At 65.7% G+C, this 111,554-nt stretch carries 119 protein-coding genes and 1 riboswitch (1 of these 120 running past the window's edge); of the genes, 55 read left to right on the top strand and 64 right to left on the bottom strand.

The features are described 5' to 3' along the window. The 3 genes from moaA to AC5Y5Z_RS09455 form a co-directional block, all read left to right on the top strand. Nucleotides 1-614: the 3' portion of a GTP 3',8-cyclase MoaA gene (gene moaA, locus AC5Y5Z_RS09445; RefSeq protein WP_499924803.1), read on the top strand. The gene continues 457 nt to the left of window position 1, outside the view; 614 of the gene's 1,071 nt are visible here — the last part of the coding sequence; the start codon falls outside the window, past its left edge; it ends in the stop codon at nt 612-614. Next, the gene (locus AC5Y5Z_RS09450) at nt 607-885 is read left to right on the top strand and encodes a MoaD/ThiS family protein (protein ID WP_463827321.1); all 279 of its coding nucleotides are present in this window, start codon (nt 607-609) and stop codon (nt 883-885) included. The genes moaA and AC5Y5Z_RS09450 overlap by 8 nt, the downstream gene beginning before the upstream one ends. A 238-nt stretch (nt 886-1,123) precedes the next feature. Then, nucleotides 1,124-1,310: riboswitch (cyclic di-AMP (ydaO/yuaA leader) on the top strand. A 9-nt stretch (nt 1,311-1,319) separates the two neighbouring features. Next, nucleotides 1,320-2,192 carry a transglycosylase family protein gene (locus tag AC5Y5Z_RS09455; RefSeq protein ID WP_499924805.1) on the top strand — a complete coding sequence of 291 codons (873 nt, stop codon included), beginning with the start codon at nt 1,320-1,322 and terminating at the stop codon, nt 2,190-2,192. Nucleotides 2,193-2,198: 6 nt separating this feature from the next. On the opposite strand, the gene AC5Y5Z_RS09460 is transcribed toward AC5Y5Z_RS09455, so the two are convergent. Genes AC5Y5Z_RS09460 through AC5Y5Z_RS09475 form a run of 4 tightly spaced genes read right to left on the bottom strand, consistent with a single transcriptional unit; the run spans nt 2,199 to nt 3,818 of the window. Beyond that, the gene (locus tag AC5Y5Z_RS09460) at nt 2,199-2,624 is read right to left on the bottom strand and encodes a molybdenum cofactor biosynthesis protein MoaE (protein ID WP_499924806.1); all 426 of its coding nucleotides are present in this window, start codon (nt 2,622-2,624) and stop codon (nt 2,199-2,201) included. After that, entirely contained in the window at nt 2,621-3,100 is a 480-nt protein-coding gene (locus AC5Y5Z_RS09465) for a MogA/MoaB family molybdenum cofactor biosynthesis protein (protein ID WP_463827318.1), read from the bottom strand. The genes AC5Y5Z_RS09460 and AC5Y5Z_RS09465 overlap by 4 nt, the downstream gene beginning before the upstream one ends. Next, nucleotides 3,097-3,615: a cyclic pyranopterin monophosphate synthase MoaC gene (moaC, locus tag AC5Y5Z_RS09470; RefSeq protein WP_499924809.1), complete on the bottom strand. Its 519-nt coding sequence runs from the start codon at nt 3,613-3,615 to the stop codon at nt 3,097-3,099. The genes AC5Y5Z_RS09465 and moaC overlap by 4 nt, the downstream gene beginning before the upstream one ends. An 8-nt stretch (nt 3,616-3,623) precedes the next feature. Then, the gene (locus tag AC5Y5Z_RS09475) at nt 3,624-3,818 is read right to left on the bottom strand and encodes a hypothetical protein (RefSeq protein ID WP_463827316.1); all 195 of its coding nucleotides are present in this window, start codon (nt 3,816-3,818) and stop codon (nt 3,624-3,626) included. Nucleotides 3,819-3,881: 63 nt separating this feature from the next. On the opposite strand from AC5Y5Z_RS09475, the gene AC5Y5Z_RS09480 reads away from it, so the two are divergent. Both AC5Y5Z_RS09480 and AC5Y5Z_RS09485 read left to right on the top strand, forming a co-directional pair. Next, nucleotides 3,882-6,140 (top strand): helicase-associated domain-containing protein, encoded by a 2,259-nt coding sequence (locus AC5Y5Z_RS09480; protein WP_499924812.1) that lies wholly within the window; start codon nt 3,882-3,884, stop codon nt 6,138-6,140. Nucleotides 6,141-6,217: 77 nt separating this feature from the next. Continuing rightward, nucleotides 6,218-7,867 carry a DNA repair helicase XPB gene (locus AC5Y5Z_RS09485; protein ID WP_463827314.1) on the top strand — a complete coding sequence of 550 codons (1,650 nt, stop codon included), beginning with the start codon at nt 6,218-6,220 and terminating at the stop codon, nt 7,865-7,867. Nucleotides 7,868-7,936: 69 nt separating this feature from the next. Here the strand turns inward: AC5Y5Z_RS09485 and AC5Y5Z_RS09490 are convergent, their stop codons facing one another. The 3 genes from AC5Y5Z_RS09490 to AC5Y5Z_RS09500 form a co-directional block, all read right to left on the bottom strand. Continuing rightward, nucleotides 7,937-9,082: a thiolase family protein gene (locus AC5Y5Z_RS09490; RefSeq protein ID WP_463827313.1), complete on the bottom strand. Its 1,146-nt coding sequence runs from the start codon at nt 9,080-9,082 to the stop codon at nt 7,937-7,939. Beyond that, on the bottom strand, nt 9,075-9,506 hold the full coding sequence (locus tag AC5Y5Z_RS09495) for a Zn-ribbon domain-containing OB-fold protein (RefSeq protein ID WP_463827312.1): 432 nt from the start codon (nt 9,504-9,506) through the stop codon (nt 9,075-9,077). The genes AC5Y5Z_RS09490 and AC5Y5Z_RS09495 overlap by 8 nt, the downstream gene beginning before the upstream one ends. 127 nt (nt 9,507-9,633) lie before the next feature. Beyond that, complete coding sequence (locus tag AC5Y5Z_RS09500) at nt 9,634-10,617, bottom strand: LLM class F420-dependent oxidoreductase (RefSeq protein WP_499924816.1); 984 nt, start codon at nt 10,615-10,617, stop codon at nt 9,634-9,636. A gap of 133 nt (nt 10,618-10,750) precedes the next feature. Here AC5Y5Z_RS09500 and AC5Y5Z_RS09505 point away from each other — a divergent pair, with 133 nt between their 5' ends. Together AC5Y5Z_RS09505 and AC5Y5Z_RS09510 are read left to right on the top strand one after the other, a co-directional pair. Then, a complete protein-coding gene (locus tag AC5Y5Z_RS09505) occupies nt 10,751-11,617 on the top strand; it encodes an LLM class F420-dependent oxidoreductase (protein ID WP_463827501.1) in 867 nt (288 codons plus the stop codon). After that, nucleotides 11,581-12,219 (top strand): class I SAM-dependent methyltransferase, encoded by a 639-nt coding sequence (locus AC5Y5Z_RS09510; protein WP_463827310.1) that lies wholly within the window; start codon nt 11,581-11,583, stop codon nt 12,217-12,219. The genes AC5Y5Z_RS09505 and AC5Y5Z_RS09510 overlap by 37 nt, the downstream gene beginning before the upstream one ends. A gap of 59 nt (nt 12,220-12,278) precedes the next feature. On the opposite strand, the gene AC5Y5Z_RS09515 is transcribed toward AC5Y5Z_RS09510, so the two are convergent. Then, complete coding sequence (locus AC5Y5Z_RS09515) at nt 12,279-14,423, bottom strand: 3-hydroxyacyl-CoA dehydrogenase NAD-binding domain-containing protein (RefSeq protein WP_499924818.1); 2,145 nt, start codon at nt 14,421-14,423, stop codon at nt 12,279-12,281. A gap of 4 nt (nt 14,424-14,427) precedes the next feature. Next, nucleotides 14,428-15,639, bottom strand: a complete 1,212-nt coding sequence (locus AC5Y5Z_RS09520; protein ID WP_463827308.1) for an acetyl-CoA C-acetyltransferase — start codon at nt 15,637-15,639, stop codon at nt 14,428-14,430. 234 nt (nt 15,640-15,873) lie between these two features. Here AC5Y5Z_RS09520 and AC5Y5Z_RS09525 point away from each other — a divergent pair, with 234 nt between their 5' ends. After that, nucleotides 15,874-17,052: a pyridoxal phosphate-dependent aminotransferase gene (locus AC5Y5Z_RS09525; protein ID WP_499924820.1), complete on the top strand. Its 1,179-nt coding sequence runs from the start codon at nt 15,874-15,876 to the stop codon at nt 17,050-17,052. Here AC5Y5Z_RS09525 and AC5Y5Z_RS09530 read toward each other — a convergent pair. From AC5Y5Z_RS09530 to AC5Y5Z_RS09540, 3 genes are all read right to left on the bottom strand, one after another. Further along, nucleotides 17,049-17,483 (bottom strand): SRPBCC family protein, encoded by a 435-nt coding sequence (locus AC5Y5Z_RS09530; RefSeq protein ID WP_463827306.1) that lies wholly within the window; start codon nt 17,481-17,483, stop codon nt 17,049-17,051. The genes AC5Y5Z_RS09525 and AC5Y5Z_RS09530 overlap by 4 nt on opposite strands. A gap of 44 nt (nt 17,484-17,527) precedes the next feature. Next, nucleotides 17,528-17,980 (bottom strand): SRPBCC family protein, encoded by a 453-nt coding sequence (locus tag AC5Y5Z_RS09535; protein WP_499924822.1) that lies wholly within the window; start codon nt 17,978-17,980, stop codon nt 17,528-17,530. Nucleotides 17,981-18,070: 90 nt separating this feature from the next. Then, entirely contained in the window at nt 18,071-18,511 is a 441-nt protein-coding gene (locus AC5Y5Z_RS09540) for an SRPBCC family protein (protein WP_499924824.1), read from the bottom strand. 81 nt (nt 18,512-18,592) lie between these two features. Between AC5Y5Z_RS09540 and AC5Y5Z_RS09545 the strand changes: the two genes are divergently transcribed. Beyond that, nucleotides 18,593-20,257, top strand: a complete 1,665-nt coding sequence (locus AC5Y5Z_RS09545) for an alpha-keto acid decarboxylase family protein (RefSeq protein WP_499924826.1) — start codon at nt 18,593-18,595, stop codon at nt 20,255-20,257. A 6-nt stretch (nt 20,258-20,263) separates the two neighbouring features. On the opposite strand, the gene AC5Y5Z_RS09550 is transcribed toward AC5Y5Z_RS09545, so the two are convergent. The 7 genes from AC5Y5Z_RS09550 to AC5Y5Z_RS09580 form a co-directional block, all read right to left on the bottom strand. Further along, nucleotides 20,264-20,452, bottom strand: a complete 189-nt coding sequence (locus tag AC5Y5Z_RS09550; protein WP_463827302.1) for a (2Fe-2S)-binding protein — start codon at nt 20,450-20,452, stop codon at nt 20,264-20,266. Nucleotides 20,453-20,460: 8 nt separating this feature from the next. Then, a complete protein-coding gene (locus AC5Y5Z_RS09555) occupies nt 20,461-21,090 on the bottom strand; it encodes a fatty-acid--CoA ligase (RefSeq protein ID WP_463827301.1) in 630 nt (209 codons plus the stop codon). A 7-nt stretch (nt 21,091-21,097) separates the two neighbouring features. Continuing rightward, nucleotides 21,098-21,754: a twin-arginine translocation pathway signal gene (locus AC5Y5Z_RS09560; RefSeq protein WP_499924827.1), complete on the bottom strand. Its 657-nt coding sequence runs from the start codon at nt 21,752-21,754 to the stop codon at nt 21,098-21,100. Further along, the gene (locus AC5Y5Z_RS09565; RefSeq protein WP_499924829.1) at nt 21,751-22,719 is read right to left on the bottom strand and encodes an Rv1363c family protein; all 969 of its coding nucleotides are present in this window, start codon (nt 22,717-22,719) and stop codon (nt 21,751-21,753) included. Before AC5Y5Z_RS09565 ends, AC5Y5Z_RS09560 begins: the two co-directional genes overlap by 4 nt. Before the next feature lie 422 nt (nt 22,720-23,141). Continuing rightward, nucleotides 23,142-24,581, bottom strand: a complete 1,440-nt coding sequence (locus tag AC5Y5Z_RS09570) for a FadD3 family acyl-CoA ligase (RefSeq protein WP_499924832.1) — start codon at nt 24,579-24,581, stop codon at nt 23,142-23,144. Then, on the bottom strand, nt 24,578-25,768 hold the full coding sequence (locus AC5Y5Z_RS09575; protein WP_463827297.1) for an amidohydrolase family protein: 1,191 nt from the start codon (nt 25,766-25,768) through the stop codon (nt 24,578-24,580). The genes AC5Y5Z_RS09570 and AC5Y5Z_RS09575 overlap by 4 nt, the downstream gene beginning before the upstream one ends. 92 nt (nt 25,769-25,860) lie before the next feature. After that, entirely contained in the window at nt 25,861-26,283 is a 423-nt protein-coding gene (locus AC5Y5Z_RS09580) for a lipoprotein LpqH (RefSeq protein ID WP_463827296.1), read from the bottom strand. A gap of 125 nt (nt 26,284-26,408) precedes the next feature. Between AC5Y5Z_RS09580 and AC5Y5Z_RS09585 the strand changes: the two genes are divergently transcribed. Together AC5Y5Z_RS09585 and AC5Y5Z_RS09590 are read left to right on the top strand one after the other, a co-directional pair. Then, entirely contained in the window at nt 26,409-27,173 is a 765-nt protein-coding gene (locus tag AC5Y5Z_RS09585; RefSeq protein WP_499924834.1) for an enoyl-CoA hydratase/isomerase family protein, read from the top strand. Next, complete coding sequence (locus AC5Y5Z_RS09590) at nt 27,170-27,616, top strand: Rv2576c family protein (RefSeq protein WP_463827294.1); 447 nt, start codon at nt 27,170-27,172, stop codon at nt 27,614-27,616. The genes AC5Y5Z_RS09585 and AC5Y5Z_RS09590 overlap by 4 nt, the downstream gene beginning before the upstream one ends. On the opposite strand, the gene AC5Y5Z_RS09595 is transcribed toward AC5Y5Z_RS09590, so the two are convergent. Beyond that, nucleotides 27,532-28,245: a TetR/AcrR family transcriptional regulator gene (locus AC5Y5Z_RS09595; RefSeq protein ID WP_499924837.1), complete on the bottom strand. Its 714-nt coding sequence runs from the start codon at nt 28,243-28,245 to the stop codon at nt 27,532-27,534. The two genes, AC5Y5Z_RS09590 and AC5Y5Z_RS09595, sit on opposite strands and share 85 nt — an antisense overlap. Before the next feature lie 209 nt (nt 28,246-28,454). Between AC5Y5Z_RS09595 and AC5Y5Z_RS09600 the strand changes: the two genes are divergently transcribed. Continuing rightward, on the top strand, nt 28,455-29,753 hold the full coding sequence (locus tag AC5Y5Z_RS09600) for a cytochrome P450 (protein WP_463827292.1): 1,299 nt from the start codon (nt 28,455-28,457) through the stop codon (nt 29,751-29,753). Here AC5Y5Z_RS09600 and AC5Y5Z_RS09605 read toward each other — a convergent pair. Genes AC5Y5Z_RS09605 through AC5Y5Z_RS09620 form a run of 4 tightly spaced genes read right to left on the bottom strand, consistent with a single transcriptional unit; the run spans nt 29,746 to nt 32,204 of the window. Further along, a complete protein-coding gene (locus AC5Y5Z_RS09605) occupies nt 29,746-30,018 on the bottom strand; it encodes a cytochrome C oxidase subunit IV family protein (RefSeq protein WP_463827291.1) in 273 nt (90 codons plus the stop codon). The genes AC5Y5Z_RS09600 and AC5Y5Z_RS09605 overlap by 8 nt on opposite strands. Nucleotides 30,019-30,022: 4 nt before the next feature. Further along, complete coding sequence (locus tag AC5Y5Z_RS09610) at nt 30,023-30,610, bottom strand: cytochrome c oxidase subunit 3 family protein (RefSeq protein ID WP_499924839.1); 588 nt, start codon at nt 30,608-30,610, stop codon at nt 30,023-30,025. After that, a complete protein-coding gene (locus AC5Y5Z_RS09615; protein ID WP_499924841.1) occupies nt 30,607-31,431 on the bottom strand; it encodes a hypothetical protein in 825 nt (274 codons plus the stop codon). The genes AC5Y5Z_RS09610 and AC5Y5Z_RS09615 overlap by 4 nt, the downstream gene beginning before the upstream one ends. Next, complete coding sequence (locus tag AC5Y5Z_RS09620; protein ID WP_499924843.1) at nt 31,428-32,204, bottom strand: hypothetical protein; 777 nt, start codon at nt 32,202-32,204, stop codon at nt 31,428-31,430. Before AC5Y5Z_RS09620 ends, AC5Y5Z_RS09615 begins: the two co-directional genes overlap by 4 nt. Nucleotides 32,205-32,284: 80 nt before the next feature. Between AC5Y5Z_RS09620 and AC5Y5Z_RS09625 the strand changes: the two genes are divergently transcribed. Both AC5Y5Z_RS09625 and AC5Y5Z_RS09630 read left to right on the top strand, forming a co-directional pair. After that, nucleotides 32,285-32,863, top strand: coding sequence for a TetR/AcrR family transcriptional regulator (locus AC5Y5Z_RS09625; protein ID WP_499924844.1), 579 nt, complete (start codon nt 32,285-32,287; stop codon nt 32,861-32,863). Nucleotides 32,864-32,908: 45 nt separating this feature from the next. Then, the gene (locus AC5Y5Z_RS09630; RefSeq protein ID WP_499924846.1) at nt 32,909-33,193 is read left to right on the top strand and encodes an Mtp family mycobacterial-type pilin; all 285 of its coding nucleotides are present in this window, start codon (nt 32,909-32,911) and stop codon (nt 33,191-33,193) included. 13 nt (nt 33,194-33,206) lie between these two features. On the opposite strand, the gene AC5Y5Z_RS09635 is transcribed toward AC5Y5Z_RS09630, so the two are convergent. Next, entirely contained in the window at nt 33,207-33,620 is a 414-nt protein-coding gene (locus AC5Y5Z_RS09635; protein ID WP_463827285.1) for a hypothetical protein, read from the bottom strand. 164 nt (nt 33,621-33,784) lie between these two features. On the opposite strand from AC5Y5Z_RS09635, the gene AC5Y5Z_RS09640 reads away from it, so the two are divergent. From AC5Y5Z_RS09640 to AC5Y5Z_RS09650, 3 genes are all read left to right on the top strand, one after another. Then, nucleotides 33,785-34,489, top strand: coding sequence for an Rv1363c family protein (locus AC5Y5Z_RS09640; RefSeq protein WP_499924847.1), 705 nt, complete (start codon nt 33,785-33,787; stop codon nt 34,487-34,489). Further along, on the top strand, nt 34,486-35,049 hold the full coding sequence (locus tag AC5Y5Z_RS09645) for a twin-arginine translocation pathway signal (RefSeq protein WP_463827283.1): 564 nt from the start codon (nt 34,486-34,488) through the stop codon (nt 35,047-35,049). Before AC5Y5Z_RS09640 ends, AC5Y5Z_RS09645 begins: the two co-directional genes overlap by 4 nt. 69 nt (nt 35,050-35,118) lie before the next feature. Then, nucleotides 35,119-35,643 (top strand): Rv2253/PknI dimerization domain-containing protein, encoded by a 525-nt coding sequence (locus AC5Y5Z_RS09650; RefSeq protein WP_463827282.1) that lies wholly within the window; start codon nt 35,119-35,121, stop codon nt 35,641-35,643. Nucleotides 35,644-35,655: 12 nt separating this feature from the next. On the opposite strand, the gene AC5Y5Z_RS09655 is transcribed toward AC5Y5Z_RS09650, so the two are convergent. The 9 genes from AC5Y5Z_RS09655 to AC5Y5Z_RS09695 form a co-directional block, all read right to left on the bottom strand. Further along, the gene (locus AC5Y5Z_RS09655) at nt 35,656-37,311 is read right to left on the bottom strand and encodes an MCE family protein (protein ID WP_499924849.1); all 1,656 of its coding nucleotides are present in this window, start codon (nt 37,309-37,311) and stop codon (nt 35,656-35,658) included. After that, entirely contained in the window at nt 37,312-38,649 is a 1,338-nt protein-coding gene (locus AC5Y5Z_RS09660) for an MCE family protein (protein ID WP_499924851.1), read from the bottom strand. Further along, nucleotides 38,646-40,052, bottom strand: coding sequence for an MCE family protein (locus tag AC5Y5Z_RS09665; protein WP_463827279.1), 1,407 nt, complete (start codon nt 40,050-40,052; stop codon nt 38,646-38,648). Before AC5Y5Z_RS09665 ends, AC5Y5Z_RS09660 begins: the two co-directional genes overlap by 4 nt. Next, nucleotides 40,052-41,134, bottom strand: coding sequence for an MCE family protein (locus AC5Y5Z_RS09670; protein ID WP_463827278.1), 1,083 nt, complete (start codon nt 41,132-41,134; stop codon nt 40,052-40,054). The genes AC5Y5Z_RS09665 and AC5Y5Z_RS09670 overlap by 1 nt, the downstream gene beginning before the upstream one ends. Next, nucleotides 41,127-42,158: an MCE family protein gene (locus AC5Y5Z_RS09675; RefSeq protein WP_463827277.1), complete on the bottom strand. Its 1,032-nt coding sequence runs from the start codon at nt 42,156-42,158 to the stop codon at nt 41,127-41,129. The genes AC5Y5Z_RS09670 and AC5Y5Z_RS09675 overlap by 8 nt, the downstream gene beginning before the upstream one ends. Further along, nucleotides 42,155-43,348 carry an MCE family protein gene (locus tag AC5Y5Z_RS09680; RefSeq protein ID WP_499924856.1) on the bottom strand — a complete coding sequence of 398 codons (1,194 nt, stop codon included), beginning with the start codon at nt 43,346-43,348 and terminating at the stop codon, nt 42,155-42,157. The genes AC5Y5Z_RS09675 and AC5Y5Z_RS09680 overlap by 4 nt, the downstream gene beginning before the upstream one ends. Before the next feature lie 8 nt (nt 43,349-43,356). Next, the gene (locus AC5Y5Z_RS09685; protein WP_463827275.1) at nt 43,357-44,202 is read right to left on the bottom strand and encodes an ABC transporter permease; all 846 of its coding nucleotides are present in this window, start codon (nt 44,200-44,202) and stop codon (nt 43,357-43,359) included. A 22-nt stretch (nt 44,203-44,224) separates the two neighbouring features. After that, nucleotides 44,225-45,031, bottom strand: a complete 807-nt coding sequence (locus tag AC5Y5Z_RS09690) for an MlaE family ABC transporter permease (RefSeq protein ID WP_463827274.1) — start codon at nt 45,029-45,031, stop codon at nt 44,225-44,227. A gap of 282 nt (nt 45,032-45,313) precedes the next feature. Then, entirely contained in the window at nt 45,314-46,519 is a 1,206-nt protein-coding gene (locus tag AC5Y5Z_RS09695) for a CaiB/BaiF CoA transferase family protein (RefSeq protein WP_499924858.1), read from the bottom strand. A 393-nt stretch (nt 46,520-46,912) separates the two neighbouring features. Here AC5Y5Z_RS09695 and AC5Y5Z_RS09700 point away from each other — a divergent pair, with 393 nt between their 5' ends. The 3 genes from AC5Y5Z_RS09700 to AC5Y5Z_RS09710 are packed head-to-tail and all read left to right on the top strand — an operon-like array spanning nt 46,913 to nt 49,227. After that, nucleotides 46,913-47,614: an SDR family NAD(P)-dependent oxidoreductase gene (locus AC5Y5Z_RS09700; protein WP_463827272.1), complete on the top strand. Its 702-nt coding sequence runs from the start codon at nt 46,913-46,915 to the stop codon at nt 47,612-47,614. Between the two features lie 34 nt (nt 47,615-47,648). Next, nucleotides 47,649-47,843, top strand: coding sequence for a ferredoxin (locus tag AC5Y5Z_RS09705; RefSeq protein WP_463827271.1), 195 nt, complete (start codon nt 47,649-47,651; stop codon nt 47,841-47,843). 16 nt (nt 47,844-47,859) lie between these two features. Continuing rightward, a complete protein-coding gene (locus AC5Y5Z_RS09710) occupies nt 47,860-49,227 on the top strand; it encodes a cytochrome P450 (protein ID WP_499924861.1) in 1,368 nt (455 codons plus the stop codon). 65 nt (nt 49,228-49,292) lie between these two features. Here the strand turns inward: AC5Y5Z_RS09710 and AC5Y5Z_RS09715 are convergent, their stop codons facing one another. Both AC5Y5Z_RS09715 and AC5Y5Z_RS09720 read right to left on the bottom strand, forming a co-directional pair. Further along, a complete protein-coding gene (locus AC5Y5Z_RS09715) occupies nt 49,293-50,468 on the bottom strand; it encodes an acyl-CoA dehydrogenase family protein (RefSeq protein ID WP_499924863.1) in 1,176 nt (391 codons plus the stop codon). Further along, entirely contained in the window at nt 50,452-51,450 is a 999-nt protein-coding gene (locus AC5Y5Z_RS09720) for an acyl-CoA dehydrogenase family protein (protein WP_499924865.1), read from the bottom strand. The genes AC5Y5Z_RS09715 and AC5Y5Z_RS09720 overlap by 17 nt, the downstream gene beginning before the upstream one ends. Before the next feature lie 97 nt (nt 51,451-51,547). Here AC5Y5Z_RS09720 and AC5Y5Z_RS09725 point away from each other — a divergent pair, with 97 nt between their 5' ends. From AC5Y5Z_RS09725 to AC5Y5Z_RS09735, 3 genes are read left to right on the top strand one after another with little or no spacing between them, the layout of a single operon-like run. Beyond that, complete coding sequence (locus AC5Y5Z_RS09725) at nt 51,548-52,042, top strand: nuclear transport factor 2 family protein (protein ID WP_499924866.1); 495 nt, start codon at nt 51,548-51,550, stop codon at nt 52,040-52,042. Then, nucleotides 52,039-53,139 carry an NAD-dependent epimerase/dehydratase family protein gene (locus AC5Y5Z_RS09730; protein ID WP_499924868.1) on the top strand — a complete coding sequence of 367 codons (1,101 nt, stop codon included), beginning with the start codon at nt 52,039-52,041 and terminating at the stop codon, nt 53,137-53,139. Before AC5Y5Z_RS09725 ends, AC5Y5Z_RS09730 begins: the two co-directional genes overlap by 4 nt. After that, on the top strand, nt 53,136-54,143 hold the full coding sequence (locus AC5Y5Z_RS09735) for an NAD-dependent epimerase/dehydratase family protein (protein ID WP_499924869.1): 1,008 nt from the start codon (nt 53,136-53,138) through the stop codon (nt 54,141-54,143). Before AC5Y5Z_RS09730 ends, AC5Y5Z_RS09735 begins: the two co-directional genes overlap by 4 nt. On the opposite strand, the gene AC5Y5Z_RS09740 is transcribed toward AC5Y5Z_RS09735, so the two are convergent. The 4 genes from AC5Y5Z_RS09740 to AC5Y5Z_RS09755 are packed head-to-tail and all read right to left on the bottom strand — an operon-like array spanning nt 54,137 to nt 57,067. Beyond that, entirely contained in the window at nt 54,137-55,405 is a 1,269-nt protein-coding gene (locus AC5Y5Z_RS09740) for an amidohydrolase family protein (protein ID WP_499924871.1), read from the bottom strand. The two genes, AC5Y5Z_RS09735 and AC5Y5Z_RS09740, sit on opposite strands and share 7 nt — an antisense overlap. 26 nt (nt 55,406-55,431) lie before the next feature. Continuing rightward, on the bottom strand, nt 55,432-56,043 hold the full coding sequence (locus AC5Y5Z_RS09745; protein ID WP_463827500.1) for a nitroreductase family protein: 612 nt from the start codon (nt 56,041-56,043) through the stop codon (nt 55,432-55,434). 29 nt (nt 56,044-56,072) lie between these two features. Beyond that, nucleotides 56,073-56,936 (bottom strand): SDR family oxidoreductase, encoded by an 864-nt coding sequence (locus AC5Y5Z_RS09750; protein WP_499924873.1) that lies wholly within the window; start codon nt 56,934-56,936, stop codon nt 56,073-56,075. Beyond that, a complete protein-coding gene (locus tag AC5Y5Z_RS09755; protein ID WP_499924874.1) occupies nt 56,933-57,067 on the bottom strand; it encodes a hypothetical protein in 135 nt (44 codons plus the stop codon). Before AC5Y5Z_RS09755 ends, AC5Y5Z_RS09750 begins: the two co-directional genes overlap by 4 nt. Before the next feature lie 208 nt (nt 57,068-57,275). Between AC5Y5Z_RS09755 and AC5Y5Z_RS09760 the strand changes: the two genes are divergently transcribed. From AC5Y5Z_RS09760 to AC5Y5Z_RS09795, 8 genes are all read left to right on the top strand, one after another. Further along, nucleotides 57,276-58,412 carry a phosphotransferase gene (locus tag AC5Y5Z_RS09760; protein WP_499919197.1) on the top strand — a complete coding sequence of 379 codons (1,137 nt, stop codon included), beginning with the start codon at nt 57,276-57,278 and terminating at the stop codon, nt 58,410-58,412. A gap of 151 nt (nt 58,413-58,563) precedes the next feature. Then, nucleotides 58,564-58,965, top strand: coding sequence for a DUF4189 domain-containing protein (locus AC5Y5Z_RS09765; protein WP_463827261.1), 402 nt, complete (start codon nt 58,564-58,566; stop codon nt 58,963-58,965). A 98-nt stretch (nt 58,966-59,063) separates the two neighbouring features. Next, the gene (locus AC5Y5Z_RS09770) at nt 59,064-59,444 is read left to right on the top strand and encodes a carboxymuconolactone decarboxylase family protein (RefSeq protein ID WP_499924877.1); all 381 of its coding nucleotides are present in this window, start codon (nt 59,064-59,066) and stop codon (nt 59,442-59,444) included. Next, the gene (locus AC5Y5Z_RS09775; protein ID WP_499924878.1) at nt 59,441-60,337 is read left to right on the top strand and encodes an NAD(P)-dependent oxidoreductase; all 897 of its coding nucleotides are present in this window, start codon (nt 59,441-59,443) and stop codon (nt 60,335-60,337) included. The genes AC5Y5Z_RS09770 and AC5Y5Z_RS09775 overlap by 4 nt, the downstream gene beginning before the upstream one ends. Nucleotides 60,338-60,556: 219 nt before the next feature. After that, entirely contained in the window at nt 60,557-61,654 is a 1,098-nt protein-coding gene (locus AC5Y5Z_RS09780; protein WP_499924965.1) for an amidohydrolase family protein, read from the top strand. A gap of 26 nt (nt 61,655-61,680) precedes the next feature. Further along, nucleotides 61,681-62,826 (top strand): amidohydrolase family protein, encoded by a 1,146-nt coding sequence (locus AC5Y5Z_RS09785; protein WP_463827258.1) that lies wholly within the window; start codon nt 61,681-61,683, stop codon nt 62,824-62,826. Nucleotide 62,827: 1 nt separating this feature from the next. Next, entirely contained in the window at nt 62,828-63,238 is a 411-nt protein-coding gene (locus AC5Y5Z_RS09790; protein ID WP_463827257.1) for a Rieske (2Fe-2S) protein, read from the top strand. 17 nt (nt 63,239-63,255) lie between these two features. Then, entirely contained in the window at nt 63,256-64,125 is an 870-nt protein-coding gene (locus AC5Y5Z_RS09795) for an alpha/beta fold hydrolase (RefSeq protein ID WP_499919250.1), read from the top strand. 2 nt (nt 64,126-64,127) lie between these two features. Here AC5Y5Z_RS09795 and AC5Y5Z_RS09800 read toward each other — a convergent pair whose 3' ends face one another. Beyond that, a complete protein-coding gene (locus tag AC5Y5Z_RS09800) occupies nt 64,128-64,601 on the bottom strand; it encodes a hypothetical protein (protein ID WP_499924880.1) in 474 nt (157 codons plus the stop codon). Nucleotides 64,602-64,638: 37 nt separating this feature from the next. Between AC5Y5Z_RS09800 and AC5Y5Z_RS09805 the strand changes: the two genes are divergently transcribed. From AC5Y5Z_RS09805 to AC5Y5Z_RS09820, 4 genes are read left to right on the top strand one after another with little or no spacing between them, the layout of a single operon-like run. Then, nucleotides 64,639-65,919: an NADH-ubiquinone oxidoreductase-F iron-sulfur binding region domain-containing protein gene (locus AC5Y5Z_RS09805; RefSeq protein WP_499919203.1), complete on the top strand. Its 1,281-nt coding sequence runs from the start codon at nt 64,639-64,641 to the stop codon at nt 65,917-65,919. A 3-nt stretch (nt 65,920-65,922) separates the two neighbouring features. Beyond that, the gene (locus tag AC5Y5Z_RS09810) at nt 65,923-66,219 is read left to right on the top strand and encodes a ferredoxin (protein WP_499924882.1); all 297 of its coding nucleotides are present in this window, start codon (nt 65,923-65,925) and stop codon (nt 66,217-66,219) included. Then, nucleotides 66,216-66,998 carry an SDR family NAD(P)-dependent oxidoreductase gene (locus AC5Y5Z_RS09815; protein ID WP_499924884.1) on the top strand — a complete coding sequence of 261 codons (783 nt, stop codon included), beginning with the start codon at nt 66,216-66,218 and terminating at the stop codon, nt 66,996-66,998. The genes AC5Y5Z_RS09810 and AC5Y5Z_RS09815 overlap by 4 nt, the downstream gene beginning before the upstream one ends. Continuing rightward, nucleotides 66,986-67,948: a phosphotransferase family protein gene (locus AC5Y5Z_RS09820; RefSeq protein ID WP_499924886.1), complete on the top strand. Its 963-nt coding sequence runs from the start codon at nt 66,986-66,988 to the stop codon at nt 67,946-67,948. The genes AC5Y5Z_RS09815 and AC5Y5Z_RS09820 overlap by 13 nt, the downstream gene beginning before the upstream one ends. Here AC5Y5Z_RS09820 and AC5Y5Z_RS09825 read toward each other — a convergent pair. Together AC5Y5Z_RS09825 and AC5Y5Z_RS09830 are read right to left on the bottom strand one after the other, a co-directional pair. After that, entirely contained in the window at nt 67,937-69,235 is a 1,299-nt protein-coding gene (locus AC5Y5Z_RS09825; RefSeq protein ID WP_499924887.1) for an acyl-CoA dehydrogenase family protein, read from the bottom strand. The two genes, AC5Y5Z_RS09820 and AC5Y5Z_RS09825, sit on opposite strands and share 12 nt — an antisense overlap. Before the next feature lie 96 nt (nt 69,236-69,331). Continuing rightward, nucleotides 69,332-70,108: an enoyl-CoA hydratase/isomerase family protein gene (locus AC5Y5Z_RS09830; protein ID WP_499924889.1), complete on the bottom strand. Its 777-nt coding sequence runs from the start codon at nt 70,106-70,108 to the stop codon at nt 69,332-69,334. A 72-nt stretch (nt 70,109-70,180) separates the two neighbouring features. On the opposite strand from AC5Y5Z_RS09830, the gene AC5Y5Z_RS09835 reads away from it, so the two are divergent. The 5 genes from AC5Y5Z_RS09835 (at nt 70,181) to AC5Y5Z_RS09855 (ending at nt 75,019) form a co-directional block, all read left to right on the top strand. Next, entirely contained in the window at nt 70,181-71,836 is a 1,656-nt protein-coding gene (locus AC5Y5Z_RS09835) for a thiolase C-terminal domain-containing protein (protein WP_499919208.1), read from the top strand. Then, on the top strand, nt 71,833-72,702 hold the full coding sequence (locus AC5Y5Z_RS09840) for an alpha/beta hydrolase (RefSeq protein WP_499924891.1): 870 nt from the start codon (nt 71,833-71,835) through the stop codon (nt 72,700-72,702). Before AC5Y5Z_RS09835 ends, AC5Y5Z_RS09840 begins: the two co-directional genes overlap by 4 nt. Beyond that, nucleotides 72,702-73,517: an NAD(P)-dependent oxidoreductase gene (locus tag AC5Y5Z_RS09845; RefSeq protein ID WP_499924893.1), complete on the top strand. Its 816-nt coding sequence runs from the start codon at nt 72,702-72,704 to the stop codon at nt 73,515-73,517. Before AC5Y5Z_RS09840 ends, AC5Y5Z_RS09845 begins: the two co-directional genes overlap by 1 nt. A 108-nt stretch (nt 73,518-73,625) precedes the next feature. Further along, on the top strand, nt 73,626-74,831 hold the full coding sequence (locus AC5Y5Z_RS09850; protein ID WP_499919213.1) for a cytochrome P450: 1,206 nt from the start codon (nt 73,626-73,628) through the stop codon (nt 74,829-74,831). Further along, nucleotides 74,828-75,019, top strand: coding sequence for a ferredoxin (locus AC5Y5Z_RS09855; RefSeq protein WP_463827245.1), 192 nt, complete (start codon nt 74,828-74,830; stop codon nt 75,017-75,019). Before AC5Y5Z_RS09850 ends, AC5Y5Z_RS09855 begins: the two co-directional genes overlap by 4 nt. Before the next feature lie 34 nt (nt 75,020-75,053). Here the strand turns inward: AC5Y5Z_RS09855 and AC5Y5Z_RS09860 are convergent, their stop codons facing one another. From AC5Y5Z_RS09860 to AC5Y5Z_RS09895, 8 genes are all read right to left on the bottom strand, one after another. Continuing rightward, nucleotides 75,054-75,347 (bottom strand): DUF1330 domain-containing protein, encoded by a 294-nt coding sequence (locus AC5Y5Z_RS09860; protein ID WP_463827244.1) that lies wholly within the window; start codon nt 75,345-75,347, stop codon nt 75,054-75,056. Nucleotides 75,348-75,359: 12 nt separating this feature from the next. Next, nucleotides 75,360-75,548 carry a ferredoxin gene (locus AC5Y5Z_RS09865; protein ID WP_463827243.1) on the bottom strand — a complete coding sequence of 63 codons (189 nt, stop codon included), beginning with the start codon at nt 75,546-75,548 and terminating at the stop codon, nt 75,360-75,362. After that, nucleotides 75,545-76,819, bottom strand: coding sequence for a cytochrome P450 (locus AC5Y5Z_RS09870; RefSeq protein ID WP_499924967.1), 1,275 nt, complete (start codon nt 76,817-76,819; stop codon nt 75,545-75,547). The genes AC5Y5Z_RS09865 and AC5Y5Z_RS09870 overlap by 4 nt, the downstream gene beginning before the upstream one ends. Nucleotides 76,820-76,924: 105 nt before the next feature. Next, entirely contained in the window at nt 76,925-77,431 is a 507-nt protein-coding gene (locus AC5Y5Z_RS09875) for a hypothetical protein (RefSeq protein WP_499919252.1), read from the bottom strand. Next, nucleotides 77,428-78,045 (bottom strand): TetR/AcrR family transcriptional regulator, encoded by a 618-nt coding sequence (locus AC5Y5Z_RS09880; protein ID WP_463827242.1) that lies wholly within the window; start codon nt 78,043-78,045, stop codon nt 77,428-77,430. The genes AC5Y5Z_RS09875 and AC5Y5Z_RS09880 overlap by 4 nt, the downstream gene beginning before the upstream one ends. Before the next feature lie 91 nt (nt 78,046-78,136). Further along, nucleotides 78,137-79,282 carry a thiolase family protein gene (locus tag AC5Y5Z_RS09885; RefSeq protein ID WP_499919219.1) on the bottom strand — a complete coding sequence of 382 codons (1,146 nt, stop codon included), beginning with the start codon at nt 79,280-79,282 and terminating at the stop codon, nt 78,137-78,139. A 32-nt stretch (nt 79,283-79,314) separates the two neighbouring features. Next, nucleotides 79,315-80,481, bottom strand: a complete 1,167-nt coding sequence (locus tag AC5Y5Z_RS09890; RefSeq protein ID WP_463827495.1) for an acyl-CoA dehydrogenase family protein — start codon at nt 80,479-80,481, stop codon at nt 79,315-79,317. Nucleotides 80,482-80,581: 100 nt separating this feature from the next. Next, nucleotides 80,582-81,880, bottom strand: coding sequence for an amidohydrolase family protein (locus AC5Y5Z_RS09895; RefSeq protein ID WP_463827240.1), 1,299 nt, complete (start codon nt 81,878-81,880; stop codon nt 80,582-80,584). 366 nt (nt 81,881-82,246) lie between these two features. On the opposite strand from AC5Y5Z_RS09895, the gene AC5Y5Z_RS09900 reads away from it, so the two are divergent. The 7 genes from AC5Y5Z_RS09900 to AC5Y5Z_RS09930 are packed head-to-tail and all read left to right on the top strand — an operon-like array spanning nt 82,247 to nt 87,953. Continuing rightward, complete coding sequence (locus AC5Y5Z_RS09900; protein ID WP_499924895.1) at nt 82,247-82,789, top strand: carboxymuconolactone decarboxylase family protein; 543 nt, start codon at nt 82,247-82,249, stop codon at nt 82,787-82,789. Between the two features lie 10 nt (nt 82,790-82,799). Further along, a complete protein-coding gene (locus tag AC5Y5Z_RS09905; protein WP_463827238.1) occupies nt 82,800-84,077 on the top strand; it encodes an aromatic ring-hydroxylating oxygenase subunit alpha in 1,278 nt (425 codons plus the stop codon). After that, nucleotides 84,061-84,384 carry a hypothetical protein gene (locus AC5Y5Z_RS09910; protein ID WP_463827237.1) on the top strand — a complete coding sequence of 108 codons (324 nt, stop codon included), beginning with the start codon at nt 84,061-84,063 and terminating at the stop codon, nt 84,382-84,384. The genes AC5Y5Z_RS09905 and AC5Y5Z_RS09910 overlap by 17 nt, the downstream gene beginning before the upstream one ends. A gap of 3 nt (nt 84,385-84,387) precedes the next feature. After that, nucleotides 84,388-85,644, top strand: a complete 1,257-nt coding sequence (locus tag AC5Y5Z_RS09915) for a metal-dependent hydrolase family protein (RefSeq protein ID WP_499924896.1) — start codon at nt 84,388-84,390, stop codon at nt 85,642-85,644. Continuing rightward, nucleotides 85,628-86,047 carry a nuclear transport factor 2 family protein gene (locus tag AC5Y5Z_RS09920; protein WP_463827235.1) on the top strand — a complete coding sequence of 140 codons (420 nt, stop codon included), beginning with the start codon at nt 85,628-85,630 and terminating at the stop codon, nt 86,045-86,047. Before AC5Y5Z_RS09915 ends, AC5Y5Z_RS09920 begins: the two co-directional genes overlap by 17 nt. Continuing rightward, nucleotides 86,044-87,147: an acyl-CoA dehydrogenase family protein gene (locus AC5Y5Z_RS09925; RefSeq protein ID WP_499924898.1), complete on the top strand. Its 1,104-nt coding sequence runs from the start codon at nt 86,044-86,046 to the stop codon at nt 87,145-87,147. Before AC5Y5Z_RS09920 ends, AC5Y5Z_RS09925 begins: the two co-directional genes overlap by 4 nt. A gap of 53 nt (nt 87,148-87,200) precedes the next feature. Then, nucleotides 87,201-87,953: an acyl-CoA dehydrogenase family protein gene (locus AC5Y5Z_RS09930; protein WP_463827494.1), complete on the top strand. Its 753-nt coding sequence runs from the start codon at nt 87,201-87,203 to the stop codon at nt 87,951-87,953. Nucleotides 87,954-87,971: 18 nt separating this feature from the next. On the opposite strand, the gene AC5Y5Z_RS09935 is transcribed toward AC5Y5Z_RS09930, so the two are convergent. Continuing rightward, nucleotides 87,972-89,147, bottom strand: a complete 1,176-nt coding sequence (locus AC5Y5Z_RS09935) for an acyl-CoA dehydrogenase family protein (protein WP_463827233.1) — start codon at nt 89,145-89,147, stop codon at nt 87,972-87,974. Nucleotides 89,148-89,358: 211 nt separating this feature from the next. Between AC5Y5Z_RS09935 and AC5Y5Z_RS09940 the strand changes: the two genes are divergently transcribed. From AC5Y5Z_RS09940 to AC5Y5Z_RS09975, 8 genes are all read left to right on the top strand, one after another. After that, entirely contained in the window at nt 89,359-90,012 is a 654-nt protein-coding gene (locus tag AC5Y5Z_RS09940) for a TetR/AcrR family transcriptional regulator (RefSeq protein WP_463827232.1), read from the top strand. Between the two features lie 225 nt (nt 90,013-90,237). Then, complete coding sequence (locus AC5Y5Z_RS09945) at nt 90,238-91,440, top strand: cytochrome P450 (RefSeq protein ID WP_463827231.1); 1,203 nt, start codon at nt 90,238-90,240, stop codon at nt 91,438-91,440. A 25-nt stretch (nt 91,441-91,465) separates the two neighbouring features. Then, on the top strand, nt 91,466-92,305 hold the full coding sequence (locus tag AC5Y5Z_RS09950) for a mycofactocin-coupled SDR family oxidoreductase (protein WP_463827230.1): 840 nt from the start codon (nt 91,466-91,468) through the stop codon (nt 92,303-92,305). A gap of 10 nt (nt 92,306-92,315) precedes the next feature. After that, nucleotides 92,316-93,146 (top strand): SDR family NAD(P)-dependent oxidoreductase, encoded by an 831-nt coding sequence (locus AC5Y5Z_RS09955; RefSeq protein WP_463827229.1) that lies wholly within the window; start codon nt 92,316-92,318, stop codon nt 93,144-93,146. A gap of 22 nt (nt 93,147-93,168) precedes the next feature. Beyond that, nucleotides 93,169-94,596, top strand: a complete 1,428-nt coding sequence (locus AC5Y5Z_RS09960; protein ID WP_499924901.1) for a serine hydrolase domain-containing protein — start codon at nt 93,169-93,171, stop codon at nt 94,594-94,596. Between the two features lie 9 nt (nt 94,597-94,605). Further along, nucleotides 94,606-95,508 carry a class I SAM-dependent methyltransferase gene (locus tag AC5Y5Z_RS09965; RefSeq protein WP_499919227.1) on the top strand — a complete coding sequence of 301 codons (903 nt, stop codon included), beginning with the start codon at nt 94,606-94,608 and terminating at the stop codon, nt 95,506-95,508. An 84-nt stretch (nt 95,509-95,592) separates the two neighbouring features. Then, complete coding sequence (locus AC5Y5Z_RS09970) at nt 95,593-96,513, top strand: class I SAM-dependent methyltransferase (protein ID WP_463827226.1); 921 nt, start codon at nt 95,593-95,595, stop codon at nt 96,511-96,513. A 25-nt stretch (nt 96,514-96,538) separates the two neighbouring features. Then, complete coding sequence (locus AC5Y5Z_RS09975) at nt 96,539-97,753, top strand: peptidoglycan DD-metalloendopeptidase family protein (RefSeq protein WP_499924904.1); 1,215 nt, start codon at nt 96,539-96,541, stop codon at nt 97,751-97,753. Here AC5Y5Z_RS09975 and AC5Y5Z_RS09980 read toward each other — a convergent pair. The 12 genes from AC5Y5Z_RS09980 to AC5Y5Z_RS10035 all read right to left on the bottom strand — a co-directional run bounded on the left by AC5Y5Z_RS09980 (nt 97,711) and on the right by AC5Y5Z_RS10035 (nt 111,363). Beyond that, nucleotides 97,711-98,793 (bottom strand): hypothetical protein, encoded by a 1,083-nt coding sequence (locus tag AC5Y5Z_RS09980; protein ID WP_499924969.1) that lies wholly within the window; start codon nt 98,791-98,793, stop codon nt 97,711-97,713. The two genes, AC5Y5Z_RS09975 and AC5Y5Z_RS09980, sit on opposite strands and share 43 nt — an antisense overlap. A 20-nt stretch (nt 98,794-98,813) precedes the next feature. Continuing rightward, entirely contained in the window at nt 98,814-99,842 is a 1,029-nt protein-coding gene (locus tag AC5Y5Z_RS09985; RefSeq protein WP_499924906.1) for an NAD-dependent epimerase/dehydratase family protein, read from the bottom strand. A 133-nt stretch (nt 99,843-99,975) separates the two neighbouring features. Continuing rightward, complete coding sequence (locus AC5Y5Z_RS09990; RefSeq protein WP_499924908.1) at nt 99,976-100,782, bottom strand: SDR family NAD(P)-dependent oxidoreductase; 807 nt, start codon at nt 100,780-100,782, stop codon at nt 99,976-99,978. Between the two features lie 16 nt (nt 100,783-100,798). Continuing rightward, nucleotides 100,799-103,171 (bottom strand): CaiB/BaiF CoA-transferase family protein, encoded by a 2,373-nt coding sequence (locus AC5Y5Z_RS09995; protein ID WP_499924910.1) that lies wholly within the window; start codon nt 103,169-103,171, stop codon nt 100,799-100,801. After that, a complete protein-coding gene (locus AC5Y5Z_RS10000) occupies nt 103,171-104,139 on the bottom strand; it encodes an enoyl-CoA hydratase/isomerase family protein (RefSeq protein ID WP_499924911.1) in 969 nt (322 codons plus the stop codon). Before AC5Y5Z_RS10000 ends, AC5Y5Z_RS09995 begins: the two co-directional genes overlap by 1 nt. 2 nt (nt 104,140-104,141) lie before the next feature. Continuing rightward, nucleotides 104,142-105,260 carry a M24 family metallopeptidase gene (locus AC5Y5Z_RS10005; RefSeq protein ID WP_499924913.1) on the bottom strand — a complete coding sequence of 373 codons (1,119 nt, stop codon included), beginning with the start codon at nt 105,258-105,260 and terminating at the stop codon, nt 104,142-104,144. Continuing rightward, nucleotides 105,250-106,482: a M24 family metallopeptidase gene (locus AC5Y5Z_RS10010; RefSeq protein ID WP_463827219.1), complete on the bottom strand. Its 1,233-nt coding sequence runs from the start codon at nt 106,480-106,482 to the stop codon at nt 105,250-105,252. The genes AC5Y5Z_RS10005 and AC5Y5Z_RS10010 overlap by 11 nt, the downstream gene beginning before the upstream one ends. After that, nucleotides 106,479-107,639, bottom strand: coding sequence for an amidohydrolase family protein (locus AC5Y5Z_RS10015; protein ID WP_499924915.1), 1,161 nt, complete (start codon nt 107,637-107,639; stop codon nt 106,479-106,481). Before AC5Y5Z_RS10015 ends, AC5Y5Z_RS10010 begins: the two co-directional genes overlap by 4 nt. A 26-nt stretch (nt 107,640-107,665) precedes the next feature. Further along, nucleotides 107,666-108,904 (bottom strand): cytochrome P450, encoded by a 1,239-nt coding sequence (locus tag AC5Y5Z_RS10020; RefSeq protein ID WP_499924916.1) that lies wholly within the window; start codon nt 108,902-108,904, stop codon nt 107,666-107,668. A gap of 2 nt (nt 108,905-108,906) precedes the next feature. Further along, the gene (locus AC5Y5Z_RS10025) at nt 108,907-109,101 is read right to left on the bottom strand and encodes a ferredoxin (RefSeq protein ID WP_463827216.1); all 195 of its coding nucleotides are present in this window, start codon (nt 109,099-109,101) and stop codon (nt 108,907-108,909) included. After that, complete coding sequence (locus AC5Y5Z_RS10030; RefSeq protein ID WP_499924918.1) at nt 109,098-109,769, bottom strand: TetR/AcrR family transcriptional regulator; 672 nt, start codon at nt 109,767-109,769, stop codon at nt 109,098-109,100. Before AC5Y5Z_RS10030 ends, AC5Y5Z_RS10025 begins: the two co-directional genes overlap by 4 nt. 82 nt (nt 109,770-109,851) lie before the next feature. After that, nucleotides 109,852-111,363 carry an FAD-dependent oxidoreductase gene (locus AC5Y5Z_RS10035; RefSeq protein WP_499924919.1) on the bottom strand — a complete coding sequence of 504 codons (1,512 nt, stop codon included), beginning with the start codon at nt 111,361-111,363 and terminating at the stop codon, nt 109,852-109,854. Nucleotides 111,364-111,554 lie beyond the last annotated feature (191 nt).

Below are 111,554 nucleotides of genomic sequence, written 5' to 3' on the forward strand. Positions count from 1 at the left end.
TCGCCGCGATCACCCGGCGGGATCGCCTCAAGGACGTGCTGGCCGGCCTGTCCGCCGCACGGCGCGCCGGGCTCGACCCGATCAAGGTGAACGCCGTGCTCGACCCCGAGACCGGCGCGCGCGACGTCGTGGATCTGCTGCGGTATTGCCTGGAGCGCGGGTACCAGCTGCGAGTCATCGAGCAGATGCCGCTGGACGCGGGCCATCAGTGGCGTCGGCACGCCGCGCTCAGCGCCGATGACGTGCTGGCGGCGCTGCGGCCGCACTTCCGCCTGGAACCCGACCCGTCGCCCCGCGGTTCGGCGCCGGCTCAACTCTGGCTCGTCGACTCCGGCTCCGATACGCCGGCCGGAAAATTCGGGATCATCGCGTCGGTGTCGCAGGCCTTCTGCGCCACGTGTGACCGCACCCGGCTGACCGCCGACGGCCAGATCCGCAGCTGCCTGTTCTCCACCACGGAAACCGATCTGCGTGCACTGCTGCGCGGGGGTGCCGACGACCACGCCGTCGAGGCCGCTTGGCGCGCCGCGATGTGGACCAAACCCGCCGGCCACGGCATCAACGACCCGGGCTTCACTCAGCCAGCACGGCCGATGAGCGCCATCGGTGGCTGACACCGCGCCTGATCGTGCCGACATTCAGGTCACGGTCCGCTACTTCGCCGCCGCCCGGGCAGCTTCCGGCGCGGAGTCCGAGACCGTCGCGTTGCCGGCCGGAGCGACGGTGGCCGGCTTGGTTGAGCTGCTCGCCGATCGGGGTACCCACCTGGCGACAATATTGAGCCGATGCTCTTATCTGCGGGACGGAATTGCCGTCCGAGATGAGGCCACGGCGTTATCCACCGGCGACACGGTTGACGTACTTCCGCCCTTCGCCGGCGGTTGAAACTGTGAAATACATCACGTAACGGAACGATAACGGCCCGGCCACGCTCCGATTTCGGCCGCTCTGACCTGCACAAACGCGAACCGTTCCTGGCGTTTTGCGGCCCGCGTGTGACCAAAACGCCGACATTTCCTTAACGTGACGGGAACGCCGCGAACCGCTACCGTTCCGGGTGGTTCGTCACCCAACCCGAGCGACGAACCCTCCTTCACCTAGATCGCGCCCAGCTCCATCCGTTAGGTGAGGGATTCCGACCCGCGGATGGAGGCGGGGGACCCACCAGGTCCGCCGAGTTTCGGACCGGGGCCAATCGCGGCTCCTTGGGGTGAAGCCGACGTCGTATCAACGGTGAACGACGACGGCCGGGTGACCTCTTCCACCCGAACCCGACAGCTGACCTCGCAGGCGTGTATACGAGAGGAATTTCTGAGCGTATGAGTGGACGGCATCGTAAGCCCACTAACTCGAGCGTGAGCGTCGCCAAGATCGCCTTCACCGGCACGGTCCTCGGTGGCGGTGCCATCGCCATGGCCGGCCAGGCGGCTGCGGCCACTGACGCCGAGTGGGACCAGGTAGCCCGCTGCGAATCCGGCGGCAACTGGGCGATCAACACCGGCAACGGCTTCTACGGTGGCGTGCAGTTCGCCGCCGGCACCTGGTCGTCGCACGGTGGCGGCGAGTTCGCGCCGTCCGCCCAAATGGCCAGCAAGGACCAGCAGATCGCCGTCGCCGAGCGCGTGTTGGCGACGCAGGGCCGGGGCGCCTGGCCGGTGTGTGGCACCGCGTTGTCCGGACCGTCGCCACGCAATGTCGTGCCCCAGCCGGCCGGTTTCCCGTGGGACCAGCCCGCCGAGGCACCCGCGCCGAATACCGAACTTCCCCCACCAGCAGAGCTGCCGGCTCCGGTCGAGGAGGCCCCGGCCCAGCTCGTCGGAAACGAGCTCGCGCCGGCTCCGGCCGAGCTTGCTCCGGCTCCCGCCGACCTGCCCCCGGCACCGGCCGACCTGCCCCCGGCACCGGCCGACCTGCCCCCGGCTCCCGCCGACCTGGCTCCCGCCCCGGGCGACCTGCCGCCGGCTCCCGCCGACCTGCCTCCCGCGCCGGCGGACCTGCCCCCGGCTCCGCCGACCATGGACGCCGGCTTCCAGCCCGGTGAGGCGGCACCTCCGGTCGACGCCGGCACCCCCGCGGGGGTCCACCAGGTGTCCACGGTGGGCTACACCCAGCAGCTGTGGCAGTCGATTGTCGGCCACGACATCGCCGGCAACGACGCGCTCGACGCGCTCGCGGCGGGCCCGGTCAGCTGACCGGGCTCAGGCCGAACCCACCCATTCTTCGGAACCGTCGTCGAAGAACTGGTGCTTCCACACTGGTAGCCGCGCCTTAATGGCGTCTACCAATTGAGCACAGGTAGCAAAGGCCGCTTGACGGTGGTCGGCCGCTACGGCGGCCACCAGAGCGGCCTCACCGATGTGCAATACGCCGATGCGGTGACTGGCTGCGACGGCCCGTACCCCGGCGGCCTGCCCGGCCACCTCTGCCACCACGTCAGCAAAGACCTGCGAAGCCGACGGGTGCGCGGAGTATTCCAGGCGCACCACTCGGCGTCCGTTGTCGTGGTCGCGGATCATCCCGACGAACCCGACGACGGCACCGGCCGACTGATGGCTCACCAACGCCTCGTGCTCGGCGAGACAGATCGACTGGTCGGTCACTACAGCGCGTACGACCAACGTCATCGTTGGTGATCTTCGCCGGCGAGTTGCGCCAGCGCGTGGTCGAGCACCCCGGCCAGCACCCCGAGGCCGTCTCGTACCCCGCCCGGTGAGCCGGGCAGGTTGACGATCAGCGTCTTGCCGGCCACCCCGCACACGCCGCGCGAGAGCACCGACGTCGGCACCTTCGGCAAGCCGGCCTGCCGGATCGCGTCGGCCAACCCGGGGATGATGAAGTCCAGCACCGCGACCGTTTGCTCGGGCGTGCTGTCGGTAGGCGAGATCCCGGTGCCGCCGGATGTGATGATGACGTCGACCTCGTCGTCGAGCGCATCGTTGAGCGCCTCGCCCACCGGATTTCCATCGGCGACCACTCGCACCTCAGCAGGCGAAAAACCCTGCTGCTCAAGCCATTCAGAGATAATCGGCCCACACTCGTCGGCATAGGAACCGGAGGCCGCCCGGGTGGATGCGACGACCACGCGCGCGGATCGATTCACTGCCTCACCCAACTTCCGCTACGGCCGCCCTCTTTGCTGAGCACCCGGATAGCGTCGATGCGCGCGGCCGGGTCGACCGCCTTGATCATGTCGTACAGAGTCAGCGCCGTCACACTGACGGCGGTCAACGCCTCCATCTCCACCCCCGTTCGGTCGGTGCTGCGCACCGTCGCATGGATCTCGATCTCGGACTCGCCGACAGTGAAGTCGACATCGACACCGGTGAGCGCCAGCTGATGGCACAACGGGATCAGGTCGCTGGTGCGTTTGGCGGCCAGGATGCCGGCCACCCGCGCGGTCGCCAGCGCGTCACCCTTGGGCAGCCCGCCGCGGGAGACCAACCCCACCACGTCCGCGGAGGTGCGCAGGACACCGGCGGCGACGGCAGTGCGTCGCGTGGCCCCCTTCTCGGTGACGTCGACCATGTGCGCGGCGCCCCGCTCGTCCAGATGCGACAGGGCGGGCACCTCGGCGGCCCGTGCAGCGGCCCTCGGTGCGGCCCCGGCCCCGGTCATGGTGGCGATTACCAGGTGGCGACTGTCACCGGGTGGACGTAGGGCAACTCGTCGGCAGGCACCGGGAACACCACTTCGCCGAAAGGCGAGAGTGCGCCGGTGCGGTCGGTCACGAGTTCGCTCACCGCGTGGTCATCCGGGTCCGTAGTGGGCCAGCCGTTGTCCACGTACTTTGCCTTGCGTGCATCAGCCACGCGTTCCATTCTGACAGGTCCGTAAGCAGTCCGCGACGGTAGCCCGCAGGTCCGGCCTAGGCTTGATCTTCGATGACCGAACACACCCCGGATATCCCGCTGGGGTCCTGGCTGGCCGACCTACCCGACGAGCGGTTGATCCTGCTGTTGGCGTTGCGACCCGACCTTGCCCAGCCCCCGCCCGGCAGCATCGCCGCGCTGGCCGCCCGCGCCCAGGCGCGCCAGTCGGTCAAGGCCGCCACCGACGACCTGGACTTTCTGCGGCTCGCGGTGCTCGACGCGCTGCTGGTGCTGCACGCCGACATCGAACCGGTGCCGGTCGCCGAATTGACGGCTCTGATCGGGGACGGCGCCCCCCGGGACGAGGTGCTGACGGCCCTGGACGACCTGCGGCAGCGCGCCCTGGCGTGGGGTGACACGGCGGTGCGGGTGGCCGCCGACGCCGCCTCCGCGTTGCCGTGGCTACCGGGTCAGGTCACCCTGGAGGACCGCTCCCTTTCCGGGGATCAGATCGCCGCCCTGATCGACGGGCTCGACGCGCCGCAGCGCGACGTCCTGGACAGGTTGCTCGACGGGTCCCCGATGGGGCGCACCCGCGATGCGTCGCCCGGCGCTGCGCTGGACCGGCCGGTGCCGCAGCTGCTCGCCGTGGGTCTATTGCGCCGCGTCGATGCCGAGACCGTGATCCTGCCCCGGCACGTGGGTCAGGTGTTGCGCGGGGAGAACCCCGGCCCGACCCAGCTGGCCGCGCCCGACCCGGTGGTCTCGACCGTCGATCCCGCCGCGGCCGACGCCGCGGCCGCCGGGGCCGTCATCGACCTGCTGCGTCACGTGGATGTCTTGCTGGAAAACCTCAGCGCCGCTCCGGTCGCCGAGCTGCGCAGCGGGGGGCTGGGGATTCGCGACATCAAACGACTGGCCAAGACCACCGGGATCGAGGAGCCGCGCCTGGGTTTGATACTCGAGCTGTCGGCGGCGGCCGGGCTGATCGGCAACGGCACCCCCGACCCCGAACCGGCCTACGGCGAGGCACCCTATTGGGCACCCACCACCGCGGCCGACCGGTACGGCACGCTCAGTGCCGCCGACCGGTGGTTCCTGCTGGCCGACACCTGGCTGCACCTGCCGGCCCGACCGGCGCTGATCGGAAATCGCGGCCCGGACGGCAAAACCTATGGCGCCCTGTCTGACTCGCTGTTCTCGACGGCTGCCCCACTGGATCGACGGCTGCTGCTGGACATGCTTGCCGAGTTGCCGCCCGGCGCCGGGGTCGACGCGAAGACCGGGTCGGCCGCGTTGATCTGGCGCCGGCCGCGCTGGGCCCGCCGGCTGCAACCGGGACCGGTCGCCGATCTGCTCTCCGAGGGTCACGCGCTGGGCCTGGTGGGTCGCGGTGCCATCAGCACGCCCGGCCGGATCCTGCTGGAGCAGGACGACGACCCGGGTGCGGTGCTCGGTGCGATGACACGCGCGCTGCCCAAACCAATCGACCACTTCCTGGTTCAGGCAGACCTGACGGTCGTGGTGCCGGGGCCGTTGGAGCGCGACCTGGCGGACGAGCTCGCTACGGTCGCCACCGTCGAATCCGCCGGTGCGGCAATGGTTTACCGGGTCAGCGAGCAGTCCATCCGGCATGCCTTGGATATCGGCAAGACCCGCGACTGGATGCACTCCTTTTTCGCCGGGCATTCGAAAACGACGGTGCCGCAAGGGCTCACGTATCTCATCGATGACGTCGCGCGCCGGCACGGGCAACTTCGCATCGGCATGGCGGCGTCATTCGTGCGCTGCGAAGATCCCGCGCTGCTGGCTCAGGCCATCGCCGCGCCGGCCGCCGAAGACCTGCACCTGCGGGCGCTGGCGCCGACGGTCGCGGTGTCATCAGCTTCGATCGCCGACGTGCTGGCTGCGCTGCGTGCGGCAGGGTTTGCCCCGGCAGCCGAGGACTCCACCGGTGCCATCGTCGATGTGCGTGCCCGCGGTGCCCGGGTGCCCAGCCCGCAGCAGCGCCGACCGTACCGGCCGCCCCCCCGGCCCAGCGGAGACACCCTGCACGCGATCGTCGCGGTGCTGCGCACGGTGACAGCCGCGCCGTTCGGCAACCTGCGCGTCGACCCTGCCGTCGCGATGTCACTGCTGCAACGAGCCGCCCAGGACCAGGAGAAGGTACTGATCGGCTATCTCGACGCGGCGGGGGTCGCCACCCAACGGGTGGTGGCGCCGATCGTGGTCAAGGGTGGGCAACTGGTGGCGTTCGATTCCGCGTCCGGACGGCTGCGCGACTTCGCCATCCACCGCATCACCTCGGTGCTGTCGTCCGATGAACGATAGCTGTCGGTGCGCCGACGATAATGGACTGATGCGCGCCGACGACGATGCAGCACGGAGTGAAGGAGGAGTGGCGCTAAATGACTGACGGACCCCTGATCGTCCAGTCCGACAAGACGGTGCTACTCGAAGTGGACCACGAGCTGGCCGGGGCCGCGCGCGCCGCCATCGCGCCCTTCGCCGAGCTGGAACGCGCTCCCGAGCACGTGCACACCTATCGCGTCACCCCGCTGGCGCTGTGGAACGCGCGCGCCGCCGGCCACGATGCCGAACAGGTGGTCGACGCGCTGGTCAGCTTCTCCCGTTACGCGGTGCCGCAGCCCCTGTTGGTCGACATCGTCGACACCATGGCCCGTTACGGCCGGCTGCAACTGGTCAAACACCCCGCACACGGCCTGACCCTGGTGAGCCTGGATCGTGCGGTGCTCGAGGAGGTGCTGCGCAACAAGAAGATCGCCCCGATGCTGGGTGCGCGCATTGATGACGACACCGTGATCGTGCATCCCAGCGAGCGTGGCCGGGTCAAGCAGATGCTGCTCAAAATCGGTTGGCCCGCCGAAGATTTCGCCGGTTACGTGGACGGCGAGGCGCATCCGATCAGCCTGGAGCCGCACGGGTGGGAGTTGCGCGATTATCAGCAGCTGGCCACCGATTCGTTCTGGGCGGGCGGGTCCGGCGTGGTGGTGTTGCCGTGCGGCGCCGGCAAGACATTGGTCGGCGCGGCGGCCATGGCCAAAGCCCAGGCCACCACGCTGATCCTGGTCACCAACATCGTCGCGGCCCGGCAGTGGAAGCGTGAGCTGGTCGCACGCACTTCGCTCACCGAGGAGGAGATCGGCGAATACTCCGGCGAGCGCAAGGAAATTCGGCCCGTCACCATCTCCACGTATCAGATGGTCACCCGCCGCAGCAAAGGCGAATACCGGCATCTGGAGCTCTTCGACAGCCGTGACTGGGGCCTGATCATCTACGACGAAGTGCACCTGCTCCCGGCGCCGGTGTTCCGGATGACCGCCGATCTGCAGTCCCGGCGCCGGCTGGGCCTGACCGCCACGCTGATTCGCGAGGACGGCCGCGAGGGGGATGTGTTCTCGCTGATCGGCCCGAAACGCTACGACGCGCCGTGGAAGGACATCGAGGCCCAGGGCTGGATCGCGCCGGCGGAATGCGTGGAAGTGCGGGTCACGATGACCGACAACGAACGGATGATGTACGCCACCGCCGAACCCGAGGAACGTTACAAGCTGTGCTCGACGGTGCACACCAAGATCGCTGTGGTCAAGTCGATTCTGAAGAATCACCCCGGTGAGCAGACCCTGGTGATCGGCGCCTACCTCGACCAGCTCGACGAACTCGGTGCGGAGCTGGACGCCCCGGTGATCCAGGGATCGACGAAAACACGCGAACGCGAGGAATTGTTCGACAAGTTCCGCACCGGTGAGATCGCCACGCTGGTGGTCTCCAAGGTCGCGAACTTCTCCATCGACCTGCCCGAAGCCTCAGTGGCCGTTCAGGTTTCGGGGACGTTCGGGTCGCGCCAGGAAGAGGCCCAGCGGCTGGGCCGGCTGCTGCGACCCAAGTCCGGCGGCGGTGGGGCCGTCTTCTATTCGGTGGTGGCGCGCGACAGTCTGGACGCCGAGTACGCCGCACACCGGCAGCGTTTCCTGGCCGAACAGGGCTACGGCTACATCATCCGCGACGCCGACGACCTGCTCGGCCCGGCCATCTGACTCCGCGAGCAGACGCAGACTCGCATGCATCGCGTGTGCTGGACGCGATTCTGTGTCTGTTCGCAGTAACTAGAGTGACAGGATCGTCGCCGACGCGGTGCCCGGCGCGCCGTACACCTGCGCCAGCCCCACCCGCGGATTCCCTGGCACCTGCCGTTCGCCGGCCTCGCCGCGCAGCTGCCGAACCAGTTCGTGCATTTGGCGCAGCCCCGAGGCTCCGATCGGCTCGCCGTTGGCGATCAGCCCGCCGTCGGTGTTGACCGGCATCGACCCGTGGATCTCGGTAGCGCCGTCGGCCAGCAACTTCTCCTGCTCGCCGTCCGCGCACAGACCCGTCTCGGCCATATGGATGACTTCGTTGCCGGCGTCGGTGTCCTGCAGTTGGGCCACATCGACGTCCTCCGGCCCGATCCCGGCAGCCTCGTAGGCCGCTCGGGACGCGTACACCGTCGGCGAGACGTCCTCGTCGAGCGGCGCGAAGGTGGCATGCACCTCATAGGCGCCGTACGTGCGGGTGCGAATCTCACAGGCGCGCACATATACCGGCTTGTCCGTGTACTTGTGCGCGATGTCGGCGCGGCACATCACCACCGCGGCGGCGCCCTCGTCGGGCGCACAGAACATGTATTGCGTGAGGGGATAGTTCAGGACCGCGGAGTTAAGGATCTCCTCCTCCGAGATCGGCTTGCGACGGAACGCGTTCGGGTTCAGCGCCCCGTTGCGGAAGTTCTTGTTGGCCACCTTGGCCAGGGTGGCCTGAGAGATGTTGTGGTCGTGCAGATACTTGTTGGCCTTCATCCCGAAGAACTTGGTCGTGACGAACTGCCCGTTCTGCGCGTACCACTGGGGTAGCGCCAGCTTGGCGGGGTCGTCGGTGAAAGCACCGCGCGGATGCTTGTCCAGGCCGATGGCGATGCCGATGTCGTACTTGCCCAGCCGGATGGTGTCGGCGGTCTGCTGAATGGCGCTGGCGGCGGTCGCGCACGCGTTGAACACGTTGGTGAACGTGATGCCGGTCAGCCCGACCAGTCGGGTCACCGCGTCGGGATTGGACACCTCGTGGCTGCCGCCGAACCCGAACTGGATGTCTTTCCAGCTCACACCGGCGTCGGACAGCGCTGACTGAATGGCCTCGGCACCCATCTGCATCGCGGTCTTGTCGAACCTGCCGAACGGGTGCAGACCCACGCCGATGATCGCGACGTCGTTAGTCATTGCGGCCTCCCGACACCGGCTCGAACGCGAAGGTGAGAACCTCGTCGCCGTCGTCGTCGGTGGTCAACGGCACAAACGTCAGCTCGACCTGTTGGCCGAACTGCAGCTTGGCCGGATCGTTCTCGGTCAGCCGTCCTTCGACGCGGATCACGTCACCGAGTTGCACCAGACCCACCCCGAACGGCACGAATTCCTTGCCGGTCGGGCCGGCATACGGCGCGCCGGGCGGGAAGCCCTGGGTGGTCCAGGCGATCAGGCTGCCGCGGCGCGGCAACAACACCTCGTTCATCTGTCCGAGACTGCAGCGGGGGCAGCGTTCCTGGACGGGGAAGGTGGTGGCACCACAATCTCCGCAGCGACTGCCGATCAGCTGGGGGTTCTCGTCGGGCCAGGTCGAGATTTCAGGGGCTAATGCCTTCTGCATCGTCAGTCCTCCGTGGACACGAAAAAAACGCGACTAACCCAGACCGTACAACAGCGTTCCGCGAAAATGGAAATCTGGTTCTCGCAATTGAAAAGGTTGCGGAGCCACCGTTCCCCCGCAGCGGCGATCAGCTCAGCGCGGGGATGACTTCCCGTTCGAACAGCTCGATGCCGGACCGGTCGTAGGCCGCCTCGGGGAAGTAGCAGATGGCGTATTCGCATCCCAGGTCGCGAACCCTCGTCAATCGCTCAATGACCTGTTCCGGCGTGCCGGTGGCCGAGTCCGGAATCCCGGAGGACATCGAATCCGCCAGAGCGTCCGGCACATACGCGGCCAGCCGGTCGCGAATCCGCTGCTGCCGCTCGTTGACCTCGGACTCGGACGAGCCGAGCACCGCGGTGAAATTGGCCGAGCGGACGATGGCGTCGAAATCGGTACCCAGGTTCCGGCAGTGCTCGGCCAGCACCTCCGATTTGTGCGCAAAGGCTTCCAGTTCCGGGGTGAAATTGGTGTACTGCGCGTACTGCGCGGCGATCCGCAGCGTCTTCTTCTCACCACCGCCGGCGATCCACAGCGGAATACCATTGTCCTGCAACGGCTTCGGGGCAACGATCGCACCGTCGACCTGATAGTGCCTGCCGTCGAAGCTGACTTTTCCGTCCCGCCAGGCATCCCGCATGATCTGCACGCCCTCGTCCAGCCTGGCCAACCGCACCCCCGCCGACGGAAAACCGTAACCGTAAGCGCGCCATTCGTGTTCGTACCAGCCACCGCCGATACCCATCTGGACGCGTCCACCGGAGATGATGTCGGTGGTGGCCGCCACCTTCGCCAGGTAGACGGGATTGCGGTAACTCATCGCGGTGCACATCTGACCCAGCTTGATCCGCGAAGTGACCGCGGCATAAGCCGCCATCAGCGACCAGGCCTCGTGGGTGGCCTCGTCGGTCGGCAACGGGACGGTGTGGAAGTGGTCGTACACCCACAGCGAGTCCCAGGCACCACCGTCGGCGTAGGTGGCCAGATCACGCATCACCGCCCAGTGCCGCCCCGGTTCGATGCCGACGAGGTCCATCCGCCAGCCTTGCGGGATGAAGAGACCGAAGCGCATAACCGGACTCTAGCCCCGGCACCACGGGGCTCGACACCCAGCGCGTCGGGTGCGACCTTTCGATGCCCCGCACCACCCGGATGGCCCGTTTGGCAACATGGAAGCCAGGACGCGGACGAGAGGAATGAGCGGAATGGACCTGGCCGGGGTAGGAGTATGGAGCAGTCAACTGCGCTACGGTGACGAATCCGAAGCCGCCGACGCTGCAGCGGAATTGGACGAGCTCGGGTTCACCGCATTGTGGATTCCCGACGTCGGCGGACCGGTGCTCGACGCGGTCGCTCGTCTGCTGGCGGCGACCGCGCGGACGGTGATAGCCACCGGCATCCTCAATCTGTGGATGCACTCCCCCGCCGACGTCGCCGAGTCCTACGCCGCGTTGAGCAGCAAGCATCCCGACCGTTTCCTGCTCGGGATCGGAGTCAGCCACGCGCCGCTGATCGACGCGGGAAACCCCGGCCGGTACCGCAAACCGCTCGCAGCGACGGCATCGTTCCTGGACGGTCTGGATGCGGCGTCGCCGCCGGTGCCCGTCGACGGGCGGGTGCTGGCCGCGCTCGGCCCCAGGATGCTGGAGCTGTCGGCGACCCGCGCCCGCGGCGCCCACCCCTACCTCGTCACCCCCGAGCACACCGCTTCGGCCCGTGCGACGCTGGGGCAGGGCCCGTGGCTGCTGCCCGAGCAGTCCGCGATCCTGACCGACGATGCGGACGAGGCGCGCAGGATTGGAACCGATTGGCTGCGTGGCTATTTGGCGATGCCGAACTACGCCAACAACATGCTGCGCAGCGGGTTCTCCGAAGACGATGTCACGCAGATCAGCGATCGCCTCTTCGATGCACTCATCGTGTGGGGCGACGAAGAAGCAATCCTGCGCCGGGTCGCCGAACATCAGTCGGCCGGTGCCGACCACGTCTGCGTCCAGATACTCACCGCCGACCCGCGGGCATTCCCCCGCGAGCAATGGCGCCGCCTGGCCGCGGCTGTTGCCGCTACGTAGCTGTGGCACTCGGCCATCGGCTCAAACGTCTGCAGTACCGGACGCTCTACCGGCTGGGTTTCGTTCCGTGGGACGGCCACCCGATCGGGGTCAAGCTACGAGAGTTGGTCGAAGACAGTGCAATTGCGCCCGGTGCGGCACTCGACATCGGCTGCGGCACCGGCGACAACTGTAGCTATCTGGCTGAGCACGGCTGGCGGGTGACCGGAGTGGACTACGTCGCCCGGGCGCTGCAGAAGGCACGGGCCAAGGTCCGCACCGAAAGCGTCGAGTTCCGGATTGCTGACGTCACCCGGCTCAGTTCGGCGAACGTGGGCCGGGATTTCTCGTTGATCGTCGACAACGGGTGCCTACACGGCATGAACGACGACGACCGCGACGCCTACGTTCGTGAGGTCACGCGCGTTGCGGCGACCGACGGGCGCCTGCTCATCATGGCGATGATCCCCGGTGGTTCACCCGGGGTGCGCGGCATCGACCTGCCCGAGATCCAGCGGCGATTCACCCCGGCCTGGACGCTGGTGGACTCGGGCGACGAGCCGTCGCTGGACCACAACGGCAAGAACCCGGGCCGCTACTACGTTCTGCAGCGCGCCGCTTAGCCGCGACGACGCAAGAGCCCCCGAAACAACGCTGTTTCGGGGGCTTTTGCGGCTGGTCGTCAGGTCAGCGAGTCCGGCGGCAAGAAGCGGTCGCCGTACTTCTCAGCCAGTTCGCGGGCCCGGGCCACGAAGGCCTCCTTGCCCCGGCCGTGCGGACCTTCGTAGCCGACGATGTACTGCGCGCTACCACCGGTCCACGGCGGGAACCCGATGCCCATGATCGACCCGATGTTGGCGTCGGCCGTGGAGGTCAGCACGTTCTCGTCGAGGCACTTCTGGGTTTCCAGCGCCTCGGCGAACAGCATCCGGTCGATCATGTCCTGCAGCGGCGGCGTCGAAGCCCCCGACTTGAAGGTCTCCCGCAGGCCCGGCCACAATCCGGAGCGCTTGCCGTCGGGGTATTCGTAGAAGCCGGCGCCTTTGAGTCGGCCGGAGCGGCCCAGCTCGATCATCTTCTCCACCACCGCTTCTGCGGGGTGCGGTTCGTACTGGCCGCCACTGTCCTCGACACCCTTGCGGGTAGCCGCGGCGATCTTGTGCATCAGCTCCAGGTTGAGCTCGTCGGACAGCTGCAGCGGCGGCGCGGGGTAACCCGCCTGCGAACCCGCCTGCTCGATGCTGGCCGGCTCCACGCCTTCGCCGAGCATTGCCAGCGCCTCGTTGACGAAGGTGCCGATCACCCGGGAGGTGAAGAAGCCGCGGCTGTCGTTGACCACGATCGGGGTCTTGCCGATGGCCAGGGTGTAGTCGAAGACCCGGGCCAGCGCTTCGTCAGAAGTCTTCTCGCCCTTGATGATTTCCACCAACGGCATCTTGTCGACCGGTGAGAAGAAGTGGATCCCGACGAAGTCCTCCTGCCGCTTCACCCCCGTCGCCAGACCGGTGATCGGCAGCGTCGAGGTGTTCGACCCGAGCAGCGCGTTCGGCTCGACGATGTCTTCGATCTCCTGGAACACCTGGTGCTTGAGGTCCTGGTTCTCGAAGACGGCTTCGATGACGAAGTCCACGCCCTTGAGGTCGGCCGGGTCGGCGGTCGGGGTGATGCGCCCGAGGAGCGCACTGGACTTCTCCTCCGTTGTCCTGCCCCGCTCGAGCGCCTTGGCTTCGAGTTTCTCCGAGTAACCCTTGCCCTTCTGGGCGGCCTCGATGCTGACGTCCTTGAGCACCACGTCGTAACCAGCCTTGGCCGAGACGTAAGCGATGCCCGCGCCCATCATGCCGGCGCCGAGCACGCCGATCTTGTTGATCTTGACCGGCTCGATGCCGTCTGGCCGCGACCCGCCGTTGTTGATCGTCTGCAGGTCGAAGAAGAACGCCTGGATCATGTTCTTGGCGACCTGGCCGGTGACCAGCGAGGTGAAATAGCGGCTCTCGATGCGGCTGGCGGTGTCGAAGTCGACCTGCGTGCCCTCCACGGCCGCTGCCAGGATCGCCCGCGGCGCAGGCATATTCGCACCCTTGAGCTGCGAGCGCAGCAGGGAAGGGAAGGACGGCAGGATGGCGGCCAGCGACGGCGATGACGGGGTACCGCCGGGGATCTTGTAACCCTTGACGTCCCACGGCTGGGTGTGCGATTCGGGGTTGGCCTTGATCCAGGCCTTGGCGGCCGGCACCACCTCGTCGACCGAACCGACCAGCTCGTCGACCAGTCCGATTTCCTTGGCCTTGACCGGCTTGAACCGGGTGCCCTGCGACAGGATGTTCATGAAAGCGTTCTGGATCCCGAACATCCGTACCGAGCGGGTGACGCCGCCGGCACCGGGCAGCAGGCCCAGCGTCGCCTCGGGGAAGCCGAACTGCGACCCCTTGACGTCGGCCGCGATGCGGTGGTGGCACGCCAAGGCGATCTCCAGCCCGCCGCCGAGCGCCGCGCCGTTGAGGGCGGCGACGACGGGCTTGCCCAGCGTCTCGAGGGTGCGCAGCTGCTTCTTCACGTTCTCGACGAGATCGAATGCCTCGCCGGCGTTTTCCGGGCCGATCTGGATCATGCTCTTGACGTCACCACCGGCGAAGAAGGTCTTCTTCGCGCTGGTGATCACCACGCCGGTGATCGAGTCTTTCTCGGCGACAAGACGATCCACCGTCTTGCCCATCGACTCGATGTAGTTCTCGTTCATCACGTTGGCCGAACCCGACGGGTCGTCCAGCGTCAGTGTGACGATGCCGTCGGCATCCTTATCCCACTGAATTGCGTTGTCGGCCATGTACTTAAACCCTCTCGATGATCGTCGCGACACCCATGCCGCCGCCAATACACAGCGTTATCAACGCGCGTCGGGCGTTGCGCCGCTCCAGTTCGTCGACCATGGTGCCGGTGATCATCGCGCCGGTTGCTCCCAGCGGGTGTCCCATGGCGATGGCGCCACCGTTGACGTTGAGCTTCTCGTCCGGGATGTTCAGGTCCTTCTGGAACTTCAGCACCACGGAGGCGAACGCCTCGTTCAGCTCGAACAGGTCGATGTCGTCGACGGTCAGCCCGGCCCGGTCCAGCACCTTCTGGGTGGCCGGGGTGGGTCCGGTGAGCATGATCGTCGCGTCCGCACCGGTGGTGGCGGTAGCGACGATGCGCGCCCGCGGGGTCAGGCCCTGCGACTTGCCGGCCGCCTCGGAACCGACCATCACCAGCGCGGCGCCGTCGACGATTCCGGACGAGTTACCGCCGGTGTGCACGTGGTTGATCTTCTCGACCCAGTGGTAACGCTGACGCGCCACATCGTCGAATCCGGCCATTGCGGCCAGGCCCTCGAAGGCGGGCTTCAGCTTGCCCAGGCCCTCGGCGGTGGTGTCGGGGCGCATGTGCTCGTCATGATCGAGGATGAGCAGGCCGTTCATGTCGACGACCGGCACGATCGACTTGGCGAAGTACCCACCCGACCACGCCTCGGCGGCCAGCTTCTGGCTGCGCAACGCGTAGGCGTCGACGTCGTCACGCGAGAAACCCTCGATGGTGGCGATCAGGTCGGCACCGATGCCCTGGGGGACGATGTAGGCGTCGTAGCTGGTGGCCGGGTCGGCCATCATCGCGCCGCCGTCCGACCCCATCGGAACGCGGCTCATCGATTCGACGCCGCCGGCGAGCACCAGATCGTCCCAGCCGGAACGGACCTTCTGCGCCGCGGTGTTGACGGCCTCCAGGCCGGACGCGCAGAACCGGTTCAGCTGGAAGCCACCGACGGTGTCGGGCATGCCGGCGGCCAGCACGGCGGTGCGGGCGATGTCGCCACCCTGGTCGCCGACCGGGGAGACGCAGCCCAGGATGACGTCGCTGATCAGGTTTTCGTCGAGGTCGGGGTGGCGCTTGCGCAGCTCCTCGATCAGGCCGACGACCAGGCTCAATGGCTTGACTTCGTTCAGCGAACCGTTGCGTTGCTTGCCGCGCGGTGTACGGATGGCCTCGTAGATGAAGGCTTCTTCGGACATGTGAACTTCCTGTTCGGAGAGGGTGTGGATCCGTCTTAAGAGTAGGTCCAGCACAGGAACCCTAACAGTTGCCCCGGCCAACCTGTTGGTTGGGCCGGTCCGCCGCTGGCTGGGACACGGTCGCGGGCGCGGTCACGGTCGCGGCGCGGGCGTCACGCTGGCGTGGCGCCCGACGCCGAGCGTCACGCCAGCGTGACGCCCGACGCGACCAACAACCCAATAAGCTCGTTCTCCATGACCGTCTCGCGGCTACAGCCCTACGCGACCACGGTGTTCGCCGAGATGTCGGCGCTGGCCACGCGGATCGGCGCGGTCAACCTCGGCCAGGGCTTTCCCGACGAGGACGGTCCCGCGGAGATGCTGCGGGCCGCCCAGGACGCCATCGCCGACGGTATGAACCAGTACCCGCCCGGCCCGGGCATCGCCGCTCTGCGACAGGCCATCGTCGCGCAACGCCGACGACGCTATGGCATCGAGTACGACCCCGATACCGAGATCCTGGTCTCGGTCGGGGCCACCGAGGCCATTGCCGCAGCGGTGCTCGGCCTCGTCGAACCCGGCTCCGAGGTGCTGCTGATCGAGCCGTTCTACGATTCCTACTCACCGGTGGTCGCGATGGCCGGCGCGACCCGGGTGCCGGTCCCGCTGGTTGCCGACGGGCGCGGTTTCGCGTTGGACGCCGACGCGCTGCGACGCGCCGTCACCCCGCGCACCAAGGCTCTGATCGTCAATTCGCCGCACAATCCCACCGGCGCGGTGCTGAGCGCGCCAGAGCTGGCAGCCATTGCCGAGATCGCAACGGCCGCAGACCTTTTGGTGATCACCGACGAGGTCTACGAGCATCTCGTGTACGACGACCACCGGCACCTGCCGCTGGCCGGTTTCGACGGCATGGCCGAGCGCACGATCACCATCTCCAGTGCGGCCAAGATGTTCAACTGCACCGGATGGAAAATCGGATGGGCCTGTGGCCCAGCACATCTCATCGCCGGATTACGCGCCGCCAAACAGTATCTGAGCTACGTCGGCGGAGCACCGTTCCAGCCCGCGGTGGCTCTGGCGCTGAACACCCAGGACGAGTGGGTGGCCACTCTGCGCCAGACGCTGCAGCGCCGGCGCGACCGGCTGGCGGCCGGACTGACCGACATCGGGTTCGCGGTACACGACAGCTTCGGCACCTACTTCCTGTGCGCGGACCCGCGCCCGCTCGGACACGACGACAGCACCGCCTTCTGCGCCACGCTGCCGGAGCGCGTCGGGGTGGCCGCGATACCGATGTCGGCCTTCTGCGACCCGGCCGCCCGGCACGCCGGGCTATGGAAACACCTGGTGCGCTTCACGTTCTGCAAACGAGACGACACGCTCGACGAAGCGATCCGGCGACTGGCGGCGCTGGGCGATCGACGGCACTAACCGCCCATCACCCGCTTGCGCAGTCCCTCCAAGGCGGAATAGAGGATCTTCTTGCGGGCCCGGTTGACCAGGAACTCGGGCAGCGGCGCAGAGGGTTCGACGGTGATGGTGAACCGCACCCGGGTCTTGTCGGCGCCTTCGCGGGTCAGGTTGTACTCCCCGTGCTGGGCATGCTGCTGAAGCGTTTTGGTGGCGTCCCACACCATCCAGTCCGGCCCCCAGTGATATTCCAGCAACTCCTTGTCGACGATGCCGACCACCTTGATGGTGACCTTGACGTGCCGGGGGCGGCCGTCGGGCCAGGTGTCGATGACTTCGGCCCGCTTGTGCACCGACGACCAGGACGGCACCGCGTCCATGTCGGCGAGCGCGTCGATGATCACGTCCGGCGACGCATCGATCAGCACTTCACCCGATGCTTGTATGGCCACTACTGCTCAAACTAGCAACCTGGCGGCGCGGACTCCGCGGCCAACTATTCGTCCGGGCCGGGCTCCGCGCCCAGCACCTGCTCGCGCAATCCCCGGGCCGCGGCATCCAATACGTGTTCGCTGGCCCGCCGCACGATGAATCCGGGTATCGGTCCGGCCGGTTCGACGGTGATGTCGAAACGCACCCGGGTTTTGTCCAGTCCCTCGGGTTTGAGGTTGTACTCGATATGTTGGCCGTGCTGCTGGGCGGTCTTGCCGGCGTCGTACACCACCCAGTCCGGACCCCAGTGGTATTCCAGGATCTCCTTGTCGACCAGGCCCAGGATCTTGATGGTGGCCTTCACGTGGTGGGGCCGGCCGTCCGGGTAGTAGTCGAGCACCTCGACACTCTTGTGCAGTGGTGACCAGGAGGACAGCGCGCCGACATCTGACAGCGCCGCCATGACCACTTCCTGGGGCGCATCAATGACGAATTCTCGCGATGCTTTTACGGCCACTGGTTCTCAAGCTAGCAACGCTCGGCACGACCTGGGGAGCGGTTGTCGGAAATTGTCGGATACCAGCCGATTTCACCGAGCGCCGCGGTATCAGCCCTTCTTCACCTTCAACACGCGGTTGCGCAGCTCTTTGGTCGCCGAGTCGATGGTGCCCTTGACGGCCCGCTTGAGCACGAACCCGGGCAACGGCACGTTCGGGTCGACGCTGATCTCCATCTTCACCAGCGTCTCGTCCCCTTTGGGCACCAGGGTGTACTTCCCGTCCTGCGACTTCTGCTGACCGGAACTGACCAGCGTCCAGGTCACCTCGTTGCCATTCCAGGTGTAGGCCACCACCTGCTCGTCGGTGATGCCCGCGGTCTTCACCTTCATCTTTACTTTGCTCGGACGCCCGTCGTCTCCGGTCTCCAGGATCTCGGCGGTCTGGTGCGGTTCGGACCATTCGGGCATCGCCTCGAAATCAGCGATGACATCCAGGATCTCCTCGGGACTGGCTTCGATGACGATGTCGCGGGATTCTTTGATTGCCATGGCCCGCACCATATCGCGACCGTGCCCCGGCGGGAATAGTCGTTTCGCCGGTATCGTCGCCACGGGCGTACCGTCGTTTCCGTGACCGATTCTGCCTATACCGTCGGCGACTATCTGCTCGACCGCCTCGCCGAACTCGGCGTCACAGAGATCTTCGGCGTGCCCGGCGATTACAACCTGGCTTTCCTCGACCACATCGTGGCCCACCCCAAGCTGCGCTGGGTCGGCAACGCCAACGAACTCAACGCCGGTTACGCCGCCGACGGATATGGGCGGCTGCGCGGAATGTCAGCCGTGGTAACGACATTCGGCGTCGGTGAGCTTTCGGCGACCAACGCCATCGCGGGCAGCTACGCCGAGCACGTGCCCGTCGTGCACATCGTGGGCGGGCCCTCGAAGGACGCCCAGGCCACCCGCCGGGCGTTGCATCATTCGCTCGGCGACGGCGACTTCGAGCACTTCTTCCGGATCAGTCGCGAAATCACCTGCGCGCAAGCCAATCTCATGCCAGCCACCGCGTGCCGTGAGATCGACCGGGTGCTGTGCGAGGTGCGCGAACAGAAGCGGCCCGGGTACCTGCTGATGTCCACCGACGTGGCGCGCTTCCCCACCGAACCGCCGGACGCGCCGTTGCCACGCTATGCCGGCGGCACCAGTCCACGGGCGCTGGCCATGTTCACCGAGGCGGCGGCGAAGTTGATCGGCAACCGCCAGTTGACCGTGCTGGCCGACCTGTTGGTGCACCGCCTGCAGGCGGTCCGGGAACTGCAGGCGCTACTGGCAGCCGACGTGGTGCCGCACGCGACGTTGGTGTGGGGTAAGAGCCTGCTCGACGAGAGCTCGCCGAATTTCCTCGGCATCTACGCCGGCGCGGCCAGCACCGAACGGGTACGCACCGCCATCGAGCAGGCACCGGTCCTGGTGACCGCCGGGGTGGTGTTTACCGACATGGTCAGTGGGTTCTTCAGTCAACGCATCGACCCGGCCCGGACCATCGATATCGGCCAGTACCAGAGCAGCGTGGCCGACGAGGTGTTCGCGCCGCTGGAGATGGGTGCGGCGCTGCAGGCTCTGACAGCGATACTGACCGAGCGCGGTATCCGTTCACCGGATGTGGCACCGCCACCGGCGCAAGCACCGGCCCCCGCCCCGGGCCGCGACGAGGCTCTCACCCAACGGATGCTGTGGGACCGGTTGTGTTCGGCACTGACCCCGGGCAACGTGGTGTTGGCAGATCAGGGGACCTCGTTCTTCGGCATGGCCGACCACGTACTGCCCCAGGGGGTCACCTTCATCGGCCAACCGTTATGGGGTTCGATCGGTTACACGTTGCCCGCCGCCTTCGGGGCGGCGGTGGCCCATCCGGACCGCAGAACGGTGCTGCTGATCGGCGACGGTGCCGCTCAGCTGACCGCGCAGGAACTGGGCAGCTTCTCCCGGGAGGGGCTTTCCCCGGTCATCGTGGTGGTCAACAACGACGGCTACACCGTCGAACGCGCCATCCACGGAGCAACGGCGCCCTACAACGACATCGTCGGCTGGCGCTGGACCGATCTCCCCGGCACGCTCGGGGTGGAAAATCACCTCGCGTTGCGCGCCGAAACCTACGGCGAACTCGACGACGCGCTCACCGCCGCCGCCGCCCATCGCGACCGCATGGTGTTCGTCGAGGTGGTGTTGCCGCGACACGAAATCCCGCCCCTGCTCGCCCAACTCGTCGGACCGATGCAGCCGAAGGACCACTGAACGCGGCTACGCCGAATGGCGCGGACTCCTCGTCTCGCTGACGGACGCGATGATCGCACGCACGGTGCGACGGCAGCGTCCACAGTCGGCACCCGCGCCGCACGCCGCGGCAACTTGGTTACTCGTCGACGCGCCCGCGCAGACAGCTTCGGTGACCATCTGGCTGGTGATGCCATTACACAGGCACACGTACATCGCGCCGGTCAGTCCGTCCCGATGCGCATCATGTCGAAATACCGGCCGACGAACAGCGGCGGGTAGGCGCCGATTCCCACCCCGCTGAGCCATTGCGCCGCCGCGTCCGGGTGCTCGATCCATTCCCGCGCGCTGTCCTCGTCGGCGAATTCCTGCAGGATCAGCACCTCGTGTGAGTCGTCGAAAGCCTGAAAGACCCAGGTCTTTCGGATCCCGGCGGCGGTGAACCGGTCCATCGCGAGACCGACTTCGGTGTGCAGCGTCGTCACACTGTCCACGGACGCGAAGGCGGCCACCACCACGCCGGGCGCCCGGCCCGTCGCTGCCGGAGGTTCGGCAATGAACCTGTCCACGATCTCGCCGGCGAAGACGGCCGGGATGTCGTCGACGCCGACGGCATCGAACCAGTCGAAGAACACCCGCGACTGCAACAGCTCTACGATCGGCTCGCGGCTGTGCACCCCGATCATCACCAGCACCCGGCCGTAGTCGTGGGTGGAGATATAGACCAGCACGTGATGGGCGCCGATGTCGGCGAGCGCGGCTTTGCGACGCTCCAGCAGCGGCCACACCTTGGTCGGGTCCGGAATCCGGTAGTCCGACGCGATCACCATCGAGTGAATGTCGCCGTTGCTCATCACAGGCCTATGCCGGATTGAACTGTGAGATAAGCCATTTCCCGTCGGCCTTGGTCAAGGTGACCAGCACGCTGCTGTTCGTCATCGCCGGTTCCGGACGGTCCCTGCTCTGAGTGCTCTGGTTGATGAACAACAACACGATGGCCGAGTCCGGACGGAATTCGGACAACGCGCCGCGAAGCACCACTGCGGTCGTCTTGACTGCCTTCTGCTTTGCGGCCGGAGCGACGATCTGCGAGGTGAACTGGTCGTAGTAAGACAGGAAGTCACCGGTCAGATGTGATCTCGCGGTGGAGAAGTCGTGGTCGAGCGTGTCCGGCGAGTAGGACAGGATGGCGACGGTGCCGTCACTGGCAGCTGCGATTGCCGCCTTGGCTTCGGCTGCGTCGACCTGCTGGTCCGGCCGGTAGGAGAACCAGTACAGGGCGGCCAGCACCGACAGCGAACTGACCACCAGCAGGGCCAGCGCGGCGATGCCGAGCTTCCCGGCCCAACGACTTTTCGTCCTGCCGGCGGTCGGGTTCTTCAATCGGGCGGTCAAGCGATTGCGGCCCGAATCCCGGCCGTCGGCTGGCGAATCGGCGTCTTCGGCATCCACCGTGTCCTCGACGACCGAGGTCTGCTCTGCGCTGTCGTCGACCACCGACGAGTCCCGTTCGGTCACGGCACGAACTCCACTTTCGACATCTTGAGCCGACCACCTTCCCGAGTCATCGTCACGATCAGCCGGTACTTACGTGGATCCTGTTTGGCACCAGCGGCATTCGTGACCTCGGAGGTACTGGCCACGAGCACCACCGCCGAATTCTCGGTCATGGTGTCGAGTTCGACAGCGGCAGCTTGAACGCTTCCCTGCGAGATCACTTTCGACTCTTCGACGACTTTGGTGAAATCTTCGGCCATCTTCAGAAAGTCGTCCTTGAACGTTCCGGTGGACACTTCCAGGATGTGTTGCACGCCTTCTTTGGCGTGTTCGTAGTCGAGCGAAGTCAGCGTCACGACTCCCTGCCGTGCGCCCGCGGCGAATTCGGCAACCTGCTGGCGTTCCCGGGTGGCGTTGCGATGCAGCACGGACATCTCCACGCTGGCCCCCACCGCGAAGAGCGTGATAGCGACGGCCAGTACCGCTGCCACCGACTTCAGTGTCGGTCGGCGCAGGCCGCGCCGCGCGGATCTGGCAGCCGGTTCCTCGGCGTTTTCGTCGTCCGCTGCGTCAGCGTCCGTTTCGTCGGAAAGCGTCTCGGTGGTGCGATCGTCCGCAACCTCGGTGTCGCGCTCCTCGATGCGGGCCGGTTTCACCGGCTCCGGTTGCTCCGCTGCTGCAGTGGCTTTGGCGCCGCCGGCCTTTTTCACCGGGCCCTTGGCCAGTTTGATCTTCGCGGCGTCGGGCTTGGCGAGCGTGACCGTCGGTTCGGCCGGCTCGATTGTTGCGTCGTCGACTTCCAGTCCGTTCGTGCCGGATCCGACCTCGGTGCTTGCGACGATTTCGGCTTCGCGGCGCAGCCGGATGGCGCGGGCACGCGCGCGGGCAGCGGCGGCGAGGGCTTCGGCCTCGGCGGCCTCCGCCTCGGCCTCCTCGGCCAGGGACCGCATTTCCGCGACACTCTGCGGTGTGTCGTCCTTCTTCACCGGCGCCGATTTCGCGTCGTCTGCATTACGGCGGGTGCCGCCGTCCTCCGCTCACCGGCTCGGGAACGAGATCGCTCGCCGCTCAACTCCGAACTCCTCTACCGCTTGTCCGTCGGTGACAAGGTGCCTGGTAGCCGCCGACGGTGTCGGGAAAATGCGTTAACTTGTCGCCCGATCCCCATTCCGTCCGGGATCCGCCGTACGCCAGCCGTGGCCACACCCTACTCGCCACCGCAACCATGATGGGCCGGACTGGCGGCGGCCACTCCGGCATGTCGTCGGCCGTCGGAGAACGAGATTATCACTTTCCGTCGGCAATATTACCGTCCGGGCCGACACGGACCGCGCAAAACCGCGTCAAACTGTGGAAATACCGTTCTTGCTTTCGGCATATGCAACTGCCGGAGGATGCCGAGCGCCACTCAGCGGAGGAGATCCTTGACGACCTTGCCGGTGGCGTTCATCGGCAGCGCGTCGACGAATTCCACCACTCGCGGCACCTTGAATCCAGCCATACGCTCCCGGCACCAGTCGATCAGTTCCGGCGCGTCCACCGGACTCTTACGGACGACGAATGCCTTGCCCACCTGCCCGAGCCGTTCGTCGGGAGCGCCGATCACCGCCACCTGGGCAATGGCGGGGTGCTTGAGCAGGAAGCCTTCGATCTCGGCCGGGTAGGCGTTGAATCCGCCCACGATGAACATGTCCTTCTTGCGGCCGACGATGCGCAACCGACCCGACTCGTCGATGCTGCCCAGGTCCCCGGTGTGTAGCCAGCCGTCGCCGTCGATCGCCTCAGCGGTGGCGACCGGATCGTTGAGGTAGCCCTGCATGACCCCGTACCCGCGAACCAGCACCTCGCCGTCCCCGGCGATGCGCACCTCGACCCCGTCGCACGGCAGACCCGCGGTGGAGGCGACCTCCGCAAAGGAGTCGCCGGGCCGGGACAAGGTGACGTTGCCCGCCTCGGTGAGCCCGTACCCGGTCATCAACGTCTGGAACGGCAACTCACCGTGGATGCGACGGACGAGTTCGACGGGGATGTCGGCGGCACCGGTGACGCCGGCCCGCAACGTGGCCAGCTTGGACTTGTCCGGCACCGTCAACAACGAGTGATACAGCGTCGGCGGGCCGGGCAACATCGTAATGCGCTCGCGCTCAATAAGATCCACCGCGGTGGCGATGTCGAAAACCGCTACCGGCAGCATCGCGGCACCACGCAGAAAGGACGCGACAAGGCCCGCTTTGAGACCGAAGGTGTGGAAATACGGATTGATCATCAGGTAGCGGTCACCCTCGCGCAGATCCGCGAGGGTCGCCCACTCCTCGTACATGCGCAACGTCTGAGCGTGATTCATCATCGCGCCCTTGGGCCGCCCGGTGGTGCCGGAGGTGAAAATGATGTCGGAGACATCGGCGCCGCTGACCGGGCACTCGAACGGTGATCCGGCGTCGAGGAAGCCGGATTTCAGGTCGATGACCGGTATCCCGGCCGGCGCCACGAAGTCCTGCCCCAGGAAGCGCTGCTGGACCAATACCGCCTTGGCCCCGCTGCGGCCGATGACGTCAGCGGCCTCCGCCACCTTGAACCGGGTGTTGACCGGCACCAGGACTCCCCCGGCGGTCAGCAGGCCGAAGGCGGCAACGATCCACTCGGCACAGTTGGGCGCCCAGACGGCCACCCGGTCACCCCTGGCGATACCGAGATCGGCAAAAGCACCTGCCGCACAACGTATTCGGTGGACGAGCTCAGCGAAGGTGTAGCGCAGCGGACCGTCCACGACCGCTTCCGCATCGCCGAAGCGATCCACCGCGCTCAAGACCATCTCGGGGATGGTCTGCCAGCTGACCCGGTCGGTCACACCGTGACGAGTCGACCGAGATTGCCACCCATGATCTTCGCCTGGTCGTCGGCCGACAAGTGCGACAGCGCCTCGATGTAATAGGTCGGCTCCGCCAGCCCTTCGGGATGGGGCCAGTCCGACCCGTACAGCACCTGGTCCACGCCAACGAGGTTGACCAGGTCGTCGATACCGTCCTCGAAGAACGGGCTGACGTAGATCCGGTTCTTGACCATCTCGACCGGGTCGCTCGGGAATGCCTCCGGAGCCTTGCGGAAGACCTCCGCCAGGCCGTCCAGCAGCGGGGTCATCCACTTCGACCCGGCCTCGACGATCGCGACCTTCAGCTTGGGGTGGCGATAGAGCGCGCCGTGAATGACCCACGAGCCCACCGAGTCCTGGATCGGCCGCCACTCGTTGAGGATGCCCATTGCGTTGGTCTGGAACGGCAGCATCTCGGCGCTGGCACCGTCCCATTCGGAGGTGTACCGGGAGTAGCCACTGTCGCTGGAGTGCATGCCGACCAGCACGTCGTACTCCACGACCCGCTCCCAGAACGGGTCGAACTCGGGCAGCGCGAACGACCGCGGACCACGGAAGCCGGGGACCGGTGCCGGGCGGACCAGGATGCAGCGGGCACCGCGCTTGACCGCCCATTCCAGCTCTTCGATCGCCTTTTCAACGATCGGCAGGGTGATCACCGGGGTGGTGAAGATACGGTTCTGGTAGTTGAAGCCCCAGACCTCGTCGAGCCACTGGTTCAGCGCATGGACCAGCACATGGATGGCAACAGGGTCGTCCGACAACCGTTCCTCGAGGAGGCTGGCCAGCGTCGGGAACATCAGCGTCTTGTCCAGCCCCAGCTCGTTCATCACTTCCAGGCGCGGGCCCGGCTCGAAGAACGCCGGGATGGCACGCATCGGCTCACCGAACAGCTCGCGCTTGCTCTTGCCTTCCGGGTTGCCGTACTTGAAATACTCTTCCCAGGCTCCGGGTTTGGCGACGACCTCGAAGGTCGGGTTGGGAATGTAGTTACTGATCTGGCCGCGGATCGCGATCTTGGTGCGCCCGTTGACCTGCACGTACTGGACGTGGTTCTGGTATTCCTTCGGCAGGAACTTGGTCAGCGCCTCCGGCGGCTCGTAAAGATGGTTATCCGCGTCAAAGATCGGAAACGGGACGTCAACCCGGTGCGACAACTGACCCATGAAATCCTCCTTCGCAATTAGTGAGAATCATATTCTCCTATATCGCCGTGCGCAACGTGCACCCACCCCCCGCGCGGGCGGCACGGTGCGGGTCAGCACTTCGCGTTGATCTTGAAATCGGCGCTGGCCGCCTCGCCCGGTTTGGCCGTGGTGGACCCGTTGGCCGTGCCGGTGATGATGAACGACTGGCCATCGAAGCGGGTGGCGGCGTCGGCTCCGCCGCCGTGGGAGTAGGTGCCGGTGAAACCACCGAAGTTGTGGAAGCGGACGGACACCGTGGACGCCGGATTTGCCCGCTGGTCGACGACGATCTTGGCGCCCGAGGCGTCGTCACCGAGTTCTATGGTGCGAAACCATTCCTGCTGGAAGCAGCGCACAACTCGGGGCCGCACCTCGTTCCCGTTGACGGTCGCCACCGCGGTGCTGGCCAGCTGGCCTTGCGAGGGGGCGCTGCACGCCCCGAAGACGGGTGCCGCCAGCGCTACGGCCGCTGCCGCGGCGATTCGGTTCCGCACCTGGCCACCCCAATCCGCAGGCGTCCGGACAACTTCTGGACCTGCAGCGATGATGCTATTCTCCCTAGACGAGAATGCCAATATCGGCGTCGCAAGTCCGGGTTGTACCGAGGAGCTGAACACGCATGGTGGACCTGGATTTCGACGACGCCGAGACCGGGGTGGCAGTGCTGACCATCGATCGGCCGCACGCACGCAATGCCATCTCGCTGGAAACCATGGACCAGCTCGACCATGCGCTCGACGGCGCGAGCGGGGCGTTGGCACTGGTGATCACGGGTGCCGGCGACCGGGCTTTCGTCTCCGGCGGAGATCTCAAGGAGCTCAGCGCGCTACGGACCGAGGACGAAGCCGCGGCGATGGCCCGCCGGATGCGCACGCTGTGCGACCGGATCGCCGGGTTCCCGGCGCCAGTGGTCGCGGCGATGAACGGGCACGCCTTCGGCGGCGGCGCCGAGGTCGCGGTGGCCGCCGACATCCGGGTGGCCGCCGACGACATCAAGATCGCCTTCAATCAGGTGCAACTCGAAATCATGCCGGCGTGGGGCGGCGCCGAACGTCTGGCCGCGCTGGTCGGCAAAAGCAGGGCCCTGCTGTTGGCCGGTAGCGGGACCGCAGTCGATGCCGTCGAGGCCGAACGCCTCGGACTGGTGGATGTGGTCTTACCGCGGGCATCCTTCGACTCGGCCGACCAGGGCTGGCGCTCGGTCGCCAGATCCCTCGCCCGCCGTCCGGCCGCCGAGATAAAACGGGTAATCAGCGGAGTTTCCCCTGATGAGGCGATAGCATCGTTTGCACGGCTGTGGCTGGCCGACCCGCACTGGCAGGCCGCAGCACTAGTCATGAACCGCAAAGCCAATCCGCGCCCAGCAGCCGGAGGAGCGATATGACGACCAGGGCAACGCCGCAACTGGGCATCGGAGCAGCGCTGCTGTCAGCGGTTCTGCTGGCCGGCTCCGGTATAGCGGCCGGCACCGGCACGGCACGGGCTGACGACGACCCGCCGCCCGCGCACCGGGTCGTCTACACCATCACCGCCAACAACCCGGCCTACGCCGATATCTACTACCAGGACCAGGATCCGGCGAAGTTTTCGGACTACAGCCACAACCCCTACCCGTTCACGCCGAATGTGCAGGCCGATATCGCCCCGGGACGGCCGTGGAGTCAGACGGTAATGCTGGTGGATCCCGCGCACTGGGCGATGGTCAGCGTCAGCATGCAGCGTCAACCCGGCTTTCCGGGCTTTCACTGCACCTTGTCGGTCGACGGCGCGGTGGTGGTGTCCAAGGATGGAGAACGTGGGGTGCTCTGTTCGCTGCGCACCTGGTGAACCACCCAGGTCGGCGGGATGTCCGCGATCGGCTCCGGCTCGCCTTCCAACCTGCGCAGGTGATGTTCGACGAACTTCAGCGTCTCCGGGTGACCCACCGACACACCCATCGCCTGCTCGAGCACCAGGAACCGCGACAGGCTGGTCATCAGCACGGTGAAAACCACCGGCGGCACGAAATCGGTATTCAGCTTGCCCTGCGCCTCGTACCGCTGCATGGCAGCCGACACCACCTGGCGTTGTTCGTCGCGAAAACGGTCGGCGTAGTAGGCGATTTCGGCGCGCATCTCTTTGCGGTGGTTGGCCAGCGCCATGAATTCCATCGAGATACGCGTGAACCCGGGATCGGTGCCGAATCGCCACAGCGCCCACAGCGGTTGCGGCAACTGCAGCAACTGCGCCTGGGCCTGCAGCCCTTCCTCAGCGCGGCGCCGGAAGACGGCCAGAAACAGGTCCTCCATGGTGCGGAAGTAGTAGTGCACCAGCTGCGGTTTGAGTCCGGCCTTGTTGGCGAGCCGCCGCGACGTCACCGCCGCGTAGCCCTCCTCGATCATCAACTGTTCGGCCGCGTCGAGCAGCAGGCCGCGATTCTTCGCGTCCGGCGCCCCGATCCTGCGGGCCGATGTCATGCCGTACCCGTCCTCTCTGCGCTCGCCCGATGATCAGGCCGATCGTATCCGCGACACGGTTCGGTACCGGCGCAGTGATCTTGACCACGACAATACCGCCATGCTAAGCAGGTGCTCAGCAGACGTTCTAATCGGGCGACGCCAGCTCTCGTCGCCGACTGACCAATTGGCGACACGGTGCTGCGGGCCGGCTTCGGGAGGAATGCACGATGAGCGATTACGACACCATTGATTTCTTCACCGATCCGTCGCTGGTACCCGACCCGTACACCTACTTCGATTACCTGCGCGCCCAGAACCCGGTGCTGCGTCTGCCGCACTATGGGGTCGTCGCCGTCACCGGCTACGAAGAGGCGACGGCGGTCTACAAGGACACCGACTCGTTCTCCAACTGCGTCGCGCTCGGCGGGCCGTTCCCGCCGCTGCCGTTCCAGCCCGACGGCGACGACATCAACCATCAGATCGACGAGCACCGGCACTGTTTCCCGATGTTCGAGCACATGGTCACCATGGACCCGCCGGACCACAGCCGGGCGCGGTCGATTTTGAGCAGGCTGCTGACGCCGAGCCGACTCAAGCAGAACGAGGAATTCATGTGGCGCCTCGCCGACCGCCAACTCGACGAGTTCCTGGTCAACGGCAACTGCGAATTCATCGGTGAATACTCAAAACCGTTTGCCACGTTGGTGATCGCCGATCTGCTCGGCGTCCCGGAGGAGGACCACAAAGAATTCCGGGTGGTACTGGGCGCCGACCGTCCCGGCCGCGTCGGGGCCCTGGACCACGAATCGGTGGGCGTCAATCCGCTGGAGTGGCTCGACGACAAATTCTCGGCCTACATCGAGGACCGCCGCGCGCACCCGCGCGAAGACGTCCTGACCGCGCTGGCCACCGCCAAGTATCCGGACGGGACGACGCCGGAGGTCATCGACGTCGTCCGGTCAGCCACCTTCCTGTTCGCCGCCGGCCAGGAGACCACAGCAAAGCTGCTCAGCGCCGCACTGCAGGTGATCGGCAACCGTCCGGACATCCAGCAGCAACTCCGCGACAACCGCAGCCTGATTCCGGGGTTCATCGAGGAATCCCTGCGCATGGAGAGCCCGGTCAAGAGTGATTCGCGATTGGCGCGCAGGTCGACCCAGGTTGGCGGAGTGGACATTCCGGCCGGCACCGTGGTGATGGTGTTGCCCGGTGCGGCCAACCGTGACCCGCGCCGCTTCGACGACCCGCACGAGTTCCGGCTGGACCGCAAGAACGTCCGCGAACACATGGCGTTCGCGCGCGGCGTGCACTCCTGCCCCGGCGGCCCACTCGCCCGGGTCGAAGGCCGGGTGTCCATCGAACGGATACTGGACCGGATGGCCGACATCAACCTCGACGAAGCCCACCACGGCACCGCCGACGACCGCCGATTCACCTACGAGCCCACCTACATCCTGCGCGGACTCAACCAGCTCCACCTCACCTTCACACCCCAGGAGCCACCGGCCGGGCGACCGGTCAGTTGATCGCCAGGCCGATGAAATAGCTGCCGAACAATCCGGCCGCGATCAGCAATACCCAGGCATCGGTGAGCCGGCGCAGTCGTGCGGGCGCCTCCCGGACTTCCATGAACTCGCGAAAGATGATGCGCACCTTGATGAGTGCGATGACGATGACGCTGGTCGTGAGCACCACACTGGTGCCGTGGACGGAGTGGTCGATCCACAGGTAACCCAACGTGAGCATGGCCAGTACCGCCCACACCACCAGCAGCCGCGCGTTGGGCTTCACCGCGTCACCGCACCACGTACAACAACGCGAAGATCAGCACCCAGAGGAAATCGACGGTGTGCCAATAGGTTGCGCACGTTTCAATCAGTGTTTGAGAGTCGGCGGTGCCACGCCGGGCACCCAGGAGGCGGTAACCGATGACACCGAGGACGACGAATCCGATGAGCAGGTGCACGAAATGAATGCCGGTGAGGAAGAAGTAGTAGCCGAAGAAGTCGTTGCTGTCCAGGCCGTTTCCGGCATGCACCAGCCGGGACCATTCGAAAACTTTCAGAGACAGAAAGACTGCGGCGAACGCGGCCGTCGCCAGAACGTCGCGCAGCGCTGCCCGATACGCGCCGGCGCGCGCAGACTGCACGCATCGCGCCACTGACCAGGAACTCAGCAGCAACACGAGTGTGTTCAGCACGCCGATGCGCAGATCCAGGTGCTCCTGGGAGCTCAAGAAGAGCCCCGGGCTCCTGGTCCGGTAGAACAGGTAGAAGCCGAAATATCCGGTGAATATCAGACTTTCGAACAGGACGAAGGCCCACATGTCCGGCTGGCCCGGCACGAACGTCGCGCGCTTGTCTTCTCCGGCCAGCTCGGTCATGACGCGCCCGCGTGTGCCGCCGCGCGCTTACTGGGCAGCTCGGGTAGCGGTCCGGTACCGAAGTCTTCACGCCGGATCATCCGGAAGAGCATGACGACAAAGGTCACCTGATAGATGCCGAACACCACCATGTCCAACCACCACGCGATCTGCCCGTTCCAGGCCAGCACGCCACGCCCGAAGATCCAACACGGCGCCACGACGACCTCGGTCAGCGCGTTGCACAGATTGAGATAGCCGAACCACTTGGGAAACACCCGATTCTTATCGATCAGTATCGCGACCATCCACAGCAGCGACCCGATCAGGAAAACCCCCATGGTCCCGTCGAACGACAAGAAGGCGAAGTCGTAGAGCCAACCGATCGCCTCGGGATCTCGGTGCGGGCGTAGTGTCCCGACGATCAACGCGATACAGAGCAGGAGCAGGCCCGGCACCGCGCTGAGCGCATAGATCAGCAGGTAGGAGTATCCGAACGCGCGGCTCACCGACATGCGCCGCATGGAATAGGCGATCAGGGCGTTGTTGATCGCGTTCATCCCACAGATGACGAAGATGACGCCGAGCCCGATGGGGATGCCGAGGCGGCGTTCATTGAACCAGTGCACCTGTGTGGCCAGGTCCCAGGTGGGCTGGGGCGGCGGCTGGACTTGGGCCACGATGAAGAACACCGGGAAGAAGATGTTGTAGAAGACGACGAGTGTCCACCAGGCCAACCACAGCTCGCGCTTGGGGTTGTGCCGCAGGTGCCAGGCAAACCGGTGCCGCCAGGGGCCCCGCGGTGCGGCCGAGCGCTCCGGTAGCGCCACCACCGCGCTCAAGCGGGTTCCAATGTCATTGCCTGGCTTTGGTTTTCAGATCGTTCCCGATATATGGCCTGGGACAGGACCACGCCGGTCACCACGATCCAGACGGTGATGGCGATGTTCTTCAACCAGAAGGACAGCACGCCGTCCCATGCGAGCGGACCCGACAACGACAGGCCCACGAACGCCGCCGGGACCAGCGCCGCGGCTACGACGAGATTGAAGTGACCCACCCAGCGCTGGAACACCGGTCGCGGCTGATCGTCGAAATAGATTGCCAGAGCCAAGATTACGCTCTGCCCGATCAGGTAGGGAACCAGGATGGTGAAGGTGATCCAGGCGAAATCGTTGAGCAACTGCGTCAATTCCGGTCGCCGTTCCGGTCGGAATGCGGCCAGCAACCAGCACACGTTGGCGATCAGGAACAAGGTGGGGCCGCCGGCGACGCAGCCCAGCATCGCGTAGGAGAAGATCGGGGTGCGATGAGCCATCCGGCGAATCTGCATCGCAACCAGCACCAGGATCGGCACCAGGCACACGCCGAACCAGTTGAAGACGATCATGCTGTACCGGATCTCGGGCAGATGAGCCGGATCGCGATAGAACGCGGCCACCTGCTCGGCCGTCATCGACGGAGACATCGGCGGGTGAAATCCCGGGAACAACAGGAAGGCAGCGATCCAGATGAGCAGCAGGACCGGCAGCGTCCAGAGCAGGATCACCTCGCCATCGATTCGCCGCGCGGCGGGTGATCGTGGCGGGGTGGCTGCAGCGCCGATATCGGACATCGATGACTCCTTCGGGCTCGTCAGCGAAGCTAGCCGAACGGCTACCCCATCGTCAATAGCCGATCGGCTACTCTGACTGCGTGGTCTCAGCACCGAGCCGATTCCGGTTCATCACCCGCAGCCCCGCGCAGCTGCGCATCCTGGATGCCGCCCTGCAGCTGATCGGTGAGAACGGTGTCGGCGGAACCTCACTGCAGATGATCGCCGACGCCGTCGGCGTCACGAAAGCCGCTGTCTACCACCAATTCAAGACCAAGGAGCAGATCGTCATCGCTCTCACCGAGCGTGAACTCGGCGGTCTGGAGGAGGCACTGGAAGCCGCCGAAGCACACGATCACCGGACCCGGGCGCGCGACGTACTGCTGGACCGGGTCATCGAGGTTGCCGTCGAGCGGCGCGGTGCGGCAAGCACCTTGCAGTTCGACCCCGTCATCGTCCGCCTGCTGGCCGATCACCAGCCGTTCCAGCAGTTCATCGAGCGCCTCTACGGTGTTCTCGTCGACGGCGTTGCCGAGGACGCGCGCGTCTCGGCTGCCATGCTCTCGGGTGCGATCGCGGTGGGGGTGGTGCATCCGCTGGTCGCCGACATCGACGACCAGACCCTACGCACCCAACTGCTGCGGATCACCCGGCGTCTGTTCGACGCCGCCGCTGAATAGCCCGATCGCATTTTCACGACGCGGTTACTCAGATACCGTTCCTCTATGGAGACAGTTCGTCGTCTGGCTGCCGCAGCGATCATGATCACCACCGCCTTCATGATTGCGAGCGCCGCCACCGCTCAGGCCGACGACCCGCAGTGGCCGTGGGTGGGGTATCACTGGTGCCCCGGCCAACCCTATGACGAGGCGGCTTGGGGCTATAACTTCGATCCGTCCACGTGTCACGATGCCCATCATCGCGACCGCGACGGCACGATCCATACCGACGACTACTTCGGGCCGAGCCCGTTCCAGGATCAGCCGAACATCCCGAACACGCGACCATGAGTCGGTGGCACGATCAGGTGTCGCCGCGCTCCCAACGTTGGAAACCGTCATGGGCGTTGCAGACCAGGAACAGACCGTCCGGAGCCTGTGCGACATAGAAAGTCGGCCATTCGGAGCACGAGGCGTTCTCCTGCTTGACGCCGACCATCGGCGGTGACCGGAACCAGCGCGGTTCATACCGCCGCGGGGAGCCGCAGAACATCAACCGTCCCGGCTCGGTGGCGAACGATACGTAGTAGTCCGCGGTGCCGAACACGAAATACGTGGTGTTGTCGCACGGCGCACCCAGCACCTGGTGTCCGGCGATGCCCGGCGTGCAGTCCGCGTAATCGCAACTGGCGGGATCGGCGGCGGCGGGCGGCGCAGGCAGGCCCGCGGACATCGCCAGGCCCAGCGATGCAGCGATCGCGCCGATAATGAATCGCACCAACTTAATTTGCCACAGTAGGTCTGAAAATTCATTACCTTGGTGACAGATGGTAAGAAAATTCTCCTGGTTCGAGAGGAGCGCATTGTGCGCCGGCCGAGCGGGCATCTGCCGTACGAGTGCTAATGTGACTCTCGCCGTGATTCCGGGCGAGGAGGTGCTCGATGCCGCCGGGTGAGCTATCAACCGAGGCGCTCGACGCCGACATTCCGATCGAGGCCCTCCTCGACGGCGACGACGATCTCGCCGAAGCAGAAGCGCGCGCCGAGATTGCCCGAGCCCGTGCAGTCGCGTTGCGCGAACAGGCCGAGCGGGCCGCAACCGGGTCCGGCAATCCGCCGGATGAGGAACGGCGGTCGTGGGCACGCCGGTTCCGGCCGCGTCGCCCGGGTCGCAGGACTCTTGCCGTCATCGCTGCGATTCTGGTCAGCTGCGGCGCACTGGCGGGCAGCGGCTATTTGATCTGGCATCACCAAAGGGTGGTTCAGCAAACTCAAAGGACGGCCGAATTCGCTGCGGTCGCCCGCAACGCCGTGCAGATCATGATGTCGGTCGACTCGACAAAAGCCAGAGCGGACATGCAGCGTTTCGCCGATGAGACCACCGGACAGTTCAAAGCCGGCGTCCTGATGGGCGCCGAAGACATGGTCAGGTCCCTCGAGGAATCAAAGGTCGTCACCAAGGCATCCGTGCAGTCCGTGGCGGTGCAGTCGATGACCAGTGACTCCGCGGTTGTGCTGGTCGCGGCCAGATCGGAGATCACCAAGCCCGATCAGTCCAAGCCGGAGATCCGGACCTGGCGGCTGGTCGTCAACGTCGCGACCGACGCCGGACGACTCAAGATCGCCAAGGTCGAGTTCGTCCCATGACCGCCGACGCCGAGGCGATGCAGAAGTCGGTCCGCCCGGTGACGACCGGCCGGGACGGGCACCCGACGCGTCGTTGGCTGGCTAAGTGGCCCGCGATGGTGCTGACCCTGCTGCTGCTGACCAGTACGGGATTCGCCACCTGGTACTTCTTGGCAACCTATCGGTCGGATTGGCAGACCGACCGCAACGTCACGCACCAGGTCATCGGAGCAGCCAGCGACGGCGCGGTGGCGCTGCTTTCCTACTCACCGGACACGCTGAGCCATGACCTCACGAACGCCAAATCCCGGGTCACCGACGACTATCTGCTCTATTACCAGCAGTTCGCCGACCAGATCGTCAGTCCCTCGACGCAGCGCGCGCAAGTGACGAGCACCGCGACCGTCGTCAAAGCCGCAGTGACCGAACTGCATCCCGATTCGGCGGTGGTGCTCGTCTTCGTCCGGCAAAAAACGGCAAGCAAAGAAAAGCCGGAGCCAGTAGTGACATCGAGCAGCCTTCGGGTAACGTTGAAAAAAGTCAAAAGTTCGTGGCTAATTGAAAAATTTGAAGGCTTGTGAGCACGCTTCTTATATATCGTGAAGTCCGGACTCCATTTCAATGGTAGTAAGCGCGTCGAGGAGCAACTCATGATGCGTCCGATCAGTGCAGCGGCTGCTGTGACACTCTCGGCGGCCACCCTGGTCGCCGGCCTAGGAACAGCCCCGCCGGCATGGGCCTACGACCCCGCAATCAATGGGACCTACACCGCCACCCAGATCGGCGACTGGGCCAAGACCAGGCAGGTGTATCACGATGAGGACGTGGTCCGAAGCACGTGGACCATCTCCTCGTCCTGCTCGACCGCTCAAGACTGCGCCGGCCGGGTGGTCAGCGACCAGGGCTGGACCGCGCAACTGTACATGCACGACGGAACGACCTGGTTCGTCAAACGCGACATCCCGAACTGGGAGGTCTGCGAGGACGGCACTTCGTACATCGGCCACTCGAATATCTACTTCTATCCCGCCGACCCGGTGACCGGCGCCAATACGCTCAACCCCGAATCGACGGTGTTCGCCGGGCGGGAGCGCACCAGTGCCGCAAGTGGCGCCTGCGGCGTGAACCTTCCGCTGTACATCGAACAGCCGTTCCGGCTGGACCGGATCGGCTGAGCAGACAACGCCTCAGATGGCGAACATGTCCTTCCACGTCTTCGGCGCCTTCGACGCGACCAGGTCCGACTGGCGGTAGACCTGACCGTCCGGAGTCATATAGCTGCCGGTCTCCGGGCTGTACTGGGCGAAGACGACGGCCGGCCCGGAGGGTAATCCGTTGCGCCCGAACGCACTTGGTGCGGCTGCGGGTGCCGGGTCCGGCGGCGGACCGGGCGCGGCCGCCGGTGCCGGGCTGGGCGCGCCGGCAGGCGTGTCGAGCGGCGCGATGGGGTCGACCGCACCCATCGGTGAAAGTTGTGCCGGCGGTGGGGCGTTGGGCGGGATCGCCGATCCCCGCGCCGGGCCCAGCCCGGGCGGCATCGGCGTTCCGTCGATCGGACCGAAGATTCTTTCCCGGTTGAAGTTGACCCGGTCGTCCGGCGGGATCCCCTGGGACAGCAGATTCGGGTCCAGCGGGTAGGTGCCGAAGACGTGCTGCCGCATCGCAAGCGGCATGAAAGGCTGGTCGCTGTCGCATATTTCGACCGTCGGCGCCCGCTTGCCGGGATGGCCCATGCACGGGTAGTTGCGGGCGCCGCGGACCCCGATGGGCGAATCCTGGGGCAGCTTGCAGTACAGCCCGTCCGGTGTGTCCATGGTCGTGGTGTCGGCCGGGGACCGCCATTGACTCGGCGGCAGGAATCCGACGGTGCAAGCGGGCGGGTCACTGATGATGAGGTTGAAGGCACCGGTCGCCAAACCGGTAGGGCTGTTGCTGCCGACGAACGATTGGATCGCCGCGACGAACGGTGGGAACAGCACCAGCACCTGCTCAAGGGACGCATGGTAGGTCACCCCGATCTGACCGATCGTGGTCAGGTTCGCCAGCAGCACCGGCAAGGTCGGCTTGATCTGGTCGAGCAGCCGGGACGCCTCGTTGAACGCCCCCGGTCCGTTGTGCAGGACGCTACGAATCTGCGGATCGTTGGTCGCCAGTTGGCCGGTGACACCCGCCAGGCTGTGAGCCCACCGCCGGATACTGTCGGTGGTCTGCGCCTGCGAGTCGAGCAGCGGCGCGGTGTCCTCGGTGAGGCGTCGCGTGCGGTCTGCGACACCGTTGAGGTCGCCGGCTATCCGCGAGGTCGAGTCGAACAGCGACTGAAAGTCGTAACTGGCCCCGTTGAACGCCCGGAACGATTCGTCGAGCAGCTTGGTGAGCTTGCCCTGCGGAATGCTGTTGAGCAGGGCGCTGGTCTGGTCCAGCACCGGCCCGATCGGCTGCGGGGTGCGGGTATTGGTCGCGGCGATGACCGAGCCCTCGCGCAGATAGGGACCCGAACTGGTGCGCGGCCGCAGGTCGACGTACTGCTCGCCCACCGCGGAAAGGCTGCGCACCTCCGCATCCAGGTTCGCCGGTATTTTCGGTGAACTGTCAAGCCGCATAGTTGCTTTCGCGCCCCGCGCAGTGAGCTCGACGCCCGTCACCTTCCCGATCTGCACCCCGCGATAGGTCACGTTGCTGAAGCGGTACAGGTTGCCGCTCTCGGGAAGTTCCAGCGTCACGGTGATCTTGCCGATGCCCAGCAGCGTCGGCGCCTGGATGTAGAGGACGACCATGACGACCATGCCGAGGATCCCGACGATCGCGAAAATCGCGAGTTGGATGCGGATGAAGCGAGTCAGCATCTATCCACCCCCCTGCACCGGAGCGACCACGGGTGGCAACCCGGTAGGCGGCGGCAGCGGACCCTGTTCTGCCGGCGCCGGCGCAGGCCCCAATAGGCTCGGCACACCCGCCGGGGGCGGGCCGGGCGCCGCGGGCGCCGGACCCGGCAGCGGGCCGGGTGCTCCCGGTGCCGCAGCCGGCGGTGGACCCGGCAGGAACGAGCCCGGCGATCCGGGGGGTGCACCGTACCGGAACTGCAGATACTGCGGGTCTCCCGGCGCCGGCACCGGTTCTGCGCCCAACCGCTCCCAGTGGGTGCCGCGCAGGATGCTCTTGCGCAGTCCAGAGTTGGTCAGGTCCAGGATGAAGTTGCCGTTGACGTAGTCGCCACGGACATAGCGATCGATGAAACCCTGGGTGAACGGGAATGTCGGCGCATAGGCGATGGCCTGATCGAGTTCCGGCCCGACATCAGCCAACCCCCGGATCGTCGGCTCGAGATTCCGCAGGTTGTTCACCAGATCCGACCCGGCGTCGTTGACCAGTCTCGTTGCCGTGTCACCGAACGTCCCCAGTTTGTTCAGTGCCGTGGTGAGCCGGGGCCGCTCCCTGATCAGCACGTCCAGTGCCGGCGGAATCTTGTTCAGCGCCCGCGTAATCACGTCACGCTGGCCTGCCAACGTTCCGGTGAGCCGGTTCAGCGATTGGATCGACGCAACCAGATTCTCGCGCTGCGCGTCGAAGGTGCCGATGAAGGTGTCCAACCGGTGCAGCAGATCGCGTATCTCCGCAGGGTGCCCGGAGAGCGCGGCGTTGAAGTTGTTGATGATGTCGCCGATCTGTCCCAATCCGCCGGCGTTGAGGACCACCGACAACGAGGAAAGCGTCTGCTCGGTGGAGGGATAGGTCGAGGCGCGATCGATCGGAATCTTGGCGCCGGGTGGCAACTTGCCGTGCGCTTGCTGACCCAGCGGCGTGTTCAGGGCCAGGTGCATGGATCCCAGCAGGCTGGTCTGTCCGACGCTGGCCACCACATTCTCGGGAATGACCACACCGCGCTGCACCGAGAGTTCGACGTCGGCATGCCAGTTGCGGACGGTCAGCTTGCTGACGCTGCCGACGATCACGTCGTTGACCATCACCGGCGAATTCGCTTCCAGCGTCCCGACATTGGCGATCTCGACGTAGTAGGTGGTGGCATCCGGCCCGCGTCCCACCGCACCGGGTAGCGGCAGCGAGTTCAGTCCGCTGAACGCACACCCGCTCACAGTGAGTATGACGGTGACGGCAATGCCCAGAACCCGGCGAACGGTCCGCGCGGCGGGCGCGGGCGGCGGGCCTTGTCGCCGGGGGGTCATGGGGAATGCCTCTCTGCGGGCAGGAGCAGGTCCGCGGGGCTGTTCGGTACGGGTGGTGGTTGGACGGGCAGGCTCGGTGGTGGCGGCTCCGGCATCGCCGCCCCCGGTATCCGCGCCGGCGGACCGGGCGGTGGCGGATACTCCGGAGTGTCGCCCGGCAGCCCGCTGAATGCCGACACCGCGGGCGGCAATTCGGGGGGCGCTGGCCTCGGGCCTATCCCGCCCGGCTTCAACCGATCCTCGGTGTACACGACATTCTGCGGGTCGAACGCCGGAGCCAGAATCGGGTTGACCGGAATCGGCAGGTAGTTGAAGTTGAACAGCATCAACGGGTTGAACACTTTCAGAGCCGGACTCAGATAGAGACCGCACAGCTTTCCGGTCTCGACCGCGGTGACGTTTTCGATGGCCCCGATCTGTGAGCAGTAGGCGAAGGTCGGATTGCTGAAGTTCTGCAAGCCCACCCCACCGCGGACATTGCCGACGTCCGGGTCATAGTCGTTGTAGCCGTTGGCGATTGCGTTCGGCGCCACGTGCAGCACATTCTGCAGTGCCATCTTGTTGTCGACGAGGATCTGGGTCAGGTCGGCCAGCCGGGTGATCTGCTCGGCGGTCTGGTCCCGGGTGCCTGCGATGAACCGCTGTACTTCCACGACGGCGGTCGACAGGTCGGTCAGTGCCGCATCCAGGGTGGGCTTGTTGTCGTCGAGCACACTGGTCAGGGTGGCGAGCCGATTGTTGAACTGCACCAATTGAATGTTGCTGTCGCGCAAGGCCCCGATGAAGGTCTGCAGGTTCTTGATGATGTCGATGAAGTTGCCGCTGCCGTTGGCGAAGGTTCGTCCCAGCGCCGACAGTTGCGCCAGTGTCTGGCGAAGTTTGTCGCCGTTGCCGCCCAGCGCGTCGGCGGCCGCGTCGATGAACCGCGACACCGCCGGTGTCGATGCTCTGCTGTTGGGTCCGAAATCCGTTGCCAACTTCATCAATTGGTCTTTGATCTCGTCCCATTCGACGGGGGTGGCCGTCCGGTCGACCGGGATCACCGCGCCGTCCTTCATCGTGGCGCCGGCGTTGCGGTAGGCCGGGGTGAGCTGGACATAGCGCGCAGCCACCAGGTTCTGGGCGACGATGACGGCTCTGGCGTCCGACGGGATGGAGATGCCGTGATCGATGTGCATCACCATTCTGGCCTGGGTGCCCCCCGGCTCGATCGACTCGATCGTGCCCACTTTCATGCCCGATACCCGCACGTCGTCGCCCGGATAGATCGCGGTGGCGGTGCGGAAGTACGCGGTGATCGTGGTAGGCCGGAAGAACGTATTGCGGATCATGACCCCGGCGCCGACGACGACGAGCACGACCAACAGGACCGCCAGTGCGATCTTGAAGCCTCGGCGGCGCATCACCGCGACCCGCCCGGATTCATATTGAACGGGAAAGGCAGGAGTGACCGCGGCCCGGCATTGTCCGGTGGCTGACCGGGCGCGCCGTAGGCGCGGAAGCCGAATGCGTAGTCGAACAACCACTGGAAGAACTCGAACTGGAACAGGTTCGGGATGAACGGGTTGTAGTAGAACCCGCTGGACACCGTTTCGCCTTGGGTCAGTTCGAACTTGGCCAAGCCGGGTATCGCTTTGCCGAGGTTGTCTCGATTGCTCTCCAGCATCGCGGTCACCGAGTTCAGCTTCGTCAGCGTGGGCGCCAACTCGGCCTCATTGTCGTGGACCAGACCGGTCAGTTGTTTGGCCACCGCGGACGTGCTGGCCAGCAGCCGCACGATCGCCTGGCGTCGCTCCACCAGCATCGACAGCAGGTCGTCGGCGTTGAGGATCAGCGTGTTCAGTTGCTGGCTGCGTTCGGAAAGAATGTGCGTGACGTCGGCCGCGCCCTTGAGTAGTTGACTGAGCTGCTGGTCGCGGCCGTTGATGGTCGCGGACAGCCGGGTAACGCCGTCGAACGTCGGACCTAGTTGCGGCGCAATCTGATTCAGGGTGGTCGCCAGGGTGTCAAGGGATTGGTTGAGGGAGTCGGTATTGGTTCCCTGGATGTCGGTCGCCAGATCACCGACAGCCTCGGACAGCGAATACGGCGACGAGGTGCGCGACAGCGGGATGACGTCCATCGGGCGCATTTTGCCGTTGCCGGTGGACTCCACGGTGAGCACCCGCTGGCCCAGCAACGACCCGGTCCGGATGTGAGCGGTACTCGACGAGCCGAGTAGCACAGCGCCTTTGACGGTGAACGTCACCAGGACATCGCCGTTCTGCAACTTCATCCCGGACACGCTGCCGACCTTGATCCCCGAGACCGTCACGTCGTTGCCGGTTACCAGACCGCCGGCATCGCCGAACACGGCTTGGTAGCGGACGGCGGTAGCCCGTTGAATCAACGCATCCGGGGACAGCCCGACGGCGATCACCAGCATGATCGAGACGACGCCGAGGAATCCGGCGCGAATGAGCTGTGCTCCGCGGTACTTAAGCATCGGGTTCGGCGCACCTTCCCGTGACTTGGTGCTTGATGCCCACTTCCACCGTCCGGTACTGCAGGTCCGAGACGCGCAGCGACAGTCCGCAGAGGTAATAGGGGAACCAGGCGCCGTAAGACCCCAACCGGGTCAACTTGCGGTAGTTGTTCGGCAACTTGCGCAACGAGATGTCGATGACGTTCTTGTCGTTATCCAACAGCGGCGCAAGCCGATTCAGTTGATCGACGGTGCCGGCCAATGGCGGTCGGGCGCGGGTGAGCAGATCGGCGATGGAGGCGGTGCCGTTGTCCAGGGCGGTGATGGCGGTGCCGATCGTGTCGCGGTCGCCGGCCAATCCGCTGATCAGGCGCTCGAGACGGTCGATGGCGCCGGAGAATTTCGTGCCCTCGGAATTGACGGTGCCGACCACAGTGTTGAGGTTGTCGATCAGCGCCTGGACCGATTCGCTGTTGTCGGCCAATGTATTCGAGAACGAAGATGTCTTGGACAGCAGCGACTGCAGGGTCGAACCCTCGCCCTGGAAGACCTGGATCAGCGACGCGCTGAGCGCATTCACGTCTTCGGCCTTGAGTCCCTTGGTGACCGGCTTCAGTCCGCCCAGCAGCAGGTCGAGGTCGAGGGCCGGCGCGGTGCGATCGATCGGGATCTCGCTGCCGGCCGGCAGCACCCTCGTGTTCCCGGGTCCGTCGAGGAGTTCCAGGTACCGGTCGCCGACCAGATTCAGGTAGCGCACGACCGCTTTGGTGCCGCCGGTGAGCACGACGCTGCGGTTGGCGTCGAATTTGACCAAAACCTTCTTGTCCGCACGCAATTCGATGCTGTTGACGGTGCCCACCCGGACCCCGGCCACCCGCACCGTCTGACCCTCCTTGAGTCGTGACACGTCGGTGAAGAGCGCCGAATACTCATTCGTGGAACCGGTTTGGTACTGCCCGAAGATGAAGAACAACGAGATGGTCAGCAGCACCATGATCACCGCGAAGGCGCCGAATTTGAAGATCATTCCGCGTGAGTTGCTCATCCGGGATCTCCGACCTGGAAGCTGTTGCGCGGCGGTCCGTCGATCGGTCCGTAGAGCAGCTGCTTGAGACCGTCGGAGTTCAGCAGCAGTTGCGGGTTTCCGTACTCCTGCGGGTTGGCGCCGATATCTGCGATCACGAACGGCGGGGCGTGCTCGAAGGGCACCCGCGGCAGATCGTGGCACTGCGGACCGCCGGTCGCAGCCACCTTGGGCAGGTTCGCCGGGTAGCGGTAGCGCTCAGCGCCGAAACCGAGATAGACCAGCACGTTGATCATCGGTTCGGGCAACGCCGCCGCATGCAGGTTCACCGCCATGCCCCCCAGGGCGCACGTCAGCGCCGGGCTGTACTCGTTGGTCAGGTTGGTCGTCGGCAGCAGCAGATGCAGCACATCGGTCAGGCCCTGCCGGTTTCCGCCCACCACTTCGTTGCCGATGTCGGCCAGTCCGATCGAGCTGATCAGGAACGCGTCCAGATTCTGCTGTTCCTCGACGATGGATTTGCTGAGCTGCGTGGCATTCTCAGCCGCCCTCATCAGATCCGGTGCGGCATCGCCGTAGGCGTTGCTCACCGCGGGCAGCACGCTCAGGTCGTGGTTCAGCGCGGGCAGCGCGGGATCCTGGGTGGCCAGGAACGCGTCCAGGTCGGCCAGCGCTTGGCCGATCTTGTGGCCGCGGCCGTTCACCGCCGCCGCGATCGCGCCGAGGGTCTCGTTGAGTTTGGCGGGATCGATCGAACCCAGCAACGACGTCAATTGCTGAAAGACGGTGTTGATCTCCACCGTGACGCCTTTGCCCTCGAGCACCTGATGCGGTTGCAGACTCTGCTGCGAGGGGGTTTCGGGGGGCAGCAACTCGACGAACTTGGCACCGAAGACTGTCGTCGACGCGATGTCGACCAGCACATTGCGCGGAATGAACTGCATTGCTGACGGGTACATCGCCAGGTGCAACACGGCTTGACCGTTGGGCCGCTCTTCGATCCTTTCGACCTTGCCCACCTGAACGCCACGCATCTTCACTTTGGCTTCCGGGTTCATCACCAGTCCCGCCCGCGGCGACACGACGGTGACGGGGATGCTCTCGGTGAAGCTGCTGCTGAACAACCCGATGGCGACGGCGACGATGGCCAGGATCACGCCGATGGTCGCCAAGCCCACCAACGGACTGACATACGCGCGCCTCTCGTTCACCACCCCTCCTAGCCCGACAGGTTGAAGTTGCCGTTGGAGCCGTAGATGGACAACGAGATGAGCAGGGTCACCGACACGACGACGATCAGCGAGGTGCGGACCGCGTTGCCGGTCGCGACACCCACACCGGCCGGGCCGCCGGAGGCGAAGAAGCCGTAATAGGTATGGATCAGCAGGATGGTGATCGCCATCAGGATGGCTTGCAGGAACGACCACAGCAGGTCGATGGGGTTCAGGAAGGTGTTGAAGTAATGCTGGTACAGACCACCCGACTGGCCGAACAGGAACACCGTCGTGAACTGGCTGGCCAGAAACGACAGCGTCACCGCGATGCTGTAGAGCGGCGTGATCGCCAGCATTCCGGCCACGATCCGGGTGCTCACCAGGTAGGCGACCGGGCGGATCGCCATCGATTCCAGCGCGTCGATCTCCTCGTTGATCCGCATCGCCCCGAGCTGTGCCGTCACTCCGGCACCGAACGTTGCGGCCAAGCCGATGCCCGCGACGATCGGCGCCGCGATCCGCACGTTGATGAAGGCGGACAGGAATCCGGTGAGTGCCTCGATGCCGATGTTGCCCAGCGAGCTGTAGCCCTGCACGGCCAGCGTCCCGCCGGTGGCCAGGGTCAGGAATCCGACGATGACCAGTGTCCCGCCGATCATCGCCAGAGTGCCGGCCCCCATGCTGATTTCGGCGATCAGCCGGATGATCTCACGGCGGTAATGGGTGGCGGCGAAGGGGATCGCGCCGAGGGACTTGCCGTAGAACAACGTGTGATCGCCGAATCGGCCCAGGGCACCGACCGGCTTCTCCAGCGTCCGCGCCACCCGCGGATAGGTAGCTCGCAGCGTCACGTGAGTCGTTACCCCCTTTCCGCTACTTGCTCGACATCTTGATACCGATCGCGGTGACGACCACATTCACCACGAACAGCGACATGAACGCGTACACCACCGTCTCGTTGACGGCGTTGCCGACAGCCTTCGCGCCGCCGCCGGAGACGGTCAGCCCGCGGTAGCAGGCGACCAACCCGGCGATCAGGCCGAAAAGCGCTGCCTTGACACAGGAGATGATCACCTCGGGGACACCGGTCAACAGGGTGATTCCGGCGGCGAACGCGCCGGGGTTCACGTCCTGGACGAACACCGAGAAGACATAACCGCCCAGAATCCCGATGATGACGACCAGGCTGTTCAGTAGCAGTGCCACCAGACCCGAGGCCAGCATTCGGGGCGTCACCAAACGCTGAACCGGGTTGATGCCCAGCACCTCCATCGCGTCGATCTCTTCGCGGATGGTTCGGGAACCCAGGTCCGCGCACATCGCGGTGGCACCGGCCCCCGCGACGATCAACACGGTCACCAGCGGACCGACCTGAGTGACCGCACCGAAGGCGGCCCCGGCACCGGAGAGGTCAGCAGCGCCCAGTTCGCGCAACAGGATATTGAGGGTGAAGCTCACCAGAACGGTGAAAGGTATGGCCACCAACAACGTTGGCAAGATCGCGACCCGCGCCACAAACCACGACTGCTCTAGGAATTCGCGCCACTGAAACGGCCGGCGGAAGAGATATTTGATGGCGTCGGCCGACATCGCAAACAGCGCGCCGACGGCCTCCATGGGCTTGGAACCGCGCCCCAGTGAAATACCCGGGGTCCAGCGTTCCGCGCCCTTACTCGCCATAGGTCCGAGATCCCTTCCCGGTGAGCGCAGCGGCGGCAACTGAACTGCGCGACATGCCGATCCGGGCCGCGGGTGTCAGTGACAGCGGGGGCTTAGCAGATGCGACACCGTCAACGACTTCTACCATCCTGCCGACGGTCCCTCCGCTCTGCCGCGTGAGTAGCTGCTGCCGAGACGTAGCCGCCGCACGAAACCCCACGCCTTGACGCGTTTGGCGATTATTGCTCATACCGCGTCCGGTGGGAATGGAAAACGCATAACCGTTATCGGGCATCGGACGTCCTACGTGACCGCGCCGGCGGTCTTGAGTTCGATGATGCGGTCCCAGTCGAGGCCGAGTTCCAACAGGATTTCGTCGGTCTGCTCGGCGAACCCGGGTGCCGGGCCCGTCTGCGGCGCGGTGACATCGAACTGCACCGGATTGGCGACGAGCTCGAGTTCGCCTGCGCGCACGATGTATTCGTTGGATCGAATCTGCGCATCATCGGCAGCTTGCAGGGTGTCCTGCACGGGCGCCCATGGACCCGCCAGCGTCGCGAAACGTTCGCTCCACTCGGCAAGGGTGCGTGTTGCAATGACTTTGGTCAAGATCTCCACGGCTTCTGCTGTGTTCGCAGCGATTTTCTCCGCATCGCTGAAACGCGGGTCGTCTGCCAGTTCTGGGCGATCGATGTGCCGGCACACGTCGGCCCAGAACTTGGTGGGCTGCATCATCACCAGGGAGATATAGCGGTTGTCCGCAGTCGGATACACGCCCACCAACGGGTTGACCGGTGAACCGTGGATGCCCGGCGGCGGCGACATCATCAGCTGGCCCAGATGATTCGTCAACGCCACCGTGTGTCCCAGTGACCACAACCCGCTGCCGAGCAACGACACGTCGACCACCGACGCTTCCCCGGTGCGCTCCCGCTTCAACAACGCCGCAGCGATACCGCCCGCCAGGTTGGTGCCGGAGATGGTGTCGCCGTAGGCGGGTCCGGGCGGATTGATCATCCCGTCGTAACCCATCGGCGTGATGGTGGCGGCCGTACCGGCCCGGCACCAGAAGGCGGTCATGTCATACCCACCCTTGGTCGCTTCGTCACCGCGTGGCCCGAGCGCGCTTCCGCGAGCGTAGACGATGTTCGGATTCACCGCCCGGATGTCGTCGACGTCGATGCCGAATTTCTGCCGGTGGTCGGGCAGGAAGCTGGTCAGGAACACATCGGATCGGCGCGCAAGGTCATACAGCACCTCTTTTCCTTGCGGCACCGACATGTCCAGGCCGATGCTGCGCTTGCCGCGGTTGGCGTGTTCGATGTTCGGGTTGGGGTCGCCCTCGACGCGCAGCATGCCGGTCTGACGCAGGCCTCGCTGCGGGTCGCCGGTGACAGCGTGCTCGACCTTGACCACGTCCGCGCCCCACTCGGCAAGCACTGCGCCCGCCGACGGGACGAAGCCGTACATGGCGACTTCCAGGACGCGGATTCCTTCGAGGGGTTTCAACGCGGGCGCTCCTATCACTGAGACCGCAAGAGACTTGCGGTCCACGAACTCACCGACCGGCCGGTGACCAGCACCCGGCGCGCGAGCACCCCCGACGCGTCCTGCACCGACATGGATGACCCCCTGCCCGGCTGTGTGGTGTGGCGACAGTCACGATAACTTCATTCTCATCCCCGGCGAATCTTACATTCGAGAAGCGAGAACTCAAGAAGTGAGCCGAAGCGTATTACCCTGTCAATCGGCTAAGCGGTCGCTCAGCGTCGCGCCGCCCGCACCCTTTGGTGCAGGCTGCACGCGGTTTGCCGGACAACTTGCCAGCAACTTCCGCCGGAGAGTACGATTCTCATAATTGTAAGGCAGATTCTTTGTGAGTGAGATTGGCAGCGTTGCGACATGAAGACAGCGGTGGTCACCGGCGGCGGATCCGGCATCGGTCTGGCCATCGCGCGGCGACTGCGCGCCGACGGTCGTAACGTCGCCGTCATCGACCTCAAGGAAGCCGAGGACGACCTCTCGTTCACCGCGGACGTGACCGATCGGTCGCAGGTGGACGCTGCGCTGTCGGCGATCCGCGACCAGCTGGGACCGGTCGCCATCCTGGTCAACGCAGCCGGCCTGGACGGCTTCAAGCGCTTCAACAAGATCACCTTCGACGAATGGCGCAAGGTCATCGACGTCAACCTCAACGGTGTCTTCCACATGACCCAGGCGGTGCTGCCCGACATGGTGGAGGCGGGGTGGGGGCGGATCGTCAACATCTCGTCGTCGAGCGCCCACTCGGGTCAGCCCTTCATGGCGCACTACGTGTCCGCCAAGTCCGCGGTCAACGGACTCACCAAGTCGTTGGCGCTCGAATACGGGCCGAAGGGCATCACGGTCAACGCCGTGCCGCCCGGCTTCATCGACACCCCGATGCTGCGCAACGCCGAAACCCAGGGGTTCCTGGGTGATGTCGAGGAGAATATCGCCAGGACCCCGGTGCGCCGGATCGGCCAGCCCGAGGATATCGCCGCCGCGTGTGCCTTCCTCACGTCGGACGAAGCCAGCTACATCACGGGTCAGATCCTGGGTGTCAACGGCGGCCGAAACACCTGAACACACAGCCGACAGACATTTCGAAGGAGGACGGGTGAAGGTCTGGGTGGATGCCGAACGCTGCCAGGGACACACGCTGTGCGCGATGATCGCACCGGATTCGTTCGAGCTCAGCGACATCGACGGGAGCTCCTCGGCGGTCAACGAGGTGGTTCCCGAAGACCAGCTCGAGCAAGTGCGGGAGGCCGCGCAGTCCTGCCCCGAGCAAGCCATCATGCTCACCGACTGAACTGGGAGACAGCGCTTTGAGTGTGGACGACGCGATAGACAGCGACAGCGATCGCAAGAAGAACAGCTACCACTTCGATCGGCACTCCGCGGAGTACCGATCGCAGTTCAAGAGCATCACCGAGGAGATGCACGCCAAGTGCCCGATGGCGTGGACGGAGACCTACGGCGGGCACTGGGTCGCGGCCGGCAGCCATGAGGTGTTCGAACTGGCCCGCTGTCCCGCGGTCTCCAACGATCATGACATCCACGGCGAACGTCGTGGCTACAAAGGGATTTCGATCCCGACGGCCAGACGGGTCAGCGTGGTGCGCGGGGGCATCCTGGAGATGGACGACCCCGAGCACCGCACCTACCGGACGGTGCTCAATCCGTATCTGTCACCGGCCGCGGTCAAGCGCTGGGCACCCTTCATCGATGACGTCACCCGCGCGTGCGTCGACGAGAAAATCGAAAGCGGCCACATCGATTTCGTCGACGACCTGGCCAACATCGTGCCCGCCGTACTGACCCTGGCGATGCTGGGCATTCCGCTCAAGAAGTGGAATATGTACAGCGAGCCGGTCCATGCCGCGGTGTACACCCCGGAGCACTCCCCCGACATCGAGCGCGTCACCGAGATGCACCGCAACATGGGCCTGGACATGGTCAACAACATGATCGAAATCCGCGAGAATCCGCGTCCCGGCATCGTGAATGCGTTGCTGCAGATGCGAATCGACGGCGAGCCCGCTCCCGACCTGGAGATACTGGGTAACCTCGGGCTGGTGATCGGCGGCGGATTCGACACCACCACGGCGTTGACCGCCCATTCCCTGGAATGGCTCTCGGAGCATCCCGACGAACGAGAACGCCTGCGGCGCGAGCGCGAGACGCTACTCGACCCCGCCACCGAAGAATTTCTGCGTTACTTCACGCCGGCACCCGGCGACGGCCGAACCTTCTCGGAGGACACCGAACTCGACGGCACTCGATTCAAAGAGGGTGAACGGCTGTGGATCTCATGGGCGATGGCCAACCGCGACCCCGCGGTGTTCCATGACCCGGACGAGGTGGTGCTGGACCGTAAAGGCAACCGGCACTTCAGTTTCGGCATCGGCGTGCACCGCTGCGTCGGATCCAATGTGGCGCGTACGGTGTTCAAGTCGATGCTCAATGCGGTGCTGGACCGGATGCCCGATTACCGGTGCGACCCCGATGGCGCGGTCCACTACGAGACCATCGGCGTGATTCAGGGGATGCGCAAGCTACCGGCCAGTTTCACGCCCGGGCCGCGACTCGGCGCCGGCCTGGACGAGACGTTGGAGAAGTTGCAACGCATCTGCGAGGAGCAGGAATTGGCGCGTCCGGTGACCGAGCGCAAAGAGGCCGCCGTCATCGACTGAGCGGACCATGCCCGCGGTGTCGCCGAGCGTGCAACGCTGGTCACCCTCGGCGCCGAAGTGGACGGCTACCCGCGAGGTAAACCCAGCACCCGCTGGGCGATGATGTTGCGCTGAATCTCCGACGTACCGCCGGCGATCGTGCCGGAGAAGCTGCGGGCGTACCGCTCGAACCAACTCGCGAAATAGTGGTCGAGATTCATCGGCGCGTACGGCCCGGTCAACGCCGGATGCACCAGACCGTCCCCACCCGCCGCGGCCAACGCGTACTCGGAAATCCGCAATTCCGCTTCGGAACCAAGAAGTTTCAGTACCGAGATGGCCGACGTGTCGTCCTCGCCGCGCGACGCACGAGCCAGCGCCACCGACCCCAACAGGCGCAGTGCCTGCTTGTCCATGATCGTGGTGGCGTACTGGTCGCGGTCCAATGCGGAGCTGGGCACGAAGTCGGCGAGCATATTGTCCATCCGGTCGGCGAACCCCAGCCACATCATGGTGCGTTCGTGCCCCAGCGAGCCGTTGGCCACCCGCCAGCCGCCGTTGAGCTCACCGACCAGGTTCTCGGCCGGCACCTTGACATCGGTGAAGAAGACCTCGTTGAAATCCAGGTCGTCGGCGGCGCAGACCGACGCGAAGGGCCGACAGACCACGCCCTCGGTGTCGGTGGGGATGACCAATGCGCTGATGCCCTTGTGTTTCGGCGCGTCCGGGTCGGTCCGGACAAACGTCAGCAGGACGTCGGCATCGTGGGCGCCCGACGTCCACACCTTCTGCCCGTTGACCACGAAGTGGTCGCCGTCCAGCACCGCCCGGGTGCGCAACGACGCCAGGTCGGAACCTGCACTGGGCTCACTCATACCCAGTGACGCGGTGAGCTCGGCTCGCAGGATGGGCACCGCCCAGCGTCGCTTCTGCTCGTCGTTGCCGAACGAAATCAGCGATGCGGCAACGATATTGACACCCTGCGGGTTGAGGCTGTGGTAGATCCGGCGGCGGCACAGCTCCTCGAGGTAGACGTACTGCTGCAGCACGGTCGCATTGCGGCCCCCGTACTCGGGCGGCTGGGTCGGCAGTAGCCAGCCGTTGTCGAACAGCAGCCGCTGCCAGCGCCGCGCCCAGGCCGGCATGTGAGACACCGATCGGGGTCGCTCGGTGCATTCCCTGGCGTCCGGCAGATTGTCGTCGAGGAACGCCGAGAATTCCGCCCGAAACTGCTCGACCTCGGTATCAAAAGTCAGCTGCACGGTACTCCTCGGCGATCTGGGCTCGATGCTCCGCGGCACCCCCGAGCATCAGCTCACCGGCCTTGGCCCGTTTGAGCGCAAACTGCACATCGTTCTCCCAAGTGAATCCCATTGCGCCGTGCAGTTGCAGGCCGTGCCGGAACACCAGCGACTGACACTCGCCGGCTGACGCCTTGGCCATCGCGGCGGCCAGCCTGCGGCGCGGGTCGTCCGCGGAAATCGTCAGTGCCGCAAAGTAAGACAGCGACCGGGCCCGCTGAACAGCCACATGCATGTCGGCAGCTTTGTGTTGCACGGCCTGGAATGAGCCGATCGGAACGCCGAATTGGTGCCGGCTGCGCACATGTTCGAGGACCATGTCCAGGATGCGCTGGCAGGCTCCGACCATGGTGATGGCCATGCCCGTCAGCGCGGTGTGTCGCGCTCGCTCGCGGTCGGTGTTGAGTCGGTCGCCGTCGGGCACCCGCACCTCGCGGAACGAGAGGTCGGCGACGTGCAGCACCGGATCGAAGACCGATTCCCGTCGCGCCGACAGCTGGTCGGTGGCTACGAGGAACACTCCGGCTTCGGTCACCACCGCCACCTGGTCGACCCGGTCACCGTCGAGGACGTGACGAGCGGTGCCGTCGAGCACCCACCCCTCGGCGTCGCGCCGGGCGGTGACTCCGCTGTAGACCGCGGTGCCGGACTGGCCCGGGTCGAATCGGTCGCCGGCCAGCGGCGCGAATTGACTCAGCGTCGCCAGGAACGGGGTGGGGTCGGTGGCGTGGCCGAGCGCCTCGAGCACAATGGCCAGCTCGACGGCGCTGGCCGGGTCGTTGAGTTCGGTCCAGCCGAGTTCGCGGTACAGCTTCCACAACGGTTCGGTGTCGGCGCCGTCTTCGGCCACACTGCGCACCAGTGACGGCGGACATTGCTTGGCCACGACGTCGCGCACCGTGTCCTGCCAAAGCCGCTGATCAGCATCGAACTCCAACAGCATCCGGGCCGCCTCCCGTCGGGATTATCTAGCGAGAATAACATTCTCTTTGATGGAAGTAGTAATCTCAAAATCGGTTACGACTTACGGAAGGGCCCGGATGCTGGACACCGCCGCCGTGCTGCTGGAGATCGAGGCGATCAAGCAGCTCAAGGCCCGATACTGCCGTTATCTGGACACCAAGCGCTGGGACGACTGGCGCACGTTATTCGCCGACGACTTCGTCAGCGACACCTCGCCGTCGGGTGGAAAGCTGATTACCGGAGCCGACGAGTTCGTCTCCTACGTCCGTGCCATGTTGGGCACCAATCCCACCGTGCACCAAGTTCATGCCCCCGAAGTCGAATTGCGGACGGCGACGTCGGCCACCGGCGTGTGGGCCCTGCAGGATGTGGTCCGACTCCGCCCGGGTGTCAACCTCAACGGTTTCGGTCACTACCATGAAACGTACGAGAAGTCCGATCACGGCTGGCTGATCAAGACCTCGACACTCACCCGGTTGCGTGAGGATGTGTTCAATCCCCTGTTCTCCGTGCGTATCTCGCCCCGACTGCGGGACAGCGCGGCAGCCCTGGCCCGGAGGTTCGAGCGATGAGCAGTCAAACAGTGCTTGTGACAGGCGCTTTCGGCCAGGTCGGTCGACGCTGTTGTGAGATCCTGCTACGCCGCGGTCGCACGGTGATCGCAGTCGATCTGGCCAATGACAATTCGACGGCGATCGCTGCGTCTCTCGGTGCGGCCGGACATCCCGGAACGTTGATCACCGAACACACCGATCTCACCGACGCCGCCGCCGTGGCCGCCGTGCTGGGCCGCCATCAACCTGGCGCGATCGTGCACCTCGCGGCCGTCGTCGCGCCACCCTCGTACCGGAATCCCGCACTGGCCCGCAAGGTCAACGTGGGCGGCACCCGCAACCTGGTGACCGCCGCACAGGCCCTGGACGACCCACCGCTGTTCGTATTCGCCTCCAGCGCAGCGGTGTACGGCTCCCGCAACCCGAATCGGCAGCCCGAGCGGATCACCGCCGACACCCCGGTCAATCCGATCGACCAGTACGGCGAAGACAAAGTTCTGGCCGAAGCCGTCATCACCGAAAGCGGTCTGCCCTATACGATCCTGCGGCTGGCGGCAATCGTCTCACCGGACGGCGCCGCCAGCTTCGACGGTGACTACCTGGTGTTGGTCCGTTCCACACCCGTCGATAACCGCATGCACGCCACCGATGCTCGCGACGTCGCACTGGCCTTCGCCAATGCCGTGGACCGACGCGAGGCCGTCGACGGCAAGGTACTGCTGATCGCCGGCAACGAAAGCTGCGTCCAGCTGATGAGCGAGCTGCAGGACGACATCATGGCCGCGGTCGGCATCGGCCGGCTGGGCCAATCCACCGGCCTGCCCGGCGATCCGGACGACGATCGTGGTTGGGGCTTCACCGGGTGGTTCGATACCACGGAATCTCAAGGGCTGCTCGAGTTTCAGGAACACGACTGGTCGCAGACCGTGGCCTATGTCGCCGAATCGATGGGTCGGCGCCGAGTGCTGCTGAAATTGATCGGCCCGGTGGTGCGCCCTGCCTTGCGCGTGTTTTTCGCAGTGCTGGACAGGCGTGAACACCGCGGGCCGTACGCCGACCCATGGACGATGATCGGCGCCAAGTACGGACCCGGCGCACTGGCGGGCGCATCATGACCGGGACCAAGAAACTGGTCATCGGCGCCAGTGGCTTTTTGGGCTCGCATGTCACCCGTCAGCTCGTGCAGGCCGGCGAGGATGTGCGGGTCATGCTGCGGAAAACCAGTTCTACCAAGGGTATCGACGATCTCCCGGTGGAACGCTGCTACGGTGACGTCTTCGACGACGACGCGCTGCGGACGGCCATGGCCGGGTGTGATGTGGTGTATTACTGCGTGGTCGACGCGCGCATGTGGCTGCGTGACACCGCGCCGTTGTTCCGCACCAATGTCGAGGGCCTGCAGCACGTGCTCGACGCCGCCGTGGCCGCCGATCTGCGAAAGTTCGTCTTCACCAGCAGCACCGGGACACTGGCGATCAACGATCACCGCCTGGTCACCGAGGCGGACCCGCACAACTGGACTAACGGTGGCGCGTACATCCAATCCCGGATCGCCGCCGAGGATCTGGTCTTGAAGTACGCCCGCGAGCGCGGATTGCCGGCCGTCGCCATGTGCATCTCGACCACCTACGGACCGCGCGACTGGGCACCCACCCCGCACGGTGGGGCTATCGCCCGGGTGGCCGCCGGACAGCTCCCGTTCTACATGGGCTTCTCACTGGAGGTCGTCGGCATCGAAGATGCCGCTCGCGCAATGCTTCTCGCCGCCGATAAGGGCCGAAACGGGGAGCGCTACATCATCTCCGACCGCTATATCAGCACCAGGGAGCTGCACGCGATCGCGGCCCGCGCGGTGGGTCGGCGCCCACCGCGCATTCCGATACCGATGCCGGTCCTGCGCGTCACCTCCCGCATCAACGACCTGGCCGCCCGGCTGCTGAACCGCGACCTGCCGTTCGCCTACGTCGGTGCCCGGATGGCGGAGCTGATGTCGCCGCTGGACCACAGCAAGGCCGAGCGTGAGTTGGGTTGGCAGCCACAGCCGGTCGAAGACTCGATCGCCGAAGCCGCGCGATGGTTCGTTGCGCAGTCAGCAGGTGCGGGCACTTCGCCTCACTGAAGCGCGGACTGCGCGAGTTTTTCCTCGTAGCGTCGCGCCCACTCGGCCCGCGGCCGGATCGTCACGTCCACATCGGCGGCACCGGCACGCAGTGCACCCACCGTGGCCTGAGCCTTCGGCCGGCGGGCGAACGGATCCCAGCCGAAGAACCGGCAGGAGTTCTGCCAGGTGATCTTGTCGATGTCGGCATTGTCGGCACCGGCGGCCTCGAGCTCGGCCAGCACCTGCTCCGGGGCATCGGGCCAAAAGCAGTCCGAATGCGGGTAGTCGCACTCCCAGGCGATGATGTCGATTCCGATCTCGTGGCGCAGCTTCAGCGACGTCTTGTCGGTGACGTAACAGGCCAGCGAGTGCTCGCGGAACACGTCGCTGGGCAGCTTGTCACCGAAATCGCGGCGTAGCCATTTCTGATTGGTGTAATGGCGGTCGCTGCGGTCCAGATAGAAGGGGATCCAACCGATTCCACCTTCGGAGAAGGCGAACTTCAAGTCGGGGTAGTTGCGCATCGCCGGTCCCCACAGCAGGTCCTGGGCGCACATCGCCGAAATCTGGGTGGCCAGGATGATGAGGTTGTCAATCGGTGCGTTGGGCGCCATGCTGATCGCCCCGAAGCCGGTACCGATGTGCAGGCACATCACCACGTTCTCCTCGGACAGCGTCGTGAAGACCGGGCCCCAGTACTGCTCGTCGTGGTAGCTGGGCAGTCCTTCCAGGTGTGGCAATTCCGGCATCGTGACCGCGCGGCAACCCTTGGCGGCCACCCGACGGATTTCGGCGCACATCGCTTCGACATTCCAGGTGGGCAGGATGGCGATCGGAATGAACCGATCCGGATAGGACCCGGCCCACTCGTCGATGTGCCAGTCGTTGTAGGCCGACACCATCACCAGGGTGGCTTCCTCGCGGTGCATGTTGAGGTGGCGTGCCGAGAAGCCGGTGAAGGTCGGAAAGCACATCGAGGCAAGGATTCCGTTGCGATCCATGTCGCGCACCCGCTCGTGCACGTCGTACACGCCCGGCCGCATCTCGGCGAATCCCGCCGGGTCGCGACCCCACTCTTCGGCAGGCCAGGACACCACCGCATTGAGTCCGCTCACGCCCTGCGGCCTGCCCTGGTACATCCACTGATCGACACCCTTGTCGTCGGTGACCACGATCGGCGCCTCCGGCTTGTACTTGGCCGGCACATGGCGCAGGAACATGTCAGGTGGTTCGACGACGTGATCGTCGATGCTCACCAGAATCATGTCGTCGATATTCATGCGGAGGTCTCCTTCATGTAGACCGGTCAGTCCAGTAGTTGGCCGGCCGGACCGTCCCAGTGGTCGAGGTTGACCGCTTCGGACAACGGCCGGCGCCGCACCGGCCCGTGTCTGCCTAGCGGCCAGCCGATGACGATGTGCCCGGCCAGCATCCAGTCATCGGGTACCCCGACGGCGTCGCGCAGCAACCGCTCACCACCGTAAGACGCCCAGCTGGTCATGCAGGCGCCGAGTCCCTGGGCACGGGCGGCCAGCAGAAAGTTCTGCATGGCCGGGAAGATCGAACCACCGAGCAGGAGTTCTGATGCCGTCGGATAGTGGACCTGCGTGAACAGGACGGAGGTGAATTCGCCTGCCCGGTCGTGCAACTCGTAGGTGGCCCGATTGGTGCGAGCCTTCGGGGTGTGGTCGTCGCCGGCCGGCCGGCTCATGCCGTAGACCGGCTCGATCACCCGAAGTGCTTGTGCCGCAGCCTCAGCCACGACTGCACGTAACTCCGGTGAGCGCAGTACGACGAAGCGCCAGCCCTGCGCGTTGGCACCCGAGGGTGCCCACTGGGCGGCTTCCAGACACCGCTTCAACGTGGCATCGTCGACAGGCCGGTCAGTGAACCGGCGGATGGTGCGAGCGGTCGACATCACCGTCCAGATGTCGTCACATGCTCCTGTCACGACGTGCCTTCGCCGGCGTCGCCCGCGGGCTCGTCGAGGAACAGGTCGAGGATCGGGTCTGGGCCGCCACCGTACCGGCGCAGGTCGGATCTGCCCGACGCCCGCAGCACGTCAGCATCGATCAGACACCCACCGGTATAGGTCCTGGCCGGACGTTGCACGATCTCGACCGCCGCGTCAGCCATGATCGCCGGGTCACGTGACCGGGCGAGTTGCGACTCGGCGTCGGGCGAATTGGCCACCGCGGCGGTCGCAATGTAGGTCTCGGGCCACAGGCAGTTGAAAGCTATTCCGTCAGCGGCATATTCGGCGGCCCAGCCCAGCGACAGCAAGGTCATGCCGTACTTGGACAACGTGTAGGACGGGTGCGCACCCAACCAGCGTGGGCTCAGGTTCAGCGGCGGAGCGATGGTGAGCACGTGCGGGTTCGGTGACCGCCGCAGCTGGGGCAGGCCGGCCTTGGTCAACAGGAATGTGCCGCGGATGTTGATGTCCTGCATCAGGTCGAACTTCTTCGCCGACAGCAGCTCGGTGGCCTCGGTGGCGATTGCGCTGGCGTTGTTGACACAGATGTCGATGCCACCGAAGGTCTCGACGGCCGTGTCGACGGCGTGCTGGACATCCGTTTCGCTGCGGACATCTCCCACCACGGCTATCGCCTTACCGCCGACCGCTTCGATCTCCGACGCCGCGGAGTAAACGGTGCCCGGCAACTTGGGGTGCGGTTCGGCCGTCTTGGCCAGCAACGCCACGTTTGCCCCGAGCCGGCCCAGCCCGAGGCCGATGGCCAAGCCGATGCCACGGCTTGCGCCGGAGATGACCGCGGTACGACCCGCCAGCGGGCGGTCGGGTGCGCTCATCGATGCACCCCCTCGCCTTCCTGCGCGGTGAACGCCGCGGCGACGTCCTCGTGCCGGCTCAGCGCATCGCAGTCGTGGTGCTCGCTGTAATACGCCGGAGCCTCGTCGAACAACACTTGAGACGTGGTCACCGCATCATCCTTCGCGCCTTCTCTGTGATCCCCCGCAGGGTGGAACCCGGCGGCTACAGCGTGACAGTTTCGGGCAAATCTGTAAAGTCAGCGGTCGGCCGTTCGGATCTGTGGGATGCGATCCTCGCGTGGCAGTACCGGGCGGTCGGCTATTTTCGCTATGCCGGGACGGTCGCAGCCCGCCCAGGTCACATCAGAACGGACTGACATGAAAAACCCTGTGCCACAGGCGGTGTTGATGGCCGGCTTGGTCGGCCACCTGGGCCGCGGAGTCGGTCGGGTCGCCGCGGATGCGCTCGTCGGCCGCCGCGCCGGACTACCGCGGGCGGCCGATCAGATCGACGCGGGTGTCCTCTCGTCCGTTATGGGCACCAGCATCGGGACGGTCAGCCTGCTCGACGGTCACGCCGGCACATCGTCGCGGGCGCGACTGGCCCTGACCGGGGACGCCGTCCCGGAATCGGTGTTCGTCAAGCTGACGGCGCAGCGCGCCGCGACCCGGTTGATGGGCGAACTGGGCCGCCTCGGGCACACTGAGGTGCGCTTCTACCGCCGGCTCGCCCCGGAGCTCACCGGCGTCCCGCAGTGTTACGGCACCGCGTTCGACCCCTGGACCGGCCGGTACCTGCTGGTGTTGGAGGATCTGCCGGCCGGATCATGCGAGTTCCCCGACACGCTGAATCCCCTGTCCGTCGATCAGGCGAGCCTGCTCGTCGAACTCCTGGCCACGCTGCACGCGACATTCTGGGGCCGACTGCCGGGTGACGACCGCGGACCGCTGGGATGGCTCTACACGCCGTCGGGAGACGTCACATCCCTGCTGACCGGCCCACTGATGCACACCTCGATCAAGCGGCTCGCCGAGCGCACCAACATTGCGGTGCAGAACGGCCGCTTCATCGCCGACAACTACCGTGCCGTCGCGGCGATCATCGACGCTGCTCCGCACACCGTCATGCACGGCGATGCGCACCCGGGCAATGTGTACTTCCGCGACGGTGCGGCCGGGCTGCTGGACTGGCAGGCGGTGCGTCGCGGCCATCCGTCCCGAGAGTTGGCCTACACGCTGGTCACCAGCCTGACGCTGACGGATCGAATCGCCGCCCAGCGCGAACTGCTCGACGATTACCGCCGCGCTTTGGCTGCTGCGGGTGGGCCCGAGCTGGACCGCGACGACCTCTGGCTGCGCTTCCGCCAGAGCGCGTCGTATGCCTATGTGGCTGCCCTCATCACCGCCGGGATGGGCGGCATGCAGGTCGAGGACATCGCCATGGCGGGACTGCGGCGCGGTGTCACCGCGCTGGACGACCTGGAAACCGTTGCTGCGCTGAAAGATTCGATGTAGCAGCCGGTGCGCCGGGCCTGCTTCGGGGGCGGCAAAAGTGGGTATAGTAGAGGTTGCATGTTTCCGGCATGTGAACATGTGCTCACACGGCGAGCGGTAGCGTTCGCCGAACCGACGTCTGCTCACCACGAATCGAGGAAGGAAAAGCACAATGACGACACGACAACGGCGTCGCGTCGCGCTCGCAAGCCTGGTAGCCGCCGCCGCAATGCTGTTTTCCCTGGTCCAGCCGGCTCACGCACGCGCATCCGACAACGCGATGCCCGAGAACCTGCCGCCACTTCTGACCCGTTATGGCGCCATCGCCTACGCGCCCGACGGGACCTCCGGCAAGGCACGCCGCCATGTCAGCAAGCTGGGAGCCGAGCAACTCGCGCTGTCGCGCTGCGGTGCCCCCGGGTGTGCCGTGGTCAGCACCTTCACCCACTGCGGTGCGGTCGTGCACGACGGTGCCAGCTACCACGGCGGGTTCGGACATACGCGCCGGGCTGCCGAGTTGCACGCCATGAGCAATCTCGCCGGCGGGTGGCCCGTCGACTGGGCCTGTAACTGACCCAGCCGGTCCAATTCGGCCGTCCGGCAAGCGAATCGAGCAGCCATCGACCGTGGCCCTACACTCCTGACTGACCCTAGTCGCAGAGGAGCCGGGCGTTGGACAGCGAAACATATCAGCGGGGGCGGCAGATCCGCTCGGAGGTACTGGGCAAGGCCTACGTCGATCAGGCAATCGCCGGGGCCGACGAGTTCACCGGGCCGCTGCAGGATCTCGTCACCGAATACTGCTGGGGCGCGGTATGGGGTCGGGACGGCCTGACCCGCAAAACCCGCAGCATGCTCAACCTGGCCATGACGTCGGTGCTCAACCGGCCCCACGAACTTCGCACCCACATCCGGGCCGCACTGACCAACGGCGTCACGCGCGAGGAGATCCGCGAGGTGTTCCTGCAGGTCGCTGTCTACGCCGGGGTGCCCGCCGCGGTCGACAGCTTCCGGGCCGCCGCCGAGATCTTCGACGAGCTGGACAACGCGTGAACATCGGCTTTATCGGGTTGGGGCACATGGGTTTCCCCATGGCACGCCGGCTCATCGCAGCGGGTCATCATGTCATCGCCTACGACAAAAGCGCGGCGGCCCTGGACCGCGTCACCGCCCTGGGCGCCCACCCGGCGTCGTCACCGCGGGCAGTCGCCGACGGTGCCGAGACCGTGCTGGCCAGCCTGCCGACGCCGGCCGTCTCGCTCGCGGTGGCAACCGAGCCGGACGGCGTGATCGACGGCTCGCGGGTTCGGCGCTACGTCGACCTGTCCACCGTCGGCAGCCGGACCGCCGGGCAGATCCACACACTGCTGGCCCGGCGCGGCATCGTCGCGATGGACAGCCCGGTCAGCGGTGGCGTCGGCGGCGCCGAACGCGGCGCACTGGCCTTGATGGTCGCCGGCCCGCGTGCCGAGTACGACGCCGTCCACGCAATCCTGGAGACGTTCGGCCGTCCCTTTTACGTGGGCGACCGGCCCGGTTCCGGGCAGACCATGAAGCTGGCGAACAACATCCTGGCGGCCAACGTGCTCGTCGCCACGGCTGAGGTCGCGGTGATGGGCGTCAAGGCAGGTCTGGATCCGGCCGTCCTGCTCGAGGTGCTCAACGCCGGCTCGGGGGCCACCAGTGCCAGCCGGGACAAGTTTCCGCGAGCCATCCTGCCCCGCACCTTCGACTACGGCTTCGCCACCGGACTGATGGTCAAGGACGTGCGACTCTACCTCGAGGAGGCCCACGCCCTGGGGGTGCCGACCGAACTCGCCGACACCGTCGGACGACTCTGGGAGGTGGTAGCGCAGCATCAGGGACCCAACTCCGACTTCACCGAGGTGATCAAGCCGTTCGAAGCCCAGGCCGGCGTTACCGTCGGACCTGCCGACGCGAGGTGAACACCGCAGCAGAAGTTACATTCAACGCGGAGAATGTTATTATCCACATCTAAGAACTGCACTTGCAACAAGCTAGAAAAAGATACTGCTACCTGGTCGGATGAGTAACCGAGCTGCTTACCGGCAATCCGTTGAGGGATAGCGAGGCAAAATGTTAGGTTGTCTATCAGATGGCCCGGCCATGACCGCCCAGACCGCCGGAGCCGGAGGGTGGCTGATGTGATCGAACACAACGACGGGGTGCGCACGCCGCTCATCGACGCCAGCGTCCACATCTTCTTCCCCTCGAACACCGACCTGCGCAACTTCCTGCGCGAACCGTTCAAGAGCCGCGGCTTTCCCGACTACGAGAACGACTGGTACGGCGCACCGGGCGGGGAGTATGCGCCCAACACCAAGGGACCGGAGCGGGGTCGCAGCTACCCGGGCTCGGATCCGGAATTCGTCGCCGAGGAGTTGTTCGCCAACCGCGGAGTGGATGTGGCGATCCTGCATCCGATGGGCCGTGGGATCATGCCGGACCGGCACCTGGGCAGCGCGCTCCACGCCGCGCACAACGAGATGATGGTGTCACGCTGGCTGGACCATGACGAGTACGGCGATCGGTTCCGGGGCACCCTCCGGATCAATCCGGACGACGTCGCCGGCGCGCTGCGCGAGGTCGAGAAGTACCGCGACCACCCTCGGGTGGTGCAGCTCGGTGTGCCGCTGCAGTCTCGCGAGGTCTATGGCAAACCACAGTTCTGGCCGCTGTGGGAGGCCGCCGTCGAAGCCGACCTTCCGGTCGCGGTGCACATCGAGTCCGGCTCGGGCATCGGCTTCGCCCCGACCCCGTCGGGCAACACCCGCACCTACGAGCAGTACGTCAGCTTCATGGCGCTGAACTACCTCTACCACCTGATGAACATGATCGCCGAGGGCGTTTTCGAGCGGTACCCGACGCTCAAATTCGTCTTCGCCGACGGGGCCGCCGACTTCGTCACGCCGTTCATGTGGCGGATGGACACCTTCGGCCGCCCGCACCTGGAGCAGACGCCCTGGGCGCCGCGGATGCCGAGCGACTACCTGCCGGGCCATGTGTTCTTCGTTCAGGGCGCCTTGGACGGACCCGGCGACGTCGAATTCGCCGGTGAATGGTTCGGCTTCACCGGCAAGGACGACATGGTGATGTTCGGCTCCAGCTATCCGCACTGGCAATGCGGCGACATTCGCACACTGCCCCGGGCACTATCCGCCGAACAGCGCGACAAAGTGTGTTGGCGCAACGCGGCACAGCTGTACGGCATAGACATCCCGGCCGGGGTGGGCGCACAGTAGATGCCAGGGAGACCGAGGAGATTCAGATGACCCTGACCCATTCGCAGCAGCGGGTGCCGCCCGCCGAGCGCATAGCCGTCCGATGCGTCGACTCCGATGTCCACCCGGCACCCAAACGGGGTGAGCTGGTCCCCTACATCCCGGAGCCCTGGCGCAGCAAGTACTTCCTGACGCGCAACGTCGGCGAGCAGATCTACTACGACGCCCCGGACTACGCACACAGCTATGCGATGCGCGTGGACTCCTTCCCCACCAACGGCGAGTTCCCCTGCAGCGACCCGGATCTGGCGTTCCGGCAGCTGATCATGGAGGCCGGTTCCGACATCGCGATCCTGGAGCCAGCCGCGTATCCGGCCCGCATTCACGAAGCGCAGCACGCGATGTCGGTGGCGTTGAACGACTGGCAGGCCAACCACTGGCTGGACAGCCACAACAACTGGCACCAGCGGTGGCGCGGCTCCATCTGCGCCGCCATCGAAGACCCGGACGCCTCCGTGCGTGAAATCGAACGCTGGGCCGGGCACCCCTACATGGCCCAGATCCTGATCAAGGCCGAGCCGCGTCCGTCGTGGGGCCATCCGAAATACGACCCGATCTGGGCCGCCGCCACCAAGCACGACATCACGGTGAGCTGTCACCTGTCCCGCAGCCACTACGAGGAGCTGCCGACGCCGCCGGTGGGCTACCCCAGCTACAACCACGACTTCATGGTCACCTATTCGCTGCTGGCCGCCAACCAGGTGATGAGCCTGATCTTCGACGGGGTCTTCGACCGGTTCCCGACCCTGCGGATCGTCTTCGTCGAGCACGCGTTCAGCTGGATCCTGCCCCTGATGTGGCGGATGGACTCCATCTACGAAGCGCGCAAGTCGTGGCTGGACATCAAGCGCAAGCCGTCCGAATACGTCAAGGAACACATCAAATTCACCACTCAGCCGCTGGACTACCCGGAGGACAAGACGGAGCTGACCCGTGCACTGGAGTGGATGGAGTGCGAGAAAATTCTGCTGTTCTCCTCGGACTACCCGCATTGGACGTTCGATGACCCACGCTGGTTGGTCAAGCACCTGCCCAAGGCGGCTCGCGACGCGGTGATGTACAAGAACGGCATCGCGACATACCACCTCCCCGAGACCGTTCCGGTGCTCGAGGGTCAGATCCGGGTGCTCTGAATTGACACCGGACGAAAGGGGGGCGCACACCTTGCCCCCGCCCCGCCTCGCCCAGGGCCGTGAACACGTGGTGGCCACCGTCGACGAGATCCCGCCCGGCACCCACAAACTGGTGCCGATCGGGCGTCACGGCGTGGGTGTCTACAACGTCAACGGCACCTTTTACGCCATTGCGAATTACTGTCCGCACCAAGGTGGTCCGCTGTGCTCGGGGCGGGCGCGGGGACGCACCGTCGTCGACGAGACCGCGCCCGGCGACGCAGTCATGGTGCGGGATCTGGAGTACATCTACTGCCCTTGGCACCAGTGGGGTTTCGAACTCGCGACGGGTACCACCGCGGTCAAACCGGAATGGAGTATCCGCACTTACCCGGTCCGCGTGATCGGCAACGACGTGTTGGTGATGGCGTGACGACGCGGGAGAACCAGGTGTCGACGATCGAGATCAACGGCGGAAATGTAGTCTACGAAATCCTCGGTGACACCGGCGATCTCATCGCGCTGACCCCGGGGGGGCGGTTCAGTAAGGAGATCGAGGGCCTGCGTCCGCTGGCCGACGCACTGGCCGACGGCGGTTACCGCGTGCTGCTGTGGGACCGACCGAATTGCGGCGCCTCCGATGTGCAGTTCTACGGGCAGAGCGAATCGCACATGCGCGCCGAAACCCTGCACAAGCTGGTGACCGGGCTGGGTTTCGAGCAGTGCATCCTGGCCGGGGGGTCCGGCGGCGCAAGGGATTCCATGCTCACCACCATGCTCTATCCGGAGATGGTGACCAAGCTCGTGGTGTGGAACATCGTCGGCGGCGTGTACGGCACCTTCGTGCTGGGGTCTTTCTACATCGTGCCGAGCATCCTGGCAGTGCGCGGCACCGGCATGGACGGCGTCGTGAGAGTTCAGGAGTGGCGCGACCGGATCGCGGAGAACCCGGCCAACAAACAGCGGTTCCTCGACTTCGACAAAGACGAGTTCCTCAAGATCCAGCTGCGCTGGCTCAATGCTTTCGTCTCCAAGCCGGGGCAGACGATTCCCGGTGTCGAGGACGAAATGTTCGACCGGATCAAGGTCCCCACCCTGATCATCCGCGGTGGCGAGAACGACCTGGATCATCCCAAGCGCACGTCGCTGGAAGTCAGCTGCCTGATCAAGGGATCCAAACTGATCGACCCGCCGTGGCCGGAGGACGCCTGGGAGCGCGCCTCCGAAGACCGTGCGGCGGGCCGGGTTACGCATTTCAACATGTTCGACACCTGGGTGCTGGCTGCGCCGCCCATCCTCGAATTCCTGGGCAGCACATGAGTTCACTCGGTGCGGATGTGGACCTCACAGTTGAGCGACGCCTCGAGTGCGGTGTGGATGCGGCTTTCCGGAACCCGATCGAGGTCTGTTTCGCGCAACGTCACATAGACGATGTCGTAACCCTCGTCGCCGGGCTCACGCAGCACCGTGCCACGCAGCCCGAACCCGGACAGCACCCCGTGCGCATCGTCGTCGGTGCCGCGGCTGACGAAGGTGACCACGCCCGCCACCGGTGTGACACCGAAAGCCCTGTCGCACAAGTTCATAGCGGTTTTTTTGGTCCCTTCGCCATCGTCGCCGGCGATGAGGACCTCGACCTCGCGCCGACTCGGCGGCCGGGCCGCCAGGTCGTTGGCCACCACATCGGCACCGAGTTCACGAGCCAGACCGAGGAGCGTCGCCATGCCCTCAGCTAGCCGCGCCGGCGAGAGCACACCGGTTGGATCGACATTGACGCGCACCACCGCAGTCCGCATGCGGCCAAGCCTATCCGGCCGGGTGGGAGGCTAGCTGATGGAGACTCAGACGACCGCCTCCTTCGTCACCGCCGTCTGGCCCGGTTGCCCGCCGCGTCTGTTGACCGGATCCGGCCCGGAGAACCTGGCGGCCTATCGCGAGCGGGGCGGCTACCGTCCGCTGGGCGACGCCGAGAAGTTGCTGGCCGAGGTCGAAGCCAGCGGTCTGCTGGGCCGCGGTGGCGCGGCCTTCCCCCTGGCGGTGAAGTTGCGCACGGTACGCACCAACGGGGTGATCGCCGGCGGCGCGATAGTGATCGCGAATGGCGAAGAAGGGGAACCGGCTTCGATCAAGGACCGTTGGCTGCTGCGTAACCGGCCGCACCTCGTGCTGGACGGGCTGCGGCTGGCCGCGGCGATCGTCGCGGCCGAGCGTGCCTACGTCTATGTGTCCGACGCCGAGTCAGCGCGCAGCGTCGAGGAGGCGCTCAGCGAATTGGATGCCAGCGCGCCCAGCGTCGAGGTGTGGTCCGTGCCACCGGGTTACGTGGCCGGGGAAGAGACCGCCGCAGTCAACGCCGTCAACGGGGGACCCGTCAAACCGACCGACAAGCCACCGCGCCCATTCGAAGTCGGCGTCGGCGGCCGGCCCACCCTGGTGAGCAATGTCGAGACACTGGCCAATCTGGCCTACCTGCAGGCCCACGGCGCGGCGGAGTTCCGTTCCCAGGGCACAGCTCAGTCTCCGGGCACCTTCCTGGCCACCATCACCGGGGGTGGTCGGCCGGCTGGCCTCTACGAACTTCCACACGGCCTGCCCTTTACCGAACTCCTTGCCGTACACGGGGTTTCACCGGATCAGCTGCGTGGGGTGCTGATGGGTGGTTACTTCGCCGGGCTGTTGAACCACCGCGTGCTGGAGACCACTCTGGACCATGAGACCATCCGCGGGATCGGCAGTGGACTGGGCTGCGGTGCGATCTCGGTGATCACCGACGAATGTCCGGTCGCAGTCGCGGCCGCGGTGCTTGCGTACTTCGACCGCGAGAACGCCGGCCAATGCGGTTCCTGTTTCAACGGCACGGCGGCGATGGCCGCTGCCGCAGGCGCTCTGCGCGACGGGGTGGCGGCCACCGAGGACCTGGACCGGCTGCGGCGGTGGTCGGTGGTGCTGCGGGCGCGCGGTGCCTGCGGGACGCTGGACGCCGCCTGCAACATCGCGGCCTCCCTCCTCGACCAGTTTCCCGACGACGTCGCCCGTCACCTCGACGGCAGCTGCCCGGACTGCCGGCACGGAGCGTTTCGCGCCGAGCGTCCCTACCTGGTCGAAGGGGTGTGAGGGATGAAGATCCGGTTGGACCGCACCATCTGCGACGGATTCGGTCTGTGCGCCAAGCACGCACCCGAATACTTCTCCCTCGATGACTGGGGATACGCGTGCCTGATCGGCGACGGCACGGTGCCGCAGCAGGACCGGGACGCGGTGATGCGGGCTTTGCTGGACTGCCCGGTGCACGCCATCACCGAAGTCGGGGCCCCCCGGCCGAGTACCCCGCACCCGGAGTTGCACGAGGAGGACGACCCCGCCTCGCGCATCAAGACCGAGTCCAACGAAGCCGAGTGGGGATTCATCCGTTGACACGGTGCGCCGGGCAGACCGCCCTGGTGACCGGGACCAGCAGAGGTCTGGGTAAGGCGATCGCACTGCGGTTGGCCGCCGAAGGGGCCACCGTGGCGCTGACTGCGCGGACCCTTGATCCCGACCCCAAATACCAAGGCTCGCTGCGAGAAACCCTCGCCGAGATCACCGCTGCGGGTGGCGCTGCGGTTGCGGTCCCGGCCGATGTGTCCAAAACCGAAGAGCGCGAGCGTTTATTCGGCGAAGTCGTGGACCGTATCGGCGCGCCGGACATCCTGGTGAACAACGCGGCGGTCACCTTCCTGCGGCCACTCGACGAATTCCCGGAGCGGCGGGTGCGACTCATGCTGGAGATGCATGTGCTGGCGCCGCTTCATCTCACGCAGCTGGCGATACCGGCGATGCGGCAACGTCGACGGGGCTGGGTGTTGAACGTGACCTCGGTCGGTGGCGACCTGCCGCCCGGCCCACCCTTCGACGCGTTCGACAGCGGAGCGGGCTTCGGGATCTACGGCACCGTCAAGGCCGCGCTCAACCGGCTCACGAAAAGCCTTGCCGCAGAATTGTACGACGACGGTATCGCGGTCAACGCCGCTGCGCCGTCCCGACCGGTGGCCACCCCCGGTGCGGGCATCCTGGACCTGGCCAAGGCCGACACCGAGGACATCGGCCTGATCACCCAGACCGCGCTCGAACTGTGCACAGGCGACCCCGCGTCGATGACCGGCCGCATCGCGCACACCCAGACCTTCCTCCGCGAAATCGGGTGGCTGAGCTGACCGATCCGCTCGATACGGTGCGCAGTCGACTGCCCGACGTCGAGGGGCTGCGCCCGTTGTCGGGGGGCGCCTCCAGCCTGACCTACGTCGGGCAGACGGCGGATCGCCCGGTGGTGGTCAAGGTCGCCCCCGCCGGTCTGGCACCCACCCGACATCGCGACGTGCTTCGTCAGGCGCGCGTCATCGAAGCGCTCCACTCCACCCCGCTTCCCGTCCCCGACGTATTGTTCGAGGATCCGGGTGACCCACCGCTGGTGCCGCCGCTGTTTGTGATGTCGTGGGTCGACGGCAGTTCCGTCGAGCCGTTGTACGACGTGGGGGCTGCAGTCGACAGCGCTGTGCCACAACGCTATCGGAGTGCTGCCGAAATGCTGGCGCAGCTGCACCGGGTTGACCACTCTGCCGTCGGATTGGGCGACGAGCCGGTCAGCAGCGCCGGCGCCGAAGTCGAACGCTGGTGTCGCGCCCTGCAGACGGTGGAACCCGCACTGGCGCCGGGATGGCGCGATGTCGCCGACGCGCTGGCAGAATCGGTGCCCGCGCCGCTGGGTCCCGCGTTGGTGCACGGCGACTTTCGACTCGGCAACCTGCTCGCCGTCGGCGCCGACATCACCGCCGTGATCGACTGGGAGATCTGGTCGGTGGGCGATCCACGCGTCGATGTCGGGTGGTTCCTGATCAACAGCGACCCGCGGACCTATCGGCGTGCCACCCGCTACCTGGGCATGACACCGAATCCGACGGAACTGGCCTCCACCTACCGAACGGCACTGGGAGTTCCGGTGCCCGACCTCGACTGGTTCCAGGCGCTGGCCTGTTTCAAGTCCGTGGCGACCTGGTCGTTGATCGTCAAACACAACCGGCGACGGCCAGTGCCTGCCGCCGACGTAGCGGCGATGGCAAAGGTGCTGCCGCACTTGTTGATTCGCGCTGGGGAGCTACTGGGTTAGGGTGATACCCGCCAACTGGGTGGCGAATTTCCGCTCGGCGGCCGCGCGCAGCCGCAGCAGGTGCTCGGACGGGAACAGGTCCGGGGCGGGCTGGTAGTCCTTGAGCAGCAGACGGGCCAACACCGTCTTGTGCACCTCGGTCGGTCCGTCGGCCAGGCCGAGTACGAACGACTCCACCAGGTGTTGCACGAAGGGCATCTCGTGCGTCGTACCGAGCGAGCCGTGCACCTGCAGCGCGCGGGCCGACACGTCGTGCAGGACCTTCTGCATCATCGCCTTGACCGCCGAGATATCGGCCCGGACAGCCTTGTAGTCGTTGTGCTGGTCGATCTTCCACGCCGTCTGCAGGGTGAGTAGCCGGAACGCCTCGATCTCCATCCACGAGTCGGCGATCATCTCCTGCACCAACTGCTTGTTGCCCAGCATGTCCCCTTGTGTGTAGCGGGAAACCGCACGCTCACAGAGCATGTCGAAGATGCGGCGCACCAGACCGACCGTGCGCATCGCGTGGTGGATGCGTCCACCGCCCAGCCTGGTTTGGGCGACCACGAAGGCGCCGCCCCGCGGACCGAGCATCTGGTCGGCAGGAACCCGCACGTTGTCGTAGCGCACATAGCCTTCCCGGCCACCGCCGAGGGGCTGATAGCCCAGACCCACGTCGCGCTGGACGTTGATCCCCGGCGTCTCGGCCGGTACCACGAACATCGAGTGCTGTTGGTAGGGAGCGGCTTCGGGGTCCGTCACGGCCATCACGATCAGGAACGACGCCATCGATGCGAAGGACGAGAACCATTTCTCCCCGTTGATGATCCAGCTGTCGCCGTCCTGGACGGCCGAGGTGGTGAAGACCTTCGGGTCCGCGCCGCCCTGCGGTTCGGTCATGGAGAAGCAGGACACGATCCGGTTGTCCAGCAACGGCTCGAGATAGCGCTTCTTCAGCTCGGGTGTGCCGTAGTGGGCCAGGATCTCGCTGTTGCCCGAATCGGGTGCCTGGGAACCGAATACGATCGGCGCGCATTCGGAGCGGCCGAGGATCTCGTTGAGCAGGGCCAGTTTCAGCTGTCCGTAGCCCGGTCCGCCCAGATGCGGCCCGAGGTGGGTGGCCCACAGCCCGCGTTCCTTGACGATGCGCTGCAGCGGCGGAATCAGCGCCTGACGCACCGGGTCGTTGAGGTCGTGCGACTCCTTGACCAACAGATCGACCGGCTCACACTCCGAGCGGACGAAATCCGCCACCCAGTCGAGTTGCTCCGCCCACTGCGGATCAGTCGAGAAGTCCCACGCCATTTGCCGATTCCTCTCCCTCGACGTTGAGTCTGCGCTCAGGGCGCAATATCGGCGGCAAAATTCGCGCCGCGGCTGCAGAGTCACTGTGAGACGCGCTCATCGCGACCACTTCTGACGCAACGCGGCGGCTTCGTCGGTGGCGTGCGTCAGCACCTGGTTGCGGTTCTCCAGTTCGATTGCCGGCGCCAGGCCCGCGGCGTCGGTGTTCACGTGCAGTGTCCGTTTGGTGAGCTGGGTCGCCAGAGCCGGCAGATCGGCGATATGCCCGGCCAGCTCCACCGCGCGGTCCACTAGCGCCTGCGGCTCCAGCAGTTGACTCACCAATCCGCGGCGATCCGCCTCGGCCGCGGACACCGTCCGGCCGGTCAGCATCCAGTCCGCGGCGACGCTGGCACCGACCACCCGCGGCAGGTGGTAACTCATGCCCATCTCCGCACCCGACAGGCCCAGCAGAATCGCCGCGTTTCCGAATGACGCTGCCGTCGAACAGATTCGGATGTCCGCGGCCAATGTGATGGCCAATCCGGCACCGACGCAGGGCCCGTTGACGGCCGCGATCACCGGCTGCGGCAGATCACGGATGGCCTGCGGTATCGCGGCCATGGCCTCTTGAAATCTCAGCCGGTCGAGGGCCGGATCGTCGGGTTCGGGAATGCCGGTGCCGAAGTCGCGCACATCGATGCCCGAACAGAAGGCGCGGCCCGCGCCGGTGAGCACGACGGCGTGCACCGAGGTGTCGCCGGCCAGGTCGCCCAGCGATTCGGTGAGCTCGGCCAGCATTGCCGCGTTGATCGCGTTCAGCCGTGCGGGACGGTTGAATCGCAGGATGGTGACGCCGGACCGCGGTGTCTCCCGGACCAGCGTCTCCGTCACACTCGGAGATGATAACGTAATTCTCGAATTCGCATAACGTGCCTACCGGTACGTTCAGCCTGCGGAGGTGACGTGTCAACAGCCCCGGGACGCCCGCTGCCCCAGATCACTGATGAGAACGAATTCTTCTGGACCGCCGGCGCCGACGACACGTTGCGGATCCAGGAGTGCCGTGCCTGCGCGGCGCTGATCCATCCGCCCGCACCGGTCTGCCGCTACTGCCGCTCCCGTGACATGGGCGTACGCAAAGTCTCGGGCAGGGCGACCCTGGCCGGTTTCACCATCAACCACCGCTTCAGCCTGCCGGGGATGCCGGCGCCGTACGTGGTGGCCCAGGTCGCGATCGACGAGGACCCGCGGGTCCGGTTGACCACCAACATCGTCGAATCCGATCCCGAGCAACTCGAACTGGGTCAGGTAGTCGAGGTCGTGTTCGAGCAGATCGAAGACGTGTGGCTGCCGCTGTTCCGTCCGGTCCCCGATGCCGCACCGGGCGCGCTGCCGGACGACGAGATCGCACCGGAGCGTTTTGGCGAGTATGTCCGTCCGATGCTGACGACGGAGAAGTTCGAGGACAAGGTCGCGCTCACCGGGATCGGGATGTCGCCGATCGGACGGCGCTTGATGGTGCCTGCACTGTCGCTGACCGTGCAGGCGTGCGAGGCGGCCATCGCCGACGCCGGACTCAGCTTCGACGACATCGACGGCCTGTCGACCTATCCCGGCGGCGGCAACCTGGGCGGGTTCGGCGAAGGCGGAGTGACCAATCTGGAAGCGGCCCTGGGCATTCGGCCGACCTGGCACAACGGCGGTATCGAGACATTCGGACCCGGCGGATCGGTGATCGCGGCAATGCTGGCGGTCGCCGGCGGCTTGGCCCGGCACGTGCTGTGCTTCCGGACGCTGTGGGAAGCCACCTTCAACGAACAGATGAAGCAGGGCAAGATCGTCCCGTCCGGCGGCCGCACCGCCAGTTGGCAGTGGCCGTTCGGCGCCACCTCGGCCGCTCACACGCTGGCGCTCAACGCCCAGCGGCACTTCCACCGGTACGGCACCACGAAGGAAACCCTGGGCTGGATCGCGCTGAATCAGCGCGCCAACGCCGAACTCAATCCGACCGCGGTCTACCGGTCGCCGATGACGATGGACGACTACCTGAACGCGCGGCCCATCACCACGCCGTTCGGCCTCTACGACTGCGACGTGCCGTGCGACGGCGCCATCGCCGTCATCGTGTCTGCGGTCGACGCCGCCCGCGATCTGGCCAAACCGCCCGTGCTGGTGGAGGCCGTCGGCACCCAGATCATCGAGCGCATCGACTGGGACCAGAGCACCCTGACCCACGAACCGCAGGTGCTGGGCCAGTCGGCGCACCTGTGGACGCGTACCTCGTTACGGCCGGCCGACGTCGACGTCGCCGAACTCTACGACGGCTTCACGATGAACTGCCTGTCCTGGATCGAGGCGCTGGGGTTCTGCGGGATCGGTGAGGCCCGCGAATTCCTGGACGGCGGCAAGAACATCGCCCGTGACGGCCAGATCCCGTTGAACACGCACGGTGGCCAGTTGTCCCACGGCCGCACGCACGGCATGGGGCTGCTGCACGAGGCGGTCAGCCAATTGCGCGGTGAGGCCGGGGAGCGCCAGGTTGCCGACGCCCGCGTCGGCGTGGTCAGCAGCGGCGGGTTGACCCCCAGCGGCGTGATCCTGTTGCGGAGCGACGGATGAGTCCCCGCCCCCGGGTGGTGATCGTCGACGGCGTACCCATGTCGGCGGTCGTTGCCGAAGCGGACAGTCCCAAGGCCGTGATCCTGGCCATCCACGGCGGCGGCACCAGCGCGGTCTACTTCGACTGTCCCGGGCATCCGGACTTGTCGTTACTGCGACTGGGAGAAGCGCAGGGCTTCACCGTCATTGCGCTCGACCGGCCGGGGCATGGCAGCTCGGCGGCATATCCGGACGCCGTGCGGACCCCCGAGCAACGGGTCGACCTCGCCTACGGTGCCGTCGACCGCATCCTGGGTCAGCGACCCCGCGGGGCGGGGTTGTTCGTGCTGGGTCACTCGGGCGGCTGCGAACTCGCGACCCGCATGGCGGCGCACGACCGTGGCGCCGGACTGCTCGGCCTCGAACTCGGCGGCACCGGCCGGCGCTACCACGCCGCCGCCAAGGAGATCATGAAAGCCGCGGAGGTCAAGGAACGTCCGCCAGGCACCCGCGAACTGTTGTGGGAACCGACGCGGCTGTATCCGGCAGACATTCTGCGCGGCATCACGAATTCTTCGGTCGCTCCGCCCTACGAGCGGGACGTGGCGCTGAACTGGCCGCACCGCTACTTCCCGACGCTGGCGCCCGCGGTGCGGGTGCCGGTCAGGTTCAGCCTGGGTGAGTACGACAACGTGTACCGCTCCGATCCGGAAGCGTTGGCCGAGATCGCTGAGATGTTCAGCGCCGCGGCATCTTTCGAAGCCGAACTGCTCGCTGAAGCAGGGCATAATCTGAGCCTGGGACTGACCGCCGCCCAGTACCACCGCAAGGTGTTCGCATTCGTCGACCACTGCATTGCGGGTAGCGCCGACCGGGCGGTGGGCTGATGCGCGTCGGGTTCATCGGGTTGGGCAGCCAGGGCGCTCCGATGGCGCGCCGGATCGTCGACAGCGGCTTCCCCACGACGCTGTGGGCCCGCCGGGCAGCGACCCTCGAGTCCTTCGCGGACACCCCGGCGCGGGTGGCCGGGTCGCCGGCCGAACTCGCCGCCGCCAGTGACCTGGTCTGCCTGTGCGTGGTCGGTGACTCCGACGTCGAGGAACTGACCTTCGGCGAGCTCGGCGTGCTGGCCGGGTTGCAATCGGGCGGCGTGATCGCAGTGCACAGCACCGTGCACCCCAACACCTGCCGCGCCATCGCGGAAAAAGCTGCCGCACAGGGTGTCTCGATTATCGATGCGCCGGTCAGCGGTGGCGGACCAGCGGCCGGCGAGGGCCGGTTGCTGGTCATGGTCGGCGGTGAAACCGAGGTCGTCGAGCGCTGCCGTGCGGTCTTCGAAAGCTACTCCGACGCCGTCATCCATCTCGGCGAGCTGGGGTCGGGGCAGACCACCAAGCTGCTCAACAACTTGCTGTTCACCGCCAACGTCGGGACCGCGGCCACCGCTCTCACCCTGGCCGAGGCGCTCGGCGTCTCCCCGGCACGGCTGGCTGACGTCGTTGCGCGCAGCAGCGGGAACAGCTTCGCGCTCAGCTCGATTGCTAAGGCGGGCGGCGTGGCGCGACTGGCCGGTCTCGCCGGCCCGCTACTGCAGAAGGACGTGCGACTGCTGGTGGACCTCGCCGAGCGCGCCTCGGCGTCCGGTGGCGCCGCACTGGCGGCGGCCGACGCCGCACTGAGCCTGATGGATGCCCCGAGATGAAACCAGATTTCCCTTCCCGACCAGCCCGGAAGCCGCTACCGTTGACGTTACAGTCGGGCGTTCAGCTGTAATGGCTTCAGTCCGCAGCTCAGCAGCAAGGAGCCTCCATTGACGACATCGACGGTCATTTTCGACCCGTTCTCGCAGGACTTCTTCAACGGCGCCTGGGACACCTACAAACGGATGCAACAGGAAGCGCCGGTCTACTACAGCGAGGAATACGACTTCTACGCGCTGACCCGGCATGCGGATGTGGCGGCCGGGCTGAAGAACTTCGAGACTTACTCCTCGGCCTTCGGCATCGACCTGTCGATGGTGCGCACTGGCAAGCCGCCGGAGCAGAAGTCGATCATTTTCATGGACCCGCCGGACCACCGGCACATGCGCAGCCTGCTCAACAAGGTGTTCACGCCGCGCGCCATCCAATCGCAGCGAGAGATGGTCGGCGCGAAGATCGACAAGTACCTGTCCAAGGTAGATCCGGACAACTTCGACGTGGTGCAGGAACTGTCCGGCCCGTTCCCGGTCGAGGTGATCACCACGATGCTCGGGGTGCCCGAAGAGCACGCTCAACGGATCCGTTTTCTGATCGACGAGTCCCTGCACCGCGAGCCCGGACAGGTCGAGGCCGGCGAGAAAGGCATCCAAGCCAACATCGAAACCGGGACCCTGTACTACGGACTCCTGCAGGAACGCCGGGTGAAGCCGCAGGACGACCTGTTCACCAAGCTCATCGAGGCCGAGATCGAACGCGAAGACGGTCAGAAGACCAAACTGGACGACATCGAAATCGCAGGATTCGCAACATTATTGGGTGGTGCCGGTGCTGAGACCGTCACCAAGCTGATCGGCAACGCGCCGGTGGTGTTCGCGCGGTTCCCGGGCGAATGGCAGAAACTGCTCGACGACCGCAGCAAGATCCCGGCGGCGGTCGAGGAGCTGTTGCGCTACGAGGCGCCGTCGCAGTATCAGGTCCGTTGCTCGGTCAAAGATGTTGAGCTGCACGGGGTCACGATCCCGGCGATGAAACCGGTGTTCCTGATCAACGGTGCGGCCAATCGCGACCCCGACGTCTGGACCGACCCGGACACCTTCAACATCGACCGGGACCGACACGAGGCACTGAACCTGTCCTTCGGCTACGGCATCCACAGTTGTCTGGGCGCCGCCCTGGCCCGGATGGAAAGCGCGATCGCGCTGGACAAGCTGCTGGATTTCATGCCCCGCTACGAGGTGGACTGGGACAACTGCAACCGGGTCCAGATGCAGAATGTCGCAGGTTGGAAGAACGTTCCGGTGCGGGTGTTGCGATGAGAATCGAAGTGGACTGGGATCTGTGCGAAAGCAACGGCGTGTGTATGGGCATCATCCCCGAGGTATTCGAACTCGGCGATGACGACATGCTGACGGTGCACCGGACCGAGGTCACGCCAGATATCGAAGAGCAGGTCCGCGACGCCGTCCGGCAGTGCCCGAGACAGGCGATCTCGCTCGAGGAGTGAACTCCCAAGCTGGAACGCAATCGCGGGCCGGGCGTCAGAAGCCGGCGAGGATGACCGCGTTGCAGTCGGCCGCAGCCTGGCGCAGCTTGGCAGCGTTCTGGTATGCCTCGGATTCGTACCAGGCGCGGGCGGCGTCCACCGATTCGAATTCCAGCACCACGGTCTGGTCCCCGTGCCAGTCACCCTCGAGGACGGTGGGCGAGGTGTCCACCGCAAGAACCCGCACACCACCCATGGCCGCACCGGCGGCCTTGCCGTAGGCCTTCATGCCTTCGGGATCCTTGATGGCCTCGGTGAGGATCACATACCCTTTGCGGCCGTTGGACATTCGCGAATCTCCTTAGCGCTCTTTGATCGCCTGTTCGGGACAACATTCGATGGCTTCCCTGGTGGCGGCCTCGAATTCCGTTGGTACGTCGGAATCTATTGCCACCGCGTAACCGTCTTCGGTGATGCTGAAAACCTCCGAGCACAGCGTCAGACACATGCCGTGACCACGGCACCACTCGTCGTCGACCCAGACTTTCATGCCGGCGTGAACTCCAGATGCAGCTCGGTCAACCCGCGCAGAATGAAAGTCGGAACATATTGGTAGCGACGGTCCTCGGCCGGGCCGTGCACCCGCTCGCTGACTCTGACCTCCGACGTCCGATCGAGGAGTCGTTCGATCGCCACCCGGGTTTCGGCTCGCGCCAGCGGTGCGCCGGGACAGCTGTGGATGCCCCGCCCGAACGCGATGTGCTGACGGGCGTTCTTGCGGCTCGGATCGAAGGTGGCAGGCTCGTCGAACCGGCGCGGATCACGGTTCGCGGCGGCCTGCACCACCATCACGGTGGTACCGGCGGGCAGGTCGACTCCACCCACACTGGCGGGCACCCGATTCAGCCGGAAGTCGCCTTTGACCGGACTCTCGTGCCGCAACGATTCCTCGATGAAGTTGGGAATCAGACTCCGGTCCTTGCGCAGTTGTGTCTGGATGTCGGGGCGCTCGGCGAGCGTCTGTAGGGACGCGCCGAGCAGCCGTACGGTGGTCTCCTGTCCGGCCGAGAAGACGTTGCTGGCGACGCGCGCCACGTCTTCGACCTCGGGAGTCGTCCCGTCGGGATAGGTGGCGGTGGCCAGACCGGTCAATACGTCGTCGCGGGGATTCTCCCGGCGGTCTCGGACGTAGTCGGAGAACAGACCGTACAGGAATTCCAGCGGGCTGTGGGCCAACGCTTCTTTGCCCGTTCCGCCGATGCCGCCGCCGGAGTTCTGCCGGATGCCTTTGATGAACTTGTCGCGGTCCTCCATCGGCACACCCAGCAGGTCGGCGATCACCAGCAGGGTGAACGGCCCCGCGAAACCCTTGATCCAGTCCCCTTCGCCGGGCGCCAGGAAGTCGTCGAGAACCTGGTCGGCGAGCGACCACATCGCGTCCTCGTTCTCCTTGAGGCGCTTCGGGGTGATCAGCCGCATCAGCAGCGAGCGGTGGTTGGTGTGCGTGGGGGGATCCAGCGTCGGCAGCTGATCGCTGAACGGCAGCTTGTCGCGGTGCTGCACGATCAGATCGGTGATGTCGTCGCCTTCGATGGGGACCGGGAAGCCGGGAAAGGGACCCGTCACCGAGTTGCACGAGGACCAGGTGTCGGCGTCGTTCAATACCGCGCAGGCCTCCTCCCAACCGGTCACCATCATGACGCCGTGGTGGTCTTCGCGGGCCACCGGACATTGCCGGCGAAGCGCTTCGTAATACGGGTAGGGGTCCGCAACGAGTTGTTTGTCGCGGAAGAAATCCAACTCGGTGACGTCCTGCGCCATTTCTTGCTCCATCTGATCTCGGTAAACGAGAACGTGCCTCTCACATCTGAGTATTACATTTCCACAGGGCCGCTACGTCGTCAATGCGCGCGCCCACCGGCGGAACTAGCCGGCGGGCACCAGGTCGGCCGCTACCGACGGGGCAGACAGCACGCCGCTGCGGAAGCGCTCGGCGACACCGAAGGTGGCCCCCGCCAGACCCGCCGCCGCCAGTGCCCGCGCCTTGAAGGTCTGGGCCGCCATACTCAGCCGGTGCTCGACCAGCCCGACACTGTCGTCCAGCTCCACCGGCCAGGTCTTGCCCCACAGCGTGACCTCGGTGACGCCGTGGTCGAGGGCCTGCAACACGCCGGTCCGTACTCGCGGGTCGGAACCCAACAGGTCCGCCGCGGCGGCCAGGGCCTGCGGGCGGGGTCGCGTCCCGACGGAAGTCAGAGCGGATTCCAGGTCCAGCGTCTTGGCGCCGAGTATGTGCAGCGGCCGGTCGTCGGGATGATCGGTGAGCAGCACGGTGACGTCCCAGCCCGCCATCGACCGATCGAAGAGCCACCCGCCGGCGAACGTCACCACGTCGGCAACGCTGGAGGCGACGACGTCGAGGCGGTACCTCATGTCGGGTTCGGCGTCGTCCTGCACGGGGAAAAGTCGCGCGCCAGCGCCTCTGCGTACTCCTTGAAAACCTCGGTCAGCGGTATCGAAGGGTCCAGCAACCATGTCATTTCCATTCCGTGGGTGAAGGCGAGGATTTCCACCGCCTTGACGTCAGGGTCTATGTCGGCGCGATAGCGACCAGCCGCCTGACCTCGCCGGATGGCGGCGGCGACGATTTCGGTGGCGTCCCGTTGCCGGGTGACCAGACGGTCGTGCAACGGCGCGTCGGGGTCGATGTTCTCCACCAGGAGCACGGTGAAAGTGCCCAACAGTTCGGGCGCCCGGTTGAACCGGTCGGCGACCTGAGCGATCTCGCCGAGCAGATCGCCGCCGCGGTCGGAATGGGTGTCGTCGTCGAGGTCACGTGCGTCCAGCACCGCATGCAGCAACTGCTCTTTGGATTCGAAGTGGTGCAGTAGTCCGGCGGAAGACACCCCGGCTTCACGGGCAATCTGGGCCAGCGTCGTGGCGCGCCAGCCGTTACGCGACAACAGCCGCTGCGCCACCGCAAGGATCCGCTGTTTGCGGTCCTCGCCTTTGGCGAGCAGCGTTTCATACGGGCGTGCCTCAGGCACTGGTCTCCTCAACCGGGCTGCGGACAGAAACCTACCGAACACACAGTAGGTTGGTTTGGCTGCGCTGACAAGAGGCGCGGCCCAGCCGAATTCAGTTGACCAGTTCGACGAGCGTCGCGTTGGCCGTGCCGCCGCCTTCGCACATGGTCTGCAACCCGAAGCGGATCCCGTTGTCACGCATGTGATGAACCATGCGCGTCATCAGCACCGCGCCCGAGGCGCCGAGCGGGTGCCCCAGCGCGATCGCACCACCCAACGGATTCAGCAGCGCCGGGTCGGCACCGGTCTCGGCCAGCCAGGCCAGCGGCACCGGCGCGAAGGCCTCGTTGACCTCGAAGACGCCCACCTCATCGAGTCGAACGCCGGACTTGGCCAGCACCTTCTCCGTCGCCGGAATCGGTCCGGTCAGCATCAGCACCGGGTCGGCTCCCGTGACGGCACCGGCGCGGTAGCGCACGATCGGCGTCAGACCCAGTTCCAGCGCCAGTTCGGCGGTGGTGATCAGCAGCGCGGCCGCGCCGTCGGATATCTGCGAGGAGTTCCCGGCATGGATCACCCCGTCCTCGGTGAAGGCCGGCTTCAACCCGGCCAGTTTCTCCACCGTGGTGCCCCGCCGGATGCCCTCGTCCTCGTGCACGACGGAATCCTCGGTGAACACCGGCACGATCTGTTCGGTGAACGCATTGCCGTCCTGCGCGGCGGCGGCACGCTCGTGGGACAGGGCTGAATACTCGTCCAGCCGGGCGCGGGAAAATCCCCACTTCTCGGCGATCAGCTCTGCCGACAACCCTTGGTTGAAAGAGAAATCGTCGTAGCGCGCAAGAACTTTGGGGCCGTACGGCATACCGGTGGCGCGGGCCGAGCCGAGCGGAACGCGACTCATGACCTCGACACCGCCGGCCACCACGACGTCCTGTTGCCCGGACATCACCGCCTGCACCGCGAAGTCGAGAGCCTGCTGGCTGGACCCGCAGGCCCGGTTGACCGTGGTGCCGGGGATGGTTTCCGGCCAACCCGCGGCCAGCACCGCGTAGCGGCCGATGTTGCTGGACTGATCGCCGACCTGCGAGACGCAACCCCAGATCACGTCGTCGACGATCTCGGGACTGACGCCGGTGCGTTCGAGCAGTTCGTCGAGCACGACGGCGGACAGATCGGCGGCGTGTATCCCGGACAATCCGCCGTTGCGTCTTCCGACCGCGGTGCGCACTGCCTCGACGATGACTGTGTCGCGCATTCCTGGCTCCCGTCTTCCGATGAGGGCCGAGCCTAGTAGCTGCGCGGCAGCTTCAGCACGTGGGAACCGAGGAAGTTCAGGATCATCTCCTGGCTGACCGGCGCGATCTTCATCAGTCGCGCCTCGCGGAAGTACCGGGTGACGTGGTACTCCTCGGCGTAACCCATGCCACCGTGGGTCTGCAGCGCCCGGTCGGCGGCGGTGAAGCCGGCGTCGGCGCACAGGTATTTGGCCGTATTGGCTTCGCGCCCACAGGGTTTGCCGTTGTCATAGAGCCAGGTGGCCTTGCGCAGCATCAGCTCGGCGGCGTCCAGCCGGGCCAGCGAGTCGGCCAACGGGAACTGCAGGCCCTGGTTCATGCCGATGGGCCGGCCGAACACCTCACGCTCGTTGCCGTACTTGACCGCCTTCTCCAGAGCGACGCGGCCGATCCCGAGCGCCTCGGCGGCGATCAGCATCCGCTCCGGGTTGAGTCCGTCCAGGATGTACTGAAAACCGTTGCCTTCCTCGCCGATTCGGTCCTCGACGGGAATTTCCAGATTGTCGATGAACAGCTCGTTGGAGCTGACGGCGTTGCGGCCCATCTTCTTGATCGGCCGGACGTCGACGCGGCTGCGATCCAGGTCGGTCAGGAACAACGTCATGCCGTCGGTCTTCTTAATGACCTCGTCATAGCTCTGGGTGCGGGTCAGCAGCAGAATCTTGTCGGATTCCATCGCTTTGGAGATCCACACCTTGCGACCGTTGACCACGTACCGATCGCCGTCGCGTTTGGCGAACGTGGTGATGCGTGACGTGTCAAGGCCGGCGCCTGGTTCGGTCACCCCGAAGCAGACGTGCACCTCACCGGTGGCCACCGCCGGCAACATGCGTTGCTTCTGCTCTTCGGAGCCGTGCACCACGACGGGTTGCATGCCGAAGATCGACAGGTGGATCGCGCTGGCGGCGTTCATCGCACCGCCGGACTTGGCGACTTCTTCGAGCAGGATGGTGGCTTCGGTGATGCCCAGGCCGTGGCCGCCGTATTCGGTCGGGATCGTCATCCCGAGCCAGCCGCCGTCGGCTATGGCGCGGTAGAACTCGTGCGGAAACTCGTGTGCCTGGTCTTTTTCCATCCAGTACTGGTCGTCGAACTTGCGTGCCAGTTCCGCGACCGACCGCCGGATCAGCTCCTGGTCCTCGGTGAGCTCGAAATTCATGCCATCCATGGGCACCTCCTTTCAGCGCGAGCAGACGCAGAATCGCACGATCGCTGCTCACGCAGTGCGATTCTGCGTCTGCTCGCGGGAAAACCGGGGCTCAGTCCTTGTTGCCGGTGAGGGCTTTGGCGTTCGCCGCGAAATCCGCAAACGAGGAGCCGCCCCGGCTGTCCTTGTCGTGGCCGGCCGCTTTGATCGACACGTCGTGGCCTTCAGCGGCTTTACGCAGGGCACCGACTGTCGCCTGCTCGCGCGAAATGTGTGTGAACGGGTCGAACGAGTACCAGCGCATGGCGTTCTCATGCGTCATCTTGTTGATCTCGTCGTCCGGAACATCGTTGAGAGACAACACATCCCACAACTCTTCCGGCGCACCGGGCCACATCGAGTCGCTGTGCGGGTAGTCGGCTTCCCAACAGATGTTGTCGATGCCGATCATGTTGCGCAGCGCCACCCCGACCTTGTCGCTGATGAAGCAGGTCAGGAAGTGGTCACGGAACACATCGCTGGGCAGCTTGCCCTTGAAGTCCTGGTGCGTCCAGGTGGAGTGCATCTCGTAGGTGCGGTCGGCACGCTCCAGGAAATACGGAATCCAACCCGTCCCGCCCTCGGACAGCGCGATCTTGAGGTCGGGGTACTCCTTGATCGGGCGCGACCACAACAGGTCAGCGGCGGCTTGCACGATGTTCATCGGCTGCAGCGTGATCATCACGTCCATCGGGGCATCCGGCGCGGTGATGGCCAGCCGGCCCGACGACCCGATGTGCACGTTCATCACGGTGTCGGTGTCGCACAACGCTTCCCACAGCGGGTTCCAGTACTCGTTGTGGAAGCTGGGATAGCCCATCGCGGCCGGATTCTCGGTGAAGGTCAGCGCGTGCACGCCTTTCTTGGCGACGCGGCGCACCTCAGCGGCACACGCCTCGGCATCCCAGATCACCGGGATCGCCATCGGAATGAACCGCGCGGGGTAGGCACCACACCACTCGTCGATGTGCCAATCGTTGTAGGCCTGTACCAGCGCGATGGAGAAGTCGTGGTCGTCGGTGGCGAACAGCCGCCCGGCGAAACCGGGGAAGGATGGGAAGCAGATGGAGGCCAGGATGCCGCCCGCGTTCATGTCCTTGATGCGCTCGTCGACGTTGTAACAACCCGGCCGGATCTCGTCGAGGCCGGTCGGCTCGATGCCGTACTCCTCCTTGGGCCGTCCGGCCACGGCGTTGAGGGCCACGTTCGGGATCACCGTGTCACGGAACTTCCACATGTCCGAACCGTCGGCGTTGTGCACCAGGCGCGGCGCGTCGTCGATGTATTTCTTCGAGAGGTGGTTCTTGAACATGTCAGGCGGCTCGACGGTGTGGTCGTCCACACTGATCAGGATCATGTCCTCTTTGTTCATGGCTCTTTCAACCCTTCTCATCGTTCGCTCGGATCTCACACGAACGCGCGGCCCCCAGGCTGGCATCAACGAGCCACACATGCGCCAAGCTCTCTATAGCTTGAAAACTAGCTTCTCGCGAAGCGAGAATCAACATCCAGCATAGGCGCATCGGCGCTCTGCAGTCCCGTCCCAGTGGTGGCGGCTAGGTAAATCAGCAGCATGGCTACCCCGACAGCCGGAACCGGCCCGGCCCGGCCGGCGCGAAGCAGCACGATTGCGTCCGCGCCAGGATTGACCAACCGAGCGATTCGTGCAAATCTATTGGTTGTAAATGAGAATATGATTCTCGCTCAGAGAGAAGACGACCGAGAGGATCGCTGCGGGATGCGTCTGCCGCCGTTGCCAGCCGACCAGTGGGACGACGCTGTCGAAGGGGCACTGGCCGTCATGCTGCCCCCGGAGCGCCGCAATCCGCGGGATGCCTCCAATGTGCTGTCGACACTGGTGAACCATCCGGTCCTGACCAAAGCGTTCCTCAAGTTCAACGTCCACCTGTTGTTCTCCTCCACCCTGCCGCCGCGCATCCGCGAACTGGCGATCCTGCGCGTCGCACATCGCCGTAACTGCGCCTACGAGTGGACCCACCACGTCAACCTGGCCAAACGAGAAGGCGTCACTGACGCCGAGGTCGAGGCGGCGCAGGCACCCGAGGTGGCCGGCAGTGACTTCGATGATTTCGAACGCGCGGTGCTCGTCGGGGTCGACGAGCTCGACGAACAGTCCCAGTTGTCCGACCACACCTGGGCCGCGCTCGGCGAGCAGATGGACGACCGCCAGCGGATGGACTACGTCTTCACGGTCGGCTCTTACATCATGCTGGCCATGGCCCTCAACACTTTTGGCGTTCAGCTCGAACAAGATCACTAGGAAGGTAAAAGTGGCCCACTTCCCCAAGCCAGCCGCCGGCAGCTGGACAGAGAACTACCCCGAACTGGGAACCGACCCGGTCGACTACACCGACTCGATCGACCCGGCGTTCTTCGAGGCCGAGCGCGAAGCGGTCTTCAAGAAGCAGTGGCTCAATGTCGGACGGGTCAATCGGCTGCCGCGCACCGGCAGCTACTTCACCCGGGAGCTACCGTCGGCCGGCCCCGGCACGTCGGTGATCATCGTCAAGACCAAGGACGGCTCGGTCAAGGCGTACCACAACGTCTGCCGGCACCGCGGAAACAAGTTGGTGTGGAACGACTTTCCCAACGAAGAAACTTCCGGCACCTGCCGGCAGTTCACCTGCAAGTACCACGCCTGGCGCTACAGCCTGGACGGGGACCTGACCTTCGTTCAGCAACCCGAAGAGTTCTTCAACCTCGACAAGGGCCAGTACGGCCTGGCGCCGGTGCGGTGCGAGGTCTGGGAAGGCTTCATCTTCATCAACTTCGACGACAATGCGGCGCCGCTGATCGACTATCTCGGACCGCTGGCCAAGAGCATCGAAGGCTATCCCTTCGGCGAGATGACCGAAACCTATTCCTATCGAGCAGAAGTCGGCAGCAACTGGAAGCTGTTCATCGACGCGTTCGTCGAGTTCTACCACGCGCCGATCCTGCACCAGGGGCAGTACACCAAAGAGGAAGCCGCCAAGATCCAGAAGTTCGGCTACGAGGCGCTGCACTACGAGTTGGCCGGCCCGCACAACCTGCAGTCGACCTGGGGCGGACAGGCCCCACCCCCGGACATGTCCATGGTCAAGCCGATGGACCAGGTGCTGCGTAGCGGATTGTTCGGTCCATGGGACAAGCCGGAGATCATCAAGGATCTCGAGCTGCCGCCGGGAGTCAACGTGAAGCGGGTGCCGCAGTGGGGCATCGACTCGTGGCTGTTCTACCCGAACTTCATGCTGCTGATCTGGGAGCCGGGTTGGTATCTGACCTACCACTACTGGCCAACTGCGGTGGACAAGCACATCTTCGAGGCATCACTGTACTTCGTCCCGCCGCGCAACGCGCGGGAACGCCTGGCCCAGGAGCTGGCCGCGGTGACGTTCAAGGAGTACGCATTACAGGACGCCAACACACTGGAGGCGACCCAGACCATGATCGGCACCAGGGCGGTCACCGAGTTTCTGCTGTGCGACCAGGAAGTCTTGATCCGTCATCTGCACAAGACGACCGGTAATCTCGTGAAGGAGTACCAGAACAATGTCGCTACCGTCTGAATTCGCGGCTCTGGAGCCATATCTGGACTGGGATCTGGCCACCGAGCCCGAGCGCTACGCCAAGCGGCTGGCGTCGACGATGGCCGAGATGCAGCAGTTCTACGACGTCGCCTTCCCGCTCCTGGAAGACGTCATCGCCTACTGCGACAAGTACCCGCTCGACGATCTGCCGGACGACGCGAAGACACTGATGCACATCATGCAGTCGCTGGTCATGGTGTCCTTCCCGATCGAGGCGTGGAAGCAACCGCGGGTCCCCGACAGCGGCGCAGCATGGGTGGAAGTGCTTCGGGAACCGGTGATCTGAACGGTGCCTGACGCTCTTCGCGCACGCGGCTCATCGCAGTTCACGCTCAAAGCGGCGGGACTGCTCGACGTCGATGCCGGGGAGATCGTCTCGCCCGGCATCCTGCGGATCGACGGCGACCGCATCGTCGATGTCGGCGGCGATGTCACAGGCTCGGACTCTGAGGTCATCGACCTGGGCGACCAGATCCTGTTGCCCGGATTGATGGACATGGAGGTCAATCTGCTGATGGGCGGGCGCGGCGAGAAGCCGGGACTGTCCCAGGTGCAGGACGACCCGCCGACCCGCGTGCTGCGCGCGGTCGGCAACGCCCGCCGCACCCTGCGTGCCGGGTTCACCACCGTGCGCAACCTCGGGCTGTTCGTCAAGACCGGTGGTTACCTGCTCGACGTCGCGCTGGGCAAGGCGATCGACGCGGGCTGGATCGACGGACCGCGCATTGTGCCTGCCGGGCATGCGATCACCCCCACCGGCGGTCACCTGGATCCGACCATGTTCGCCGCATTCATGCCGGGCGCACTCGAGCTCACCGTCGAAGAGGGCATCGCCAACGGGGTCGACGAGATCCGCAAAGCGGTGCGCTACCAGATCAAACACGGCGCCCAGCTGATCAAGGTGTGTGTTTCCGGTGGCGTGATGTCGTTGACCGGTGAAGCTGGCGCACAACACTATTCGGATGAGGAACTGCGCGCGATCGTCGACGAGGCGCACCGGCGGGGGTTGCGCGTCGCAGCGCACACGCACGGAGCCGAAGCGGTCAAGCATGCGGTGGCATGTGGTATCGACTGCATCGAACACGGCTTTCTGATGGACGACGAGGCGATTCAGATGCTGGTCGACAACGATCGGTTCCTGGTGACCACCCGCAGGCTCGCCGACGCGATGGACGTCTCACACGCTCCGAAAGAGTTACAGGACAAGGCCGCCGAGATGTTCCCGAAGGCGAAGACCTCGATTCTGGCCGCCTACCAGGCCGGGGTGAAGATCGCGGTCGGCACCGACGCGCCGGCAATACCGCACGGCCGCAACGCCGATGAGCTGGTCACCCTGGTGGAGTGGGGCTTGCCGCCGGTGGCGGTGCTGCGGGCGGCCACGGTGACCGCGGCGGAACTGATCAACTCCACTGAACTGGGCCGGCTGGCCGAGGGTATGCTCGCCGACGTCATCGCGGTGCCGGGAAACCCGTTGGACGACATCACCGTTACCCGCAACGTGGGCTTTGTGATGAAAGGCGGCAAGGTTTATGCCAACCAGAACTGACGATCTGGTCGAGATCCAGCAGTTGCTCGCCCGCTACGCGGTGACCATCACTCAGGGCGACATCGACGGGCTGATCGGCGTGTTCACTCCCGACGGCACCTACAGCGCGTTCGGCGACACCTACACCCTGGACCGGTTTCCGGAGCTGGTGGCCGCCGCGCCCAAGGGCCTGTTCATGACCGGGACCGCGCTGGTGGACCTCGACGGCGACGAGGCCACCGGTACCCAACCGCTGTGCTTCATCGAACACTCCGCCCACGACATGCGCATCGGCTACTACCGTGACACCTACCTGCGCACCGCCGACGGGTGGCGGCTGAAAACCCGTGCCATGACGTTCATTCGGCGCAGCGGGGTGCACGACCACGGTCGTCCGCACGCCGTGGGTCGTCCGGCGCCGTGACGTCGGGCACCGTCACCGTCGAGCAGTTTCGCGCCGACCTGTGCGCGTGGCTCGACGCCCATGACCTGACGCCCGGGCCCGATCATTCGCTGCAGGGCCACATGCGCCAGTTCGCGCGGGTCAGCGAGGCGCTCTACGAAGCGGGCTGGATGCGCTACGGCTGGCCGGTCGAGGTCGGCGGCCTGGGCGGGCCGGCGCTGCTGCGTGCGGTGGTCGGCGAGGAAGTAGTGGGACGGCGGCTGGCCGAACCCGGCCCCTATTCGATGCTCGAAGTGCTCGCACCCACGATGATCGATTACGCGACAACCGAACTCGCCGCGGAAATGGTGCCATTACTGCTCAGCGGTCGTGAACAGTGGTGTCAGGGTTTCTCCGAGCCGGGATCGGGCAGCGATCTGGCGTCACTGTCCACCCGGGCGGTCCAGGACGGGGAGAATTGGATCGTCAACGGCCAGAAGGTCTGGACCAGTTTCGCTCAGTACTCCACCCGGTGCATAGTGCTCACCCGCACCGCGCCCGGCCATGACGGGATCACCGCGTTCTTCGTCGATATGGACACGCCCGGCATCACCGTTCGCCCGCTACGCACCATGCACGGCGTCGACGAGTTCTGCGAGGTCTATTACGACGACGTCGTGATCCCGTCCAACCGCATGCTGGGCAAGCCGGGGGACGGCTGGCGCCTGGCGATGGATTTGTTGCCCTATGAGCGCTCGACGTGCTTCTGGCAACGCATCGCCTATCTGTACTCGCGCTTCGACCAGCTCATCGCCGACGTGACCGAACCCGACGAGTCCGCCTTGGGCGCAGCATATCTCGCGCTGCACACACTGCGCTGCCGGTCCCGCGCCACTCAGCACCGGCTGGCCGCCGGCGCCCGGCTGGGTCCGGACACCTCGATCGACAAGGTGCTGCTGGCCGGTGCCGAGCAGAAGCTCTACGATACCGTGCACGACCTGCTGCCCGGCCGACTCGAACTCGACGACACCCCCTGGCGCCCGGAGTACCTGTACTCGCGCGCAGCCAGCATCTACGGCGGAACCGCCGAGATCCAACGCAACATCATCGCCCGCCGGTTGCTCGATCTCGGCAAGGAGTGACGGTGACCGATCCCGAAGAACTGCAGCTGATCGCCGACTCGCTGCAAACGGCGATGGCCCGATGCTCCGGTGCCCGTCTCGACGCCGCACTGGCTGACCTGGGCTGGCTCGATATGCTCGACGAGATCCCTGGTGCGGCAATACCTCTGGTCTTCCGATTGCTCGGCGAAACCGGAGCACACGCCGCAGTTCTCAACGACGTCATCCTGCGGGCCGAAGGGCAGACCGGCGGCGCGACCGTGCCGTTGCCGTACTCCGGCGGTTCCTGGGTGATCTGGGAACGCGGCGATCAGCCCGGCTCGGCATTGGACGACGAGATTCCGATCCACCGGACCGCGGCCGGCGATCCGCTGTCCGCGGGCGCGCTGGCAGCGGGCCGACGGGCACTGGGCTGGTGGCTCGTCGGCGCCGGGCGGGCGATGCTGTCGCTGGCCCGCCGGCATGCGCTGGACCGCGTCCAATTCGGCCGTCCCATCGCCTCTTTCCAGGCGATACGGCACCGGCTCGCCGAGACGCTCGTCGCCGTCGAGGGCGCCGAAGCCACCTTGACGCTTGCCACGGAACAGCCCGACGATCTGGCCAGTCTGCTGGCCAAAGCCGCTGCCGGCCAGGCGGCGTTGACCGCCGCCCGCCATTGTCAGCAGGTGCTCGGCGGGATCGGGTTCACCGCTGAGCACGAATTACACCGACACATCAAGCGCGCGTTGCTCTTCGACGGATTGCTGGGCAGCTCGCGGGATCTCACCCGCGAAGCCGGCGCGATCCTGCGCGAACGAGGCTCGGCGCCGCGCCTGGCGCAGCTGTGACAATCCCACGGGCGCAAGCTAATTGCGCGGCAGACCCAGAATCCGCTGGGCGATGATGTTGCGCTGAATCTCCGACGTCCCGCCGGCGATGGTGCCGGCAAAGCTGCGGGCGTAACGGTCGAACCAGCTTCCGCTGTGGGCGTCGAGGTCCAGCGGCGCAAACGGCGCGGTGACCGCGGGATGCACCAGACCGTCGGCGCCGGCAGCGTTCAGCGCATCCTCCGAAGCACGTTGCAGGGCTTCTGAACCCAACAGTTTCAGTACCGACTGCGCAGGCACGTCCTCCTCGCCGCGCGCCGCCCGGGCAGTCGCCGCCGAACCCAGCAGATGCATCGCCCTGGCATCCATCACCAGCGTCGCGTAGCAGTCCCGTTCCAGCACCCCGGTCGGGGTGTAGTCGACGGTCATCTGGTCCAACAGGTTGGCGTAGTCCATCCAGAGCATCGCCCGTTCGTGGCCCAGTGAGCCGGTGGCGACGCGCCAGCCGCCGTTGAGTTCGCCCACCAGATTCTCGGCCGGCACCCGGGCGTCGGTGAAGAACACCTCGTTGAACTCGATGTCGTCGTGATCGCACACCGACGGGAACGGCCGGCGCACCACTCCCGGGGTGTCCGTCGGGATCAGTAACACGCTGACGCCCTTGTGCTTTGGTGCGTCCGGATCGGTGCGTACGAAGGTCAGTAACACATCGGCGTCATGGGCGCCGGAGGTCCAGACCTTCTGCCCGTTCACCACGAAGTGGTCACCGTCGAGCACCGCTCTGGTCTTCAGCGACGCCAGGTCCGAGCCCGCGCCGGGCTCGCTCATGCCGAGTGATGCGGTGATCTCAGCCCGCAGGATCGGCACCGCCCAACGCCGCTTCTGCTCGTCGCTGCCGAACGACAGCAACGACGCAGCAATGATCCCGACACCCTGGGGGTTGAAACTGCGGTAGATCCGCCGCCGGGCCAATTCCTCGGCGCACACGTACTGCTGCAGCAACGAGGCGTTGCGCCCGCCGAATTCCGGCGGGTTGCCGGGCAACAGCCAGCCGTGGTCGAACAACAGTCGCTGCCACCGGACCGCCCAGTCGGGCAGGTGCGAACACGACCGCGGCCGCTCGAACGCGTCGGCCTCCTCAGGTAGGTGCTGTTCGAGAAACGCGATGAATTCGGCTCGGAATGCCTCGACATCGGCATCGAAACTCAGCTGCACCGCGCTTCACTCACCTCTCTGGAACCGCACGCGCGTTCTATTCTCTGGAATCTGCTTCCCAAACACGTGTCAAAGAGAATAGTATTCTCGTCGTGAGGAAGTTACAATCTCCTAGACACCGTCCGTGGGGAGGTTGAGCACAGCGATGGCGCGGCGTTCTCCGGTACAGTCCAACCATGTTCTCCCTGCGCGGCAATCCCCCGAGCCGCCCGTGACAAACCCCAGCGAAGAGCCGGCGTGGAAGCAGCGCGCCGTCGAACGCTCAATCAAGACCGCGAAACTGCGCGCGGCGCAGCGCGTCCAGCGTTTTCTGGATGCCGCGCAGGCCATCATCATCGAGAAGGGCAGCACCGACTTCACTGTCCAGGAGGTCGTGGACCGCTCCCGGCAGTCGCTGCGAAGTTTCTACCTGCAGTTTGACGGCAAACACGAGCTGTTGCTGGCCCTGTTCGAGGACGCCCTGAGCCGCTCGGCCGACCAGATCCGCGCCGCGACGGAGAGCCACACCGACGCACTCGAGCGCCTCAAGGTCGCCGTGGAGCTGCTCTACGAGGCCTCTCGCCCCGACCCGACTGCGCGGCGGCCGCTGTTCACCGACTTTGCGCCGCGTTTGCTGGTGACCCACCCGACTGAGGTCAAGGTTGCGCACGCACCCCTGCTGGCTTTGCTCACTGAACTCACTGAGGCAGCGGCGGAAGCCGGCAAGCTGCGCGCGGACGTCAACCCGAAGCGGGCCGCCGCGATGACCATGCAGACCGTGATGTTCATCGCGCAGTCCAGTGGCGGGACCGACGAAGAGACGCTGCACCCGATCACGTCCGACGAGGTCTGGGACTTCTGCTCACGCGGATTCGCCGGCAAATAGGCTGCGGCCGCGCCGGCCTCGATTTCCACTGATCCATTACCCGATGAGCGAATATCGCACATTGCTAAATGGACGAGAATGTTGTTCTCTGATAGTAAGAACGGTAAATAGCCGAAACGGATTCCGCGTTGACACTCGTTGGTGGGTGGTGACAGAGTTTTCCAGGCGGCACGATCGCGCTCTCCCGGCCAACGGGGCGCGGTTCCGGCGAGAGGGCAGTTACCTGTGACAGTCAGCGCTCCCAACGATGTCTACTTCGATCCGTACGACGTCGGGCTCAACGCCGACCCCTATCCGATGTTCCGGCGCCTGCGCGAAGAGGCGCCGCTCTACTACAACGAGCAGCACGACTTCTACGCACTCAGCCGGTTCGCCGACGTCGATGACGCGATCGTCGACTATCAGACCTTCAGCTCCGCGCGCGGCGCCATTCTCGAGCTCATCCGCGCCAACATCGAGATGCCGCCGGGCGTCCTCATTTTCGAGGATCCGCCGATCCATGACATCCACCGCAAGTTGTTGTCCCGCATGTTCACGCCGCGCAAGATCAACGCCCTGGAACCCAAGATCCGTGAATTCTGCGCGCGCAGTTTGGATCCGCTGGTCGGTACGGGTCGATTCGACTTCGTCGCCGACCTGGGCGCGCAGATGCCGATGCGGGTGATCGGCATGCTGCTGGGGGTTCCGGAAGAAGAACAGGAAGCCGCCCGCGACTTCGCCAACGCACAGATGCGCACCGAGGCCGGCAAGCCGATGGAGTTCTCTGCCGAAGCCATGCTCAGCGGCGAGTTCTTCAGTCAGTACATCGACTGGCGTGCCGCGCATCCCTCCGACGACCTCACCACCGAACTGCTCAACGCGGAGTTCGAGGACGAGACCGGCACCGTGCGCCGGATGCGCCGCGACGAACTGCTCACCTACATCACCGTGGTGTCGGGTGCCGGCAACGAGACCACCACCCGGTTGATCGGCTGGGCCGGCAAGGTGTTGTCCGAGCATCCGGAACAACGGCGTGCGCTGGTCGAGAATCCGGCGTTGATACCGGCGGCTATCGAGGAGCTGCTGCGCTTCGAACCGCCGGCGCCGCATGTGGCGCGCTATGTGACCCGCGACGTGGAGTACTACGGCCAGAAGGTGCCCGAAGGCAGCGTCATGATGATGCTGATCGGCGCGGCAAATCGTGACCACCGCCAATTCCCGCCCGACGGAGACGTTTTCGACATCCGCCGGGAAACGCGCCAGCACCTCACGTTCAGTGTCGGCACCCATTACTGTCTCGGCTCAGCGCTCGCGCGGCTCGAGGGCCGCATCGCGCTCGAGGAAATCTTGAAGCGCTTCCCGGATTGGGAGGTCGATCTCTCCGCAGCCACGCTTTCCCCGACGTCGACGGTTCGGGGTTGGGAATCCATGCCGGCCGTGCTCGGCTGACGACGACGCAGAAAAGGGGTAAGTCATGACTGGACGGGTAGAGGGCAAGGTCGCCTTCGTCACCGGGGCTGCGCTGGGTCAGGGCCGTAGCCACGCGGTGCGGTTGGCGCAGGAGGGCGCCGACATCATCGCCATCGACGTCTGCAAGCGGGTGGTGGAGACCAGCCCGATCCCGGCGGCCACGCCGGAGGATCTGGCCGAGACCGCCGATCTGGTCAAAGGCCTCAACCGGCGGATCTTCACGGCCGAAGTCGACGTGCGGGACTACGAGGGGCTCAAGGCCGCAGTGGACGCCGGCGTCGAGCAGCTGGGCCGGTTGGACATCATCGTCGCCAACGCCGGCATCGGCAACGGCGGGGACACCTTGGACCAGTGCAGCGAACACGACTGGCAGGAAATGATCGACGTGAACCTGTCCGGCGTATGGAAAACGGTGAAAGCCGGTGTGCCGCATCTGATTGCCGGCAAGAAGGGTGGCTCGATCATCCTGACCAGCTCGGTCGGCGGGTTGAAGGCGTATCCGCACTGCGGTAACTACGTCGCGGCCAAGCACGGTGTCGTGGGCATTATGCGTTCGTTCGCAGTTGAGTTGGGACACCACATGATTCGGGTCAACTCGGTACATCCCACGCACGTGAGCACCGGCATGATCATGAACGAGGGCACCTGGAAATTGTTCCGCCCCGACTTGGAGAACCCGGGCCCCGACGACATGGCCCCGATCTGTCAGATGTTCCACACGCTGCCCGTGCCGTGGGTGGACGCGGAGGACATCAGCAACGCGGTACTGTTCTTCGCTTCGGATGAGTCCCGCTACGTCACTGGTGTCACCCTGCCCGTCGACGCGGGGAGCTGCCTCAAATAGGGTTCGCCCTATGGAGAGTTTCGACGGGCGCGGGGCGGTCATCACCGGCGGGGCCAGCGGAATAGGGCTGGCCACCGCCACCGAGTTGGCCCGACGCGGTGCGCGATTGGTGCTTGCCGACGTCGACGGACCGGGTTTGGAACATGCCGTCAATCAACTGCGCGGCGACGGTGTCGACGCGCACGGCGTGCTGTGCGATGTCCGTCATCTGGAGGAGATGCAGCACCTCGCCGAGGAGTCCTTCCGGCTGCTCGGGCAGGTCGACGTGCTGTTCAGCAATGCCGGCATCGTGGTGGCGGGCCCGATCGCCGAGATGACCCACGAGGACTGGCGCTGGGTGATCGACATCGACCTGTGGGGTTCGATCCACGCGGTCGAGGCCTTTCTGCCGCGGTTGCTGGAGCAGGGCACCGGCGGTCACATCGCGTTCACCGCCTCCTTCGCCGGGTTGGTCCCCAATGCGGGGCTCGGCGCCTACGGGGTGGCCAAGTACGGGGTGGTCGGTCTGGCCGAGACGCTGGCCCGTGAGGTCAAGGGCAACGGCATCGGGGTGTCGGTGCTGTGTCCGATGGTGATCGAGACCAAGTTGGCGTCCAACTCCGAACGCATCCGCGGTGCGGACTACGGTCTGGTGTCCACACCCGACGGGACGGTGGCCGGGCTGCCCGAGCAGGATGGCACCCTCGGGGTGGCAGAGCTGGCCCGACTGACCGCCGATGCGATCCTGGCCAACCGTCTGTATGTGATCCCGCATGAGGCGGCCCGCGCCTCCATCCGGCGCCGCTTCGAGCGCATTGACCGTACCTTCGACGAGCAGGCCGCCGAGGGCTGGCGCCACTAGCGCGCGCGAAATCGTCGCAGCCATGCAGGAAGTCACCGGCACCGACCTCGGTGCGGCGTTCGACGAACTCGATGCCAGGATCGAGTCGGGCATGAAAGCCTATGCGATTCCGGGCGTGGCGGTCGCCGTCTGGGCGGACGGCCAGGAATACGTAAAGGGTTACGGGGTAACCAATGTCGACTATCCATTGCCCGTGGACGGTGACACCCTATTTCGAATCGGCTCTACTACGAAGACTTTCACCGGAACGGTGGTGATGCAGCTGGCCGAACGGGGCATGGTCGACCTGGATTCGCCGGTCCGCCGTTACATCCCCGACTTTGCGGTTGCCGACCCGTCGGTGAGCGCCGCGGTGACCGTGCGGCACTTGCTCAATCACACCTCAGGATGGGATGGCCGCAACGGGCAGGACTTCGGGCGCGGTGAGGACGCGGTGGCCCGCTACGTCCGAGCGATGGCACGGCTACCTCAGCTGACTGCGTTGGGAACGGCGTTCGCGTACAACAACTCAGGACTAGTGGTCGCGGGGCGGATCGTCGAGCTTGTCACCGGCACCAACTACGAGACCGCCGTGCAGCAACTGCTGCTCGAACCTCTGCAGCTGACCCGCAGCCGCTACTTCTCCGACCAGATCATCGGTCTGAATGTGGCGGCACCCCACGGTGTCATAAACGGCAAACCCGTTGTCGACACCGGATTCTGGGCATTCCCACGTAGTTGTCACCCGACCGGGGGGTTGATGTCCACCGCGCGAGATCTTCTGTGCTACGCGCAGTTCCACCTCGGCGATGGCCGGGCGCCCAATGGAGAGCGGGTCCTGAGCCGACAATCACTGGAGGCGATGCGCTCCCATCCCGGTGCGGGCGGGACGCTCTGGGTCGAGCTGACCGGCATGGGCGTGACCTGGATGCTGCGGCCCTCCGCGCAGGGTGTGACCATCGTCGAGCACGGCGGCACCTGGAAGGGTCAGCGCTCCGGATTTATCATGGTGCCCGATCGCGACTTCGCCATGACGGTGCTCACCAACTCCGATGGCGGATTTCATCTGATCAACGACCTCTTCGCCCGCGACTGGGCACTGCACCGATTCGCCGGCGTCACCAACCTGCCCGCCATACCGCGCCGCCTGGACGCAGCCGACCTGGCACCCTACGCGGGTCGGTACATCGCCGAGCAGGTCTCTCAGGACGGCAGCCGCGAACAAACGGTCATCGACCTAAGGGTGCAGGACGGCAAGCTCGCCGGCACCTTGGGCGCCGGCGACGCCGACCCGGAGGGCCAGCACAGCGTCGAGTTGGGACTCGCTTTCTACCGGCCGGACTATGGGCTCGACCTCGGACCCGACCAGCAGCCCACCGGCAGTCGATCCAACTTCGTCCGCGGACCAGACGGCGACATCGTCTGGTTGTGCAGCCAACACGGGCGCCTGTTCCGGCGTCAGCGACACTAGGCTGAGCTGATGTCCCGCGCCGACGATGACACCTGGGATCTGGCGTCCGGTGTCGGTGTCACCGCGACCATCGTCGCTGCCGGGCGGGCAATGGCCACCAAGGATCCGCGCGGGTTGATCGACGACCCGTTCGCCGAACCCCTGGTCCGCGCGGTAGGACTGGATCTGTTCACCAAGATGATGGACGGCGAAGTCGACATGTCCACGATCGCGGCCGTTTCACCGGCCGTGGCGCAGGCGATGGTCGATGGAAATGCGGTCCGCACCAGATACTTTGACGACTACGTCCGCAATGCCACCGACAGCGGAATTCGACAGGTGGCGATCCTCGCGTCCGGGTTGGATGCTCGGGCCTACCGGTTGCCGTGGCCGGCCGGGACCGTGGTCTACGAGATCGACCTCCCCCAGGTGATGGAGTTCAAGACGAGGACCTTGGCCGAACTCGGAGCCAGGCCCACCGCAATTCGGTGCCCGGTGTCCGTCGACTTGCGCGGAGATTGGCCGACGGCTGTGCAGGCCGCCGGCCTTGACCCGGCAGCACCGACGGCGTGGCTGGCCGAGGGCCTGCTGATCTATCTGAAGCCGCAGGCGCAGGACCGGCTCTTCGACCACATCACCGAACTCAGCGCCACCGGCAGCAGAATCGCCACCGAATTCGTCACCGGCATAGCGGATTTCGACGCCGAGCAGGCGCGGACCATATCTGACCCGTTTCGCAGTCACGGTGTCGACATCGACTTGGCCTCCCTGGTCTACACGGGCCGGCGCAACCATGTTCTGGACTACCTGGGCGCCAAGGGCTGGCGCCTCGAAGGCATCCCGCTGGCCGAACTGTTCCGGCGCAGCGGCCTTGCTGCACCCGCTGCCGACGACGACACCGTCTTCATCAGCGGTGACCTGACCGGTCGATGATCGACTGCGCGCGATGGAAAATCAGTTTCACGCACTACGACCATTTCGTGTGCGATTCTTGATGCGCTGGCCCGAAGGAGGATGGTGACGCGTACAGACGACGACAACTGGGACCTGGCCAGCCATGTCGGCGCGACCGCGACGCTGGTGGCCGCGGGCCGGGCGCGGGCTACGAGTGCCGCACTGATCGAGGACCGGTTCGCCGAGCCGCTGGTCCGTGCGGTGGGCATCGAATTCCTGACCCGATGGGCCACCGGGGAACTGTGTGCGTCCGACGTCGATGAGCCCGAAGCCGCCTGGGGCCTACAGCGGATGACCACCGAGTTGGTGATCCGCACCCGCTACTTCGATCAGTTCTTCGCCGACGCGACAGCCGCCGGGCTTCGGCAGGCGGTGATCCTGGCCTCCGGGCTCGACTCGCGCGGCTACCGACTGCCGTGGCCGCCGGGCATGACGGTGTATGAGATCGATCAGCCGGATGTACTGCAGTTCAAGGCCGAAACCCTGGCGCAGCTGGGTGCTGAACCGACGGCGAACCTGCGGATGGTGCCGGCCGACTTGCGTCACGACTGGCCGGCCGCGTTGCTGGGGGCCGGATTCCAGCCGGCGCTGCCGACCGCCTGGATCGCCGAAGGCCTGTTCGGTTATCTGCCCCCGGAAGCCCAGGATCGACTGCTGGACAACGTCACTCGATTCAGCGCACCGGCCAGCCGGATGGCGGTGGAGAACTACGTCGGGTCGTCGGACCTGGACTCGGCACGGGTCGAACAGATCATCCGTGCTGCGACTCGCACCTGGCGCGACCACGGATTTGATCTGGACATCTGGTCGCTGAACTATTCCGGTGTCCGCAGAGACGTTTCCGAGTACCTGGCGAACTACGGGTGGACATCAGTGGGCACCACGGCCGCGCAGCTGCGGGCCGATCATGACCTGCCCGCGATGGATGGCAGTTACGTCCCGCCTTCCGACAAGCCCAGCTACTACACATCGGTGCTCGCGTGATCGCCGCCATCCGGCGGAGTCCATGATGCGGGTTCTGGGAGTGACGCGTGCCCACAATGCCGGAAAGACCTTGGCCGGCACCTTGGACTCGCTGGCCACGTTCTGTGACGACATCTACGCGATCGACGACCGCAGCACCGACGACACCGCGGCGATCCTGGCGAGCCACCCCAAAGTCACCAATGTTGTTCGCGCACGGCCAGATCTACCTCCGACGCCCTGGTTGATCCCCGAGTCCACCGGGCTGGAGTTGCTCTACCGGATGGCCGACTTCTGCCGTCCGGACTGGATGGTGATGGTCGACGCCGACTGGGTTTTCCAGATCGACATCGACATCCGTGACGTGCTGGCGCACACCCCCGATGACGTTACGGCGTTGATGTGCCCGATGGCCTCCCGCTGGGATGATCCGGACTACCCGGACATGGTGCCGGTGATGGGCACCGCCGAGGCACTGCGCGGGCCGTTCTGGCGGTGGCGCCCCGGCCTGTATGCGGGACCCAAGCTCATGCACAATTCACACTGGCCGGCCAACATCACCGACCACGGTCGCATCGGGCAGCTCGACGGAATCCGGTTGACCCACAACGGCTGGTCGACGTTGGCGGAGCGGATTTCGAGAGTCCAACACTACATGCGGCTCGATCCGGATTTCCGGCACAACTTCGGTGTGGCCTACGATCGCTCGCTGCTGTTCGGCTACGCACTCGACGAACTCGACCTACTGAAGGCCGATTACCGACGGCGGGTGCGCGGCGACTTCGACCGGGCCGAGCCGGGTGTCCGGTTGCCGGTCGAGGCGGAGCCGCGCGCGATCGGCCGCGGCTACGGACCCCGGGCGGACGGTTTCCATCCCGGTGTCGATTTCGCCGCTGACCCCGGCAGCCCGGTCTACGCTGTTATATCTGGAATTGTCTGCCGCGCAACCGAAATCAATGGTCTCTACTCGGTGGCCATCGCTGACAGCGATACCGAGATCCGCTATACGTTTCGGCCCGGCGATGACAGCCGACCCGCAGTCGGCGACCGGATACGTGCGGGTACCCCGATCGGCTGCCTCGGCGCCGACGACCGGGACGGTTACCTGCACTTCGAGACGCGGATCGGCGGTGCGCACGTCAATCCGCTGCGCTTCTTGGGCAACATGGGGCTGCGGCCCTGGCCGCCGCCGGGCCGGCTGCGCGCGGTATCGGGCAGCTACCCGCCGGCCACACCGTGCACGATCACCGCCGACGGATGATTGTGGGCGACCTCGGCGCGGCTGCTCGTCCGGTAGGCGTCGATCCGTTCCACCAGGCTTCGGCCCGCCCGGATTGTGGAACGGACCTCCTGTAGCAGTTTGGCGGGATGCTGTAGGTCCATCTCGTGCAGTCCCTCGTACCGGTCGATGCCGAAGCCCGCTGTCTCGATCCGGATTCCGAACGGCAGGGTCAGCGTTCGCAGCGCGTCGAAGTGCTGATAGGGGACGAACGGCTGACCAGTCGCAAACAGACAACTCGACCGCTGCATGGCCAATGTCCGTGCGGTGAAGGTAAACGTATCCGCAGAAGTGGCGCGGCGGTTGTTCGGCTCCGGCGACGGCGCCTCGATCAGTGTGATGGGCAGCCCGAGATCGTTGGTGTCTTCGCCGAAGTGCCACACCAACTGCCCCCGATGCGGGTCGTCGACCAGCTGCCGCGCGCGCCGAACCACTTCGGAGGTATCCATCCCGAACGCGGCGGCCGCCGCGGTGGCCAGCAGGTCGAATTCGGTACGCGCGCCCGGGGCGCAGGACGCGACCGCATCCTGTTCGGTCGACAACAGCCGCCGGGAGGCGGCGGCAAGCACGATATGGGCGACGCGATTCTCGCCGGCGAGTTCCCGCGCCCACCTGGCTCGGAGCAGGTTCGAGTAGCGCCCGGTGCCGATCACCAACATGTAGTCGAATGTGTCTGCAGCGGGACGCGATTCATGTGTGAGGCCCAGCCGCCGGGCCAGCCTCGTTATCGTCGCGAGTTGCTCGTCCGGCATTTCCAGCGGGGGGATCATCCACCGTGCCCCACCGTCGGCGTCCTGGCACTGCACTCGCCGACCGCTCGAACGTGCCCTCGCCCGTCCCCGGTAATCCCATACCTCGCTGAACTCGTCCAGGAAGGCCAACCGGGTTGCCAGATCGTCGTGCCGCGGCACAACTCCACCGAACATCGCAACCAACTGCGCCAGCGCGTCGTGGGCACTCCACGCGTCGACCTTCGCGCGCAGCGACGTCAATGATTCCCCGTCGAGCCCGCCCGCACGCATCGACGTCTCAGCCGGACCATTCACTTCAGGTTCCTCGCCTCCGAAGATCCGTTGCTGGTAGGGCCGGCGGCGGGGGTCAGGACGCCGCTGCAGCCGTCTTGTTCGTAGGAGTAGCGGGGTTGGTCCTTCGCCCATTGGATATAGCGGTCGATGCCGTCCCAAATGTCGACTTCGGGCCGGAATCCGATGCTTCTGGCGAGGTCGATGTTGGCCGGAAAACGTGCGACTTCGCCCGGACGCGCGTCGTGGCGGGTGATCTCGGCGCCGAACTTCCCGGCTATGTATTCGACGATGTCCTTGACTCTGGTGTCTTTGCCACTTGCGAAGTTGATAGCCCGTCCACGAAGTGCGGTGTTCTGCAGGACGAGGTTGTAGGCATTGACGATATCGCTCACGTACAAATAGTCGCGAGTCGCCGAACCGTCGCCGAAGATCGTCAGATTTTCGCCGTTGACCGCCTGCCGGACGAGGCGCGGAATAAGAGCACCGAATCGCCCGGTTTTCTGGCGCACCCCGAAGATATTGAATGGTCGGACGATGGTGACGTCCAGACCGTAGGAGCGGTAGTAGGAGTAACACAACCGATCGGCCGCCGCCTTCGAGGCGCCGTAGGGGCTGTTCGGTTTCAGTTCCGCGCTCTCGTCAAGAAGCTCACCTTCCTGCAGATTGTGCCCGTCTCCATATACTTCGCAGGTCGAGACGTAGATCAACCGGTTCTTGTAGCGCCGAACCGCCTCGAGTACGCGGTAGGTACCCATCACGTTGGTTTCGAGGAAGCTCTCCGGATCACCGAGCGACTGGTCGACATTGATGTTGGCGGCCAGATGGAATACGACGTGATGATCGCGAACCGCGCGATGGACCATTTCCCCGTCGGTCACCGACCCCGAAATAAAAGCGGCTCGCTCGTGCGAACGAAAATCAGCGGTATTTCGCCTCGCGCTCTTCGATGACGTATTCAGGACAGTCACCCAGTGCCCGTGGTCGAGTAGTGACTCCGACAGATGACTGCCCTGGAAGCCTGCGCCCCCGGTGACAAGTATTTCCATCCGACTCATTCCTCACCTGTTAGCTGTGTCACACGAGCCTAATAGATGCCGCCGCCGAAGTCAGGGCATTTCGTCCCACTCGAAGATGAGACAAATATGCCCGCCGTGCGGCCGCGTCGACGCTGCTCAGGAACTAACGTGGGCCGAGCTGGTAGTCGCCGGTTTCCGGGTTGCGGTGCCAACCACTGGACGCATGCGTGCCGCCGTCGACATGGATGGTCTGTCCGGTGATGTAGCTCGCCAGGTCAGATGCGAGAAAAACTGCGGTGCCGGCGATCTCGTCGACGTGACCGGGACGACCCAACGGAACGACGTTGCCGATCGCGGCTATCGCATCGACCCCGCCGAGCTGCGCCAGGCCCTCGGTGAGCGTGATGTCGGGTGCGATGGCGTTGACCCGGATGCGGTGCGACGCCAGTTCCAATGCGGCGGTCCTGGTGTAGTTGATCACGCCGGCCTTGGCGGCGGCGTAGGCCGCATAGCCTGGTGCGGCGCGCACCCCCTCGATAGAGGTGACCGCTATGATGCTGCCGGCCAGCCCGGCGGACACCATCAGCCGGGCCACCCGTTGCGTGCACAGCAACACATGCCGGAGGTTCGCCCGATACAGCGCGTCCCAACCGTTTTCGGTGGTATCCAGCAGCGGTGAGGAGAACACCCCACCGGCATTGTTCACCAGGATCGTCGGCGTGCCCAGCTCGGCTGCAGTGCGCTGCAGGGCGGCGTCGACCTGACCGCCGTCTCGTACGTCGGCCGTGATGCCCAGGGCACCAATAGATTCCGCGGCTTGCGCACAGCTGTCCGGGTTGTGTTCCCAGATGGCCACCTTGGCGCCGAAGGACACCAGACCCGCGGCGATACCGCGGCCGATGCCCGCTCCGCCGCCGGTGACAACTGCGACGCGGTCGGTCAGCAGGATGTTGGACGGGTCGATAGCCACCGTCACCGCCTGCGAATCATGCTGGTGCCCGGCCGATCACACCGTCGGCCTCCAGTTCGGCGATCTGCGCCGCGGTCAACCCCAGATCGGTGAGCACCTCGTGGTTGTGCTGCCCCAGCAACGGTGCGGGCCGGGTGTGGAATCGGTCGGGGCCGTCGGACAACCGCATGGGCACGGTGCTGAGCCTAGCCGAGCCGTGCACCGGATGATCGACGACTTCGAAGAAGCCGCGGGCGGCCAGCTGGGGTAGTTCGGTCTGCCGGTGCGGTTGCATCACCTTGGCCACCGGAACCCCGGCGTCCCAGAGCATCCCGACGATCTCGTCACCGGTCCGTTGCCCGCACCACGCGGACAGCCGTTCGTCGATCAGGTCTGCGTGTTCGCGTCGGCCGGCGATGGTGTCCAACCGCGGATCCATTGCCCACGTTGGTGATCCGAGTGCAGTCTGCAAGCAGCGCCAGTGTTCGTCGGTGGCCACCGCGACCGCGACCCAGCTGTCCAGCCGTCCGAACTCATCGATCTCGTTGGTGCGGTACAGGTTCTGCGGCGCGGCGGTCGGCCCACGGTTGCCGGCTCTTTCCAGCAGGGCGCCGTAGGCGGAGTACTCGATCAACTGCTCGGCGGCGATGTTGATTGCGGCGTCCACCATCGCCGCCTCGACCAGCACGCCCTGCCCGGTGCGGCGGCGGTGTTCCAACGCCAGCAGCAGCGCGTTGAGGGCGTGCACGCCGGCGTTGGGGTCACCGACCGAGTACGGCTCGAACGGGGTGCGGTCGGGGTAACCGGTCAGCCAGCTCACCCCCGACGCCGACTCGATGACGTAGGCGAAGGCCGGGTTGTCCCGCCACGGACCGTCCAAGCCGAAACCGGGCATCCGCAGCATCACCGCGTCCGGCCGAAGAGCCTGCACCGCAGCGAAATCCAAGCCGATCTGGTCGAGCACCCGGGGGGTGAAGTTCTCCGCGACCACATCGCAGGTGGCGATCAGCTGCCGCAGCAGGTCCCGCCCTCGTGGACTCTGCAGGTCCAGGGTCACGCCCTTCTTGTTGGTGTTCAGCGCCGCGAAGATCGGCGACTTCTCCCACCACCGATCCACGGTGGCCGGGATTCCGGCGATCAGCCGGGTGCCGTCGGGACGCCGGGTGGATTCCACGTGGATCACCTCGGCGCCCAGCATCGCCAGAAAGTGTGTGCAGGACGGGCCCGCCCAGAACGTCGTCATGTCGAGGACCCGTATGCCGCTGAGTGGTAACACTTCGGCACGGGCTGCCGGCGCCGGGCGCGTGGACGGGTCGATGGAGCGCCACTGCTCGGTGTGTTCGCCCAGTCGCGGAGCGGGCCCGGGCGGCCGCAAGCGCGCCGGATGCATCCGATACGGATGGCCCGGTTGGGCGAATCCGTCACGCGGGTTGGACATGAATGAGCCACGCTCGACGAAGTGGTCCAGCGTTGCGATGTTGGCGCCGTTGGCCACTGGTGCGTTCGGTATCCGGAAGGCGGTGGCCAGTTCGCGAATCTCGTCCACCGGATGGCTGCGTACCCACGCGTAGATCTCGTCGGCGTGGATGTTGGCCTGCTCGGTGATGGACAGCGAAGAGTTCTCGTCGATCCACTCGTCGTGGCCGACCATCGCACACAGGTCGAACCACTGTTGGGCGGTGCCGCATCCGAGGTCGACCAGCCCATCCTGAGCGGCCGCCACGCCAGGGACGGTGGGCCGGCGGGCATCCCGCCACGGCCGCCCCAGCATCTCGAAGAAGGACACCGGATAGTAAGTGAGACAGAGGATCTGGGTCTCCAGCATCGACATGTCAATGAGCTCACCAACCCCGCGGTACCGCGCGGTCAGGGTGGCGGCGCTGGCGTAGGCGCCGGCCAGATACTCCCCCACCTGGCCGCCGACGTAAACCGGGGCGCGGTCGGCCACCCCGCGGCCCAGCCCGATGATCCCGCCAGACCAGGCCTGCAGCGTGAACTCGGTCGCCGCACGGTCTCGCCAGGGGCCGTGCAGTCCGAACGGGGTGATGGCGGTGACGACGAGATGCGGAAACCGCGACCGGATCTTTTCTGGAGCAACCACTTCGGCCACCGCGGACCCGGGCGACCAGATCACCGCGTCGGCCGCGGCCAGCAGCCGATCGAGCAGGTCCAGGTCGGCGTCGGGATCCACCACGACGCTGTGCTTGGAGCCGGCCAGAAAGCTGAACAAGGCGCCGTCGCCCTGGACCGGCGCGCCCGAGGCCGACCAGGAACGCAGCGGATCACCGTCGGGGGGTTCGACCTTGACGACGTCGGCACCGCCATCGGCCAGCAACTTCGTGCAGTAGGCGCCCGCGATCCCGCTGGACAGGTCGATCACCAGCAGACCGGTCAACGGCGATTCGACCACTAGCGCTTCTTCTTTCGACCATTGCCCTTGCCGGCGCGTGCCTTCTTGCTCAACCGCCAGTCCGGGGGGAACTTGTCGTCGTTGTCCTTGACCGCGCCCCCCAGGCCTTCGTCGATCGCCCCGGCCAGTGCGAAACCACCCGGGTCGGCCTGTGCGGCACCGCCGGCGGATTCGAAGAAGCCACTGAGCACGCTGCCCAGGTATTCACCCTGGAACTGTTTCATGATCTCGAAGAATGTCTTCTGCATGAAAACCGTGTCGGTCGGCCGGTTTCGGGCACACGCCAGCGCGTACTTCGCCACTTCGGCCTCGAGATCCGCCCGGGGCACCACGCTGTTCAGGAAGTTGCAGTCGTACATCTCCGCGGCGGTGAAAGCACGTCCGGTATAGACCATTTCCTGAAATTTGCGGATGCCCATGGTCTGCGCCCACCACCACATGCGCGGTCCCCAGCCGTAATAGCGGAAGGACGGGTGCCCGAACAGAGCGTCGTCGCTGGCGATCACCAAGTCGGCGTCGGCGGCCTGATAGAAGTGCCAGCCGTAGCAGTACCCCTTGGCCTCCACGATGCTGATCTTCTTGAAGTCCTGCAGGCCACGTATCCCTGAGTTCGGATTCGCATACCACGCTCCGATGGAGGCACCGTGGCGAAACGAGCCTTTCGGTGGATAACTGACTTCCCTTGCGGCGATCCCGAATTCGGCGAGCAGCGGCTCGGGCTCGACCGCGTCCTTGGCTCGGATGAACTCCACGAGATCTGCGCCGGAGCCGAGGTCGGGCCCTTCGCCGCGAATCACCACGACCTTGACGTCGTCGTCGATGCCGGCCCTGTGCAACAGGGCGGCGTAGCGCCGCCGGGCCGCGATGGTGGGCGCGTTCAGATACTCCGGCCGGTCGAAGGTGATGGTGGCGATGCGGGTCTCGGCGTCCTTGTCATATCGGATCAGCTTGTCCGCCTTGGCCCCCATGCTCAGCCGTGCCAGGCCGGACTGGCAGTCAGCACTTCGGGACCGTCACGGGTGATCAGCACCGCCTCGCGTCCGAAGACCGCGCCGACGCCCGGTTCCCAGACGTAACCGGTGACCGCAAGGACCATCCCCGGCTCCAGTCGCTCACCGTGCGCCGTGCCGGGTAGGCGAGCGGAGACGACAGGCGGGTCGAAACCCATCCCCAGTCCGCGGGCCACCGGCATCGGCGGTGCCGGCTCCCCTGCGGCCTGGTAGGCCGCCAACAGCTCACCGGCTCCGTTGCCCGGGCTGCACGCCGCTACCAATTTGCCCCACAGGCGATCCCAACGCGCGAATATCGCCGGCGCACCGGCAACCGTTCCCACCGGCCAGGTGCGGCCCACCTCGCCGATGTAGCCACCGGCCACCACACCGGCCGACAGCGCGACGAGGTCGCCGGGCTGCACCCCACCGGGGTTGCCGGCCCGCCGCCAGGGATGCTCCCGCGACGTCACCCACGCCACATCCTGATTCGACGGGGTGCTGACTCCGCCGGCGGCCAGCGCCTCCAGCAGCACCCCGGCCAGGGTCTGCTCGGTCACCCCGGGCCGCAGTTCGGCCACCGCGACGGCCAGCGCCGCCTCGGCCACCGCGACCGATTCACGCAGGGCGGCGATTTCATCGTCGGTCTTGATCCGGCGGGCAGCACGCATGGCCAGTTCGCCGTCCACCAGTTCAGCATTCGGGAAGGCGGTGGGCAGCAACTGCGCGAAAACCGGTGAGAGCGCGTCGGTTCCGACCCGGCGAGCGGTGTCGGCACCCTCGATGCGCCGCAGCGCGGCGATGGTGTTCACCGGATTCCACGAGATGCCGTACAGGTTCTCGTGCGGGATGTCGTCGGGCACCCCTTCGTCCCACGTGCTGAGCAGGTGGATCGCGCCGGTAGCACGCACCAGCACACAGGTGGGCCCGAACGGGCGGGTCCCCGCCACCCAGAGCTGTGGTGCGCCGGTGACGTAGCGGACATTGGCCTGCCGGCCCAGCACCAGCACGTCCAGGTCGTGTTCGGCCATCTGGGCCAGCGCGCGTTCCCGACGACCCAGGCGCAGTGCCCTGTCGTCGGCCAGAACCTCAGTCGCCATAGGGGCGGTATGGGTAGTTGGTCAACCTCGTCGAGCCTTCCTCGGTGATCACCAGGACCTCCTCGCTGCGGTAACCGCCGGTGCCGTCTTCCCACACCACCGGTTCGACCACCAGCACCATGCCGGACTGCAGCACGAAGTTCTCGTCGAACTCGTTGCCGAGATCCGTTCCTATCATCGGCATTTCGGCCGCGTTGACGCCGATGCCGTGACCCAGGTAGAAGTGCGGCAGCCACGGCCGGGCACCGCCGTTGGCTTCGATGGCCGCCCGGCCCAGGTCAGCGGCGGTGACGCCGGCGCGGGCCACGTCCAGCACCGCGTCCATGATGTGCCGCCACTTGTCGAACTGCGCCTGCTGCCGCGGCGACGGATCCTGCCCGACGATCCAGGTCCGTCCGAAGTCCGAACAGTAGCCCTGGTAGGTGATGCTGACGTCGGTCCACAACACGTCGCCTTTGCCGAGTTCGCGCTCGGTACTGAGCAACGGCAGCGCGAGGTCGCCGTGGGTGGTCCACACACCCTCGGCCTTGCTGCGCGGCATCACCTGCCAGATCGGTTCCAGCATGCTGGCCATCGCACCCAGTTCGAAGGCCCGGCGCAGGAAGCGGCCCGACAGGTCGATCTGACGGATGCCGGGGGCAAGTGCCTGCTGCACTTCGACCATCGCCTCGTCGGTGATCCGGACCGCGGTGCGGATGCAGGCGAGTTCGTCGACGGTCTTGACCACCTTGGCGGCACTGACCACCGCGGCCGCGTCGACGGGAGCACCGTGGGGAAACAACGACTTCCGTGCGCGCGACATGGCACCGGTGAGTTCGTCGACCGCGACGGTCGACCCGGTCGGGACCAGTTCCGCGAGCTGCCGGGCGAAATCTGCCACCCCCTCGTCGAATTCGAGGTACACCGGACCATGCAGATGGTCGGTGGGCAGGTCCGACTCCTGCACGGCGCCTTCGCGGAAGGGCAGGAACAGGTGCGGCCACGGGTCGTCGGCGAGCACCACGGCCACCGGCCGCTCGACATAGGACAGCCCGGCATCACCCAGCGGCCAACTCGTTCCGGTGGCGTAGACGACGGCGTTGTTGCCGAGCAACACCAAGGCATCGACGCCGCGATCGGCCATCGCGGTGCGCAACCGCGCGCCCGTCTCGCGCCGCAGCCGGGTCAGGTCGGGAGTTTCCGGGATCGCCAGCCCGCCAATGGTTTCGGTGACTGTGCTCACAAGCCCAGGAATTCGCTGATGTTGCCGCTGACCACCCGGGCGGCCTGCTCCGGTCCGACCGCCTCGACGACGGCCGCCAGCGACTTCTCCGAGTACCCGTAGGTACTTTCGTTGTGCGGGTAGTCGCTGGACCACATGACCTTGTCGACACCGATCCGGTCGATCAATTCCAGACCCAGCGGATCGACCATGAACGAGGCGCTCATGTGGGTGTCCCAGTAGTAGCGCACGTCGTGCTCCAGCGGCCGGTTGAACATGTGCTGGTAGGAGGCCACCAGGTGCTCGGCATCCTGCAAAGCCCACGGCACCCAGGCGATTCCGCCTTCGAACCAGCCGATCCGCAGCCCGGGGTGATCGTCCAGAATTCCGGTAAAAAGGTACTTCGCGAACTGCTCGCGAAAGCCGTCGATGTTGATCATCATGCCGACGACGACGCTGTTGAACTGGCACGGCGTTTTCGGCGGAGTCTCCCCGATGTGATGTGTGACCGGAAGCCCAGCGGCCTCGATTTCGTCCCACACCGGCTTCATGGCGGTACTGCCGTAGTCGATGATGTTTCCGTCGTCGTCCTTGCCCGGGTTCAGCGGCAGCAGAAATGTCTTGAGCCCCAACGACTTCAACTCGCCTAGCGTCCGGCGAGTGCCCTCCGGGTCCCACCAGTTGATCAGTCCGGCACCGTAGAAATGCCCGTTGGAGCGCTCCTGCAACTCCGCGATGTACTCGTTGTAGATGCGGAAGGTGATTTCGCGCAGCTTCTTGTCCGGGTAGTGGAACAGCGCCAGCACGGCGTTGGGGAAGGCGAGTTCCTTGTCGACACCGTCTTCGCGTAATTCCTGAATGCGCGCGTCGATGTTGGTGCTGGCGGCCCCGGGCAGGTCGTCGTACTGCATGAGCACGGCACTGAAGTCGCCGGGCAGGAACGACTGGCCCTTGCGACCGACCTGATACGCACCGTCCTCGTACCAGATCCGGGGTGCCTTGTCCTTGAGGTCGTCCGGGAAGCGCTCGTAGAAGATGTCCGCGGCCAGCGAGATGTGGTTGTCGGCGGAGAACACCTCCGTGCCGGCGGGCAGGCCGACATTGCTGCCGAGGGCGTGGCCTTTGCGACCTTTCGGTGCGCCAAAGCCTTTCGGGGGATAGAGCGTGCTTGTCATCATTGACCTCTCTCGGGCTGTGAAAGGGCTTACCAGCTGATCGGTAGTTCGTGGACGCCGTAGGTGAGCCGGTCGTGCTTGAACGGGATCTCCTCGAACGGGACGGCCAGCGTCATGGTGGGAATCCGCTGGAACAGAGTGCGGAACACGATCTGCAGCTCCGCGCGTGCCAGCTGTTGACCGACGCACTGGTGCCGGCCGTAACCGAAGGCCACATTGCGGTCCGCGTTCGAGCGGTGTAGGTACAGGCGGTCGGGGTCGGTGAACGCTTTGCCATCCCAGTTCGCCGGGGCCAGATCGATGATGATCCCCTCGCCCGCGCGAATGACCTCACCGGCGATGGGGATGTCCTCCACGGCGACGCGGCGCTGACCGTTCTGGATGATGCTGAGGTAGCGCAGCAGTTCCTCCACCGCATTGGCGACGATCTTGGGGTCGTCGGCATCCCGGATGGCCGGCAGCTGGTCGGGATTCTGCAGCAGTGCAAGGACGCCGATCCCGATCATGTTGGCGGTGGTCTCGTGCCCGGCCATCAGCAGGCCGCTGGCCAACTGGGTGGCCTCCTTGAGGCTGAGTTCACCGGCCTTGACTCGCTCGGCCAGGTCGGAAACCGCGTCCTCAGCGGGGTTTTCCATCTTGGTCTCGACCAATTTGGACAGGTATTTGTACAGGCTCATCGCGCCCTTGACGGTGTCCTCGCTGGTCGCGTAGCGAGCGAGGCCGACATTGGCGTGCTCCTGGAACATCTCGGCGTCCTCGTAGGGCACCCCCAGCAGTTGGCTGATCACCAGCGACGGGATGGGCAGCGCGATAGCAGCGACGAGGTCGGCCGGCTGCGGGCCCGCGAGCATCTTGTCGATGTGGTCGTCGGTGATCTGTTGAATCGCCGTGCGAAGACCCTCTACGCGCCGGAAGGTGAAGGGCTTGGACAACATTCGCCGGAATCGGGTGTGCTCTTCGCCGTCGGAGGTGAAGACTGATCGCGGCCGCTTGTGCACTGTGGACAGCATGCGTTCGTTCCAGTGCGGGAAGCCAGGAATCCGGTCGTCGACGCTGACCCGCGAATCCGAGAAGAGCTCCCGGCACTGCTCATAGCCGGTGATCAACCAGGGGGTGCTGCCGTCCCAGATCCGTACCCGGGAAAGCGGTTTGGCAGCGGCCAGCGCCATCACGTCCGGGGGCGGCGCGAACGGGCACCCAGCTGCCCGGACCATCGGATATTCGGGGATGTCGGTGTCGGTGGTGGTGTCTGTGAGTGTGTCGGACACGTTCACTCCTCGATCTGGATGGCCAGTGCCGGGCAGAAGGCAGCGGCTTTGCGGGCGCCCTCGGCCTGGTCGGCGGGTGGCGTTGGGTTGAGCAGGACGACGACACCGTCCTCGTCACGCTGGTCGAATACTTCCGGCGCATTCATCACGCAGTTGCCCGACGATGCGCAACTGTCCTGGTCGACGGTGATTTTCATCGGCCCGGCTCCTCGTCCACCGGAGTGACGGGCGCCAACCACAGGCCCACGATCGCGTCGATCAGTCCGGTGGCCGCCGCACGCCAGGACGGCCGCGGCGTCGAGGCGCCTTCGGCCAGCGCCCGCTCGAGATCGGCACAGGTGTGCATCAACAGGTTGCGCGCCATGATGTTTCGTTCGGACCGCACGGCGATCGGCAGGTCCGGTAGGCAGCTGTTGATGCCGTCGATCACCCGAACCAGCGACGACGAGCTCAGTGCGTCCTTGACGACGATGTTGTGGTAGGCCGGGTCTGTCATGGCCTGGGCGGCGAAGCGGGCGTACCAGGTGGGGTTGCCCAGGGCCTCGAGGTGCTCGGTGAGCGGGCAGACCAGACAGGCCACCCACCCCCGCATCCCCACGGCATCCGGCATCGCCGCGACCATCTGCATGCGCAGCTGCTCGATCGGGCCGCGATGCTTCTGCTCGATCGCCCGTACCAGGTCCGCTTTGGTGCCGAAGTGGTATCCGACCGCCGCGTTGTTGCCCTGCCCGGCGGCCTCGCTGACCTGCCGGTTGGACACGGCGAACACCCCGTGCTCGGCGAACAGTCGCTCGGCGGCAACCAGGATCGCCTCCTGCGTGGAGCTGGCCCGGTCGCTGCGCACGGCTCGGCCGACGGTCGTCATGCCGCCCAGTCAACCCGTCACCGGGTATTAAGTCAAGCGATTGATTTAAACATGGGTACCGTCGGCCACCGGCCGCGACCACTCACCGCGAGGCGGTCAAATCGGTGGTAGCCGGCCCCTCCAGCAGCGTGCCGTCCGGCGCGAAGCGCGATCCGTGCAGCGGACATTCCCAGGCCTGGTCGGCGTCGTTCCAGTTGACGATTCCGCCGAGGTGCGGGCACACCGGAGAGACGGTGTGCTCGACGCCGTCCACGCGGGATCTGGCCTCCAGATGCCAGGGCGGCCCGCTGACGACGCCGGTTTCGTCCGGCCCGGGGCTGCGGTTGGTCCATCGGGTTGCTGGGGTGATCCAGCCCCGGCCCAGGTTGAACCCGACCTCGAGGTTGGACTGCAGCGCGGTGCCCAGTCCCGTCAGCTCATGCCGGCTCCAGCTGGCGAAGGCGCTGGCCCAGTCCATCCGTCCGCCCAGGATCCGGCTCGACAGCGCCAATGCGGCGGCGGGGCCGTTCGTCATTCCCCATTTGTTGAATCCCGTTGCGATGTAGATGCTGTCGAGATTGGGCAGGAGGGGACCCACGTACGGCAATTCGTCGATCGGGCTGTAATCCTGTGCCGACCAGAAATGCGTCTGCGCGGCGCCCGGAAAGTGGCGCTTGGTCCACGACGACAGCTCGTCCAGCGCCTTGGACGGACTCTTCTCGCGCCCCACGGTGTGCCCTGCACCGCCGACGATCAGCAACTCGCCGTCCGGCACGGGTGCGTAGCGCACCGAGCGGGTCGGCGAATCAGTCGAGATCATCATCGGACGGGTGATGGTGCCGGGGACCTTGAACGCCAGACAGTAGGACCGCTGCGGTTTGACCCGGGCGAAGTAACCGCCGCGGTCCAGAATCGGCATCCCGGTGGCCAGCACCAAGTGCTCGGCGTGCACGTCGAGGTCCTGCTGCGCCTCGTCGTTGACCCGGACCCGCACCCCGCTGCCGCGGGTGGACACGCTGCGTACCCGGGCGTGCTCGACCAGTCGCCCACCGTGCTCCAACAATTCGACGACGAGCGCATCGAGGAACTTCATCGGATCGAACTGCGCCTGCTCGCGCAGTCGCACGCCACCGTGGTACGGGAACGGGACGTCGGCGTCGTCCTCCCAGGTGACCGGTAGCCCCACCGTCTGGCACGCATTGAACTCCGCGCGCGCCGACTTGACGCCGTCGCCGGACTGGGCGTAGGTGTACGCATCCTCACGCTGGACCGCGACGCCGTGCTTGTCACAGTGGTGGAGGATCCACTCCATTCCTTCGCGGTTGCCGTCCAGATAGGCGCGCGCGGTGTCCCGGCCGTGTTTGGGCAGAATCTTGGACAGGTGAGTGCCCTGCAACAGGCTGATTTTGGCGGTGGTGTTTCCGGTCGCGCAGGCGCCGACGGTCCGTGCTTCCAACACAAGCACGTCCTTGCCCGCGCGCGCCAAGAGCACTGCGGTGGTCAAACCGGTGATGCCGGCACCGACCACGATGACGTCGGCGGACGGTGGCCCGTCACCAAGCCTGCTCGCCGCCCAGGGTTTTCCGGTCCGATTCTCCAGCCATAGCGAAGTCACCGCCTTTTCGTACCCGTAATCGCTCCCCGCAAACGGACCGCCAGGTCACTGCATCGGCCGGCGTTTGGCCCCCTTGATCGCGGGTACTACGCAGGGGCTTTGTTCTTCAATCAGCAGGAACGAGATCGCGGCTGGGCCGCAGCCAGCGGTGGCTGCCCGAGATTCCGGCGCGATCGTTCTCTTCTTCACCT

It is taken from the genome of Mycobacterium sp. NGS29, assembly GCF_059812965.1.

Excerpts from the sequence above, each read along its gene's own strand:
- AC5Y5Z_RS09890 (WP_463827495.1), bottom strand. The coding sequence starts at position 80,481 with ATGAATTTCGAGCTCACCGAGGACCAGGAGCTGATCCGGCGGTCGGTC.
- AC5Y5Z_RS09550 (WP_463827302.1), bottom strand. The coding sequence starts at position 20,452 with ATGTACGTGTGCCTGTGTAATGGCATCACCAGCCAGATGGTCACCGAA.
- AC5Y5Z_RS09640 (WP_499924847.1), top strand. The coding sequence starts at position 33,785 with ATGCCGCCGGGTGAGCTATCAACCGAGGCGCTCGACGCCGACATTCCG.
- AC5Y5Z_RS09735 (WP_499924869.1), top strand. The coding sequence starts at position 53,136 with ATGACCGGGACCAAGAAACTGGTCATCGGCGCCAGTGGCTTTTTGGGC.
- AC5Y5Z_RS09930 (WP_463827494.1), top strand. The coding sequence starts at position 87,201 with ATGGCCCGATGCTCCGGTGCCCGTCTCGACGCCGCACTGGCTGACCTG.
- AC5Y5Z_RS09510 (WP_463827310.1), top strand. The coding sequence starts at position 11,581 with ATGGCGCCGCCTGGCCGCGGCTGTTGCCGCTACGTAGCTGTGGCACTC.
- AC5Y5Z_RS09920 (WP_463827235.1), top strand. The coding sequence starts at position 85,628 with ATGCCAACCAGAACTGACGATCTGGTCGAGATCCAGCAGTTGCTCGCC.
- AC5Y5Z_RS09650 (WP_463827282.1), top strand. The coding sequence starts at position 35,119 with ATGATGCGTCCGATCAGTGCAGCGGCTGCTGTGACACTCTCGGCGGCC.
- AC5Y5Z_RS09495 (WP_463827312.1), bottom strand. The coding sequence starts at position 9,506 with ATGCAGAAGGCATTAGCCCCTGAAATCTCGACCTGGCCCGACGAGAAC.
- AC5Y5Z_RS09485 (WP_463827314.1), top strand. The coding sequence starts at position 6,218 with ATGACTGACGGACCCCTGATCGTCCAGTCCGACAAGACGGTGCTACTC.
- AC5Y5Z_RS09655 (WP_499924849.1), bottom strand. The coding sequence starts at position 37,311 with ATGCTGACTCGCTTCATCCGCATCCAACTCGCGATTTTCGCGATCGTC.
- AC5Y5Z_RS09460 (WP_499924806.1), bottom strand. The coding sequence starts at position 2,624 with ATGACGTTGGTCGTACGCGCTGTAGTGACCGACCAGTCGATCTGTCTC.
- AC5Y5Z_RS09875 (WP_499919252.1), bottom strand. The coding sequence starts at position 77,431 with ATGAGGTACCGCCTCGACGTCGTCGCCTCCAGCGTTGCCGACGTGGTG.
- AC5Y5Z_RS09800 (WP_499924880.1), bottom strand. The coding sequence starts at position 64,601 with ATGCGGACTGCGGTGGTGCGCGTCAATGTCGATCCAACCGGTGTGCTC.
- AC5Y5Z_RS09630 (WP_499924846.1), top strand. The coding sequence starts at position 32,909 with ATGGAGACAGTTCGTCGTCTGGCTGCCGCAGCGATCATGATCACCACC.
- AC5Y5Z_RS09720 (WP_499924865.1), bottom strand. The coding sequence starts at position 51,450 with ATGCTGTTGGAGTTCGATGCTGATCAGCGGCTTTGGCAGGACACGGTG.
- AC5Y5Z_RS09665 (WP_463827279.1), bottom strand. The coding sequence starts at position 40,052 with ATGCGCCGCCGAGGCTTCAAGATCGCACTGGCGGTCCTGTTGGTCGTG.
- AC5Y5Z_RS10030 (WP_499924918.1), bottom strand. The coding sequence starts at position 109,769 with ATGACGACCGTCGGCCGAGCCGTGCGCAGCGACCGGGCCAGCTCCACG.
- AC5Y5Z_RS09910 (WP_463827237.1), top strand. The coding sequence starts at position 84,061 with ATGTCGCTACCGTCTGAATTCGCGGCTCTGGAGCCATATCTGGACTGG.
- AC5Y5Z_RS09760 (WP_499919197.1), top strand. The coding sequence starts at position 57,276 with ATGAAAAACCCTGTGCCACAGGCGGTGTTGATGGCCGGCTTGGTCGGC.
- AC5Y5Z_RS09555 (WP_463827301.1), bottom strand. The coding sequence starts at position 21,090 with ATGAGCAACGGCGACATTCACTCGATGGTGATCGCGTCGGACTACCGG.
- AC5Y5Z_RS09950 (WP_463827230.1), top strand. The coding sequence starts at position 91,466 with ATGACTGGACGGGTAGAGGGCAAGGTCGCCTTCGTCACCGGGGCTGCG.
- AC5Y5Z_RS10000 (WP_499924911.1), bottom strand. The coding sequence starts at position 104,139 with ATGGGGGCCAAGGCGGACAAGCTGATCCGATATGACAAGGACGCCGAG.
- AC5Y5Z_RS09865 (WP_463827243.1), bottom strand. The coding sequence starts at position 75,548 with ATGAAAGTCTGGGTCGACGACGAGTGGTGCCGTGGTCACGGCATGTGT.
- AC5Y5Z_RS09855 (WP_463827245.1), top strand. The coding sequence starts at position 74,828 with ATGAGAATCGAAGTGGACTGGGATCTGTGCGAAAGCAACGGCGTGTGT.
- AC5Y5Z_RS09595 (WP_499924837.1), bottom strand. The coding sequence starts at position 28,245 with ATGACATCGGCCCGCAGGATCGGGGCGCCGGACGCGAAGAATCGCGGC.
- AC5Y5Z_RS09980 (WP_499924969.1), bottom strand. The coding sequence starts at position 98,793 with ATGCGTGCGGGCGGGCTCGACGGGGAATCATTGACGTCGCTGCGCGCG.
- AC5Y5Z_RS09690 (WP_463827274.1), bottom strand. The coding sequence starts at position 45,031 with ATGGCGAGTAAGGGCGCGGAACGCTGGACCCCGGGTATTTCACTGGGG.
- AC5Y5Z_RS09675 (WP_463827277.1), bottom strand. The coding sequence starts at position 42,158 with ATGAGCAACTCACGCGGAATGATCTTCAAATTCGGCGCCTTCGCGGTG.
- AC5Y5Z_RS09840 (WP_499924891.1), top strand. The coding sequence starts at position 71,833 with ATGAGTCCCCGCCCCCGGGTGGTGATCGTCGACGGCGTACCCATGTCG.
- AC5Y5Z_RS09500 (WP_499924816.1), bottom strand. The coding sequence starts at position 10,617 with ATGCGCTTCGGTCTCTTCATCCCGCAAGGCTGGCGGATGGACCTCGTC.
- AC5Y5Z_RS09810 (WP_499924882.1), top strand. The coding sequence starts at position 65,923 with ATGAAGATCCGGTTGGACCGCACCATCTGCGACGGATTCGGTCTGTGC.
- AC5Y5Z_RS09575 (WP_463827297.1), bottom strand. The coding sequence starts at position 25,768 with ATGGGTCAGTTGTCGCACCGGGTTGACGTCCCGTTTCCGATCTTTGAC.
- AC5Y5Z_RS09600 (WP_463827292.1), top strand. The coding sequence starts at position 28,455 with ATGAGCGATTACGACACCATTGATTTCTTCACCGATCCGTCGCTGGTA.
- AC5Y5Z_RS09660 (WP_499924851.1), bottom strand. The coding sequence starts at position 38,649 with ATGACCCCCCGGCGACAAGGCCCGCCGCCCGCGCCCGCCGCGCGGACC.
- AC5Y5Z_RS09985 (WP_499924906.1), bottom strand. The coding sequence starts at position 99,842 with ATGGAAATACTTGTCACCGGGGGCGCAGGCTTCCAGGGCAGTCATCTG.
- AC5Y5Z_RS09765 (WP_463827261.1), top strand. The coding sequence starts at position 58,564 with ATGACGACACGACAACGGCGTCGCGTCGCGCTCGCAAGCCTGGTAGCC.
- AC5Y5Z_RS09960 (WP_499924901.1), top strand. The coding sequence starts at position 93,169 with ATGCAGGAAGTCACCGGCACCGACCTCGGTGCGGCGTTCGACGAACTC.
- AC5Y5Z_RS09825 (WP_499924887.1), bottom strand. The coding sequence starts at position 69,235 with ATGGCGTGGGACTTCTCGACTGATCCGCAGTGGGCGGAGCAACTCGAC.
- AC5Y5Z_RS10005 (WP_499924913.1), bottom strand. The coding sequence starts at position 105,260 with ATGGCGACTGAGGTTCTGGCCGACGACAGGGCACTGCGCCTGGGTCGT.
- AC5Y5Z_RS09505 (WP_463827501.1), top strand. The coding sequence starts at position 10,751 with ATGGACCTGGCCGGGGTAGGAGTATGGAGCAGTCAACTGCGCTACGGT.
- AC5Y5Z_RS09585 (WP_499924834.1), top strand. The coding sequence starts at position 26,409 with ATGGTGGACCTGGATTTCGACGACGCCGAGACCGGGGTGGCAGTGCTG.
- AC5Y5Z_RS09860 (WP_463827244.1), bottom strand. The coding sequence starts at position 75,347 with ATGTCCAACGGCCGCAAAGGGTATGTGATCCTCACCGAGGCCATCAAG.
- AC5Y5Z_RS09805 (WP_499919203.1), top strand. The coding sequence starts at position 64,639 with ATGGAGACTCAGACGACCGCCTCCTTCGTCACCGCCGTCTGGCCCGGT.
- AC5Y5Z_RS09670 (WP_463827278.1), bottom strand. The coding sequence starts at position 41,134 with ATGCTTAAGTACCGCGGAGCACAGCTCATTCGCGCCGGATTCCTCGGC.
- AC5Y5Z_RS09645 (WP_463827283.1), top strand. The coding sequence starts at position 34,486 with ATGACCGCCGACGCCGAGGCGATGCAGAAGTCGGTCCGCCCGGTGACG.
- AC5Y5Z_RS09620 (WP_499924843.1), bottom strand. The coding sequence starts at position 32,204 with ATGTCCGATATCGGCGCTGCAGCCACCCCGCCACGATCACCCGCCGCG.
- AC5Y5Z_RS09845 (WP_499924893.1), top strand. The coding sequence starts at position 72,702 with ATGCGCGTCGGGTTCATCGGGTTGGGCAGCCAGGGCGCTCCGATGGCG.
- moaC (WP_499924809.1), bottom strand. The coding sequence starts at position 3,615 with ATGACCGGGGCCGGGGCCGCACCGAGGGCCGCTGCACGGGCCGCCGAG.
- AC5Y5Z_RS09750 (WP_499924873.1), bottom strand. The coding sequence starts at position 56,936 with ATGAGCGCACCCGACCGCCCGCTGGCGGGTCGTACCGCGGTCATCTCC.
- AC5Y5Z_RS09610 (WP_499924839.1), bottom strand. The coding sequence starts at position 30,610 with ATGACCGAGCTGGCCGGAGAAGACAAGCGCGCGACGTTCGTGCCGGGC.
- AC5Y5Z_RS09730 (WP_499924868.1), top strand. The coding sequence starts at position 52,039 with ATGAGCAGTCAAACAGTGCTTGTGACAGGCGCTTTCGGCCAGGTCGGT.
- AC5Y5Z_RS10015 (WP_499924915.1), bottom strand. The coding sequence starts at position 107,639 with ATGATGACAAGCACGCTCTATCCCCCGAAAGGCTTTGGCGCACCGAAA.
- AC5Y5Z_RS09590 (WP_463827294.1), top strand. The coding sequence starts at position 27,170 with ATGACGACCAGGGCAACGCCGCAACTGGGCATCGGAGCAGCGCTGCTG.
- AC5Y5Z_RS09520 (WP_463827308.1), bottom strand. The coding sequence starts at position 15,639 with ATGTCCGAAGAAGCCTTCATCTACGAGGCCATCCGTACACCGCGCGGC.
- AC5Y5Z_RS10025 (WP_463827216.1), bottom strand. The coding sequence starts at position 109,101 with ATGAAAATCACCGTCGACCAGGACAGTTGCGCATCGTCGGGCAACTGC.
- AC5Y5Z_RS09745 (WP_463827500.1), bottom strand. The coding sequence starts at position 56,043 with ATGTCGACCGCTCGCACCATCCGCCGGTTCACTGACCGGCCTGTCGAC.
- AC5Y5Z_RS09900 (WP_499924895.1), top strand. The coding sequence starts at position 82,247 with ATGCGTCTGCCGCCGTTGCCAGCCGACCAGTGGGACGACGCTGTCGAA.
- AC5Y5Z_RS09525 (WP_499924820.1), top strand. The coding sequence starts at position 15,874 with ATGACCGTCTCGCGGCTACAGCCCTACGCGACCACGGTGTTCGCCGAG.
- AC5Y5Z_RS09455 (WP_499924805.1), top strand. The coding sequence starts at position 1,320 with ATGAGTGGACGGCATCGTAAGCCCACTAACTCGAGCGTGAGCGTCGCC.
- AC5Y5Z_RS09885 (WP_499919219.1), bottom strand. The coding sequence starts at position 79,282 with ATGCGCGACACAGTCATCGTCGAGGCAGTGCGCACCGCGGTCGGAAGA.
- AC5Y5Z_RS09515 (WP_499924818.1), bottom strand. The coding sequence starts at position 14,423 with ATGGCCGACAACGCAATTCAGTGGGATAAGGATGCCGACGGCATCGTC.
- AC5Y5Z_RS09480 (WP_499924812.1), top strand. The coding sequence starts at position 3,882 with ATGACCGAACACACCCCGGATATCCCGCTGGGGTCCTGGCTGGCCGAC.
- AC5Y5Z_RS09965 (WP_499919227.1), top strand. The coding sequence starts at position 94,606 with ATGTCCCGCGCCGACGATGACACCTGGGATCTGGCGTCCGGTGTCGGT.
- AC5Y5Z_RS09725 (WP_499924866.1), top strand. The coding sequence starts at position 51,548 with ATGCTGGACACCGCCGCCGTGCTGCTGGAGATCGAGGCGATCAAGCAG.
- AC5Y5Z_RS09700 (WP_463827272.1), top strand. The coding sequence starts at position 46,913 with ATGAAGACAGCGGTGGTCACCGGCGGCGGATCCGGCATCGGTCTGGCC.
- AC5Y5Z_RS09785 (WP_463827258.1), top strand. The coding sequence starts at position 61,681 with ATGACCCTGACCCATTCGCAGCAGCGGGTGCCGCCCGCCGAGCGCATA.
- AC5Y5Z_RS09895 (WP_463827240.1), bottom strand. The coding sequence starts at position 81,880 with ATGAACAAAGAGGACATGATCCTGATCAGTGTGGACGACCACACCGTC.
- AC5Y5Z_RS09975 (WP_499924904.1), top strand. The coding sequence starts at position 96,539 with ATGCGGGTTCTGGGAGTGACGCGTGCCCACAATGCCGGAAAGACCTTG.
- AC5Y5Z_RS09955 (WP_463827229.1), top strand. The coding sequence starts at position 92,316 with ATGGAGAGTTTCGACGGGCGCGGGGCGGTCATCACCGGCGGGGCCAGC.
- AC5Y5Z_RS09740 (WP_499924871.1), bottom strand. The coding sequence starts at position 55,405 with ATGAATATCGACGACATGATTCTGGTGAGCATCGACGATCACGTCGTC.
- AC5Y5Z_RS09475 (WP_463827316.1), bottom strand. The coding sequence starts at position 3,818 with ATGGAACGCGTGGCTGATGCACGCAAGGCAAAGTACGTGGACAACGGC.
- AC5Y5Z_RS09490 (WP_463827313.1), bottom strand. The coding sequence starts at position 9,082 with ATGACTAACGACGTCGCGATCATCGGCGTGGGTCTGCACCCGTTCGGC.
- AC5Y5Z_RS09540 (WP_499924824.1), bottom strand. The coding sequence starts at position 18,511 with ATGGCAATCAAAGAATCCCGCGACATCGTCATCGAAGCCAGTCCCGAG.
- AC5Y5Z_RS09870 (WP_499924967.1), bottom strand. The coding sequence starts at position 76,819 with ATGGCGCAGGACGTCACCGAGTTGGATTTCTTCCGCGACAAACAACTC.